Below are 115,343 nucleotides of genomic sequence, written 5' to 3'. Positions count from 1 at the left end.
CAGGCCCTCGAGAACCAGTACCCCGATTCCCAGAGTCGACCCGGTGACGAGGAAGCCTTCCTTGTTGGAGATGTCGAGCAGTGGCGGGATGCCCAGATACAGCAGGTATGCGCTATAACACAGGCCAATGGTCCCCGCGAGGATGCACACCCAGATGACAGGATAGAGCGCAACCAGCCCCGCGAGGAACATCGGCGTGGCGACATAGCCCGCGAAGATGATGCAACGCCGGCGACTGGGGTGCCCCGAGAAACGCTTCGAGAGCATGTGAATGACAGTGCCCATGAAGCCGATCGCTGTCAGTATGGCGATATAGAACGCGATACCGGCGAAGAAGGCATCCAGTGGCTCCAGAAGAATGGCGTGGCCTTCCGTCAGGCTCCAGCCGAACTGCGTGGTCCCGATATAGGCGCAGATGACAGGCACCAGCGCCATGAGCAGCACATGATGTGCGTAGAGGTGGGTGATGGATTCGTGTTCCTTGCGGATGGTCTGCCATTCCCGTTGCGGATGCGCCATCAAGCCCCATACGTGGGTCAGCATGTGGTCTACCTCCCGTTGACAGTCGTCGACAATCCGGCCATGCGGTCCCGGCGCGGAGTCCGTGTCAGGGCAGTTGCACAGCCATGATTTGAGCGTAGACCACATTGCGCCAAGTGGCAGTTCAACGCCCGTTGCCCCTTCCGAATCGTGCCGGTGCAGGCGTGAAACAGGCCAACCAGGGAAGCGTTGACCGGGACAGCGGCAGCACGCCCTGCACTTTTGAGAGATACTTGATTTACCCCCTATGGATGGATGACGACGAATGCCAATCGGACAGCGTAGCGGCATGAAGGCAGTGCTTGTCATGCAGGGAGCGCTCGACATGAAGAGAATGTTCGGTATCAAGAGAACGCTCGGCGTGAGCCTGGCACTGAGCCTTGCAACCCTGAACACGCCAGCTCAGGCGGAGCCAGTCGAGCTGACCATGAGCCGCGAATACGGCCCCCAGACCATGATGGGCCAGCGCGCCCAGCAGTTCGTCGATCAGGTGGCAGCGCTCAGCGGGGGCGAGCTCAAGATCACCTTCGGAGAAGGCCCGCTGAGTCGGCTGCGTTCGGTGAATCACCTCGAGGCCATCAACGCCGACATCATCCAGCTGGCCGACTCCCACAGCGGCGCGCTGGCTGCCGAGATGCCGCTGTTCGGCCTCAGCTCGCTGCCGACCCTGGTCGATGACCCGCATCAGGCGCGCGAACTCTACCGTCTGGCGCGCCCCAGCTATGAAGCGCTACTGGAAGAGCATGACCAGATTCTGCTCTATGCCCTGCCCTGGCCGCCCAGCGGGCTGTGGTCGCGCAAGCCGATCACCACACGCGATGACCTCCGGGGCGTCCCCGTGCGGGCCTACGACCGCAATACCCAGCGCGTGCTGCTCAACCTTGGCGCCATCGCCACCGTGCTCGGCTGGGAGCCGATGCAGCAGCAACTGGCCGAAGGCCGTATCGAGGCGGTGATGACCTCGGCCCTGGGCGGCCTGACGGCGGAGCTCAACCGCACGCTGAATCACTACACCGCACTGCAATACGCCATGCCGCTCAATATCGTTCACATGAGCCGGTCACGCTATGAGGCGCTCGACGACACCCAGCGCGAGGCCCTTCTCGCCGCCGCGACCCAGATTGAAGACACCAGCTGGAACGCCATCGCCAGCGTCCTGGAGCAGACCCATGCCCAGCTGGAAGAGGCCGGCGTGAAGGTCAGCAACCCTCTCTCGCCCGAACTCAAGCGCTCACTGGCACGCGCCAGTGTCAGCGTGATCGAGAGCTGGCGCGGCAAGGTTTCCCCCGAGGGAAGCGAACTGTTGGACCGCTATCTCGTACAACGCGACACCCTCTGAGCCAGACGCGCGCACGCTCCACCAGCCGCGGCCATGAAGGCCACCTTCGATGGCAATGCTGCAAGACCGTGGAGACACGATTCATCTGAGCATAAACGCAGACATGCACTACCCTAGCGGGCAAAGGCCAAAGACAAAAAGAAAGGATTCCCCATGACGTCTTCCTCACGTATTGCCGCCCTGTTGTCCGCCTGGCTGGCAGCGGCAGGCCTGATCGGCGCACTCAGCGCGCACGCTCAGACGACCCTCAGCATGAGCAGCGATTACCAGCCCGACACGATGATGGGCCAACGCGCTGTCGAATTCAGCCAGCAGGTCGCCAGCCAGTCCGAAGGTGACCTGACGCTGACGCTGCGCTCGGACATTCGCTCCGCCAGCCACCTGCAGGCCACCACCGGCGGTGTCATCGACATCGCCGCGACACTCAGTGGCGCGCTCGCCGAGGAAGCCCCCTTCTTCGGCATCTCCTCGCTGCCGGCGATCGCCTACGATCTCGATGAAGCTCACCGCCTGTACGTGATCGCGAAGCCGCGCTACGAGGAACTGCTCGCCGAGTACAACCAGATCCTGCTGTATGCCCTGCCGTGGACACCCAGCGGCCTGTGGTCGAAAGCGCCCATCGCTGACGGCGATGACCTGAAGGACATGCCGATCCGCACCTACGACCGCAACACGCAGCGAGTGCTGCTCAACCTGGGCGCGGCGCCTCAGGTCATGAGCTGGGGAGAGCTCAAACCCCTGCTGCCCGGTGGCAGCATCCACGGCGCGCTGACCTCCGCGATGGGCGGAGTCAGTGCGGAGCTCTACCGCTACATGCCTCACTTCACCACGCTCAACTACGCGATGCCGCTCAATATCATCCACATGAATCGCGATAGCTTCGACGACCTGACAGAGGCCCAGCAGCATGCGTTGATCGATGCCGCGCATGCCGCCGAATCTGCCGGCTGGATGGCCACCCACAGCGTGCTGGACCAGGCCTACGCCACCCTGCAGGAGAACGGCGCGAAGCTGATCACCCCTGCCCCGCCTGAGCTGCAGGATGCCCTCGAGGAGGCCAGCCAGCATGTGGTGGAAAGCTGGAAGCAGAAAGTCACCAATGAAGATCGCGAATTGCTGAACAAGTATCTCGAATCACGCCCTGAGCGCTGAGCCCGAAAACGCCTGATGATCCACAGGCTCCAGACACGACAACGGCACCCTCGGGTGCCGTTGTCGTCTGCGTGCGCTTCACGACTTGTGCAGTAGAGCGGGGCTCTGCTCAACGATGCGACGCCGCCCATGCCGCGCCGAGGCTCATCGACGACAGAGCCATCAGTACCAATGACGGCGCCGCCCCGCCCGCCACCGTCGCGAACGAGCGGCGTCGCCCGTGGCGCAGGCCGTGATCCATGCACAGCAACGCAAACGGTCCGGGAAAGGTGATCAAGAACGAATTCCATGCGCATGCGTGCCGCATGGAATCCTAGACACAAAAAAGCCTCCCATTCGGGAGGCTTTTTTGAAGAATCTGGAGCGGGTGAAGGGAATCGAACCCTCGTCTTAAGCTTGGGAAGCTTCTGCTCTACCATTGAGCTACACCCGCAGGGCGGTGCATTGCGCACGCCAGAACTGCATTGTACTCAACGACTTATCGCGGTCAAGCAACATCTGATAGAGCGGTTGCTGCAGGCGCCGTCGCACTGGCGATGTTGGTGGCCAAGCCGTTGATTGCATTCACTATTCAAGCGCCGGTGATAATCCTCAGGCAGCGCAGCTATCGAGTTGCGCCAGCAGCACGTCACGGCGGGCATCACTCATGCCGAGGCCTTCGGCACGCTGCGGAAAGGCGGCGTCGATGGCGTTGCGGCACAGGGTGAGCCACTGCGCCTCGCTGAGATCCAGCGCTTGCTGCACGGCTAGGAAGTTGTCGAGCATGCCACCGCCGAAATAGGCCGGGTCATCCGAGTTGAGGGTGATGTTGAGGCCCGCCTCGATCAGCTTCGGCAGCGGGTGGTCCTCCATGCGCTCCACCACCTTGAGCGCGACATTGGACAGCGGGCACACCGTCAGCGGGATACGCCGCTCGGCCAGCTCCGCGACCAGGGCGGCATCTTCCAGGCAGCGCACACCGTGGTCGATACGCTCTACCCCCAGCACCTCAAGCGCCGTGCGGATGTACGCAGCCGGGCCTTCCTCACCTGCGTGAGCGACACGATGCCAGCCGCGCTCTCCCGCAAGCGTGAAGACTTCGGTGAACTTCTCTGGCGGATTGCCGATCTCGGCGCTATCCAGGCCGACACCCACGAAGCGTGACTCGAAGGGGATCAGCGCATCGAACAACTCGCGGGCAGACGCCGCGGAGTGACAGCGCAGGAAGCTCGGTACCAGCGCCGAGGTGATATCAAACTCCTTCACCGCCTCACGGCAGGCACGCTCCAGCCCCGCGAACTGGGTTTCCAGACTCACGCCACGCGCCAGGTGCGCCTGCGGATCGAAGAACAACTCCAGATGCTTGACGCCATCGGCGCTCGCACGGCGGAAGTAGTCCTGCGCCAGACGATAGAAATGTGACTCGTCATTCAGAACACCCATGCCCTGGTAATAGAGCGCGAGGAAGGCAGGCAGATCCGCGAAGTCATAGGCCGCCTCGACCTCCTCCAGGGTGGCGTAGGGCAATGTGATGCCCTGCTCCGCCGCCAGCTCGAACATCAATGCCGGCGTCAGCGAGCCTTCGATGTGCAGGTGCAGCTCCACCTTGGGCAGGCGGGCGAGAAAGTCGTGCATGCGCGGGGTAAGGGTCATGGCCCGTCTCCTCAATGAAAGGCGGCGGCTGGAAGATCGCGGAGCGCTCACCACAGCCTGATGGCGCAATTCTAGCAATCCCGAGACCACCTTGAGGAGAGACGGCGCGGGAAATGCGATTTCTCTGCGCGATGCCCGCCTGCCGTGACTTTTCGCGACTCGCCGAAATAGGCTATTTTCGTTCATTCGCACTCTCGCAAGCTCACCACAACAGTCATGAGCGTGCGACAGCCAGCAACGCCCAGCCCCATGCCGCGCTGACTGACATAACCATAACGATCGACGCTGAACACCAAGGACACGATTGCCATGCACGCCACATCCCCTGCCCGCCATCCCTTCTCACGCAGAAAGCATGCTCGACAGCGTGCTGGCGCTCTGCCCGCTGCGCTCCTGCTCAGCCTTGGCCTGCTGGTGCCCTTGAGCGCCAACGCCACCCAAGAGGAACATAACGAACAGACTGGCTTCGCCCCGCAGGGCAAGACGGAGTGCATCGCGCCGGCCAAGCCCGGCGGCGGCTGGGATTTCACCTGTCGCAGCGTGGCCCGCCTGCTGGATGAGCAGAACCTGATCCCCGCCGGTATGCAGACGCTGAACGTGCCCGGCGCCAGCGGAGGCGTCGCCTTCGCGCATGTGAAATCCAAGCGCCATGATGATGAGCAGGTCATCGTCGCCGCCTCGAGCGCGACCACCACCCGTCTGGGCCAGCATGCCTATCAGGACGGCAAGGTCGACGACGTGCGCTGGTTGATGACCCTCGGCGCCGACTACGGCGTGATTGCCGTGGCCGAGGACTCGCCCTATCACTCGCTGACCGAGCTGCTGGCCGTCATGCAGGCAGACCCCAAGGCGGTGCGCTTCGCCGGTGGCGATGTCGCGGGTGGCTTCGATCACCTCAAGGTGCTGATGGCGGCGCGTGAAGCGGGCATCGACAACCTGCGCGCCCTGCCGTACCTCGCCTACGACTCAGGCTCCGTCGCCATCACCCAGGTGATGGGCGGCCACCTGGAGGCCTTCACCGGCGACATGACCGAGGCCCGCGGTTTCGCCGAATCCGGCCACCTGCGCCTGCTGGCAGTGTTCAGTGAAGAGCGTCTGCCCGGTCAGTACAGCGACATTCCCACCGCGCGTGAGCAGGGGATCGATGTGGTCGCACCCAACTGGCGCGGCTTCTACCTGCCGGGCGGCGCATCGGATGCCGCCTTCGCCTGGTGGGAGCAGACTCTCAACCGCATGGCCGAGACGCCCGAGTGGCAGCAGGTGATGCAGGACAACGGCCTGATGCCGTTCCACAAGTCCGGCAAGGCGTTGGATCGCTTCATCACCCAGCAGGTCAGCGATGTCGAGCAGATGTCGCAGGAACTGGGCCTGCAGTGATCCACTGAAGCACTGAGGTAGTGGCTCCCTGAGGTCCTTGAGCCCTGAGCGCTGCGCTCGCCTGGCAAACGCTCAAGACTGGCAAAAGCTCATGGCAGCCCCAAAAAAGCCGCCACACCGTTTGCCGGGGTGGCGGCTTTTGGCGACTGACTGGTTTGCTCCAGCAATCTCAGGGCATGGACGGCCACGGCCCCTTGGGCGGCTGATGTTCGGAGTCAAACTGAGAGGGCAATTGCGGGTCGCGCTCTTCATGCGGCGCAGAATCTCCCTCTGAATCTGTCTGTGACCGAAGCACTGTTTCCGGCGCTGCTCCTGTCTCAGTTGTCAGTTCCGCTCTCGGCAACAGCTCGGACAACCGCTCCGTCTCGAACGCGATTTCCGTGTCTGCGCCAGCCTCGAGCAGCGGCTCTGCCACGTACTCGTGACCCGGCTCCACCAGTTCCGCCTCCTCCAGCGGCGCGACGTTGGCCTCGAAGGCCTCATCCAGCGCCTCTTCCAATGCCTCCTCGAAGGCTTCCTGCAACGCGACCTCAAAGGCCTCTTCCTGCGCCGCCGCCTCGGCGGCCTCAGAGGCCAGCTGCTCATCCTCGGCGTGTTCATGTGCCCACTCCACCGCCACCTCGACCGCCATCGGTGACGCCGTCGGCAGGATGTTGAGGTAACTGTCGGTCTCCTCGACCGGCACCATCTCGCGCTGGGTGATCTGATAGAGCGCATACAGCGAGATGGCCACGAAGGTGGTCGCCAGCACCAGCCAGAAGGCGTAGGGGTCCATCACCTCCATCGCGCCACCTGCCGCCAGCGGCCCGACGATGGCGCCCAGCCCGAAGGCGAACACCAGCCCGCCGGAGGCACCCGGCATCTCCTCGGCCGACAGCGAATCATTGGTGAAGGCCAGCAGCAGCGCGTAAAGCGGTGTCGTCACGCCGCCGGCAAGGAAGGCCGAGGCGATCAGCGGCCACAACGCATCGCCCGCCATCCAGCCGAACAGACACGAGCCTGCCCCGGCAGCGGACAGGCCGCAGATGAGCACGCGGCGGTCCATGCGGTCCGACAGCCAGCCGATCGGGGTCTGCAACACCAGCGCGCCGGCGAACAGCATGGCGATGAACAGGGCGATATGTGAGCCCGACAAGCCCACCTGGGTGCCGAATACCGCGCCCATCCCCGACTGGGTCGCATAGACACTGCCGAGCAGGAAGATGCCGATGGCGCCCAGCGGTGACGCCTTGAACAGTGTCGCGAATGACATCGCCCGCGACACCTCGACCGCCGGTGCCACGGCCGCCGACAGCAGAATCGGCCCGAAGGAGATCGACACCAGGATGGAGGCACAGATGAACAGCACCGAGGTCGCGGCGTCGCCCAGCGTCAACAGGCCCTGCGCACCGATGATGCCCAGCGTCTGCGCCATCATGTAGGCCGACAGCACCTTGCCGCGTGTCTCGTTGCTGGCGGCCGCATTCAGCCAGCTTTCCGCCGTGACATAGATGCCCGACATGCAGAAGCCGATCAGCAGGCGCAGCAGGGTCCAGGCCCAGGGTTCGGTCAGCAGTGGCAAGGCGATCAAGGCCGCCGAGATGAAGCTGCCGAGTGCTGCGAACACCCGCACATGCCCGACCCGCTGGATCAGCACCGGGGTGTAGCGCGCGCCGGAAAGGAAACCCACGAAATAGCCCGAGGTGACGATCGCCAGCTCCGCCGAGGAGAAGCCCTCGATGCCGCCACGCAGACCGATCAGCGTGAAGTGCATGCCATTGCCAAGCATGATCAGCACGATACCCAGCAACAATGCCCACACACTGCCCAACACCTTGGCCATGAGCCTTCCCCCTCCCCTGTCCCCTTGCACGATTGCCGCTGGCACCCGGACAGCACGCAGTCTGGCCACCGGCTACACGCTAGACCAGAGCCCAAGGGCCACGCTTCTGCTGCAACGCCGCATAACGTTTCAAACACGACAGGCAAGCCATGGCGCCCGTGGGCGGATAGCTCACGCACCCAGCGCGAGCGCCCCGCTCGGGCCTGCCGGGAGAGGTGCGAAGGAGGCATGCAAGAGCAGCAAGAGAAGCGCAACGAGAGAGAAGTGAGTAGAGAAAAAAGAGAGGGGCGAGAGAGGAGCAACAGAGCGTCGTAAACCGCCAGATTCCGACACGCCATCCGGGCGGATCATCCACGAAAATGCACCGCAAAGGTGCGCGAATACGCCTTTCGACCAAGGTCGGTGCGACGAATGGGTATCTTGCGAGCCAGCGGGCAGCAGTCTAATTTCACCACACAGAATAAAGTTTCGCCTTACAGAATTGTAAGGTTGCTGTCAGGTTCGCGGCTGCAGGGCGAGTTTCTCGCTCGACCGCTGCCAGCACCTGACCCACGACATGTGCCGCTACCACAATCCAATAACACCAGAGGTCGCCATGACACGTCATATGACACTCAAACTCCTGACAGCTGCGGTGGTCACCGCCATGTCCGCCCAGGCCTTCGCCTTCGAACCGAAAGGCAAGGTTGACTGCATCGCGCCGGCTGATCCGGGCGGCGGCTGGGACTTCACCTGCCGCAGCGTCGGCAAGATCCTGTCTGAGCTCGATTTCGTGCCGGGCAACGTTCAGACCATCAACATGGCCGGTGCCGGTGGCGGCGTCGCCTTCGCACACACCGTCTCCAAGCGTGCCGGTGACGAGCAGCTGCTGGTGGCCGCCTCCACCGCGACCACCACCCGTCTGGCCCAGGGCCAGTTCCCGGGCATGAATCAGGACCAGGTCGAATGGATCGGCGCATTGGGCGCGGACTACGGCGCCATCGCCGTCTCCAAGGATTCGCCGTACGACACCCTGAGCGAGGTGATGGACGCGCTGAAGAAAGACCCGAAATCCGTCAAGTTCGCCGGCGGCAGTGCCGCAGGTGGCTGGGATCACCTCAAGGTGCTGATCGCCGCCCAGGCAGCCGATGTCGAGAACCTGCCCAAGGTCTCCTACCTGTCCTACAACAACGGCGGCGAAGCCATCACCCAGGTCGTCGGCGGCCACGTGCAGGCCTTCACCGGTGATATCTCCGAGATTCAGGGCTTCATGGAATCCGGCGACCTGAAAGTGCTGGCCGTGCTCTCCGAAGAGCGCCTGCCGGGCAAGCTGGCTGACGTGCCGACCGCTCGCGAACAGGGCATCGATGCCGTCGCCCCCAACTGGCGCGGCTTCTACATCCCGGCCGGTGTCAGCGACGATGCCGAGCAGTACTGGACCACCACGCTGGACAGCGTCTATGAAAGCGAAGAATGGAAAGACGTGATGACCAAGAGCGGCCTGATGCCGTTCCATAAATCGGGTGCCGAGTTTGATGCCTTCGTGAAGGCACAGATCCAGGACATCCAGACCCTTTCCAAGGACATTGGGCTGATTCGCTGATGAATGACCGCATCTTTGGTCTGCTGATGCTCACCCTGGCCGTCGCGTACGGCTGGGGTGCCCAGCAGTTCCCGGAACCCTTCGGCGGGGCCGAGTCCATCGGGCCCGAAACCTTCCCCACGGTGCTCTCGATCGTGCTGGCGCTGAGCAGCCTGTATCTGATCGTGCGCCCCGATCCGGACCAGCAATGGCCGTGGAGCCGCACCGGCGCCGAGATGGTGCTGGCCATCGTCATCCTGTGCCTCTACACCGCGCTGCTTGAGCCGCTGGGCTTCATCGTCACGACCACCGCTGCGGTCGGCACCCTGTGCTGGCGCATGGGCTCCAGGCCGGTTCGCGCTTACGTGACAGGTCTGCTCGGCGGCATCGTCGTCTTCGCCCTGTTCAACTTCGTGCTTGAGCTACCACTGCCGCTGGGCATCCTGGAGGTGGCGTAATGGAAAGTCTTGGCTTCTTGATGCAGGGCTTCGGCATCGCCCTGCAGCCAGAGAATCTTATGTTCGCCGTGCTGGGGGCCTTCCTGGGCACCCTGATCGGCGCACTGCCGGGCCTGGGCCCGGCCAACGGTGTGGCCATCCTGATTCCGCTGGCCTTCACCCTGGGCCTGAGCCCGGAAACCTCACTGATCCTGCTGACCTCGGTCTACGCCGGTGCCATGTACGGCGGGCGCATCTCCTCGATCCTGCTCAACATCCCGGGCGATGAGCCGGCGATGATGACCTGTCTCGATGGCTATCCGATGGCCCAGAAAGGCAAGGCCGCCGAAGCGATGGCCATCTCGGCGATCGCCTCCTTCATCGGCAGCCTGATCGCCACCATCGGCCTGATCGTGATGGCGCCGTGGCTGGCCAGCTTCGCGCTGACCTTCGGTCCGGCGGAGTACTTCGCCCTGTTCGTGCTGGCCTTCGCCACCCTGGGCGGCATCACCGGCAAGAATCCGGTCAAGACGCTGATGGCCGCGGCCATCGGCCTGATGATCGCCACCGTCGGCATCGATGGCTCCACCGGCACCCAGCGCTACACCTTCGATGTGCTGGAGCTGTTCGAGGGCATCGACTTCATCATCGCCATCGTCGGTCTGTTCGCCATCTCGGAGCTGCTGTTCTTCATCGAACAGCACGCCGGTGAAGGCAAGCCGATGATCGCCATGAACAAGATGACCCTGAAGCTGAAGGACGTCATCGCCATCCTGCCGACATCCTTCCGCGGGGGCGTGCTGGGCTTCATCTCCGGGGTATTGCCGGGCGCCGGTGCGTCGCTGGGCAGCTTCATCAGCTACACGCTGGAGAAGAAGATCCTCGGCAAGAAAGGCAACTTCGGCGAAGGTGACTCGCGCGGCGTGGCCGCCCCGGAAGCCGGCAACAACGGTGCCGCCTCAGGCGCACTGGTGCCGATGCTGACGCTGGGCGTGCCGGGTTCCGGTACCACCGCGGTACTGCTGGCGATGCTGATCTCGCTCAACATCACCCCGGGCCCGCTGATGTTCACCCAGCACGGCGACATCGTGTGGGGCGTGATCGCGGCGCTGCTGATCGGTAACGTCATCCTGCTGCTGATGAACATCCCGATGGTCGGCATCTTCGTCAAGCTGCTGTCCGTGCCGCCCAAGTACCTGCTGCCGGTGGTGACCATGGTCGCCTTCGTGGGTATCTACTCCATCAGCCACTCGACCTTCGACCTGTACTTCATGGTCGCCTTCGGAGTCGCCGGCTACTTCCTGCGCAAGCTGGATATCCCGCTGGTACCGGTCATCCTCGGCATGCTGCTGGGGCCAGAGATGGAGAAGAACCTGCGTCACGCCATGCAGCTGTCTGACGGCGACTGGACCATCCTGATCGGCAGCCCGCTGGCCGTGACCCTGTGGTGCATCGCCATCGCCGGTCTGCTGCTGCCAGTGATCGTCGGCCCCATCCTGCGTCGCCGCATGAGCGCCGCCAAGGCCGCCACCGACGCCTGATCCAGGCCAGGGCCCGCGCCTCTCATGAGGTGACACGCCCTGAACGACAACGCCCTGAATGACAGCGCTCTGAAATGACAACGCCCCCGCCGGCAAGACCGGCGGGGGCGTTGTCATTTCAGCACCTCAAGAAAGCTGTCACTGGCGAGTCGCGTATCAGTCGCCCTGCTGCCACTGCGCGAGCAGGCGGTGGGCCTGGGCAGGCGTCAGGCGCGCCGTCGGGCCACTGAGCACGATGACCTCAGCCGGTGCCCCCCCCTCGTCGTGATGCTGGGCGACGCTGACCGCCAGCGCCGCCACCGACAGGCCGGCCGCTTCGCCGGTCTCGATCTCGCCACTGTCGACACACTGCTGCAGCAGGGCGGACAGCGCCTCATCGACCAGCTCGCCTTCCTCCAGCTGATGACGCAGCGGCCACTGGCTGACATGCGCGTACTGGCACATCGCCTGACGCGGGCGTGTCACGCCCTTCACCGGTCGCGCCTCGGCCTGCGAGCCATGCTCAACCAGCATCAGGCTGGCCGTCTCGCCACTGATGGCATTCAGCGCCGCCAACCAACCCCGCAACTGAGCCTCGCGGGCCGGCAGCGCCGGTGCCAGCTGGGCAAAACGCCCAAGCGCCGCGCCGATGGAGTAGATACCGTGGCTGTCACGCGCCACATAGCCGAAGTGCTCAAGCGAGCCCATCAGCCGCAGAATCGTGCTCTTGTAGAAACCACTGGCCTGCGCCAGCTCGTTGAGCGTCAGTCGAGGGGTCGCGGGGGTAAAGGCTTCCAGCAGCGTCAAGGCACGCTCGACCGCTTCCACACGTTGATTGGCCATGCGGCGGGACTCCCACGGCAGATGAAGAACGAGGCTGGCAGGCGGCTTGCGCCATGCCGCCTCACAGGACTTGAATCATGCCATAACGTTCTGACAGACAGAACATGACGCGCCTGTCGCATTGACGATACTGGCCGTGCAGCGTGGTAGAATGGTGAGCTACGACACTATTTCCGGTTACGTCCGCACAAGGTTCGCTCATGTCCATCTTCATCATCACCTTCGTGGTCTGCCTGATCGTCACCGTCGGCACCGTGGCCATGCTGATGATGTCGCGTACGCCGCGCTTTCGCACCGACTACAGCGACATCGCCCGCGTGCTGGACCAGGCGATCAGCGGCGAGATCAACGAGAACGAATGGCACAGCGTGATCGGCTATCCGATTCGCCATGATGAGTATCTGGAGAGTCTGCGTCGCCGCTGCCAGGGCATCTTCGACAACCATGCCAGGCCGTGGCAACTGGCCCAGGGCGGTGCGCTGTTCTCGCGCGCCGGCCGTGAAGAGCTCAACGTGCTGCTGGGCCACCTGCGTGCCCGCACCGGTGTCGCGGAGACTCGCGCCTGATGGCCGCCAGCGAGATGCGCCTGATTCCGCTCTCCAACCTGCGCGAGCACCACGATCACAGCTACCACCAGCTGGTGATCGGCCTCGATGGCCTGGCCGAGTTCGAGATCGAGGGCCAGGGCGGCGAGATTCGCCCGCTGACCGGCTGCATCGTGCCGGCCGATCATGTCCACTACTACGCGGGCATCGGCGAGAATCGCCAGCTGATTCTCGACCTGCCCGATGATGCGCCCTACCTGACCGGCCATCACCGTGAACTCAAGCGTCTGTTCGAGCGTCCACGCTTCTTCACGCTGGACACCCGCCTGCGCGGCTATCTCGAATTCATGCTCGCGGAAGTCAACGACTACCAGCAGGCGCCGGGTGACCTGCTCGCCGCCACCTTCCTCGCCTGCCTCAACACGCGCATCGAAGAGCCGATGAGCGCCCTGAGCACCAGTGGCCGCCAGCTGGATCTGGTCGCGCTCAACCGCTTCATCGACGCCAATCTCGGCCAGCGCCTGAGCGTGGCGGATCTTGCCCGCCAGTCGCATCTCTCCGAGCAGCATTTCAGCGAGCGTTTCCGTGTACTGACCGGCCTCGCGCCCTATCAGTACCTGCTGCGCCGTCGGCTGGAGGAGGCACGCCAGCTACTGGGCACCAGCGAGCTTTCCCTGTCCCAGATCGCGGATCGCTGCGGCTTTGCCAACCAGAGCGCCCTTTCCCATGCCTTCCGCAAGCATCTCGGCTTCCCGCCTTCGGCTCTGCGCAAAGCCTGATCGAGTTGGCAGAAGCCGATGAGGCATGCGCATCCCCGGGTTTCTGACACGCCCTTGCTTCCCTCATTCACGGCCGTGTTTCTGACACGCCGCTCTTCATTCCTCCCCCTCGCTGGAAGTACGTCGCCTGGGGCACGCACGTCGTTCAACGCCACTCCCACCGTCAGCCGCAAACCAGTTCACCTCCAGACCTCTACCACCTTGGTATAACAAGATCGCGTCATTTCGCGGCACATCCTTCGACAAAGGTCGGAGAAGAGTGTCACTTTTCTGACATGCCCGTGAATTTGACATGCGCAGCCGAGAAATTGGAAAGACCCGCCCCCCTGCGCCACCCTACATTCTCAGTCATACATCCAGACGTGCCGCTGTCGCGCTTTCTGATGCGTTCTGCATCACTCCCGGCGCTGTGACTCGGCAATCCCATTCGGCGCTTCGACGCCCAGCAGCAAGGGGTTCGCACCATGACCACCTCCACTTCCTCCGATCAGTCCAGTGCAGTGAATGCCGCGATCGCCTCGGCCACGTCCACAGCCGCCCAGTCCTCGAACAACTCGTCCACGAATACTGCCAAGCAAGGGGTTCTCAAGGGCAATGTGCTCAAGGACAACATCCTGCGCAGTGACCAGATGCTGGCCGCCAGCACCTGGCAGCAGTCTCCGGAGGCGCTGTTCGCGCGCGTCAGTGACCACTATCTGGTCGATGAAAGTGCCTACGTCAGCGAGCTGGTCGGCCTGCTGAATGCCGAAGAGCAGGATGTCAAGCGCATCGGCGACAAGACGGCAGAGCTGGTGCGCGAGATTCGCACCATGGACACCGCTGTCGATTCCATCGACGAGCTGCTGCAGCAGTACAGCCTCGACACCCAGGAAGGTGTGCTGCTGATGTGCCTGGCCGAGGCGCTGCTGCGCATTCCGGACAAGGAAACCGCCGATGCGCTGATCGAGGACAAGCTCGGCGTGGCCGACTGGAAGTCCCACCTGGGCCAGAGCGAGTCCTGGTTCGTCAACGCCTCCACCTGGGGCCTTCTGATGACCGGCAACGTCATCAAGATGGATCTGCCCAAGGGTGACGGCAAGCCGGCCACCTTCATCAACCGCATGGTCAATCGTCTCGGCGAGCCGGTCATCCGCCGCGCCATGTACCAGGCGATGAAGGTGATGGGCAAGCAGTTCGTGCTGGGCCGCGACATCAAGGAAGCGCTCAAGCGCTCCCAGCCGCTGTTCGACAAGGGCTACACCTATTCCTACGACATGCTGGGTGAAGCGGCCTGCACCCGCGACGACGCCAAGGGCTACTTCGACGACTACGCACGTGCCATCCGCACCGTCGGCGAAACCTCACGCAAGCTGAAGGAAGCCACGCCGTCACCGTCCGTCTCCATCAAGCTGTCCGCCCTGCATCCGCGCTATGAATTCGGCCGTCGTGAGCAGGTGCTGGAAGAGCTGGTGGCAAGCGTGCGTGAACTGGCCGGTATCGCCCGCGAGCTGAACGTCGCCATCACCATCGATGCCGAGGAAGTCGATCGCCTCGAGATCTCGCTGGAAGTGTTCCGCGCCGTCTACGAGAGCGACACCTGCCGCGGCTGGGGCAAGTTCGGCCTCGTCGTGCAGGCCTACTCGACGCGGGCCCTGCCAACCCTGCAGTACCTCAACCGCATCGCCGACCTGCAAGGCGACGAGATCCCGCTGCGTCTGGTCAAGGGCGCTTACTGGGACAGCGAGATCAAGGAATCCCAGGAACTGGGTGTCGAAGGCTATCCGGTGTTCACCCGCAAGGCCTCCACCGACGTCAGCTACCTGGTCTGCGTGCGCTTCCTGCTGTCCGAGAACACCCGTGGGCGCATCTACCCGCAGTTCGCCACCCACAATGCCCACACCATCAGCACCATTCTGGATGTGGCCAACGCCGGCGAGACACGTCAGTTCGAATTCCAGCGCCTGCACGGCATGGGCGAAGCCCTGTATGAAGCCGCGCTCAAGCGCGCGCCCAAGGGGACCTGGTGCCGTATCTATGCGCCGGTCGGCGCACACAAGGACCTGCTCCCGTACCTGGTGCGTCGTCTGCTGGAGAACGGAGCCAACTCCTCGTTCGTTCACCAGTTGGTCGACCCGCGCGTGCCGGTCGAGAGCCTGTGCACCCACCCGGTGGTCACGCTCAATCAGTACAGGACCTATCACAACCCACGCATCGCGCTGCCGCCGAACATCTATGGCGCAGACCGCCTGAATTCACGGGGCATCAATCTGAACATCAATAGCCAGTACCAGCCGCTGATCGACGAGATGGCCACGCACATGGACACCACCTACGACGTGCGTCCGCAGCTGGCCTTCGATGTCCAGGTCAATGCCGAGCGCCGCCAGGCCGTCACCTGCCCGTTCGACCGTCGTGACACCCTGGGCCACGTGCAGTGGACCAGCGCCGAGGAAGCTTCCAGGGCCATCGACGCCGCCTGGGCTGCCTTCCCGCGCTGGGAGCAGACGCCGGTCGAGGAACGCGCCGCGATTCTCGAGCGCTTCGGTGACCTGATGGAAACCCACACCGCCGAGCTGATGACCCTGTGCTCCCGCGAGGGTGGCAAGCTGTTGACCGACGGCATCGCCGAGATCCGTGAAGCGGTCGACTTCTGCCGCTACTACGCCAACCGTGCGCGTGCCGACTTCGCCGAACCGACCGAGCTGCAGGGGCCGACCGGCGAGCACAACCAGATCATGCTCGGCGGCAAGGGCGTCTTCGCCTGCATCAGCCCGTGGAACTTCCCGGTCGCGATCTTCTGCGGCCAGATGGTCGCCGCCGCCGTCACCGGCAACACCGTGGTCGCCAAGCCCGCCGAGCAGACCTCGCTGGTCGCTCACCGCGTGGTCGAGCTGCTGCGCGAAGCCGGCATGCCGCGCGATGTCGTCCAGCTGCTGCCGGGTGATGGCCCGACCGTGGGCAGCGTGCTGTCCAGCGACCCGCGCATCACTGGCGTGTGCTTCACCGGCTCCACCCAGACCGCGCAGATCATCAACCGCTCGCTGGCCGCGCGGGAAAACGCTCCGCTGCCGTCACTGATCGCCGAGACCGGTGGCCTCAACGCCATGATCGTCGACTCCACCGCCCTGCCGGAGCAGGTCGTCAATGACGTGGTGCAGTCCGCCTTCCAGAGTGCCGGTCAGCGCTGTTCCGCCCTGCGTGTGCTCTACGTGCAGGAAGACGTCGCCGAGCGCGTCATCAGCCTGCTCAAGGGCGCGATGGACGAGCTGAAGATCGGCGATCCGCGTGACCTGGGCACCGACGTCGGCCCGGTCATCGACGAGGAAGCGCGTGCCGGTCTGCTCAAGCACATCGAGGAATATCGCAGCCAGGGCCGTGTGATCGCCGAAGCCGCCGTCGACAAGGCCACCACCGAGCACGGCACCTTCGTCGCGCCGGTCGCCCTGCGCATCGACGGCATCGATAGCCTGGAAAGCGAGCAGTTCGGCCCGGTTCTGCACATCGCGACCTGGAAAGGCGGCGAAGTGGACAAGGTCATCGACACCATCAATGGTCTCGGTTACGGCCTGACCTTCGGTGTGCATTCGCGAAACGAAAGTTTTGCTAATGCCGTTGCACAGAAAATTCGTGTTGGTAATGTCTACGTCAACAGGAATATCATCGGTGCCGTGGTAGGTGTACAGCCGTTTGGTGGTCAGGGCTTCTCTGGTACTGGCCCGAAAGCCGGCGGCCCGCACTACCTGCACCGCTTCGCTACCGAGAAGACCCGTACCGTCAACACCACGGCTCTCGGCGGCAACGCGTCTCTTCTCGCCATGGGCGACGAATGACCGACGCTGCCTGCTCTCGCGGCAGCAGCAGAGGTCACGCCTGGCGGAAGACTGCATGCTGGACGTGCATGAGGTAGCCAGGTGACAGGGCATCAGGACGATGCCCAGTGGATGACGGCGAGCACGCCAGGCCGTCATCTGCCCCGGACACCGACAGGGACGCCCACGGACATGAATCGCCAGCGACTGGCCCCTCATGTTCGTGCCCTGCGGTGTCCGTTGCCGTTTTCCCTTTTGACTCGACGGCAATATGCGGGGACGGACGATCGTCAGAAGATTCGTTTATGCGCTAGTCTGAACGTACAAGATTGGCAGGAACTTGCGAGAGCCGCCGCGACATGGCCCTCGAAGGACGTTCGATGCATGACGCAGGACTCCCGGCGACGGTCTGACAGGAACCGTCACTGGCAGTGAATCATCACGACGCTCGCCGTCCGACAACAATAAATGCAAAGGATTTACTCCACGATGGTCGATAACAGCCCCACCATACTCATCACGTTCGCTATCTATCTGGCGGTGATGCTCGGCATTGGCCTGCTGGCCTACAAGCGCACCTCCAACATGTCGGATTACATCCTGGGTGGCCGCTCATTGGGCCCCTGGACGTCCGCCATTTCCGCCGGTGCGTCTGACATGTCCGGCTGGCTGCTGCTGGGCCTGCCCGGTGCTGCCTACCTCAGCGGCCTGTCCGCTGCCTGGATCGGCATCGGTCTGCTGGCCGGTACCTGGCTCAACTGGCTGATCGTCGCCAAGCGCCTGCGTATCTACAGCTTCATCGCCAGCGACTCGCTGACCCTGCCGGATTACTTCGAGAAGCGCTTCCGTGACAACTCCAAGATGTTGCGCGTCATCTCGGCCGTCTTCATCCTGCTGTTCTTCCTCTTCTACACCAGCTCCGGTCTGGTGGCAGGTGGCAAGCTGTTCGAGACCGTCTTCGGCCTCGACTACACCATCGCCGTGACCGTCGGTACCATCGCCATCGTGTCCTACACCTTCTTCGGCGGCTTCCTCGCCGTGTCGTGGACTGACCTGATCCAGGGTCTGATGATGGCCGCCGCCCTGATCGTGGTGCCCATCGTGGCACTCACCGACATGGGTGGCGTGGCAGAAGCGAGCTCGCGCATCACCGCCGAGAACCCGCTGCTGCTGGAATGGTTCCGTGACGCCTCCACCGGCGAAGCGCTGACGCTGGTCGGCATCGTCTCCTCACTGGCGTGGGGCCTGGGCTACTTCGGTCAGCCGCATATCCTGGCGCGTTTCGCGGCCATCCGCAGCGAGAAGGACATCGGCGCGGCACGTACCATCGCCGTGGTCTGGTCTGCGCTGGGTCTGTTCGCGGCCATCTGCATCGGCCTGCTGGGTCTCGTCTACGTGCCGAAGGACCTGGCCGACAGCGAGAAGATCTTCATGGTCATGGTGAACTTCATCTTCCACCCGGCGGTTGCCGGCGTGCTGCTGGCCGCCATCCTGGCTGCCGTGATGTCCACCGCTGACTCCCAGCTGCTGGTGTCGTCCTCTGCCCTGGCCGATGACTTCTACAAGGCGCTGTTCAAGAAGGATGCGACCCAGTCCGAGCTGGTGTGGGTCGGTCGCTTCGCGGTGGTCGGTATCGCCATCATCGCCTGGATCCTGGCGCTGGATCCGAACTCCAGCGTGCTGGGTCTGGTGTCCTACGCCTGGGCCGGCTTCGGTGCCGCCTTCGGTCCGGCTCTGATCATGTCGCTGTACTGGCGTCGCATGAACCGCTTCGGCGCGCTGGCCGGCATCATCGTCGGTGGCGTGACCGTGGTGGTCTGGAAGCAGCTTTCCGGTGGCATCTTCGATCTCTACGAGATCGTGCCGGGCGTCATCTTCGCCTACATCGCCATCTACGTGGTCAGCATCATGAGCGCAGCACCGGCTGATGAGATCACCACGGAATTCGACAAGGTCGAGAACCACGCCTGATCGAGGTGTGACAGGACACTGTCGAAGCCTGTATTGCCGTTCACATCGGCAACACGACAACGCCGCCCCTCGGGGCGGCGTTGTCGTTCATGGCCACTTGTCATGACTGACTCTCGCTTTCATGGATCCCTCTTGTGAGCCCCTTGCATGTCCTGGTTACATGACTGACTCGCATGGCCTAATCACATTGACGAGGCTTGCGAAAATCGATCACCCAGACGCCCTCCTGCAGTGACAGCGCTGGCGATTGCACTCGAGACTGCACGTGCGACAGAAGTTGAGATTGAGCGGATGAAGGGGCTGAGGTCTGACTGGTGGGCTGATCAGAGGACTGACTGGCAGCATCGCCAGGCGCACAGGACGAATGCGCTTGCAGGCGTGCCTTGAGCGCCTCATCGCGCAGCAAGGTCACCGCGCTGGCGCCCGCCAGGCGCAGCCGCACCACGGCCCAGTAGTTGTCGGGCGTGAAGGCGGCAACCAGATTCTGGCCCACGGCCGCCACCTGCTGGCGAGCGACCCGCGCCAGCGGCGCCACTGGCGCCTCGCCCAGCACCAGTACCGGCAAGGCATCGCGCGGTTGGTAGCGCTCGGCGTCGCGGGGCGAGTCCAGCGGCAGGCCCTGCTCCCGCGCCTGAGCCACCAGCGTGCGAGCCAGCTGCGCTTCATGAGCCTGCTGGGCGGCCAGCGCATTGCTCCAGGCGGCGAAGATCACCACATGGCGCACCAGCAACAGGCAGGCGACGATCAACAGGCACTGCTTCAAAGGGCACTGCATCAGCCGCCGCCAGCCAGGTGACTTGCGCTGCGTGGTGGCCGCTTCCGTCATGCTCGGCGTTGCGCTTGCTTGCGTGCTCGCTCTCACACTCTCACTCGTACTCTGAGCCAGCATCAGGGCGCCACCCAGCAGCGGCCCCCAGGCGATCAGAGTGCGCGAATGCAATACCGGCTCGGCCAGCAACAGCATCGGCCCCCATAGAGCAGGAACCAGCAGCAGCGCCCACAGGGCCCAGCTCATGCGCTGCAGCGATAGCTGGCGCGCCGAGCGAGACCTGACCTCGGGCGCGCCAGCGGTTTCATGTCGCACAGGCGCGCCGCGAGGCAGGAGTCGCAACAGCGCCGCCCCGGCCAGCAGCGCCAGACTGAGCAACAACGTGACCTGCCCCAGCCCCTCACGCAGTTCACCCAGCGCCACGCTCAGGTTGTGCTCGAGCCCCGCCAGCAAGGCCTGCGGGTCGGCGAAGGGCAGCATCTGGCCATGCTGCTGACTGTACTCGCCCGCCACCAGCAGCCGCGTGATGGGCAGATAGAGCAGCAAGGCCACGGCGGCCAACGCCCCACGCTGCAACAGCATCCGCCAGCGCGACCACAGTGACGTGCTGGCAGCGCCCGCGAACAGGGCTTCGAGCAGGCTCAGCACCAGAAAGGCATTCAAAGCCGGTTGATAGCAGCACAGCGCCAGCAACAACAGCAGCAAGGCACTCAGCGGTGGCTGCCAGGCCTGCCACAGGCCCCGCCCTTCGCCCCGCCCTTCGCCCCGCCCTTCGCCTCCCCCTCCGGCTTGCTCTCCCTCTCCCCCGCTTTTCCCTCCAGGGCGCAGCAACAGACTGGCCAGTACTGCACTAGCCAGCGCCACGCTCATCGGCAGGCTATCGAAGGCGTAACTGAAATTCTGCAGGATGAAGGGCGTCAACCAGATCAGCGCATTGCCCACGACGCAGCCCGTCAGCGAGAGCCCCGGCAGCCATCGCCACCAGGCCAGCGCCATGCCCGACGCCAGCCCCCAGGCCGCCAGTTGTGGCAAGGGCGCGACATTGACCAGCACATCGCCGAAGCCCAGCAGACGCATGATGCCCTCGGCGGCCGGGCGCGCATTGAGCATCCAGCCGTAATAGCCATCCAGCGCGCGGCTCATGTCATCCAGATACAGCTCGCGCGTGGCAATCAATGGCACAAGCCCGAGGCCGATCACCACGAGGCTGGCAAGCAGAATGCGCCACGCCTGACGCCGCCGGGCATCAGCGGCATCATACCCTTGGGACAACGACTGCGACCTTGTCATGCACTGGACTCCCGATCAGAACGACACCCAGGACGGATGACCTCGAGAGTACCTGACTCGGGGCGCGATGGAATGCCCCGACGAAAGCCCATGAAAAACGCCACCCGAGGGTGGCGTTGTCGACCTGCATGGGTGATGCGCAAGTTACTCGGCCGGCGTACTGGCCTGATGGAAGTGCACATCGCGCTGCGGATAGGGAATGCTGATGCCGCGCTCATCGAAAGTCAGCTTGATGCGTTCGGTCATGTCCCACTTCAGCGCCCAGTAGTCGGCCGCACTGCACCACATGCGGAAGTTGAAGTTGACCGAGCTGTCGGCCAGCTCTGACACGGCGATCAGGTGGGACGGCTCCTTCATGATGCGCTCGTCACCGGCGACCAGCTCCTCGAGCACCGCCTTGACCTGACGGATGTCATCGTCATAGCTGACACCGACCACCAGGTCCAGACGACGCGTCGGCAGCGCCGAATAGTTGGTGATGGTGTTGGACATGACGCTGGAATTCGGCACGGTGACCTTGCGGTTGTCCGGCGTCACGAGGCGGGTCTGCAGCATGGTGATCTGATCGACGCTACCGGAGGTGCCGGCGGCTTCGACGTAATCGCCCTTCTTGAACGGCCGCAGCGTGACCAGCAGGAAGCCGGAGGCCAGATTGGACAGCGAGCTCTGCAGCGCCAGACCGATCGCCAGACCCGCCGCACCCAGCGCGGCGATCATGGAGGTGGTATCGACACCGAGCTGATCCAGAGCGGTCAGCAGCACCATGACCACCAGGATGGCGTAGGCGATCTGCCCGACGAAACCGGCCGCCGCCTCGTCCATGCTCTTGCGGTGCAGCAGCGAGGTCGCCCACCGGGTCAGACGCTTGGCGACCCACATGCCGAAGACCAGCACGGCCAGCGCCGACAGCAGGGTTCCGCCCCATTGCAGCCCCATCTCGAACAGCTGACTGGTATCCATGGGAATGGCATTCAAAAATTCCACGACAACTCCTTGAGCATCCCTTGCGTGGCAGTCAGCAGACCACCGGGTGCTTTATCGTTATAGGGCACGAGGCGCGCGCCGGGGACGCACCGACACTCGGCCGAACGGATCATTGGGTATTCACGCGCGCACAATTTACCTGACTATCGGCGTCACGTCAGTGCTCTTGCAGCTGAAGCAGCGTGCCCTGACAGGCCATTCATCCATTCAGGGCTGTGCCCGAGCGGGTGTCAGTCCCAGCGGTGAGCGCAGCGTCAGCGCGTCCAGACGCAGGCCCACGGGAAACTTGTTGGCATCCAGCCCCACATCGCGCGGCGCAATGGGCGGCGGCCCCTTGAGGGTCAGGCTGAAGCTGCCATCGCTCGCGATCAGCGCGGCGGGCACCTCGACCTCGAAGCGCTCATAATCACCGCCCACCGGCCAGCGCGTGACGGTCTGCTCTTTGATCATGACTTCCACCGGCAGCGCGGTGGCCGAATCCGGGAAGCGTGACAGCTCAAGCGCCACGACCACCGCCTGTGAACCTGCCGGCGAGACCTCGGGCGCCACCCGCAGACGCAAGGTGACCTCCGCCAGCCGCGCACTGACCGGCACGTCTGGCTGAGGCGAGTAGAAACCGGCCCACAGCACACCGCAATTGCCCAGCGGCTCGCCCTTGCGGACGGAGTAGCGCTCACCAAGCGTCAGTACCGGCACCTCGCCCATCGGCCGGTAACAGGTGGTGGCATGCTCGATGAAGTAGCGCCGATAGTGATCATCGACCCTGGGCGTGCGCGCCAGCCACAGAATGGCGAGTTCGAAGGCCAGCACCACCACGGTGGCCAGCAGCCACCAGACCCGCTGGCTGCGACGCGGCCGTGGCGCGCCATACAGCGCATCAGACGAGCCAGAAGACGGCGTCATACCAGTTCTCCACCAGCCAGAGATTAGCGAGCGCACCCAGCATGACAAGACCCCAGGCCAGCGTGCGTGGCAGCCGCACGAGCAGGTCATGGAGGGCCAGCACGAACACCGGCATGCCGATCATGTAGCGCGGGATGGCGTCCAGCCCGGTCGCCAGCGGTATGAACAGCGTGAAGCCCGCCAGCCCCATCTCCAGCCAGCGCCGCTGCAGGCCCAGCCAGCCGATCAGGCCGACACCGACCAGTGCCATGCTCGCCTGCCACGCCGGGCGCAGCGTCCCCGGCGCGCTCTGCCAGTAGCTCAGCCCTTCAATGAGGTTGGTCAGAGGGTTGCCCATCTCACGGCCCCAGGAAATCTGCACATGGCTGAAGGCCAGCGCGTCACCCATCCGGAGATAGAGCAGCGCCATGAACAGAAACAACCCCAGAGGCCCCACCACGCCGATCAGCAGCCAATCGGGCCGCCGCCACAGCTCGGCGAAGGCCCGCAGGCGCAGGCGCGCCACAAGCTCGATTCCCATCGCGATGACCCAGAACACCCCGGTGGCACGGGTCATCGACAACAGCAGCGTCCAGAGCATCACGCGGCCGGTGCGCTGGCAGCGCCAGTCGATCAATGACGCCAGACACAGCAGCCAGAACAGTGACTCGGAATAGAGCGCGCTGAAATAGAAGCTGTACGGCATGCTGGCCGCCAGCCACACGAACAGCAGCAACGGCGCGCCGGGACGCGTGATGGCCAGATAACGACAGCCCAGCCCCAGCGCCACGGCCAGCAAGGCATTGCTCAGCAGTACGCCCATCAGTTCGGGGTCGAGCTGACCGCCCAGCGTCACCAGCCACAGCAGTGCCGGATAGAGCGGGAAGAAGGCCCAGTTGGCGGCGTCGCCATCACTCATGCCGCGCGCCTCGACATCGTAGCCGCGCGTCATGATGCCCTTGAACCAGCTGCCGTCGAACTGCGCCATGGCGTGCAGATAGCCGTGATCGCCCCACAGCGCGATGGCGATCCAGACGGCGCGTGTCACCAGCAATGCCAGCAGGATATGCCCCCAGGGAATGTGCACGGCCTGCGCCCGCGCGAGTGCCTCGGCAGGGGGCGGCGTCTCGGCCGCCAATGTCTTGAGGCGCTCCCCCAGCATCGAGCGCGGCCCTGCGGTGACGCTGTCATTCATGCATGGTCTTCCTTGAAGGCCCACAGCCGTGAGGCCAGATAGGTCACGATAGGCACCGAGAGCGTGGCGATCGCAATGGCGACGAAGCCCGAAAGGTCCAGCCCCTGCATCAGCAGTGCCAACAGGCCATTGTTGAGCGCGAAGCCGCCCGCCGCGACCAGTCCGAAGCGCCAGGCACTGCCCTGGCGCTTGAAGGTCAGCCGGCGATGGCCGACCAGCGAGACCTGGAAGGCGACGCAGAAGGCAATGATATTGGCGATGAATTCATTGAGCTGCGGCCACAGGAACAGTAGCAAGGCAGCGACCCCCAGATGCACGCCCGTCGCGACCAGCCCGACCAGCCCGAAGCGGGTCGCGGTGCCCGCCTCCTCCCTGGCGCGGGCAGTGACTGGCTTTTCGGACTCGCTGACGCCTTCACGATCAGCGCTCAAGTGATCCACCTCGCGCCGCGTCGCGTGGCCCACCGCGCACGACGCGCGCAGTGCTCAGGCCGCTGTCGAGGCCCCTGTCCGGTGACACGCTGCCCGGCGGGCTGTCGTGCAGACTGTCATGGTCGATCAGGTAAAGCGGACGCTGCTTGGTTTCCATGAACAGGCGACCGAGGTATTCGCCCAGCACGCCAATCGAGATCAGCTGCATGCCGCCGAAGAACAGGATCGCGACCATCAGTGAGGCATAGCCCGGCGCATCGGCGCCGAACAGCACCGTCTTGCTGATGATCACCAGGATATAGAGGAAGGACAGAGCGGCGACGACACTGCCGATATAGGTCCAGACCCGCAGCGGCCAGGTCGAGAAGCTCACCACGCCATCGAGGGCGAAGTTCCACAGCTTCCAGTAGTTGAACTTGGTGGTGCCGGCCGTGCGCGACGGGCGCTGGTAGGTGACGCCCACCGAGCGGTAGCCGGGCCACGAGAACAGGCCCTTCATGAAGCGGTTGCGCTCGGGCAGGCGCCGCAGCGCCTCGACGACACGGCGGTCCAGCAGGCGGAAGTCGCCTGCATCGCGCGGTATCTCGGTGAAGGTCAGGCGGTTGAAGACGCGGTAGAACCAGCCTGCCGTCTTGCGCTTGGTAGCGGTATCCTCATGGCGCGCGGCGCGCACGCCATAGACCATGTCGTAGCCGGCCTGCCATTGGCTGATGAATTCGAGGATCACCTCCGGCGGGTCCTGCAGATCGACATCCATCGGCACGATGGCATCACCACGCGCCTGCTCGATGCCCGCGGACATGGCCGCTTCCTTGCCGAAGTTGCGTGTCAGGCTCAGGTAGCGCACGCGGGCATCGCCGGCCGCCGCGGCCTCCAGACACGCCCGGGTGCCGTCGGTTGAGCCATCATCGACGAACAGCACTTCAAGATGCGGCACCTGCGAGCCCAGTGTCTTCTCGATGGCCTCCAGAAAGAGGCCGATGGTCTCCTCCTCGTTCATCACCGGCACCACCAATGACAGGACCCAGTCACCGGAAAGGCGGCGCGACATGTCGCGGGGAATATGCCCCGACGAGATCGAGGACTGCCTGCCAGACGTCTGGCCGCAGGATGCATCAGCTGAGGACCGCATGGTATTTCCTCCATCGAGAGCCCCGTCATTCATGCACGCCAGGGCATCATCATCTGACAAGGTGAGAATGAAGAGGCCACAGGCGCTGCACCAGCGCCTTACCAGACACTCTCGCTCTCGATCGGTGCCTCTCCTCCCTCCGCTCCATTACCTCTTGGGGCCGAGGGCGACGAATACAACGCAGCGTCAATGCTGGCGGTGGCCAGCGCGAACGGATCTGCCGACTGCAAGAATCCGTGAAAAGCCCCCGCACAGCGCCAGACATCGGCAAGGGCCTGCAAGAGCCACGAGCGATCACGAGGGCCTGCGCGGGGCAATGAGCGCGATGCCACCTCGCTGCGTTATAGAGCCTGCGGCCTCGACAAGTAAAGCCTGAATCACTCAAGGGCTCGCAAGCCATGCCCATGAGCCATGCCCATGAGCCATGCCCTTGAGCCATGCCTTTAGCCCTAAACAAGCACGGCCGCTCCAGGGAGCAGCCGTGCTTGTTGATGTAATGAATAGAATCTGCGCAATCGCGTTACTGGCTGGACGCGAGGGCCACCAGCGTGATGAGCAAGAGACACCAGCTCAGCGGCGCCCCCAGCAGCCAGGCACGGGTGGCATGGCGCGGCACCAGGCCGACGCCATGTGTGAAACCGGCGCCCAGCCCCCACAGCGCGACCAGCAACATCAGATAGCGCAGCCCTGTCTGCATCGAGGCTATCGCATCCGGCCCCAGCAGCATCCAGATGGCCACCATGGCAGACAGCAGCAGCGAGGCCAGATGGGCAGGTCGAGTTCGGCACCAGGCCGGTGGTCGTGAGGCGTACCAGGGTCGTGACATCGAGCTCTCCTTGATCGTAACGGTCAGCGGCGCAGAAGTAACGTTGGGGACCGCCTCACTCAATCATCGTCAAAGGTGTGGGTCTGCTCAAGCCACAATGCATTGATGATGCCCGCGAAGCAGGCCAGCAACACACCGAGAATCCAGGCGAAATACCACATGGTGTCGTCTCCTGACGAGGGCACTGCCCTCGTCTTTTGATAGCAAATGGAAGCAATTGGCTCAGCCAGCTCAACTCAATTCAGGTCAGCGCACCTCAATACAGGCTGTGACCGTCCTGCTCGATATGCGCGACGGTGATGCGACGCCACATCTTCACGTAGCACCAGGTGGTATAGAGGATGATGGTCGGCACCATCACCAGCCCCGCCACGGTGACGATGGAGAGCGTCAGCTCGCTGGAAACGGAATCCCACAGCGTCAGGCTGGCCTCGCTCATGCGCGAGGACGGCACGATGAACGGGAACATGCTGATGCCTGCGGTGGCGACCACACCTCCTACCCCGACGGAGCTTGCCGTGAAGGCCGCGCCCCCCTTGCGCCGAGCCGACAGCACCATCGCGGCCAGCACACCGGCGATCGCGCTGAGCGGTGCCAGCAACGTCAGCGGCTCACGTGCATAGACATCCAGCCAGCTACCCGGCCCCACCTGCTTGTCGAGCAGCTTGAGGGCCGAGGCGGTGTCGCCCATCTGATCGATGCTGTAGCCCATGCCGGACAACCACACCCACAGCCCGCCCAGCGCGAACAGCCCCAGCGTCAGCAGGCCCAGCGGCTGCACCAGACGCGCGCTGCGTGCAGCGACGGTCTCATCGGCACGTGCCACCAGCCAGGTGCCGCCATGCAGCATCACCATCACCACGGACAGCGCAGCGCACAGCAGAGCGAAGGGGTTGAACAGCCCCAGGTAGCTGCCGGCGTAGCTGGCACGCATGAACTGATCGACTTCCAGCGGCACACCCTGCAGCAGGTTGCCGAAGATCAACCCGAAGAAGGCGGTAGGAATCAGGCTGCCGGCGACGATGCCGCGGTCCCACCAGCCACGCCACTGGGTGTTCTCGAGCTTGGAGCGGTAGTCAAAGCCCAGCGGGCGGAAGAACAGCGAGAACAGGATGGTCAGCATCGCGAAATAGAAGCTGGAGAACACGGCGCCGTAGACCACCGGCCACACCGCGAACACCGCGCCGATGGCGGTGACCAGCCATACCTGATTGCCATCCCAGTGCGGGGCCAGGGTATTGATCACCACACGGCGCTCGCTGTCATTGCGGCTGACCAGCGGCATCAGCATCGCCGCGCCCATGTCCATGCCATCGGTGATGACGAAGCCGATCAGCAGCAGCCCTACCGCCACCCACCAGAACAGCTTGAGGATCTCGTAATCCCACATGATCCGTTACTCCTTGAATGACAGCGAAGGATTGAGTGACATGCCGTCATCTTCGGACATGGCGCCGTGGCGGTTGCCGCCGCGCTCGAAGTGATAGCGACCGGTGTGCAGGGAAGACGGCCCCTTGCGCGCGAAGTGGAACATCAGCCACATCTCGATGACGAAGAACAGGCTGTAGAAGGCCAGGAAGCCACCGATGGACCACCACAGGTCGGACTCATCCAGACTCGAGGCCGCCATGAAGGTCGGCAGAATCTCCCCCACCGCCCACGGCTGACGCCCGAATTCGGCCACGAACCAGCCAGTCTCCACGGCGATGAACGGCAGCGGGATCGACAGCAGGCAGATCCACAGGAAGGGACGCACGTCGAAGCGATGCCTGGCGGTCATCCACACCGCCGCGATGAAGATCACCAGCATCGCCATGCCGCAGGCGACCATGATGCGGAACGAGAAGAACATCGGCGCGACCGGCGGAATCGAGTCAGCGGCGGCCTTGTCGATCATCTCAGGCGTAGCATCAGACGGAGTCTCGACGTAGCGCTTGAGCAGCATGCCGTAGCCGAGATCATCCTTGACCGCATCGAAGGCCTTGCGGGACGCGATGTCGTCCTGGCCATCACGCAGCTGCTGGAGCAGGTCATAGGCCTGCATGCCATTGAGGATGCGCCCGCGGTGCTCCTCGGTCAGCTCCTTGATGCCGGGAATCTCGGTATCCAGCGAGCGCGTACCGATCAGGCCCATCACATAGGGAATATGGATGCCGTAATCGGTGTGCTGGGTCTCCTCGTTGGGCAGGCCGATCAGCGTGAAGGACGCCGGCGCCGGCTCGGTTTCCCACATCGCCTCGATGGCGGCCATCTTGGCCTTCTGGACATCCCCGACCTCGTAGCCGGACTCATCGCCCAGCACGATCACCGAGGCCACCGAGAACAGGCCGAAGGCGGCGGCGATGGCGAAGCTGCGCTTGGCAAAGCCCAGGTCACGCCTCTTGAGCAGGTAGAAGGCGCTGATGCCGAGCACGAACATGGCGCCGGTCACATAGCCTGCCGACACGGTATGCACGAACTTGGCCTGGGCGACCGGATTGAAGATGACATCCGCGAAGCTGGTCAGCTCCATGCGCATGGTCTCGAAATTGAAGGCCGCACCGACCGGATTCTGCATCCAGCCGTTGGCGATCAGGATCCACAGCGCCGAGAAGTTGGAGCCGAAGGCGACAAGCCAGGTCACCATCAGGTGCTGACGCTTGGTCAGGCGGTCCCAGCCGAAGAAGAACAGGCCGACGAAGGTGGACTCGAGGAAGAAGGCCACCAGGCCCTCGATGGCCAGCGGCGCACCGAAGATGTCGCCGACGTAATGCGAGTAGTAGGCCCAGTTGGTGCCGAACTGGAATTCCATCGTCAGGCCCGTGGCCACGCCAAGGGCGAAGTTGATACCGAACAGCTTGCCCCAGAACTTGGTCATGTCCTGGTAGACCTGCTTGCCGGTCATGACATACAGGGATTCCATGATGGCCAGCAGAAAGGCCATGCCGATGGTCAATGGTACGAACAGGAAGTGGTAGAGCGCGGTCATGCCGAACTGGAACCGCGACAGCTCCACGACGGTATCGGAGATCATGTCTTAACCCCTTTGCGATAAGGCGGACGGTCAGGCGCCGTCCCTGCATGCGCTTGCCATCGACGTCGGGCGGACACATCAGGCCGACTGTCGCCGGCAAGCACACAGGCACTGGCACCGTGGCACCAAGACCTTGGTCGGCATTGTCTACCCTCCCGCGCCAGCCTCCAGATGTCAGGTTGTCGCACTCACCGAGCGAATGTCGCACCCGCCACCTCCGCCAAGTGCCTGTCGTTACAGGACAACTCCGCTGCAAGCCGCATGGATGCTGGAGCGACGGGCATCGCTGGCCTGGCGCTAACTCAACGCTGACTCCTCGCCCCCCTGCGCGCGCTGCGACCATCGACCACACTGCGACGTTCAACCACGCTGCGACCGACTGGCGCACCCAAGCAGCGCCAGCGCCACGCAGAAAGCCATCACGCCTTCACGCCATTGCCGCAGTGGGAAGGAGAGTTTTGTGCCACAGGCCTGTCACTTCCCCAGCAGGCTAACTATCATGGCCAGTCATCGCAGCGCTCACCGACAAGGATTGCCAGTGCACGCTTACCGCCCATCACCCGAGACCGTGATTCCTACCTGACATGACGCATCGCTCCCCCGTTCACCCCTCCGCTGGTCATACCGCCACTACCAGCCCCAGCGCCACGGCGCCGCGCGGCCACGGCGATTACTGCGAAGCCGGGCTTGCCCGCCTGCTGGAGCAGCACGACCTCAATAGCTTCGATGCCCTGTGGCAAGTGGCAGCCCACGACGTCGACGCGCCGAATCGTGAACGCGGCGGCGTCTCGACGGTCTCGCTGCTGACACTCGAGGATGAGGACGGCAACAGCCATCGCCTCTACCTCAAGCGCCAGACCAACCATCTGGGCCGCAGCCTGGCGCGACCGCTGGGCGAACCGACCTTCTCTCGCGAATGGCGTGCCATCCGTCACTATCACGCGCTGGGGATACCGGCAGTGGACGCCGGCTGGTACGGCGAGCGGCGCGCAGGCCGGGAATGGCGCGCCATCCTGATCACCTTCGATCTCGCCGGGCGCGATGATCTGGATCACTGGCATCAACGCTGGGCGGAACTCGATACCGGCATGCGCTCTCAGGTCATCACCGCCAGCGCTCGCCTGGTTCGCGAGATCCATCAGGCTGGCCTGATGCATGGCTGTCTGTTCCCCAAGCACATCTTCCTGAGCCGCCCGCCGAGTGAGTCGCCGGACAGCACCTGGCAGATGGACGCCGTCATCATCGATCTCGAGAAGACGCGCCGCTTCGTGCTGCGCCGCCACGAGTGCCTGCGCGATCTCTACGTGCTGTGGCGCCGCCTGAAGGGCTGGCAGCATGATGAATGGCGACAATTTCTTGCCGTCTATCGCGATGCGGATGCGCAGAGCGCCGAGGTCAGTCAGTGGCTGGAACAGCTGGAAACACGCGCCGCACGCAAGCGTCGCTGAGCCTTAAGAGGCCGGCAAAGATCCTTGACGTAGTGATCACTAACCTTGCGCACGGCATGCGACCAAGGTCTTGGTCACCTTGCGCGAGGATGAATGGGAATGTCGCTCAAATGCGTCATCTCAAGTCTCACTCGTGAGACATTAAACTTCCCTGAAATAATCGGTAACATCTGCTAACAGGACGCCTAACAAGTTTTCAAACATCGTTCTAAAAAATACTTGCCAAACAGAACGCTGTTTTTTATAGTTTGCAGCGTCCCCTGATCGACGCAGCCACGCAGAGCACACGGCCCACGCCGTAGGGTAGCGAGGCACTGCTGACAGGCAGCTCACGAAGCCAAGCTTCAAGGAGAACTACACATGAAAGCTATCAAGATCCTGACCGCTACTGTTATCGCCGGCACCATGGCAATGGGCGCACAATCCGCCATGGCATATGGCAAGGGTGATACCTTCCTGCGCGGTGGCGTTGCCAAGGTCGACGGCAAGAGCAACAACGGCAACGGTCTGATCGCCAAGGACGAATCTGGCTTCGCCGGTTCCGTGGGCTACATGTTCCACGACAACCTGGCCATCGCCCTGCAGTCCACTGAAGAATTCAGCACTGACTGGGAAAACAGCGCCGGTGGTTTCGATGAGATGCCGATCAACCTGATGCTGCAGTACTACCCGCTGGGCGGTACTGAAGCCCGCGTCCAGCCGTACGCTGGTGTCGGCCTGAACTACACCCACTTCTCCGGTGAGTCTGCCGGTGGCCAGAGCATGGACATCGACGACAGCTACGGCGCCGCTGCCGAGCTGGGTGTGGACCTCAAGATCACCGAAGCCTGGGCCGTCAATGGCTACGCCCGTTATGCTGACGTCAAGGCCGATACCAAGATCGCCGGTCAGGACGTGAACGACACCGAGCTGGATCCGGTCACTGTCGGTGCCGGTGTCACCTACCGCTTCTAAGTCCTTGCACGAGGCGTGAACATGCCTCCAGCGAGTACTCGGCAAGCCGTGTGGTGCCGCATCATTCCCTAAAGCGCCAGCAATGGACCTCGGCAACATCGAGCCGTCCAGGCGCCGGATGGGCATCACACACGAACGCCGCAGACCTCAGGGTCTGCGGCGTTTTCGTTGTGGGCAATCAACGGCTACATGGCCAATCTTGAGCGGCGCCGCGCAGAAATTGACCTGGATCAACCAGGCTCCTGCCCAGGCAAGAACGTCCGTAAACTCTTGCCCCAGATCAAATTTCTCGAAATTCGGCTACCTAGAATGAAGGCATTGTTTCCCGCCATCCTTCAGGAGCCATCATGCCCGACGTCGTCACTCGCTCAGCCTCCCTCCCCGCGCACCTGACTTCACGTAGCCCGCGCTCTGCAGCACGCCCGTGGCAGCTTCTGGCACTGGCAGGCCTCACCGGCCTCGCGACTCTCTGTGCCACACCGGCCATGGCCGCCGACTCGCTGAATGCCAGCTCTCATAGCTCTCTCAACTCTCCCAGCTCTCTCAACTACGGCGCCGGGCAGTTCTGGACGCGTGCAGGTGTCGCCAAGGTCTCGCCGAAGAGTGACAACGGTCGCATCGATGCCATCGGTGCCGACGTGGATGTCGATGATGACAGCGCCTTTGCCTTCACTCTCGGCTATCGCTTCACCGACACCTTCGGTATCGAGCTGCTGGCGGCGCAGGATTTCGACCACGATATCTCGCTCAATGGCCAGAAAGCCGGTTCCGTCGACCACCTGCCGCCGACCCTGACACTGCAGTACTACCCGCTTGGCGGGCGTGAATCGCGCATCCAGCCGTACATCGGCGCGGGCGTCAATTACACCCACTTCTCCGATGAAACCCTCGACGATGGCACCAAGCTCGAGATGGATGACAGCTGGGGCGCGGCCGCACAGATCGGCGTCGATCTGGTGATCAACGAGCACTGGGCGGCCAACGTCGCCGCCTGGTATCTGGATATCGATTCCGATGTCACCGTGGCGGGCAGCGTCAACGACAAGGTCGAGATCGATCCCATCGTGACCATGGCCGGGATCAGCTATCGCTTCTGATCAGCCACTTCCTGGCTAGCGCTTCTGACGGGCCAGAGACGACAACGCCCCGCCAGCCCATCTCGGGCCGGCGGGGCGTTGTGCGTTGTGCGTTGTGCGTTGTGCGTTGTGCGTTGTGCGTTGTGCGTTGTGCGTTGCACCTGGTGTACTGTGCGTTGTGAGTTGTGCGCTCGGCACGCCTCAGCGCGGGGCGGCTTGCCCACTGTTCGTTGCCGAAGCATTGGAAGTTGCTGAAACTGTTGAGGTTGAGGTCGTTGAGGGAGTTGAAGGCGAAGGCGGCGTGACGTCCTCCGCCGGCGCCTTGCTCACCTTGCCCGGACGCGGGCGGTCCAGTACCAGCCCCAGCACCACCAGTGCGGCGCCCGCCACCATCAGCGCGGTCCACTGCTCATCGAACAGCCACCATGCCATCAGCGCGGCACACGGCGGCACCAGGAAGAAGGTGCGCGCGACCTGATGGGCCTCGCCACGCTCCAGCATCAGCATCAGCAGCCAGATGGCACCGACCGAGATGGCGATCACCAGCCAGGCCATGGTCAGCAGCAGACGCGGCGTGGGGTCAAAGGCAAAGCTGCCGACACTGGTCGCGGCGACGACGAACACCGCGCCCGCACCGAGATACTGGAACATCAGCCCCTCGACCAACCCCATGCGCCCGGAGACCCGCTTCTGCCACAGTGTCGAGCTGGACACGCCGATCAGTGCCACCAGGCACCAGACGAGCCCGATCAGCGGCCACTCCAGGGTGCCCGCGCCGTCCCTGGCCAGCCCTGCCCCCAGCACCAGACTGACGCCGATGGCGCCACAGCCAAGCCCCGCCCACTGCCTGGCTCCGAGACGCACGCCGAACAACGGCAGCGACAACGCCGCCGTCACCAGTGGATGCAGGCTGACCAGCAGCGCCGTCAGACCCGCCGGCAGCCCCGCCTTGACCGCCGCGAACACGCCGCCCAGATAGGCGCCGTGCAACAGCATGCCGATGCCCATCTGCGCCAGACGGTCATTGCGCCGGCCCCACTGACGCGGCTTGCGGCGCAGCCACAGAATCAACCCCAGCACCGGCAGCACCAGCAGGCTGCGCACCAGCAGCAAGGTGAAGGGTTCAGCGTCCAGGGTACCGAAGCGCGCGGCGATGAAGCCGCTGGCGAACAGAAACACGAAGCAAAGTGGCATCCACATCACGCAGACTCCAGCGAGAGAAATGACAAGCGGGCGGCCCATAGGCAGGTGCAGAACGTGCACCGACGGGGCCACGACATGAGCCTTCAGCTTGCCGCGAACCCTCAAGGGGGCACAAGATACAGATAATCACCAATTCAAGGGGTACAGACAGGCATGTCATGCGCCGAGCACGCTTCGTCCGCCAGCCGCCCTTCGCTTGCCGACGACGCCATCAACTCAACCACCAGCTCAATCGCCAGCTCAGGCGCCACAGCCGCGACGCTGCCGCGCTATCAGCAGCTGGTCGAGCGACTCAAGGCCCAGATGGCGACGGGCAAACTGAGCGCAGGACAGCGCCTGCCTTCGCTCAGGCGGCAGGCGGCACAGTCGGGGCTCGGCCTCAACAGCGTGATTCGTGCCTATGGCGAGCTGGAGTCGGCGGGCCTGATCATCGCCGAACCGCGTGCCGGCTATCGGGTCGCACCATCGACGCAGGCTGCACATGATGCGAACGACCTCAATGCCGGCTCACAGACCAGCTCGGCTTCATCCCGTCATCCCGGCGAGACGCAGCACGGGCAGCGGGAGTCACATCACAAACCGCGTGCCATCACCACCCTCACCATCAGCGACCCGGCCTGGCAGGCGATGGCGAATGCCAGTGATCCGCGCCTGGCGCCGCTGGGTGCCGCTCACCCGGAGCTGGACGCCCCCGCCGTGCGACGCCTGTATCGTCTGGCGCGCACTCAGCTCGGGGCGCATGCCCAGCACCCCAGCGCCTATGCCCTGCCGCCAGGCTCGAGCGCGCTGCGCACTGCCATCGCTAAGCACCTCAGCCACCACGGCCATCCCTGTGACAGCGATGCCCTGTTGATCAGCCAAGGAGCGCAGCATGGCATGTCACTGCTGCTCGGCCAGTTGCGCGCCGCCAAGGGCCGCTGTCGGGTCGGCGTCGAAGCGCCGGGCTATTTCGGCATCGTGGCCGCCATCGAAGCCCAGGGCCATCAGGCGATTGCCATCCCTGCCCGTGCACACCAGGGACTGGATGTCGAGGCACTCGAACGTCTGCTCGAACGCCATGATGCCGAGACGCCCGCCCTGACGCTGGATGCCCTGATCGTGACCGCGGATGGCCACAATCCCCTGGGCGGACAACTGAGCACGCCAGATCGCCACCGCCTGCTGACATTGGCGGCCCGCCACGCCATCCTGATAGTCGAGAACACCACCTTTGCCGAGCTGAGCTTCGATACCCGCCATCCATGGCTGGCCGACCTCGCCCACCGCCATGCCGACAGGCCGATGCCTGCGCTGATCAGCCTCGGATCATTCTCCAAGACGCTGGACCCCCGCACCCGCTGCGGCTGGCTGTGGCTGTCACGACCCGAGCAGGAGTCACCACTGGGGCTGCAGGCGATGATTCGGACGCGCTGGGCCAATGGAATGGGCGACATGCCGTGGATGCATGCCGCCCTGAGCGAACTGATCACCAGCGGGGATTACGGCCGCCATGTGCAGCGCATGCGACGCTGCTATGCCAAGCGCCTGGAGCGTCTGCGCGCGCACCTGAGCGCAGCGCTGGGCGACAGCGTCTGGCTGCCGCCACCAAGCGGCGGCTATCTGCAATGGTGTGGCCTGCCAAGCCTTGAGGCGCACCAGCTGGAGCAGTTGCATCAGGACCTGCTGAACGCAGGCATCGCCACCCTTCCCGGCAGCCTGTTCAATGTCGAACAATCCGGCCTGCGTCTGAATGCAGCCCAGCTCGGCGAGGAAGCGACGCAGAACGCTGCACGACCCTCTGACGAGATTCCCCGCCAGCAGGGCATACTGGCGCGCCTCACCACTCACCTGCAAAAAGCCCTCGCACAGGGCGAGGGCTGATTGAGATGCGATGTCTGGATTTCCTTATGGCGCAGTCTTTCAGGCCATGCGCAGCGCCTGCTCGCGGCGACGCGCCCACACCTGATTGATCACCAGTGCCGCCACGATGACCACCCCACCCAGCGCCAGACGTACCAGGTCGGCGTCGCGGTTCCAGATCAGCAGATTGACCAGCAGGCCCGCCGGCACCAGCGCGTTGTTCATGATCGCCAGCGTGCCGGCATCCACCCGCGTCGCGCCCTTGTTCCACAGGAAGTAGCCCAGCCCCGAGGCCACGATGCCCAGCCAGCCAAGCACCACGAAGTGCACCGGCTGCGACGGCAGCTTGTCGGTACTGCCGAACAGCAGGAACATCACGATCACCAGTGCCAGCGCACCGAGATAGAACCAGCCGAACACATGGCGATGGGCGACATCCGCCGGCAGCTGCGGAGCGACCTGACGATAGGCCACCTGTCCGATGGCGAAGCACAGGTTGGCACCCTGCACGACCGCAAAGCCGAGCCAGAAGCCGTCACTGACCCCGTCGTAGCGAATGATCGCCGCACCCAGCACCGCAATCGCGGCGGTCAGCAGGTAGAATGGCGACAAGCGCTTGTTCATCAGGTCATCGAGCAAGGTGATGTAGATGGGCGTGAAGATGGTGAACAGCAGCACTTCCGGCACGGGCAGCAGCAGGAAGGAGCGATAGAAGAAGATGTACATCAGGCCGAGCTGGATCGCGCCGATGGCCATCAACTGGAAGCGCAGGCGTCCGCTGATCGCCCGCGGGCGCAGGAACGGCGCGAAGATCAGGCACGCCAGCGCGATACGCGTCAGTACGGCCAGATAGCTATCGACCTGACCGGACAGATAGACGCCGATCAAGGAAAACGAGAAGGCCCAGAGGGCCGTGACACCAATCAGGTAGGACATGACGAGTAAACCCGGTAGCCAGAAGAAGTTGACACCAATTGTAACCCTCTATGCGCTGCTCGCGCAGATCCGCCGGCTGGATTTTTCGTCACGCTCCGGCCCGGCCTCGCACAATGCCTGGTCTGGCCAGGGTAGCGGCGAGGTGACGGTCACCCGCGAAGCCGCTGCTCCCCCTCGCGATGAGTCACGACAAACGGCTCAGCAAGAGGCGGAGAGCGTGGTATTTCTCGAGCAGGGCCAGTTCCAGCTCGAGGGCCAGTCATCCAGCGTCAACTTCCACAACCGCTATCGCTGGCAGCTGGCCGCGGATGGCGCCGCGCTGTCGCTGAGTCATGAACGACGTGGCCGCGATGCCACCGTCTTCCTGTTCGACCTGGTGGCCGACAACGCTCGAGGCGAAGACCACTTCGTCAGTCGTGAAGCGCATCTGTGTATCGATGATCTCTACGCCGCCACGCTGGTCATCGTGCGCGATGAGGCGGGCAATGCCCTGGGCTTTGATCTCGACTGGCGCATCACCGGCCCGCGCAAGGATGAACACCTCGCCTACCGCTATCGCTGCTGAGCGCGACCAGCACTGGCAAAGACCGCTGACGGCGCATGACGGGACCGCTGGCAGCACGTGAAAACGCCGCTGACAGATCACTCCGTCAGCGGCGTTTTGTTCTGGCAGTCGATACTGACAGTCGATCCTGGCGACCGATCAGGCCAGCAGACGCGCCTTGAACCACTCACCGATCGCCTCGATTTCCTCGAGACACACGGCGTGCGCCATCGGCCAGGTCTGCCATTCCAGCGGATGACCCAGCGCACGCGCACTCTCGGCGCCCGCCTCGCCCAGTGCCAGGGGCACGATATCGTCGTGGGTACCGTGATGGACACTGATGGCCAGGCCCTGATTGGCGGCGCTCGGCGCAATGGTCGCGCTGGTCGCGAAATAGGTCGAAAGCGCCAGCAGGCCGCCCAGCGGGCGCTCGCAGCTCAACGCCGCCTCATAGACCACCGCGCCGCCCTGGGAGAAGCCGGCCAGAATGATGCGCTCACTGGCGATGCCCTGGACGATCTGCTCCTCGATCAAGGCATGCACGTAGGCCGCGGATTCACGCAGCTGCACCTCATCGACACGCCGCCCGAGATTCATCTCGAGAATGTCGTACCAGGCCGGCATGCGCATGCCGCCATTGACGGTCACGGCCAGTTCGCGCGCATGCGGGAAGACGAAACGCACGCCGTGATTCTCGGGCAGACCCAACGCAGGCACCACGGGCACGAAATCACTGCCGTCAGCACCCAGGCCATGCAGCCAGATCACGCAGGCATCCGCCTGGGCGCTCGGCTCGATGATCTGAGGGGCACGGTGGCCATGCTGCTGTGATGCGTCACTCATATTCAGCTCCGGTCGGAAAGAAGGGGAATACCGCCCAGCCTACCATTGACGCCATCATCTGCCATGCGATGAGGCTGGCAATCTCACCATGTACAGGAAAATTCACCTGTCACTCGACGCCCGCCAGCCTCACCAATGCCGCTGACGCCATGATGACAGGATATCTTCAGCACCCGTCGATCAAGGATTCTGTCAATCAAGGGTTCTGATGCTATTGCAGAATGTCGGCCAGTTCGTTCACATCCTTCACGACATGATCCGGCTGCTTTGACAGCGGGAACAGGGCCTTGCCCGGGCGGGCGATGAACGTGGTCTGCAAGCCCGCCTCCTTGGCGCCCGCGACGTCCCAGCCATGTGCCGCGACCATCATGGCTTCCTCGGGCTCGACATCAAGCTTGTCCAGCACCCATTCATAGGAACGCAGGTCCGGCTTGTAGATCTGGATATCTTCAATGCTGTAGCGCGCATCGAAATACGGCAGCAATCCCGCGTTCTCGAACTGCGCCTGGACACCCTTGTTGGACGAGTTGGTCAGGCTGACGATCTTGTAGCCTTCAGCCTTCAACCTGGCCAGACCTTCCTTGACATCAGGATGAGGCGGGAGCGTCATCAACGGGGTGATGATGGCCTTCTTCGCCTGCTCATCCGTCAGTTCGACATCATTGTTCTGCGCGACCACCCGCAACGAAGCGACACCGATCTGCCCGAAATCGTGGTAATCCCGGGTCACGGTAGACACCAGAGAATAATGCAGCATGGTCGAGAACCACAGGGGCAGCAGGTCTTCTCTTCCCCCCAGTGCCTCACCGACGGAACTGCGCATCGAGGCAAGATCCAGTAGCGTTTCATTGACATCGAAGATCAGCACCTTGGGCTTTTCGACGACATCACCCGCCATCACACTCCCTGACATCAAACCAACACCCAACACCAATGAACCTGCCACTTTCTTGAGTTTTCCGCGCACCATCATGGGCCTCCACTTGATTTATATCATGGTATCCTGTCGCGTAATATCCGACATGCAGGCCAGCAACCAACAACGTTTAATCACCGTGATGCATCATGACACTCATACTGTGAACTGCCGATGGATCCATACGAACTTCCTGGAAAACCCTCAGCATATTGCGGTCATCAAGCAAGACGACATGCACAGAGTCGATCAGCCACTTGCTGCGCCCTTCTAGAATCCGGGCATAAAAAAACCCGCCATGGTGGCGGGCAATGAATGTCGGGACAGCGACACCCAGGACAGGAAAGCGTTTGAGCAAGGGTTTTGCCACCGGGTCGTTCAAGACGGGCTGGTGGAGGGGCCCAAAGCCCTTGCTCAAGCGTTCTGCTCACTATCCAAGTGTCTCTACGTCTGGGATATTTCCTTTCGCTTTCCCTGAATTTCGGCAGTCACCGGCTTGCGCATCAGTGCTCACGCCTTCGATCGTCGCTGCAAAGTGATTCAAGCAGCGGCAATCAAATCACAGCGCTTCAATTGTTTCGCAATGACAACTTGTGGCATGAAGTCATGTGAAGCGAGTCATGTGAACCGTCATCCTCGAAAGCTCAGCGATGGTCGGCGTCGATATCGACTGCACCATGCACATCACTATCGGCAAATACATTGCCACGGCTGGTGATCAGAATGTCAGGATTCGCGGCGTAGCGCTTTTCGCTCTTCTGATAATCACGCACTTCGCTGTGGATGCCGTGATATTGAGCGCCATTGAAACGCGCATTGCTGCTGTCATCAGTGCTGATATCGGCACTGGTCAGACCGCTGGTGGCGAGGGCAAACGCTGCCAGGCCGTGAGTCATGATTGACTTGATCATCTTTCTATCCTCCGTTCATTTTCACTATCGAGTTGCCATGAAGTGACACATCATTGATCACTTCAAGTACTGCGCATATCCAGGTGGATTATTTGTCGGAGTCGACACCCGACATCACCCACGCAAACAATTATCAAACCCCATCAACAAGCACTACCCACAAGGCTGCGGCTTACGATGACGCGACATTCAGGCTTCCCCATGAAGGGGCTTTTCTACGTCATCGTACGAGTCACGGGGCGTCTCTGTGCGGGATGACTCCCGACGATTACCGGCCATTCCAGGAAGGCTCAGACTGTCATTTCACTTCGCGACGGGATGTCAGCTGGCGATCAGTACCAGCGACACTGCTGTGCAACTGGCTTGATCACGCTCTTGATTCTTCAGGCCCTTCATGTCTCCAGGCCTTTATATCTTCAAGCTTGTTGCTTCTGTTCCAGAGACTGTTCATGACGACACTTGCTGCGGGGACACTTGAGTCAGTTGCTGCTATGCATGGTCAAGAATCAGAGCGGGGCTCAGACAATTTGAATCAGACGCTTTCGCTCAGCGCATGCTGGACGCGAGTCGCGGAAACGCTCTTGCCAGCATCGTTGACGAATTGCTGTGAGTCAGACGCCAGGGTCTCGCGCTGACCTTCGATCACGGCATCGTTCAAGGAGCTTTCGACACGGCCCGCAGCAACGCTCATGCCGGTATCGGCAAAGGTGACTTGCTTGGCGGCGGCGGACTGGGCCTGGCCGTGGATATTGGATTCGCTGAGCGCAGAACGCACCTGAAGGTCAGCGACGCTGTCTGCAAAGGCAGCACCGGTGGCAGCAACGGAAAGCGCGGTGGCGGCGATGAGGGTATTGAGCATTTTCATGAAATATCTCCAGTGAAATCTTTGTTCAGGTCAACAGGGTCAACTGGGCTAACAAGGTCAGCCAGGTCGCAAGCAGAGTCCTTGTTCGCTGCCGTCAGTGTGACGGCGCGATACATCAGGCGTTGTCGTTCAGGGCATGCTCGACACGTGACGCGGCAACACTCTTGCCGGAATCATTGACGAACTGCTGGACGTCGCGAGTGACCTGCGCCTGCTGGCCCTTGATGGTCTGGCTGTTCAGCGCCTGCTCGACGCGGCTGGCCGCAACGCTCTTGCCTGCATCGGTGATGGTCTGCTGCTGAGTGGCTGCCTGCTGAGCCTGACCGTGGATCACGGATTCGCTGATGTTGGCGCGAACCTGCTGGTCGGCAACGCTATCGGCATTGGCGACGCCAGTGGCGGTCACGGACAGGGCAACGGCGGCGATAAGGGCATTGAGGGTTTTCATGAGATGACTCCAGAAAAAGTGAATAGCGAATAGAGAAAAGGGAGAACACTGCTGCTGTGGTCCTGAGGCCATGAATCAGGACCTGCAGACTCAGGCGTTGTCGTTCAGCGCATCTTCAAAGCGTGATGCCGCGACACTCTTGCCGTTGTCGTTGCTCAGGCTCTGGCCGCGGGAGACGGCGTGCGTCTGTTCACCCTTGATGGTGTCGGCGTTCAGGGACTTCTCGACACGGTTGGCAGCGGCACTCATGCCGGACTCGGCAGCATTCAGCTGCGTCGCGGCGGGCTGCGCCTGGCCGTGGATGACCTGTTCGCTCAGTGCGGCACGCACCTGGGCATCGGCAACACTTTCATCAGCGGTGGCAACGCCGGTGGCAGCAATGGAAATGGCAGCGGCGGCGATCAGGGAAGTCAGGGTTTTCATGATGATTCTCCAGAAATGGGTAAAGTCGAATGTCAGGTGAGGCGCTGTTCGGGGGTCACTGAGTTGTCAGCGTGACCCACTCTGCTTCAGGCGTTGTCGCTGATGTGCTGCTGAACGCGGCTAGCGGCGACGCTCTTGCCTTGATCATTGACGGTGGCGTTGGCCTGGGACACGTCAGCGGTCTCAATGCCGCGGATGTGGTCAGCATTGAGCGCCTGCTCAACGCGACCGGCAGCAACGCTCATGCCCGTTTCGGAGAAGCTCTGCTGGCTGGTGGCAGCCGGCTGAGTCTGGCCCATGATCTGCTGGCTGCTGATGGCGTTCTGGACGCGCACGGCGGCAGGGCTATCGTCGGCTGCGAATACGGAGGTGCTGGCAGTGGCGATGGCGACGGTAGCGATCAGAGTCTTGAGGGAAATGTTTTTCATGGTGGATCTCCTGGTCCTGGTGCGGATGCTTCCGCTTTGAGTCGTTGTCAGTCAGTGATGGAGTGGTTTGCTGACCCCTGTCCGGGCCCTGGCCTTCACTGACTATGGTGCGTGCTGCGTTTCGATGATTAACAGACTAATGTTTATGCTGCGTTCAAACTAGCCGTGCAACTGGAAGCTCACTGTTTCTCTTTGAGCAACGCTACTGGAAACGAACGGCCTTCCCCCAGCACTTGCCCCTCCTGCCCTTCCCATTACCTATAAAGCTATTGCAGCGGTTCTGAAAAGGTTATGTACAATATGGAGAGTGCAAGAATTCCTTGTTTGCGTGCTGGCCCATCCCCTTGCGCGGCGCTGCGTCCTGGCAGATCACTATCGACGTTGGTTGAGGAAGACAGTGACTTACCCACCACCTTGGTCGAACATGCTGCACGCTGCAGGGTGTGTCTTGCTGTGCTGATGAGTTATACGTCGCCACAGCAGAACTGGATGCCACAAAAACAGTAAAATGCGTATTTTTCTTTTTTCTTTGGCTGAGACGCCTGAAAACAGCGTCCAGTAGCAAGAAATTGTGCACATCAACCTTTACGAATATTTATTGACCGATTGTTCAGGGTGTGGATCCTGCCCCTCACACTGCCAGTCGGTGACGCCTTGCCCACTGATGTCGAGTCGATTCATGTCGCTCGACAACCAAGAGCTCGAAGTCAATACCGCCTCATCGGCCCTGCATATTTGCTGCAACGTTGATGGAGGGCATTGTGAACCTCGCGAGCCGCGGGATATATCCACGCGCCGGAACAGGATTGGTTCCTCCAGCGAATCAATTCAGCGCTATTCCAACCCAGACTGAAGCACCCTCACCTACCCACGCCAAGTAACCTCAACGTTTTCAATCGCTTGGGCGACCCACACAACGATGTCAAAACGATGACAGCCCGGGGACGGTCGTCGCATTACCGGCGACGGACAGCAGAACGTGCTGGAAGACCGTCAAGAAAGCGGCGAGAAAGTGTCGTGTGAGCAGCGCAAGGCTGGCGTAATAACTGGCGTGAAGAGTGGCAAGTGAGGAAAAGGAGCGAGAAGACAGAGGGAGAGAAGAAGCGCCAGCAGGACACCACGACCGGCAAGCAGCACTCGGCTCGGTTCCGCACAGGGCCAACCCCGAACGAGATCGCGCATTATCGACCGTCATGCGACGTGGGATACACTGCCGTCATGCCTATCGAGCCCGAAGCCCCGCCCCATGCATCGACCCCTCTTGCCCAATGGGCCGACTCCCCCTGTGCGACCGGCTGCGACCTGCGCCGCGACTGCGCGCGCTACAGTCACCCGCGCGTCAGGGATATCGCCTGGCTTCTGAATGCCCCGGACCTCTTGCAGCTTGCGCGTTATCCGCGCCCGTCCCTGGCGGCACTCGGGCTGGAGGATGACCACGTCCGCCACCGCTGGCTGATGACACTGGAGCAGGCACCCCACGCGCTCGAGGCCGCCGTGAATGAGCGCCGCCACTACCGCCTGGGCCACTACCACGAGCTGCTCTGGCAATTCGTGCTGGCACACGCACCCGGCAGTCGCCTGCTGGCCAACAACCTCAGGATTTCCCGGGGCAAGATCACGCTGGGCGAGCTGGACATGCTCTATCTGGCGGCGCGAGACACGTTGCCCACGCACCTTGAGGTCGCGATCAAGTTCTATCTCGGCCTGCCCGAAGGCCCTGAAGCGGCCGACAGTCCGGCACGCTGGATAGGCCCCGGCGGCGCCGACAGCCTCGCCATCAAGTATCAGCGCAGCCTTGAGCATCAATTGCCCCTGGCCTATACCGAGCGGGGACAGCAGACTATCCGCCAGGCACTTGCCAGACAAGCACTGGCCAGACAGGCAGACGCGAGCAAGACGAACTCACCACTGGCAAAAGATCAGCCTGCCCCGCTGCTTGCAGGCCAGCAACTGGCATTGCCCGGTTGCCTGTTTCGCCCCTGGCAGCCAGACCAGGCGCCTGCCGACTGGCTGCCCCCACCCCGCCATTGCCACCCCGAGAGTGCGCGCCAGGCCGGCTGGTGGGTGAGCGTCAGCCAGTTTGCCGCCTTCTGTCATACCCTCGAGGCCTCCCCGATGCATGGCGGCCCGCTGCTGGGCTGTGTCAGAGAAAAACCTGCCTGGCTGGCCGCCCCGCCCGTGGCCACGCTGCTGCCATGGCATGTACTGGACCGCTGGCTGCGCGATCACTTCTCGCCTTCCGGCGCCGCTTACGACCTCAGGCCGGACGAACCGGTTCAGCAGCACAGCGGCCAGCGCACGCATCAACACCCCCGCCAGCTGTGGCTGGAGCGCAGTGTGGCGGCGCCTGACGGCGAGCCAATCACCGCCAGCTCGCCCCGCCAGCAATGGCGGATCTTCGTGGTACCGGACGACTGGCCGAGCTTCATTCCACTACCGCCCCCACCACCTGCCGCACAATGAGACTGCCGCGAGGCTTGCTGGTGGCTTTGTCTTGCCACGTGAAATCAACGATAATGCGCCGCGTCAGATCAGGGTGGCGACAATCCGTCAACCTGATCTCGCCATTCGGCCCGCGCGCAACACTACCCCGCTGCTCCCGGGTCTGCTGGTGACCCACCCCTGTCGCTAGCCAACGGCTTCTCGGCACGTCATTTCTGCCTGACCGACCACCTCATCGGTCACCTGATGACGCCTGCTGCAACGCATCTGCTGAATCCGTAGGACGTCATAGTGAAAACACGACTTTCCAGCCTCGATATCGTGGCGCTGGGCTTCATGACCTTTGCCCTCTTTCTGGGCGCAGGCAACATCATCTTCCCGCCTCAGGTGGGTCAGGGCGCGGGGGCCGAATTCTGGCCTGCGGCACTGGGCTTTCTGGCCACCGGTGTCGGCATGCCGCTGGCCGGTATCGTCGCGGTGGCCGTGATCGGCGGTGGTCTCGACAAGATCACCTCGCCGTTGCCCAAATGGGCGGCCGCGGCCTTCGGGGTCGCCATCTACCTGTCCATCGGGCCGATGTTCGCGATTCCGCGCACCGGCACCGTGGCCTTCGAGATGGGCATGCGCCCCTTCATCGACATGTCAGCAAAGAGCGGCCTGGCCCTGCATTCGGTGCTGTTCTTCGGCATCGCCACGCTGATCGCGCTGAGCCCGGGCAAGTTGATGGATGTGGTCGGCAAGTGGCTGACGCCACTGCTGATCGCGCTGCTGGCGCTGATTGCGCTGTTTACCATCATCGACCCGCAGGGGCCGCTGGGACCGGTGAGCCCCGAGTGGGCCGAGGCGCCATTCATGACCGGCTTCCAGCAGGGCTACCTGACCATGGATGCGCTGGCCTCGATGGTGTTCGGCATCCTGATCGTCTCGGCGATCAAGGCACGCGGCATCACCGCGACCGCTGACGTGACCCGCTACACCCTGTGGGCCGGCGCCATCGCCGCCATCTGTCTGGCTGCCGTCTATCTGCCGCTGACCTACATGGGCGCCACCAGCCATGCGCTGGTCAGTGAAGCCGCCAAGGGCGAACTGATCCCGGTCTACGTCGAGGCACTGTTCGGCGATGCCGGCAAGCTGATCCTGGCGCTGGTCATCACCCTGGCGTGCCTGACCACCGCAGTGGGCCTGTTGACCTCCTGCGGCGAGTTCTTCCATCGTCTGTTGCCGAGCGTGCCCTACCGCCTGCTGGTGATCGTGATGGCCGTGGCTTCGGCGTTGATCGCCAACCTGGGCCTCTCGACCCTGATCAGCGTCTCGATTCCGGTACTGGTGACGCTCTATCCGCTGGTGCTGGTGCTGACGCTGCTGTCCTACCTGCGTCCGCGCCTGCACGATGCACCGCGCGTATTCGCCTGGACCCTGGGCCTGACGCTGCTGGTCAGCCTGCTGGATGGCTTCGAAGCCAGCGGCATAGACTCGCTGATGGCCATCTCGCACCGCATCGAGCCGCTGCTGCCGCTGGCCTCGATGAACCTGGGCTGGCTGGCACCGGCACTGGCGGGGCTGATCATCGGCATGCTGGCCAGCCGTCGTGACCAGACGAATCTGGACCCGGCACTGGCCGCGCAGGACTGAGGCTCACGCCAATCAGTCACGCAGCATGTCCAGAAACACGAAAGCCCGCCTCTCCAAGGAGAGGCGGGCTTTTTGTTGCCACACGGCAGGTGACAGACAATCGGTGACAGGCCCCCCGTCCGCCAGCAGGCGACCGTCAGCGCGGCGTACTGCGCGACAGGCCCAGCTGAGCCAGGGTGGCGTCATCCAGCGCTTGCACGGCCTCGACGCCGCTCAGCGCCGTGAAGTAGTCCGGCGTCAGAAAGTCACGCCCGCCTAGCAGGTGCTCCAGATACTCGTGTGCCGGCTTGAGGCCCTCGGCGGTGCGCTCGGGCAGCGCCACATACACCCAGGCGTTGATCACGCCTTCATGGGTGACGATGGGATGAAGGGAACGCTCATATTCATGCGGGTGGCCTTCGAAGGGGTCCATCAGCGTGATCTGCTCGGACTCGAGCAGCTCGTACAGCACGCCTTCGACGCGCTCGCCCGGCGCAGGCTGTACGTTGGCATGCGCGATACCCTCGACCCGGGAGGCCTTGTCGAAACTCAGGCGATGCTCTTCCAGCCAACCATGCACGGCCCGTCGCGTCTCGCCGATGCGTGCCACGACACGCGCCGGATTCATGTTGCTGCCGTAGGCGAAGTAATAGGCCATGCAAGCTCCTGAAGGGGTCGCGTGGCGTAATGCGAGGGCATCACGCCAGCATAAGGGGCACAGTGGGAGGTGTCGGGAAGAGGAGGCTCAGTACGAGGCGAGCTTCCTGCTCGGCAATCAGTACGTCGCGATCAATGCGTCGTGACCAGCGTGTCGATCTCGCGAACCACTTCCGTCATCGCCACGCGGCGCTCGGGGCGGGCATCCTTCAGCCAGGCCTCGATGGCCGGTGCCACTTCACACTTGATGGGGAACGGCGCACGGGCATCGCACAGCGCTTCCAGACGGGCGATGAACACGAAGCGCAGCCACTGGCCCATGTCCATGCTATCGACACAGAATGGCTCCACACTCATGAGGGCCTGCGGGGATGGCGTGTCCATGCGCCACAGGTCTGCAGCCTTCATGGTCGCTTCCAGACGTACCAGCAGCGCGCGCAGCTCGTCGTAGGGATTGCCGGCGATCTCGCCGTCATGGGGTTGTTCAGTCGGATTCATGCGACCTCCGTCAAATCATGCAGGGTTCGTTCACGCTATTATCCCGATGTTGCTCACGGAAGGCCAGGAGGCCGCATGGCAGACACGCTGTTCAATGATGTGATGATATTGTTGGGGGCCTCGGTGGTGGCCGCGGCGCTGTTCCGCCGTCTGCATCTGCCGCCGGTGCTGGCCTATCTGGCGGTCGGCTTTATGGTCGGCCCTCATCTGGCGGGCTGGATCGGTCGCCCGGAAGAACTCGCCTTCCTGTCGGAATTCGGGCTGGTATTTCTGCTCTTCTCGCTTGGCCTCGAATTCTCGGTGCCGCGCATGCGCGCCCTCAAGACCACGGTGTTCGGGCTGGGCGCCTGTCAGGTGGCGGTATGCAGCGGCCTGTTCTGGGCGCTGGGCTCGGCGCTTGGTCTGTCGCCGGCGGCGGCACTGGTCGCGGCCGGCGCGCTGGGGCTTTCCTCCACCGCCATCGTCACGCGGGAACTGGCGCGCTGGAATGAACTGGACAGCCCCCACGGCCACGCCGCCGTGGGCGTGCTGCTGTTCCAGGATCTCGCTGCCCTGCTGTTCCTGATCCTGATTCCGGCCATGGCCGGTGATGGCAGCCAGCTGCTCAGTGACCTGGGCCTGATGCTCATCAAGGGGCTCGGGCTGGTGGTGGTGATGCTGATGATCGGCAAGTGGGTGCTGCCGTTGGTGTTCCAGGAAATTTCTCGCGCGCGCTCGGAAGAGCTGTTCGTGCTCACTGTGCTGCTGGTGGCGCTCTTCTCCGCCTGGCTGACCCACAGCCTGCATCTGTCGATGGCGCTGGGCGCCTTCCTGGCCGGGATGATGCTCGGCGAGAGCCATTTCCGCCATCAGATCGAGGCCGACATCCGGCCCTTCCGCGACATCCTGCTGGGGCTGTTCTTCGTCTCGGTGGGCATGTTGCTGGACCCGCAGGTGTTGCTGGCGCAGTGGTACTGGGTCGTCATCGGCGTGGCCTGCCTGCTGGCGACCAAGGCACTGCTGATCACCGGGCTGGCGCGCCTCTCTGGCCGGCCGCTGGACAGCGCGCTGCGCACTGGCCTGGTGCTGTCCCAGGGCGGCGAATTCGGCTTCGCGCTGCTGGCCCTGGCCAGCCAGCAACGCCTGATGGACAACGAGACCGTGGGCCTGGTGGTAGCGATCATCATCGGTTCGCTGGTGGTCACGCCGAGCCTGATTCGTCACAACCAGCAACTGACGCGCCGCCTGTGCCGCTCCACCACGCCCACCCAGGAGAACCCGCACACCACCGCGGAGCTGAGCGCCGCCACCGCCCCGCTCAGCGGCCATGTCATCGTGTGCGGCTTCGGGCGTGTCGGCCAGACGGTGGGGAGATTCCTCACGCAGGAGAAGCTTGAGTGGATCGCCATCGATGCCGACCCCATCCGCGTCCACGAGGCCGCCAGCGCCGGTGAGCCGGTGGTGTTCGGTGACGCGCAGCGTCTGGAAATCCTGCGCGCTCTGGGCATCGAACGTGCCCGGCAGGTGGTGATCACCGTGAATCAGCTCTCGCATGCGCTGGCCATTCTGCGTGCCATCCAGCCGCTGGAACTCGAAAACCTCAAGGTGCTGGTGCGCACCCAGGATGACGCGGACCTCGAGACCTACAAGGCCGCCGGGGCCACCGAGGTGATTCCCGAGGTGCTCGAAGGCTCGCTGATGCTGGTCTCGCACGTGCTGGTCAATCTCGAGGTGCCCTTCCGACGGGTGGCGCGCTCGATCCAGAATGCGCGTGAGGCGCGCTACAGCATGCTGCATGGCTATTTCCATGGTCAGCAATCCCAGCTGACCGACAAACGCGGCAACCCGCTGCTGCGGCGTCATCCGCTGACGCTGACCGCCGATGCCTGGGCCTGTGGCCGGCGGCTGGACGACATCGCCCTGCCGGAAGTGTGTGGCATTCTCGTCTCACGCGTGGTGCGTGCCAGTGGCGAGAACCTGGAAGAGCCCACCGGCGACCTGATGCTGGCGTGTGGCGATACACTGGTATTATCGGGATTGGCTGATCATATTGAAGAGGCGGAAACCCGCCTGCTGACCGGCTGAGAGGCCTTGCGCGGCAGGCGACACCCAAGACTCCGCCGCTCTCTGCCCTGCCGCCAGCAACCGAGCTTGCGTGCGGGAGGAAGAACGTCACAGAGAGTCAGCTCGGATGTACATGCTGATGAGCACACTGAAGGGATCGACATGTCAGGGGGCACGGCCCTGCATGGGAGATAGCACCCATCACCAGAAGGGAATACACATGGAAAGCGCAGGCGTACACAACTACATGGAGCAGCTGGTGCTCGACCAGCTGCGCTTGCACCCCGATAGCCACGCCATGGATGTCGACAGCCGCGAAGACGTGGCCTGCATCGCGCTCAATCAGCTGGCGCCCCGCTATATCCGCCACGACGTCGACATGGCGTTCTACATGGCGCCCGCCGAGCAGGAGCTGCTGGAAGAGCGCGTCTCGATGGCGCTTCAGGAAGCCTTCGACAAGGTGCGCGCGATGCCCCGCCACGGCTAGCCACGACTTGCGCCCCTATGACCCTATGACCCTATGAGCCTATGACCCTATGAGCCTATGAGCCTATGAAAGATCGCCCTGAAACGCGCCCGGCAACACCAGTAGCGGGTCAATGATCACCGCCAGAGAAACGACAACGGCCACCGCGACGATCTCGCGGTGGCCGTTGTGTCTGTCGCAGGTACTGCCCGGGGCGTTACATCACGTGACCTGAGGGTCATGACCTCAACCGAGCAATATCAGATTCCCTCGGCGCACTGTGGCGGCACCTCATCCAGCACCTTGCGCAGGAAGGCACGCGTGCGGTCATCCTTCGGCGCACTGAACAGCTGGCTCGGCGGCCCCTGTTCGACGATACGGCCGCCTTCCATGAAGATGACGCGGTCGGCGACTTCCCGCGCGAACTGCATCTCGTGGGTGACCACGATCATGGTCTGGCGCTCGACCGCCAGCTGCTTCATCAGCTCCAGCACCTCATCGACCCATTCCGGGTCCAGCGCCGAGGTCGGCTCATCGAACAGGATCACCTCGGCCTGGGCCGCCATGGCGCGCCCGATGCCGATACGCTGTTGCTGACCGCCGGACAGAGCCGCCGGGAAGGCGTCCGCCTTCTCGCTCATGCCGATACGCTCGAGAATCTCGCGCGCCCGCTGGTGCGCCTTGGCCTTGGGCCAGCCATTGACGACGATCAGGCCCTCGGCAATGTTCTCGAGCGCCGTCTTGTTGGCGAACAGCGCATAGTTCTGGAACACGAAGGCACTGCTGCGACGCAGGCCGAGAATGTCGTGACGACTGGCGCGCGCAGCCTCGACCTTGCGCTCACCGATCTGGATCTCGCCACCATCGGGCTGCTCGAGGAAGTTGATGCAGCGCAGCAGGGTGGACTTGCCGGTACCCGACGGGCCGATGACGACGATGATCTCACCCTGCTTCACTTCCAGAGTGATGCCATCGAGTACGGCCTGCCCGCCGAATTTCTTGACCAGGTTTCTGACTGCAATCATCGCTGATAGGCCTTGTTGAGTCGTTTCTCCATCCAGCGCTGCACGAAGGACAGCCCTTCCACCATCACCCAGTAGACGATGGCCACCATGATGAAGGATTCAAAGTACAGGAAGCTGCTGGCCGCTTCCTTCTGGGTCGCGCCCATCAACTCGGTCACCCCCAGCGTGAAGGCCAGCGACGTGGACTTGATCATGTCCACGAAGTAGTTCATCAGCGTGGGGGCCGCCACACGGGCCGCCTGAGGCAGCACGATGCGCCGCATCAGCTGGGCATTGGTCATGCCGATCGAGAGCGCCGCTTCGGTCTGGCTGCGATCGACCCCGACGATGGCGGCACGGATGGATTCGGCCATGTAGGCCGAGAAGTGCAGCGTCAGGCCGAGAATCGTCGCGGTGACGCCATCGATCTGGGTCAGGAACGCCATCACCTGCGGCAGGCCGTAGTAGAACAGGAACAACTGCACCAGCAGCGGCGTGCCACGGAAGAAGGAGATGAACACGATGGTCAGCGCATTCAGCACCGGCACCTTGAGCACCCGCACTACCGCCAACAGCGAAGCCAGCACCAGCGCGGCCACCATGCCGATACAGGCCATCTTGAGGGTCAGTGGCAGGTATTTGAGCATGACCGGCAACAGGCCAAGCATGTAATCGATATTGAGAGTATCCATTCGTTATCCGGACAGGCTGGGGGGCTTGGCTGAGGGTCTGGAAAGACACCCGTCGACATGACGACAACGGGGTGACGGTCAAGCCGTCACCCCGTTTGCACATGACATCCTTGCATGCGCCCTTGTATCAGGGCGCAGCGGGCAATGTTCAAGGCGTGGTGATGTCGATGCCGAACCACTTGTTGGAAATCTCGGCCAGGCGGCCATTTTCCTTGAGCTCGGTCAGCGCGGCATCCACCTCGTCACGCTTGGCCTCGCCTTCGGCGTCCTTGCGGAACGGCAGTGCGTTCTCGAGGCGCGAGAACGGCTTGCCAGCCAGTTCCAGCGGCAGCGGCGTCTTCTGGATCACCTGGCTTGCGCTGACGCGGTCCATCACGAAGGCATCGACACGGCCCAGGGCGGTGTCCTGCTCGATGTTGGACTCATAGGTCTTGATGTCGATCTGGTCGGCGTACGGCAGCTCTTTCATCAGCGCTTCGTAGTTGGAGCCCAGGTTGACCGCCACGCTGTGGCCCTTGAGGGACTCGACACCGGTGATCTCGTCATTGCCGCGACGCTTGACCACCTGGGCTCCGTCATAGACGTAGGGCTGGGTAAAGGCGAACTTGTCCTTGCGCGCATCGGTGATGGTGATCTGGTTGGCCACGGTGTCGATGCGGCCGGCTTCCAGCGAGCCGATCAGCCCGGAGAAGCTCATGGTCACGAATTCGATATCGTCGCCGGTGATCTCGCCGACGGCGTTGAGGACATCCACTTCAAACCCCTGCAGCTTGTCCTGCTTGACGAAGGTGAACGGGAAATAGCCGCCCGACATGCCGACCTTGAGGGTGTCAGCCTGTGCCGCCAGGCTGCCCAGAGTGGTCGCGCCCAGCGCGGCAGCCATCACGGCGCCCTTGAGAGCGGTAGAAGAGAAGACAGCTGCGAGCGAACGTGATTGGCGCATCGGGATTCCTCATGGATCGCAAGACTGGGCCAATGGCGCTGGACGGTCGCTGACATACGGCTGAACGCGGATGTCGATTCGACAGAACAGGCATAAGCACAGCCTTTTATATGTGATTTGGTTGTATAGGATAACGGGGCTGACCCGCATTCCCAATCATTTCATCCCTTAAGGACATAACCATAAGGAATAAGACAGCAATTCTGTCAATGGCCGCGATTCTAGCACGCCTGTCTTGGCGGGCCAGTGACGTCGTCTGGGCTAGCTGCAGCGCTGGATGTCAGCCTGACGACAAGCGGATGACAGTTATTCACGCCATCCGTGGACGATGCTGTGGATAACCCGTCTCGGTCACGCTGCAAGCCGCGCCAGCCGTGGGATGACGAAAATTGATCAAAAATTCATCAACCTGCAAAACGCGCAGCGGGGCTTGAGGAGCCGCGTCATCTGTCAAGCCATCACGGGCCGAAAGAGCGGCCATAATAGAAACAGGTCGCTCTCTTCCCTCTGGCCACCATCACACGCCAGCGGGTGGCATGACAGCCGGTGAATCGCTAAAGTCGCTGCCATTCCAGACATGCTCAGGCACATGTCACGCGCCGGCAGCTGTCACTCAACGACACGTGCCACGCCTGGCAATGATGCTCGACAAGACTCTTTTTCCGTTCTCCACCACGCCCAGCCAGGACGTGGCGGAGACATAGCCGTGGTGAGCCTCATGACTCCTCTCTCTTCCTTGAGCAACTTCTTCACACGCACCGGCGCCGAGCTGCACCTTTATCACCTGGGTCGCACCCTGGCCCCGCTCAGCCTTGAGCAACTGGAAGCCTTCGAGACCGAACAGCAGCCGTGGGAGCAACCCTTCAAGGGCCAGGCACGCCTGGCATGCGTATTCCGCCCGGCCGGGCTCGACGATCCGCTGGTGTGGTTTCTGGCCCTGCCGCTGGATGAGGAAGGTCGTCTGTCTCCCGCGCAACGCGACGCCTTCCTCGAGCGCTTGATCACGACGCTGGGTCAGACGGCGCTGACCGTCGGCCGGCCTGATCTCCAGCAGGCCGAGGCAGGCAAGATCGACAACCTGATGCAGGACAATCCGCTGGCCTTCACGCCGGACGACAGCCTGCGCGCCATGCTGCACGCCCGCGCCAGCCTCGATTGCGACCGCCCTGCCAGCCAGTACTACGAGCTCGCCGAGCAGTATCTCACCGCCCAGCTACCGCTCGATGACTGGCCGTCACTCGGTCTGCAGGGCATCGCCGACGTGCTGACACGGCGCGGCGAGTTGTCCAGCGAGCTTGCCGCTGCCTTCGTGCAGCGTCTGGCTGACCTGCCGGACACCCCGCTGCGCGCCATCGCGCTGTGTCTGGAGCAGGCGCCGCCCGCCCATGCCCAGCTGGCTGGCCCGCTGCCCCAGGAATACGAGGCCGAGCTGCTCACCGCCTTGATCGCGCGTGGCCAGGCCGCTCGTGATCTGGGTGATCTGGAGACACTGTGCGCCTGCCTGCGGGCCGCCGGCGCCAGCCCTCGGCCTGCGGCGGCGGAGTGGATCGATGCCTTGCTGGCAGACGAAGGGGCCGTCAATGTCGACGTGCTGGTCGCGATCGCTGCTCGCGGCTACGCCCATCTGGAAGATGCCGAACGTCTGCCGGCCTTCCTGACCCGCCTGGCCAGTTGCCCGCAGGCCAACTTCGCCGCCTTGGCACGCGACCTCGCCCTGATTCCGCGTCTGCGCCTGCCGGTGCTGATGACGCTGCGCAATGCAAGCGCGGACAGCCCGCTGGGTCAGGCGCTTGCCGCCCTGACCCGCCAGGCCGATACCGGCAACCCTGCCCCGCGTCATTGACGCCGGGCATGCCCGCAGGTGACAGTACTTGAGATCATGCGCATAACCCACGACACTCGAACAGACACTTGATCGGACACTTGCTCAAGGTATGGAATCGTGGCTGATCGGCACCGGTGAACAGGGAACGCGGCGACGCGCCAGTTGCACGCCGTCACCTGCGCCTGTGGCCGCGGGGGACTTGCCCAGCGCCCTCAAGCGAGGCGTCTGGCGGCGATGAAAGCGCGCCATGTCCGCGTGCCATGACCGCGCGCCTGGGGCGTTTTGCCGGGCGCTGTCCGCGCCACCGTCATACCCCACTGCGTGACGCGAAAAAAGAGGCTTCAGCAAGGATTGCTGTCAGTACGTTAAGTGACTATGCTGCGCGCCCGCCTGGCCATTACCCCGCCAGGCCGGCAACGCACATTACGCTGTGCCGCGCCTGCCCGGTGTCTTCATGCCGTGAGCCGCTGCCCGCTTCGCTCACGTCCTCTGATTCAGGATGAAACATGTCGCATCACAAGAACACTTCGCGTCATCATATCGACAAGGCACCGCCCCTCGATCTCAAGACACTGAATCATGACCTGCTGGGCTTTCGCCCGCGTGGCGTGGTGGGTCGGCGTGAGCTGATCGAACTGCCGGAGCTCAAGCTGCACCTCAATGCCAAGATCGACACCGGTGCACATTCCAGTGCGCTGCATGCCGAGAGCATTGAGGTCTTCGAACACAACGATGATCTGTGGGTTCGCTTCATCACACGGACCGGCGGTAGCGACTCCCCGCCGCATACGGTCGAGACGCCGGTGCATGATCGCCGCCGCGTGCGCTCATCCAATGGTCAGGCCGAATGGCGCTATGCAATCCGCTCGCGCATGAAGCTGGCCGAGCTCGACTACGATATCGACATGACGCTGGTGGACCGCTCCCAGATGCGTCATCCCATTCTGCTGGGGCGCCGTGCCCTGCGTCGCCTGCTGGTCGCACCGGGCGCCGCCTATCTGCACGGCGAACCCTGACGGCACCAGCCAGGCGCGCGGCGACATGCTTCGGCACCCCGCCTCAAGACGCTGACGCCGCTGCCATCTGCATCGCGTGACGCCTCGAGACGGCAAAGGCCTCACCGGCGAATACCACGCCTCCTGACGGGCATCACGTCAGTCGCCTTCTGATTCATTCCTATCTCTGTCTGGCCCATTCGGCTCCGGAGGATTTCATGCATATCGGTATCCTGTCGCGTAACTCACGCCTCTACTCCACCCGACGCCTGATCGAGGCCGCCGAGGCACGTGGCCACACCGCACGCGTGGTGGACACGCTGCGTTGCTACATGAACATCGCCTCGCACCGCCCGTCCATCCATTACAAGGGCGCCGAGATCGAGCACTTCGATGCTGTCGTGCCGCGCATCGGTGCCTCCGTCACCTTCTATGGCTGCGCCGTGCTGCGTCAGTTCGAGATGATGGGCACCTACGTCGTCAATGATTCCGTGGCCATCTCCCGCTCACGCGACAAGCTGCGCTCCCTGCAGCTGCTGTCACGCAAGGGCCTGGGCCTGCCGGTCACCGGCTTCGCGCATTCGCCGGATGACATCCCCGACCTGATCACCATGGTCAAGGGCGCGCCGCTGGTCATCAAGCTGCTGGAAGGCACCCAGGGCATCGGCGTGGTACTCGCCGAGACCAACCAGGCCGCCGAGAGCGTGATCCAGGCATTCATGGGCATGAAAGCCAACATCATGGTGCAGGAATACATCAAGGAAGCGCGTGGCGCCGACATCCGCTGCCTGGTGGTGGGTGACAAGGTGGTGGCGTCCATGAAGCGTCAGGCGGCCGATGGCGAGTTCCGCTCCAACCTGCACCGTGGCGGCACCGCGAGCGAGATCCGCATCACGCCGGAAGAGCGCTCCACCGCCATTCGCGCCGCCAAGGCCATGGGTCTGTCCGTCGCCGGTGTCGACCTGCTGCGCGCCAATCATGGTCCGGTAATCATGGAGGTGAACTCCTCGCCGGGCCTGCAGGGTATCGAGAGTGCCACCGGCAAGGACATCGCCGGCCTGATCATCGATCACATCGCCAAGTCCGCCGCGCCGGCCAAGAAGATTCCGCCCAAACCCAAGGGCTGAGGGCTTGAACCTCAGGGCACTGCGCGCAACGCTTCCCGAGGGTGCAGGTCGCCATGACGGCACCCTCGGCGCATCTGTGCCAGATAGTGTTACGGACAAGGGGGCTGGGCGACGAATCAGGGCAAGCACAGCGTCTGAAGGCAGCGATGATCGTCACCAGAACGTCATTGTATTGTCGTAAACTGCAGGGATTGACAGTGCGGGAATAAATATCCTGACTTTCTGGCCTCAAGGGGTAGAAAAACACTGTTTTCACCCGCACAATCTCTTCTGACGGAGGAGGTGACCGCCCATGTTTCTCGACAATCGCCAGGTGGCGATGGATAGCGTCCAGGAAGCCCTGGCAGACAGTCTTGATTATTTCGAGGATAACGCCGAACGGCTGCGTCCCGCGCTCCTGAAGGCCTTCGAGCCCTTCTATGCGAGCCGTGTCGAGCTCAAACAGGCCCTGGAAGTCGAGACACGCAAGCATCTGAGCCTGATGCCGCGCGACGCCGATGTCGAGCGCGATGACTACATGTGGCTGTGGAGTCGCCTGAAGAGCATCGTCGGCAATGACAATCAGGTGCTGATCAACGAGCTGCTCGAACAGGAACGCGTCCTGATGCAGGCCTGCTCGACCGCCTTCACGCATCCCCTGCCTGACAGCATGGAAAAGGTACTCGAAGGCATCTTCCACAACTGCCGCCATCTGATCCGCGAGCTGTACCGTCACCAGACAGGTCAGGCCGCCCGCCGCCGCGCCGGCTAGCCATATATCCGCCGCCAGGCCGTGAACGCAAGACGCCCCGCCTTCCAAAGGAAGTGCGGGGCGTCTTCGTGTTGGCCCTGTGCGTCTGGCGAAGCCGACACGCGGCTAGTTCGCATCAGATCTGACAGGCAGCCACTGGAGCAATGCCTGCTTCACCTCGGGCAGACTGGCCAGCAGGCTTGCCTGCGCCTGACGCGCGAGGGCATGCGAATCCGGCGTGACGGCAGCATTCTCTGCATCCGCCACTTCCACTCCATCCGCCACATCACGACTGGCAGTGGCCTGCTGCCCTGCCCCGGCAGCCACCGAGTCCGCCGCCGGTGACACGGGCTTGTCCGAGGAGTGAGATGATGAGGGCTGCGATGATGAGTCCGATGACAAGACCGGCGTCGGCAGCGTCTCCTGCGGCCCGAGAAAGCGCGGCTTGCGCCCCCACAGGTAAAGGTCTCCCACTGTCGCCGCACGGGCCAGCCACTCGCGCAGCATCAGCTTGAGTCCCGGCGGCTGGCGCTCGGAGATGGCCGGGCAACCCACTGCCTCCAGGCCCAGCGCATCGGCGATGAACAGCGCGCGCGGCAGGTGCCACGGCTGGGTGACCAGCACCGCCTCGTCGACACCGAACACCTTGTGCGCTCGCACGAGGGTATCGAAGGTGGAGAAGCCCGCGTAATCGAGCGTCATGAGCTCCTGCGGCACGTTGCGCGCTCGCAGGTCATGCCACATGGTCATCGGCTCATTGTAGTAACGCGTGCGGTTGTCCCCCGAGAGCAGCAGGTTGGAGACGCGGCGCAGGCGGTAGAGCTGGGCGGCGGTATCAAGGCGCGCCTGATAATGCGGATTGCTGCCCCCGCCCACCAGGCCGTGGGAGGTGCCGAACACGATCCCCACCTCACGGCTCTGGCAGGTCAGCGGTGACGTGGCAATGCGATCGTGCGTTGCCATCACGACCCAGAGGTTGAGCCCGACCACCGTCATTGCACCGGCGGCCAGCAGACCGACGATGGTCCAGCCAGTCCGCTTGATCACTCGCAGCATCTCTTCCCCACGCCCATCCCTGCCTGTCTTTCCTGCCAGTACCGCCACATCGTGCAGGCATGAGCGCCCAGCCTACCCAAGCGGCCGAGGCTCTGCCAGCACTGACTGTCCCCAGCCACGCATGCGAGTGACTCCGCTCAGTCTTCCTGAACCATCACGGCCTTGACGCTGACTGGCACCTGGGTCGCGATGTTGCCAAGCCCGGCCAGGTCACGCAGGGTGCGGATGCCATCGACCAGCGCGAACTGCTCCGCGTCGACCATCACAGGCGTGAGGGTCTGCACCAGCCAGCGATCGCCGCGCAGGCGCGTCACCTGCAGGCTCATCGGCAGGTTCTGGGTGTTGTCGTGCAACGTCAGCTGGCCTTCGACATCCACTTTCTGAGTGTCGCCCGGCTCCATCACCTTGAGGGTCGGCATGTCGAGACTCGCGGTCATCACGGCCAACGGGTAGGTGCCGGACTCGAACAGCTTCTCGCTGACGCGCTGGTCACGAATGTCGATGCCGGTACTGGCGGAGTCGAGGTCGATCTCCACCGACAGCTGACCGGCGTCATTGACGCGCGCACGCCAGGAGGTGAAAGCATCCGTCTCGACGGTGCTGGCGCCCGACTTGGCCATCTTGGTGGTCTGGAAGCTCAGCTGTGACAGATCGCCATCCAGCTTCCAGGCGGCCTGCGCGCTGGCAGCGGTGCTCAGGATCAGAGTGGCGGTCAGGGTGCGCAGCGCAGTCTGGAATCGCATTGGGGAGTCTTCCTTGAGGCAGGTGATACGGGAAACCGTCAAACGGACGTGCCGACGCGGCCCGAGGCAACTTGCCCGGACACTCAGCAACGTGAATTGGATAGCCGGATGGACGAGAGGTTCCCGCCCATCCGGTTGCGTTTGCTGCATCTCGCCCCAGTGATACTGCGACTGACGGCCATGTCAGGCCAACGAGGGAGCCGCAGACAGCAAGGAGCGAAGCAGCAGACGACAAAGGCGTGCTGAAGATGCTCAGAACATGCCCAGCTCCAGGCGGGCATCCTCACTCATCATCTCGCGCGACCAGGCAGGCGAGAACACGATCTCGACGTGGACCTTGGAGACATCCTCGGCGCCGAGAATCTTGCGCTTGGCATCTTCGGCAATCACGTTGCCCATGCCGCAGCCCGGCGCGGTCAACGTCATCTTGAGATTGACCATCTTCTCGCCGCTGATCAGGGTGTCGATACGACAGCCATAGACCAGCCCCAGCTCGACGATGTCGACCGGGATCTCGGGGTCGAAGCAGGTGCGCAGCTGGGCCCAGACGAAGGCCTCGATATCGGCATCGCTCTGGCCGGCCGGCAGATGCGGACGCGGTATGGCGTCCAGCCCCAGCGCATCGAGGCTGAAGCTCTCGATCAGGTACATGCGACCCTCGAAGGCGACGCTGACAGTGCCGCCCTTGGCCTGCATGACTTCAACCACCGAATCCTCATGCAGGGTCACCGACTTGCCGAACGGTACCGAGATACCCTCCACGTCCCGCTGCAACGGCATCTTCTGGCCCTTGCCGAGGCTGGCCAGCTGGTCTTCAGTGTGGCTCATGCCCTCTCCTTGCCGATCCGCATGACAGGCATGCGGATCGTGAATTCTGTTGGTTCACTCAAGACGTACAGGTGACGACATCCCCTGGCAAGGGCCGATACCAATGAGGCCCGCCATGCGCGAGCCTCATTGATCAGCGCCCGTCAGGGGCACCGCAGGGGGTGCTCAGCGCACCATGGTCAGCACACGCTGCAGGGCATCGACGAACATGTCGATCTCTTCCGGCGTGTTGTAGGCCGCGAAGGAGGCCCGGCAGGTGGCATCGACACCGAAGCGACGCAGCACCGGCTGCGCGCAGTGGTGGCCGGTACGGATGGCGACCCCCAGCTGGTCGATCAGCAGACCGATATCCTGGGCGTGGGCACCATCGACCACGAAGGAGATCGCGCCCGCCTTGTCGGGCGAGTTGCCGATGATGCGCAGGCCGTCCACTTCGCGCATGCGCTCGCTGGCATGGCGCATCAGCTGCTGCTCCCAGCGCGTGATCAGCGCCATGTGGGTACAACCCAGCCAGTCGATGGCCTTGCCCAATCCGATGACCTCGGCGATGGGCGGCGTGCCGGCCTCGAACTTGTGCGGCAAGTCCGCGAACAGGGTGCCATTCTCGAACGACACCGTGCGGATCATCTCACCACCACCCTGCCACGGCGGCATCGCCTCCAGCAGCGCTTCCTTGCCGTAGAGCACACCGATGCCGGTCGGCCCGTACATCTTGTGGCCCGAGAAGACATAGAAGTCAGCATCGATCTCGCGCACATCGACCTGCTGATGCGGCACCGCCTGGGCGCCATCGACCAGAATCAACGCGTCATGAGCGTGCGCCAGCTTCGCCATCTCGGCCACCGGGTTGATGCTGCCCAGGGCGTTGGAGACCTGATTGACGCAGACCAGACGCGTCTTCTCGCCCAGCAGGTCGCGGTAGGCCGCCATGTCGAGCACACCATCGTCGTCACACGGGATGACCTTGATGACGATATCGAGGCGCTCGGCCAGAAGCTGCCACGGCACGATGTTGGCGTGATGCTCCATTACCGAGATCAGCACTTCATCGCCGGCATTCAGCCAGTTGGCCCCCCAGCTGTTGGCGACCAGGTTGATCGCCTCGGTGGTGCCACGCGTGAAGATGACTTCCCGCGTCAGGCGCGCATTGATGAAGCTGCGCACCTTCTCACGCGTGCCTTCAAAGGCCGCCGTCGCCTCATCCGCCAGGGTATGCAGACCGCGGTGGATGTTGGCATTGGTCTTGCGGTAGTAGTCGCTCATCGCGTCGATGACGGCGGTCGGCGTCTGGCTGGTGGCGGCGCTGTCCAGATAGATCAGCGGCACATCACCATGCACGCGACGCTCGAGGATCGGGAAATCCTCACGTACCCGCACGACGTCGAGCATCAGGTTGTCGAGTGCGCTCATGCAAAGTCCTCATCACGTGCCACCGCCACGGCGCCACCGCCCAGCTCGACACTGAGATCGACCAGCTCATCGAGGTGGAAGCGTGACGGCAGGCGTCCCGCGACACTGCGCTCGATGCGCTCGGCGATGGCGTCGATGCCCAGGCCAGTCATGACTTCGTTGGCGAAGGCCAGGGTCAGAAGACCACGGGCGGTCTGCTCATCGATGCCACGGGCACGCAGCGCGAAGACGGCGGTCTCGTCGAGCTGACCGGTCGTGGTGCCGTGGGAGCACTTGACGTCGTCGGCGTAGATCTCGAGTTCCGGCTTGGTGTTGATCTCGGCGCGGTCCGAGAGCAGCAGGTTGGCGTTGTTCTGATGCGCCTCGATCTGCTGGCTGTCGCGCTTGACCAGCACGCGGCCGTTGAAGACGCCGCGGGCACGGTCGGCCAGGATGCCCTTGTAGTTCTCGTCGGAGAACGTCAGTGCCTCGTTGTGATTGACCAGCGAGTGGGTGTCGACGTGCTGGCGATCACGACCGAAGAACAGGCCATCGAGGCGTGCATGGGCGTTGTTGCCGTTCAGGTCGCAGACGATGTCGTTGCGCACCAGGCCACCACCGGTGTTCAGGTTGATGGAGCGATACTGGCTGTCACGCGGCTGCTCGACCTGCAGCGAGGCGATATGCGTCTCGCCGGTGGCAGCTTCGCCCAGCTTGTAGTGATTGAGCACGGCGCCGCGCTCCAGCATCACTTCGCTGACCATGTTGGTGAAGTTGGTCGCGCCGCTTTCACCGATGTGATGCTCGATCACGCTGGCTTCGGCGCGGCTGCCCAGCTGCACCAGCAGACGCGGGTGGCTCATGGTCACGGGTTGGCCTTCGACGGCGGCACGCGACAGGAACAGCACGTAGACCGGCTTGTCGAGCACCGTACGCGGGCCGACCTGAATCACCGCACCCTCTTCGGTGAAGGCGGAATTCAGCGCCACGAAGGGCGTGAAGTCGATGCCGGTCAGGCGGTTCAGCGAGCCGCCGATGACTTCCGGCTGATTGACGATGGCCTCAGACAGCGGCACGACACGCACGGTGTCGGGCAGGCCTGCCATATCGGAGAGTTCGGCATTGTAGAGGCCATCGACGAACACCAGACGATAGGCATCGACGTCGAGTGCCAGCTCATCCTTCACGGCCGGCGCGAGGCTTGCATCGTCGGCGAGACGATATTGCTGACGACCCAGTGCCTGGGTGTCGGTGTACTTCCAGGCCTCGACCTTGCGGGTCGGCAGGCCGAGGGCTTCAAAGCGGGCGATGCCGGCCTGACGGCGGGCGGCCATCCAGCTCGGGTCGGCCGCAAAGCGAGCCTTGCGGGCAGCGAATTCGCTGGCGAAGGCTTCGCTGCCGGGGACGGACGCGGTAGCAAGTGCTGTCATTACGCGGTTTCCTCCTGCAGCCAGTCATAGCCCTGGGCTTCGAGTTCGAGGGCCAGCGACTTGTCGCCGGACTTGACGATGCGGCCATCCATCAGCACATGGATCTGGTCCGGCACGATGTGCTCGAGCAGACGCTGGTAGTGGGTGACCATCAGCACGGCGCGGTCTTCGCTGCGCAGCGAGTTGACGCCCTTGGCGACGATCTTCAGCGCATCGATGTCGAGGCCGGAGTCGATCTCGTCGAGCATGGCGAGCTTCGGTTCCAGCACCAGCATCTGCAGGATCTCGTTGCGCTTCTTCTCACCACCCGAGAAGCCTTCGTTGACGGCGCGCTGCAGGAAGCTGGCGTCCATCTGCATGAAGGCCAGTTTCTCGCGGATCAGCTTCATGAATTCCGGGGCCGGAATCTCGCCCAGGCCTTCGGCTTCACGCTTGGCATTCAGCGCCGCCTTGAGCAGGTAGACGTTCTTGACCCCCGGGATCTCCACCGGGTACTGGAAGCCCAGCAGCAGGCCAGCACGGGCGCGCTCCTCGATTTCCATCTCCAGTACATCCTCACCTTCATAGGTAATGGTGCCCGAGGTCACTTCATAGCCGTCCTTGCCGGCGATCACGGAAGACAGCGTGGACTTGCCTGCGCCGTTCGGGCCCATGATGGCGTGGACTTCACCCTTGTTGATGGTCAGATCGAGACCCTTGAGGATTTCCTTGCCTTCCACCGAAACGTGCAGATCTTTGACTACGAGCATGTTGATACCTTTTGCTGACAGGCCGCCCGCGAGCGGCCCTCAAGAATGGGGGTGAATGCGAAAGACGCGGCGATATCAGCCGACGGCGCCTTCAAGGGTGACGTTGAGCAGCGCCTCGGCCTCGACGGCGAACTCCATCGGCAGCTCCTGGAAGACGTCCTTGCAGAAGCCATTGACGATCATGTTGACCGCATCTTCCTCGCTGATGCCACGCTGACGGCAATAGAACAGCTGATCTTCGCCGATCTTGGAGGTCGTGGCCTCATGCTCGACAGTGGCCGTCGCGTTGCCGATTTCCTGATACGGGAAGGTGTGCGCGCCACAGCGGTCGCCGATCAACAGCGAGTCGCACTGGGTGAAGTTGCGCGCCCCCTTGGCCCGCGGGCCGATCTTGACCAGACCACGATAGGACTGCTCGGAATTACCGGCCGAGATACCCTTGGAGACGATGGTGGACTTGGTGCCCTCACCGATGTGGATCATCTTGGTGCCAGTGTCCGCCTGCTGACGACCATTGGTGACGGCGACGGAGTAGAACTCCCCGACACTGTCCTTGCCGCGCAGGATGCACGACGGGTACTTCCAGGTGATCGCGGAGCCGGTCTCGACCTGGGTCCAGGAGACCTTGGAGCGGTCACCACGGCAGTCGGCACGCTTGGTGACGAAGTTGTAGATGCCGCCCTTGCCGTCTTCATCACCCGGATACCAGTTCTGGACGGTGGAATACTTGATGTAGGCGTCTTCCAGCGCCACCAGCTCGACCACGGCGGCGTGCAGCTGATTGTCATCACGCTGCGGCGCGGTACAGCCTTCCAGATACGAGACCTGAGCCTGCTTCTCGCAGATGATCAGGGTGCGCTCGAACTGGCCGGTGTTGGCGGCGTTGATGCGGAAGTAGGTGGAAAGCTCCATCGGGCAGGTAACGCCTTCCGGCACGAACACGAAGGAGCCATCGGTGAAGACGGCCGCATTCAGCGCGGTGAAGAAGTTGTCCGCCTTGGGCACCACGGTACCGAGATACTGCTTGATCAGCTCCGGGTAGTCCTGGATGGCTTCCGAGATGGAGCAGAAGATGACGCCCGCCTCGGACAGCTCCTTCTTGAAGGTGGTGGTCACGGATACGGAGTCGAAGACCGCGTCGACCGCGACACCGGCCAGTGCGGCGCGCTCGTGCAGCGGAATACCCAGCTTCTCGTAGGTCTCGAGAAGTTTGGGGTCGACCTCATCCAGACTCTGCGGGCGGTCTTCCGGCTTCTTCGGGGCGCTGAAGTAGGAAATCGCCTGGTAGTCGATCTCCGGATAATCCAGGTGGGCCCAGGACGGCGCCTTCATCTTCAGCCAATGCTGATACGCATCCAGACGCCACTCCAGCATCCACTCTGGCTCACCCTTCTTGGCCGAGATGAAGCGAATCACGCTTTCATCCAGTCCCGGCGGAATGGTGTCGCTCTCGATATCGGTCACGAAGCCCTGCTTGTACTCGCGCTGTACAAGCTGCTCCATCTCCTGGCTCGCCATGCTGGTCTCCTCTCCCGGAGAGCTCCGGGTCTGTTCAGATGCCTGATCACCCCGCCCGAATCGCAGCGAAGTTCGAATGTTCGTGTTGCCACGGCGAAGTTTGTCGCGCGGCAACGAATTCAGCGTTTGCCGGCGCCGTTGGATGCCTTGGCCCTGGGGAGTGGCTCGTCATCCCCATACAGACTGATGGCCTGAATCGGCAGTTGCACCGGCATGCGCAGTGGCGCGGATGACGCCAGATGCGCCAGCGTCACGCTGCCCAGCAGCTCACTGATGGCGTACGAGACGCGCTGCCAGTTGTCGGCCACCCCGCAGGTGTTGACCAGCTCGCAATCGCCATCGGCATGACTGCATTCGGTCACGGCTACCGGGCCTTCGATGGCGCTGATGATGTCGCTGGCCGTGATCTGGCTGGCTGGGCGCGCCAGGCGATAACCGCCCAGCGCGCCGCGACGCGATTCAAGCAGACCGGCCCGCACCAGCGCCTTGAGCGTCTTGCTCACGGTGGGATGCGGCAGCTGCACGCTTTCGGCCAGATCGATCGCCGCGTGGGCCGAGTCCGGCTCGCGGGCGATGCGCGCCATCACGACAGCGGCATAATCGGTCATCTTGGAAAGCTTCAGCATGCTGGCCTCCACCACGGGAAGATTAATTGGGGACCATTTTAGTCCTGTATCAGAACGATGTGAAGCGGGGACCCCACCGAAAACGTCGAATTGCGACCTGGGCAACCAGTTTGCCGACAAGATAGCCGCCGATCACAACAAAAATAACAATCATTCCCATTTAAAATATCTACCAGCCACGCCCGATGACCCAGGCGCCCTGTACAACAATCCCGCACGTAGCGAAAGATCGATGACGGCCACTCCGCTTCGCAAGCCCTCCCTACAACGCGCCCCCTCCTTCACAACGCAAGACACCCCGCCGGGAGAATCCCGACGGGGTGTCTTGGTCACGCCATCATGCCGTCATGCAAGGCTCATCCGAGCGATGCATGATGGTCAGTCGTAGAACGGATTGCGCAGCACGATGGTCTCGTTGCGGTCCGGGCCAGTGGAGATGATGTCGATCGGCACGCCGACCTGCTCTTCCAGGAAGCTGATATAAGCGCGAGCGTTGGCCGGCAGCTTGTCGACTTCGCGCACGCCGATGGTGGAATCACTCCAGCCCGGCAGGTCCTGGTACAGCGGTTCGATGGCTTCGTAGCCTTCGGAATCCACCGGGTTGTCCAGCACGTCGCCATCCTTGCTGCGATAGCCGATGCAGACACGGATGTTCTCGAGACCATCCAGCACGTCCAGCTTGGTCAGGCAGATGCCGCTGACCGAGTTGATCTGCACGGCGTGGCGCAGAGCGACGGCATCGAACCAACCACAACGACGCGCACGGCCGGTGGTGGCACCGAATTCGTGGCCACGCTCGGCCAGGTGACGGCCGAACTCATCGAACAGCTCGGTCGGGAACGGACCGGAGCCGACACGCGTGGTGTAGGCCTTGGTGATGCCCAGCACGTAGTCGAGATACAGCGGGCCGACGCCGGAACCGGTGGCGGTGCCGCCGGCAGTGGTGTTGGAGCTGGTGACGTACGGGTAGGTACCGTGGTCGATGTCGAGCAGTGAGCCCTGAGCACCTTCGAAGAGGATGTTCTCGTTGGCCTTGCGCACGGAGTGGACCAGATCCACGGTGTCGCAGACCATCGGACGCAGCTCTTCGGCCATTTCCATGGCTTCGTCCAGCACCTGCTGGAAGTCGACCGGCGCTTCACCGTGATAGTGCTGCAGCACGAAGTTGTGGTAATCCAGCACTTCGCCCAGCTTGGAGGCGAAACGCTCACGGTGGAGCATGTCACCCAGACGCAGGCCACGACGCGCGACCTTGTCTTCGTAGGCCGGACCGATGCCGCGACCGGTAGTCCCGATCTTGGCGACGCCACGGGCCTTCTCGCGCGCCTGGTCCAGACGCACATGGTAGGACAGGATCAGCGGGCAGGCCGGCGACAGACGCAGGCGATCACGCACCGGCACGTCGTTGGCTTCAAGCTCACGGATTTCCTTGATCAGCGCTTCCGGAGACAGCACGACACCGTTGCCGATGACGCAAGTCTTGCCCGGGTGGAGGATGCCGGACGGGATCAGGTGGAGGACGGTCTTCTTGCCGTCCAGCACCAAGGTATGACCTGCGTTGTGGCCACCCTGGAAACGCACGACGGCGCTGGCGGATTCGGTCAGCAGGTCGACGACCTTGCCCTTGCCTTCATCACCCCATTGGGTGCCGAGCACGACTACATTCTTGCCCATGGTTCCTATCTCTTTCGGTGAATAACCGTCGGTGAAAACCCACTCACAAGTGCAGCTGCCCTATCGGCAGCTGCACCTCGGGGCCCAGTGGCCCCAGCTGTTCTGCTATCTGTCACTCGCTGCCATCGTTCTCGGGTCAGCCAGACTCTGTCATCCAAGTCCAGTCATCCAGGTTCAGGCATCGAGTGTAACGACCTGCCAGCCGCCGTCGCCATTGACCAGCTCACGATTGCAACGGTGTGCATCCGCGCCTGTGGTCTGGCCCGGCAGGGCCTCGATGACACGCTCGCCAGCGGCACGCAGCTGATCGACACACTCACGCAGCGCGCTGTCGTTTAGTGCCGGCGCCCAGATGCCGTCGCAGGCCGGAGCCTGCACGGCCAGCGAGGCCAGCTGCTTGAGGTCCATCGAGAAGCCGGTGGCAGGACGCGCACGACCGAAGGCTCGTCCAGTATCGTCGTAGCGACCACCCTTGGCCAGCGCCTGACCGTAACCCGGGACGTAGGCCGCGAACACCATGCCGGTGTGGTACTCGTAACCGCGCAGTTCGGCGAGGTCGAAATAGAGCGTGACATGCGGATGACGCTCGCGGACCGCGCAGCTCAGCGCCGTCAGCTGATCCAGAGCGCTGGCGACCGCCGCCGGTGCGCCGGCGAAGGCGGTACGCGCCTGGGCCAGAATCTCGTCATCACCGTGCAGGTGCGGCAGCGCCTTGAGCATGCCCGCCACTACCTTGTCACCCACCACGCGATCGATCAATGCATCGAGAGCGGAATACTGTTTACGCTCGATGGCAGCGAACAGCTCACGCTCGTGCTCGTCATTCATGCCGGCTTCGGCGATCAAGGCACGGTAGATGCCGATATGGCCCAGTGCCAGGTGCAATTCACCGGCGCCGGCCTGCTCGAGACTGGTCAGGGCCAGATGCAGAATCTCGTGGTCGGCCTCGAGACCGGCGTGGCCGAAGAGCTCAGCCCCGACCTGCACCGGGCTGCGACCGCCCTGGTGCTTGTCCGCCTTGGTGCGCAGCACGTTGGCGCAGTAGCACAGACGCACCGGGCCTTCGCGGTGCAGGGAGTGAGCGTCCATGCGTGCCACCTGCGGGGTGACATCGGCGCTGGCGCCCATCATGCGACCGGTCATCTGGTCGGTCAGCTTGAAGGTCTGCAGATCAAGCTCGGTGCCGGTGCCGGTCAGCAGCGAATCGAGAAATTCGACGGGCGGCGGCAGCACCAGGTCATAGCCGAAGCGATGATAGAGGTCGAGCAGCGCGCGGCGCAGCGCCTCCATACGGGTTGCCTGAGGGGGCAATACCTCATCCATGCCATCCGGGAGGAGCCAGCGATCTGCGATGGTCATTGCGCTATCCTGCGAGAGATTTATGACAAGGGGTGACTCGTGACGCGAGGAAATTCACCCGGCTGACGCTCATGTCGAACGCGACGCCCGCGGGGGATTTCACAGCAGCCGACCGAGACCCGTGAAGCAAGGTCCTGCTCGACGCTTTCCTGTCGGCCTTGCGCCTGTGCATGAAAAGCGGCCACAAAAAAACCGGGCGGTGCCCGGTTGCAGGAGTCTAGCATGAATCCTTGTGGGATGAACCCCGCGAACCTCTCGAGCGACGTTCATCCGTTGCGCGGCCTCTGATGCTGCCAGAGGCCGCGCGCAACATCCCCGAAAGCAAGCCTTCGGGTTTGATGATGCTGCTTACTGGTTGCTGCCCTGCGGGTCCTTGAAGAAGCGGAAGAACTCGCTGTCCGGCTGCATGACCATCATGTTGCCATCACCCTTGAAGCTGTCGCGATAGGCCTGCAGAGAGCGGTAGAAGCGGAAGAACTCGGTATCCGCCCCGTAGGCGCCGGCATAGATGGCAGCAGCGGAGGCATCGCCTTCACCGCGCAGGGTCTGCGCCTGCTCTTCAGCCTGCGCGAGCAGGACGGAACGGCGACGATCAGCATTGGCCTGGATCTTCTCGGCCTGCTCCTGACCCTGGGCACGATACTCACGTGCCTCACGCTGACGCTCGGTCTTCATGCGCTCGTAGACCGCCTGGGAGACTTCGTCCGGCAGGTCGATACGCTTGACGCGGATATCGAGAATCGACACCCCCAGTTCCTTGCGCATCACCTCGTCGAGCTCTTCAGTGGGCTTCTTCATCAGCGCGTCACGCTGCTCGGAGATGATCTGCACCAGTTCGAGCTTGCCGAACTCGTTACGCAGACTCTCGTCGACACGCGGCGCGATCAGGCGCTCGGCCATCTGCTCGTCGCCGGAGGTCGCTTCGTAGTAGCGCTTCGGATCGACGATCTTCCACTTGACGAAGGAGTCGACGATGACGGCCTTCTTCTCGCGGGTCAGATAACGACTTGCCTGGGCATCCAGCGTCAACACGCGCGTATCGAAGGTACGGATCGTGTTGTAGACCGGCAGCTTGAAGTGCAGGCCGGGCTGGATATTGTCTTCCACCACTTCACCAAACTTGAGCTTGATGGCGCGCTGGGTCTCATCAACCGTGTAGAGGCTGTTGCTACCAAGCCAGGCCACTACGGCCAGACCGGCGACGGCCATCAGTGAGCGATTGTTGATCATTAACGACCCTCCCGACGGATGCTGTTGCTGCTGTCAGTGCTCTGGCTGCGGCTCAGGGCATCACTCGCCTGTCGGGACACACGGTCCAGCTCACTACGACTCATGCCACTGCTGTCTTCGGCGGCAGCACTGGACTTGTTGGCCAGCTTGTCCAACGGCAGGTACATGAGGGAATTGCCGTTCTCGACATCCACAAGCACCTTGTTGGTCTTGCCGAGCACTTCGCCCATGGTTTCCAGATACATGCGCTCGCGGATGATTTCCGGTGCCTTCTGGTACTCGGTCAGCAGGGACGTGAAGCGGTTGGCTTCACCCTGGGACTTCGCGACCACGGACTCCTTGTAACCCTCGGCTTCCTCGATGATGCGCTGCGCCTGACCCTGGGCTTCCGGGAGAATCGAGTTCTCGTAGGCCAGTGCCTGGTTGATCGTGCGCTGACGATCCTCACGCGCCTTGATGACGTCATCGAAGGAATCCTGGACCGCTGCCGGCGCAGAGGTGGACTCGACGTTGATGGTCTGCAGCGTCAGGCCGACACCGTAGTTGTCCAGATAGGACTGCAGGCGCGACTTGACGTTGCTGGCCAGCAATTCACGACCGGAGGTCAGGATGTCGTTCATGTCGGCACTGCCGACTTCGTGACGCAGCGCAGAGTCCATGGCGTTCTCGAGGCTGATCTCGGGCGCACGGACGTTGAGCAGGAAGTCACGCGGGTTGGACACCTGATACTGCACGGACATCTGGACTTCGACGATGTTCTCGTCCTGGGTCAGCATCGACTTGGTCTGGGAGAGCGAACGCACCTTGGTGACGTTGACCTCACGCACATCGTCGATGATCGGCGGATTCCAATGCAGGCCCGGGCCGACGATGTCGTTGTACTTGCCGAAACGCAGCACGACGCCACGCTCTGACTGATCGACCAGATAGAAACCGGAAGCCGCCCAGATGGCGACCAGGATGACACCGATGATACCCGGCAGCGCGAAGGCATTGGTGCTGCCACCGTTGCCGCCATTGCCACCGGCACCGCCACGACGCTTGCGGCCATTGCCGAGCATGCCGTTGAGCTTGTCCTGGAATTTCTTCAGCGCTTCGTCGAGGTCGGGCGGTCCACCATTGCCACCGCCGTTACCCCCGCCCCCCTTCTTGTCCCCGTTGCGACCGCCGCCGCTCCACGGGTCATGCTGGTTGCCGCCACCCGGCTCATTCCAAGCCATACGTCGTCTCCACTCAGTCGATGTTCCGCTCGTCATTATGATGACGCCGCCCTGCCAGCTGCGACCGGTTCCGTGCCTTGAGCCTGATGGCCTCCGGCGACCGATTCTCTCGTACGGCATGGCGACGCGTCCCTTGCGGGAGAAGGCCATGGCCCTGCCCGACGGCCATCGTCCGTCGGACGGCATCCAGCCAATCCTGCTGAATGCCCGCTGCTCTGACGCGCAGGGCATGCCCTGCGCGAGGGCATCCATCGTCATTCGTGCGCGGCGATGGATGCCGGGTAGTGCTTGCCACTGCGTTGCGACAACGGTGCGATGCTGCGTGTACGCCACTTCTCATCGAGCTGCTGCGCAGCGCACCAGCGCAAGTCTCGTTACCAGACGGTATCAGGACTTGTGCGTGACCGACACGCGATGCTTTTCCGCGCGTTCGGCGGACAGTTCACGCTGCCAGGCTTCGCGGTCGTCATGTTCACCGCCGAGATAATCTTCAGGCGATTCACTAAGATGCGACAACAACTGCAGAAAATCGCGTTTCTCGAGACGAATGTCCAGCAGCGCATTGCCCTGCTCGTCATATTGCTCGTCCTTGACCGCATCCAGCTCATGCAGACCTGCCCGCAGACGGGACTTGGCAGGCCCCAGCGTCAGCTGCATGGAGATGACGTTGTCGGACAGCAACTCGGCGAAGGCCTGCATCAGCAGATCCAGCCCCTTGCCATCGCGTGCCGACAGCCACACCGCCAGCGGACGACCGAAGCCATCACGCTCGATGCGCGGTGCCATGTCGAGTCGATCGATCTTGTTCATGACCAACAGACGCGGCACATCACCGGCATCAATCTCGCTCAGGACGTGATTGACCTGCTCGGTATTGCGGTCATTCTCCGGGTCTGCAGCGTCGATGACATGTACCAGCAGATCCGCTTCCGCCGCTTCCTGGAGGGTCGCCTGGAAGGCTTCCACCAGCTTGTGCGGCAGATGACGAATGAAGCCGACGGTATCGGCCAGGACTGCCGAGCCGACATCCTCGAGCTCCAGACGACGCAGCGTCGGGTCCAGCGTCGCGAACAGCTGATCGGCGGCGTACACCTCGGAGGTGGTCAGCGCGTTGAACAGCGTCGACTTGCCGGCGTTGGTATAGCCGACCAGCGACAGACTCGGGATCTCGGCACGCGCACGGGCACGGCGGTTCTGATCGCGCTGCTTGTGCACCTTCTCGAGTCGCTTGTGGATCGACTTGATGCGGGCGCGCAACAGGCGACGGTCAGTCTCGAGCTGGGTTTCCCCCGGGCCTCGCAGACCGATACCGCCTTTCTGACGCTCAAGGTGAGTCCAACCCCGCACCAGGCGGGTGGACATGTACTCGAGCTGTGCGAGTTCCACCTGCAGCTTGCCCTCATGGGTCCGCGCACGCTGGGCAAAGATGTCGAGAATCAGACCGGTACGGTCGATGACGCGACACTTGAGCGTGGCTTCGAGGTTACGCTGCTGGGAAGGACTCAATGAATGGTTGAAAATGACCAGCTCGGCTTCGTGCACGGCCAGGGCCTCTTGCACTTCCTCAAGCTTGCCTTCTCCGATGAACGTACGGGAGTCGGGGCGGGGCCGGCTACCCTCGATGAGGGTCGCCGGCACGGCGCCTGCCGAACGTACGAGTTCGAGGAGCTCACCGGCATCCTCGCGTTCTTTTTCGTCCCGGAAATTGACATGCACCAGGACGGCCGTTTCACCGGCTTCAGGTCGTTCGAAGAACAATCAGCGCCTCTGACTTCAGCTTTCTGTGGACGGCACGCTCGGATCCTGGGCCGGCAGGCGCACATTGCGCGACGGCACCACGGTCGAGATAGCGTGCTTGTAAACCATCTGGGAGACAGTATTGCGCAGCAGGATAACGAACTGATCGAAGGATTCGATCTGGCCCTGCAGCTTGATGCCGTTGACCAGGAAGATCGAGACCGGGATACGTTCCTTGCGCAGGATGTTCAGGTACGGGTCCTGGAGTGATTGACCTTTGGACATGTGACTCTCCGTAAAAATGTCTCGTTCGAGGTAAGTATGGTTATGTTCGCCAGCGCTCCGGGTTGCCCTCTTGAGGGGGCTTCACGGGCGCGGGTCGTGACCGCTCATGTTACGCTAAGTGCAGGTCTGGCGCACGATTTTCAAGGTTTCACTGTAAGGATCTACACCCATGGAATCCACCGGGTGAATCCCCTGCCAGCTCCGCAGCCAGGTCAACTGTCGCTTGGCGAGTTGACGCGTCGCGATGATGCCGCGTTCACGCATCTCGTCCCGGCTCAGATGGCCATCGAGAAAATCCCACACCTGACGGTAGCCGACACAACGTATCGAGGGCAGGCCCGCATGCAGCTCCGGACGTGCCTTCAGCGCTTCGACCTCGGCAATGAAGCCCTGTTCCAACATCTGATCAAAACGCGTCTCGATACGTTCATGTAACACGGCTCTATCGTGGGGCGCCAGTGCGATCGCTATCGGCCGGAACGGAAGTTCCGCCTCTGGCTGCTCCGCGAGCAGCTCGCTCATCGGGCGCCCGCTGATCAGACAGACCTCCAGCGCGCGTGTCAGCCGCTGGGGGTCAGTGGCCCGAATGCGCTGTGCCGTGGCCGGATCAAGCCGCGCCAGCTGCGCATGCAGCGCCGGCAGACCCTCGGACTGGATACGCGCCTCGAGCTCCGCGCGCAGCTCGGCATCCGCTGCCGGCAGCTCCGCCACGCCTTCCAACAGACGCTTGAAGTACATCATGGTGCCGCCGACCAGCAGCGGCATCTTGCCGCGGGACTGGATCTCGGCGATATGCGCCAGCGCATCGCGACGAAACTCGGCGGCGGAATAGCTCTCCAGCGGGTCGAGAAAGTCGATCAGGCGGTGTGGCGCTCGGGCCAGCTCTGCCGCGCTCGGCTTGGCCGTGCCGATATCCATGCCGCGATAGATCAGCGCCGAATCGACACTGACCAGCTCCGCGCCCTGCTCCTCGTGCCATCGAATGGCGAGGTCGGTCTTGCCGGAGGCCGTTGGCCCCATCAACAACACGACAGGCGGCTTGTCAGCCACCTCAGACGCGTGGTGTCGGGAATCTTCAGGGGGTTGAATCTGGGTCATGGCCTATTGTCTGGGCTGGGAGGTGAATCAGGGGTGAACCGCGACGACACGGGGCGTCATCTACTGGCCACGCAGGAACAGCTTGTCGAGCTCATGCATCGAAAGCTCGGTCCAGGTCGGCCGGCCATGATTGCATTGCCCGGAGCGCTCGGTGCGCTCCATGTCACGAAGCAGGGCATTCATTTCCGGAATCGTCAGACGGCGGTTGGCGCGCACGCTACCGCGACATGCCATGTCGGCGAGCAGTTCATTCATGTGCGCCTCCATGCGGTCGCTGCGCCCATAGCGCTCAAGATCTTCCAGCATGCCGCGCACCAGGGGCTCCACATCGGCATTGCCGAGCACGACCGGCACCTGACGCACCAGCAGCGTTTCCGGCCCGGCAGCGTCCAGCTCGACGCCCAGACGCGTGAACGCCTCGGACTCGCGCTCGAAGGTGCCCATCTCGCGCGCACTGACCGCCAGCGACACCGGCACCAGCAGCGGCTGGGCCTCCAAGTGGCCGCCACCGTGAACGTGCTGCTTCATGCGCTCATAGGTGATGCGCTCATGAGCAGCATGCATGTCGACCATCACCAACCCGCGCGAGGTCTGCGACAGGATGTAGACGCCGTGCAGCTGCGCCACGGCGTAGCCCAGCGGCGGCGTGTCATCGTCGTCACTCTGCGCCGGCAGGCCTCGCATCACCACTGCCGAACTGCCTGAGTCCGAGCCACTAGAGACAGACTGCACCGACATGCCAGGCCCTGCGTCGCTGGAAGGCGCGCCACCGGACGGCCCACCCACCTGAGGCGTGTCGACCCGCCAGCCGGGCGCAGACTCCCCGACACCGGCCTGCGCACTCCCCAGTCCTGCGCCCTGCCCTGGCCCGTCACCCTCGCGGCCACCTTCGCCCAGCGTGACACGTGGCGCACGCCGCGCCTCACGCTCGGCACTGGCGATCGCCGCCGGATCATTGGCCACGCCCGCACCGCCTGCTCCGCCACCCGGCGTGAGCAGATGATCTTCGCTGGGGTGCAGTGCCCGATAGCCGGCCATGAACTGACGCACACGCTCGGCACTCAGGCGTTCGCTGGAGCGTCCATCACCGGCAGGCGGCAGCTGCGAGGAAGGCTGCCAGGGGGCCGCAGCGCCGGCAGGCGCGCTCGGCGAGGCTGACGAGTCGCCCCCGGCCTGCGGACCGGCCGATGACGATTGCTGTTCAGTGGCGGCACTTTGCTGGGCATCCTGTTCCTGACGACCGAGACGCATGCCCTGCTGCTGCCAGCCGGGGTCCTCCTCCTTCTCCTGCCCGTCGATGCCGGTAGGCGCGGCGCTGTTGTCACCGGGGCGCACCTCGGCCAGCGCCTTGTGCAGGCTCGAGAACAGGAAGTCATGCACCAGTCGCCCGTCCCGGAAGCGCACTTCGTGCTTGGTCGGGTGAACGTTGACATCCACCACCGTCGGATCGAGCTCCAGATAGAGCACGAACACCGGATGCCGACCATGGAACAGCACATCGCGGTAGGCCTGACGAACGGCATGCGCGACGAGGCGGTCGCGCACCACGCGGCCATTGACGAAGAAGTACTGCTGATCGGCCTGGGCACGCGAGTGCGTCGGCAAGCCCACCCAGCCGGACAGGCGCAGCCCGGAGGCCTCGATATCCAGGTGCAATGCATGCTCGAGGAAGTTGCGCCCGAGCAGCGCTCCGATGCGCCGTTCCACCGTCAGGGTGTCTTCACCGGCACGCAGCTGATGCACCACCTTCTGGTTGTGGCGCAGCGTCCAGCCGATATCGTGGCGTGACAATGCCAGCCGCCGGAAGCTTTCCTCGACATGGCCGAACTCGGTCTTCTCGGTGCGCATGAACTTGCGGCGCGCCGGTGTATTGAAGAACAGATCACGCACCGCGACGCTGGTGCCACGCGGATGCGGCGCCGGGGAGACACGCGGTGCCATCTCGCGCCCTTCCGCCACCACTCGCCAACCATTGGCAGGCTCATCCGAGACATTCGAGAACAGCTCCAGCCGCGAGACCGAACTGATCGAGGCCAGAGCCTCGCCCCGGAAACCGAGGCTCGCCACGCCCTCGAGATCATCCAGGCTCTCGATCTTGCTGGTCGCATGCCGCGACAACGCCAGCGGCAGATCTTCCTCAGTGATGCCGCAGCCGTTGTCACGCACGCGAATCAGCCGCGCACCGCCGCCTTCCAGCTCCAGCTCGATGCGGGTACTGCCGGCATCGATGGCGTTCTCGACCAGCTCCTTGACCACGGAAGCCGGCCGCTCCACGACCTCACCCGCCGCGATCTGGTTGGCAAGGCGTGGATTGAGGATGCGGATCCGTCGCTCGCCAGGGCGAGCGGGTTGCATGTCGGTCAGCTCGTCAGACATCGATAGACTCCTGGATACACAAGCGAAAAACGCCGCGTCTCTGAAAACGATACTGTCCGCCGACCCAGCCACGGCAAGCAACGCATGCCGGAACTGCATCAGCGGACAGTGTCTGCGCCCCGCCAACGCATGGCGCTGTCAGGACGACTTGATGGCGTCGGGGTCAGCTGCGCGGAATCTTGAGCAGCTGGCCCACGCGCACCGTGTCGCCACTCATGTTGTTGGCCTGCTTGATGGCCGCCATGCTCACGTTGTGGCGCTGGGCCACTTCCGACAGCGTATCGCCACTCTTGACGCGATACTCACCGCCGTTGCCACCGCGTGCCTGGCTACGCTGCCATGCCAGCAGACTTGCGGGCGGCGGATTGCGCTCGAAATGGCTCTGGATTCCCGAAAAGATCGAGCGCGCCAGCTTCTCCTGATAGGGGCCGCTGTTGAGGTTGCGCTCTTCCTGGGGATTGGAGATGAAGCCCGTCTCCACCAGCAGCGAGGGGATATCCGGCGACTTGAGCACCACGAAGCCCGCCTGCTCCACCTGGCGCTTGTGCAGGGAATTCATGCGCCCGAGGTTGGCCAGCACGCCGCTACCCGCCGCCAGCGAATCGTTGAGCGTCGCGGTCATGGTCAAGTCGAGCAACACGCCACGCAGCATCTCATCCTTGTCATTCAGGCTGAGATTGCCATCCACGCCCCCGATCAGGTCAGCACGGTTTTCGGTGGCGGCCAGCCAGCGTGCGGTCTCGGACGTCGCGCCGCGGCTTGAGAGCGCAAAGACCGAGCTGCCGTGCGGGCGCGGACTGTTGAAGGCATCGGCGTGAATCGAGACGAAGAAGTCTGCCTTCTGCTCACGCGCGATCTCGGTGCGCTTGCGCAGCGGAATGTAGTAATCGCTGTTGCGGGTCAGGATGGCCTTGAAGCCGGGCTGGGCATCGAACATGCGCTTGAGGCGCTTGCCGATCTTGAGCACCACATCCTTCTCTCGAGTCCCGCTGGGGCCGCTGGCGCCCGGGTCTTCCCCGCCGTGGCCAGGGTCGATCGCGATGATGATGTCACGCTTGGGATGTGCCGCCGCCTGGGTATTGACCACAGGCTCCGCCGGCTCGCCCTTCAGCTTGCGCTTGGCCGCGGCCTGTTCCTGCTCGCGGATACGGGCCTCAATGGGGTCGATGGGATTCTCGACCGCCGACTCGCCGGGGAACTCGAGATCCACTACCAGGCGATTGCCGTACTTGGCATTCGGCGCCAGCGTGAAGTCCTTGGGATTGACCGGGCGCGTCAGGTCGAGCACCACACGCAGGGCATCCCCCTGACGTCCGCTGCGGATCGACTTGATGGCGCTGCCTTCGAGATTCAGCGCGGCGAACTTGCGCTCGACCGCGGCACTGGCCACTTCGCTGCCGGCAAGGTCGATCACCAGACGGCGCGGATTGTCGAGGCCGAAGACCTTGGCCTTGGCGGCACTGTCGAGATCGAACACCAGCCGCGTGTGGTCCGGTGCGGTCCACAGGCGCAGGTTCTCGACCTTGGCGGCCAGCGCCTGCGGCGCCAACACCAGACTGGCAAGCGAGCAGACGACGCCACCCGCCAGCCATCGACGGAAGCTGCGCGCCAGACACATACGGGGGATTTTGGACGCTATTTCAGGCATCAGACAGGATGACCCAGACAGAAAGAACATGAATGAAGATAACGAATGATCGGACACTGCGCCGCCAGACATCGCAAGCGGAACGGCGTCATCATGCCTGAGAGGTTCGGCGCTCGGCCAGTGTTGCCAACCAACCCTCACCTCGCGGTGTCAGGGCAGTCAATTCGGCCTCGCGTCCTTCGTCGGCGACGAACAGCGTGATGCGCAGATCCGGCGTGGGCAGAAAGCCCTGACCACAGCTCGGCCACTCGATCAGCGCCAGGCTGTCGGCGGCGAGCAGATCGCGCCCCCCGATGAACTCGAGCTCTTCAGGGTCGGCGAGGCGGTAGAGATCGAAGTGGTTGATGTGCCACTCGCCACCCTCGGCCCGTGGCAGCACATAGGGTTCCACCAGCGTGTAGGTCGGACTCTTGACCGCGCCCTGGTGGCCATAGGCGCGCAGCACGCCGCGGGTCAGGGTCGTCTTGCCCGCCCCCAGCTCGCCCTCCAGGAATACCAGCCCGCGGCCGGCAAGGATATTTCCCAATTGAGTGCCGAAGGCAACCTGGGCGTTTTCATCAGACAGAAGTATGCGCATCTCGGGCCCGTGGATTGAGCAATAAATGCATATAGGATGCCAGATCACCTGCAAGCAGGCCACGTTCACCACGCTCCTGTACCGCCTGATCGGCGGCCAGGGCATGCACCAGCACCCCAAGCCGTGCCGCCTGCGCCATGGCACGCGTGACTCGCCGGGCCTGCGCCGCCTCATCCTGGGTGGAACGCAGCTGGCGTGCATCGAAACCGCCGTTGAGCGCCTGCGCCGCCAGACCCGCGATGATGCCACCCAGCACATCGCCCATGCCGCCACTGGCCATGCCCGGGTTACCGTAGGGGCAGAGCGCCACCGCCGGCCCCTCGAGCACCCCCTCAGGGCTCGCCACCAGACTGCCCGCGCCCTTGAGCACCACGCTGCCGCCGAAACGCTGCTGAAGCGTTCTTGCGGCTGCGATCCGGTCGTGTTCGATGTCCGCCACACTGCAATCGAGCAAACGTGCGGCCTCGCCGGGATGCGGCGTCAGCACCCAGTCGTCGCGGTGGATGATGTCGCCTTCGCTCGCGCGCCAGGCCAGCAGGCTCAGCCCATCGGCATCCACGACCAGTGGCTGACCCGCCGCCAGCACCCGCGACATGCCGCCCCAGCCCCACAGCATGCTCTCAAGACTCTCGGTACCCATGCCCGGTCCGACCAGCGTCACGCTGGCCTGAGCCAGCTGTGATTCCAGCACGGCGAAGCCATCGTGGCTGCTGCCCTCCGGGCCACTCTTGAGACCGCGCGCCATGACCTCGGGGCAGCGCGTCAGGCTGGCACTGATATGCGCGGGCGCCGTCAGCAGCGCAACCTTGCCGGCACCAGCCCGCGCCGCCGCCTCACTGGCCAGCAACACCGAGCCCCCCAGCCCCGGCCCGCCGCCGAAGACCAGCGCGCTGCCGGTATCGCCCTTGTGGGCCAGCGGCGAGCGCGGCACCAGCTCGGATTCCAGCCAGCGCGGTGTCAGGCGCTGCACGGCATCCTGGGCCAGCAATGCCGCGGTTCGCGACTGCGCGACCACCTCCGGCAACACGCGCGCCGCACCCAGGCGCGCCAGACTGACATGCCCGGCATGCAGCTCGGCGCGCCCGGTATGCAGGCCCGGCTTGTCGACCAGAAACGTCAGCGTCACATCCGCTTCCACGGCGACACCGGCGACCGCGCCCGTCGCGGCGTTCAAGCCTGAGGGCACATCCAGCGCCATGACATGCACGCCCAGCCGATGAGCGTGATTGATGCGCTCGATGGCTTCAACCACGCTGCCGCGCGGCGCATCGCGCAGACCGATGCCGGTCAGTGCATCCACCAGCAAGGGCCAACCCTTGAGCAGCGCATCCGCCGCACCCTCATCGGCCTTTGGCCATGCCAGCGTCTCGACGCCCGCCTCGCGCGCCGCGATCGCGGCCAGCTGCGCATCACCGGTCAAGGCATCCTCCGGCGTCAAGGCGATGACCCGCACCTCGAAGCCCGCCAGCAATGCCAGGCGCGCCAGCAGATAGCCATCGCCGCCATTGTTGCCGCCGCCACACAACACGCACATCCTGCGCGTCTCCGGCCAACGCTGACGCAGCAGGTCAAACGCCGATTGCGCGGCGCGTCCCATCAGGCGCTTCTCCACCGGCGCTTCGCTCTGGCCACTGTCAGCGGCGACGGTTTCCTCCGCGAGCATCCAATACTCCAGATCGCGCAGCGCCGCCAACGGCCACAGGCAGTTGACCGAACGCCACAGCGTCATGGTCTCCGAAGATGCCGGGGGGCAGGTCTGCTCAGAGGTCGATTCGTGCACTGCCATGCCTACACTCCTTGTCTGGGTATTCGTTGCCTGGCTGGATGTTCGTTGCCTGTCTGGACGCTCATTGCCTGTCTGGACGCTCGTTGCCTATCGTGAGGCACGGCGTTGCATGCCGCCTTCCTTTCTACCACCTTTACCTGCCGTGCACGCCCCGACAGGCAGCACGCTTGGGCTGACCGGCAAGTTGCGCTAAGGTGGCGCGCCTCTGCCCTCGATCTCGCTGGAAACCCCATGTCTGCTCCGCACTCCTCCACTGCTGCCGCATCACCTGATGACACCGGGAGCCCCGCCGCCGATGAACAGGCCATGGCGGAGCTGGCGACGCGCATCAAGACATGGGGGCGCGAGCTGGGTTTTCAGCAGATCGGCATCACCGATGTCGACCTCACGGCCCATGAGGCCTATCTGGAGCGCTGGCTGGCCAACGGCCATCACGGCGAGATGAACTTCATGGCCAAGCACGGCACCAAGCGCACTCGCCCTGAAGAGCTGGTGCCCGGGACACTGCGCGTCATCAGCGTGCGCCTCGATTACCTGCCGCCTGAGGTCGAGACCACTCAGGTGCTCAGCCAACCCGAGCGCGCCTATGTGTCACGCTACGCGCTGGGGCGTGATTACCACAAGCTGATGCGCAAGCGACTGGCCAACCTGGCCAAGCAGATCGAGAAGGAGGTCGGCAAGTTCGGCTATCGCGCCTTCGTCGACTCCGCCCCGGTGATGGAGCGTGCCCTGGCACAGAAAGCCGGCATCGGCTGGTTCGGCAAGAACGCCATGCTGATGAATCAGCAGGCCGGCTGCCTGTTCTTCCTGGGCGAACTCTACACCGACCTGCCCCTGCCGGTGGACACGCCCTTTGAAAAGGAACACTGCGGCAGCTGCAACGCCTGCAAGGTCGCCTGCCCGACGGATGCCATCGTCGAGGACAAGGTCGTCGATGCGCGGCGCTGCATCTCGTACCTGACCATCGAGCTCGATGGCGCCATCCCCGAGGAATTCCGCCGCCCGATGGGCAACCGCATCTACGGCTGCGATGACTGTCAGCTGTTCTGCCCCTTCACACGCTTCGCCAAGGCGACCCAGGAGACTGACTTCTCGCCGCGTCATGATCTGGATCGCATCGAGCTGATCCGTCTGTTCTGCTGGGGGGAGCAGGAATTCCTCAGCAAGACGGAAGGCAGCCCGATCCGACGCATCGGCTACGAGAAGTGGCTCTCCAACATCGCCATCGGGCTGGGCAATGCGCCCTGGTCGGAGCAGGTCGAGCATGTGCTGCGCGCCCGCCTGGCCTACCCCAGCGAGCCGCTGCGCGAGCATGTGCGCTGGGCGCTGAAGGAGCAGGCCATCAAGCGCGGCGCCCGCCTGGCCACCGCGCTTTAAGAGCCGTTGCCTCGTGGGCTATCGCTTTGAATTGAGGAACGATGCTTAGACGATGCCCTGCTGGGTCAGCTTGAGGAAGGTCTTGCGGTAATGCGCAAGCTCCGCCAGTGATTCGCGGATATCGTCCATCGCCTGGTGGGTCGCACGCTTCTTGAAGCCGTCGAGCGCGGCCGGATTCCAGCGCTTGGCCAGCTCTTTCAGGGTCGAGACATCGATGTTGCGATAGTGGAAGAATTCTTCCAGCAACGGCATCTCGTGCTGCAGGAAGCGACGGTCCTGATGCACGCTGTTTCCACACATCGGCGAAGCGCCTGCCGCCACGTGCCGGGCCAGGAACTCGAGGGTCTGGCGTTCGGCTTCGGCGGTATCTATCTGACTTTCCTTGACGCGCTTCACCAGCCCGGATTCACCATGGGTGCGCGTGTTCCACTCATCCATCGCCTCCAGCAAGCTGTCCGGCTGATGCACGGCCAGCACCGGGCCTTCGGCGATCAGATTGAGGTCGCCGTCGGTGACCAGCGTGGCCACCTCGATGATGCGCTCACGCGCCGGGTCGAGACCGGTCATTTCCAGGTCGATCCAGACGAGGCGGTCGGCCTGCGCGGTGGGATTTGCCATGGGTCACTCCTTGCTGAACAGATGATGGAATGGCGCGGGACGCCAGTCGATGACAGCAGTATCACACGCCATCCCGGGGCGTCGCACGACACCCGAGGGCGCAAAGGGTACAATCGCGCCGCAAAGGGGGGAAGACTCTCCCATCCCTGGCGAACGAACGGCGACCGGAGTCACCAGCCAAGCATGAGTAAACGCAAGCTAAGCCGCCAGCAGCAATGGCGAATCGAGAAGGTGCAGGCCGAGCGTACCAAGCGCGCCGAAAAGCGCGAGACGCAGGACCGCGACAAGCTCGACGCCGGCGAATATGGCCCGGAGCAGCATGGCCGTGTCATCGCCCACTACGGGCGCAGCCTGGAAGTCGAGAGCGAATCCGGCAGCCTGCACCGCTGCCACCTGCGCGCCAACCTCGAGACGCTGGTCACCGGTGACCGGGTCATCTGGCGCGAAGCCAGCGATGCCAGCGGCGTCGTCGTCGCGCGTGGCGCACGTACCACCGAGCTTGAACGCCCCGACATGCGCGGCGTGCTCAAGCCGGTGGCGGCCAACATCGACCAGATCCTGATCGTGTTCGCCGCCGAGCCCGCGCCGCAACCCAACCTGATCGACCGCTATCTGATCGCCGCGGAAGCCACCGGCATCACGCCGGTGCTGGTGCTCAACAAGGTCGATCTGCTGCCGGAAAGCGGCGGTGAACTGCGCGACCTGCTGGCACGCTATGAAGCACTCGGCTACGAAGTCGTTGCCTGTACCACCCGTGGCGAGTCGGGGCTTGATGCCCTCAAGGCCCAGCTCAGCGATCGCACCTCGGTCTTCGTCGGCCAGAGTGGCGTCGGCAAGTCGTCCCTGATCGGCATGCTGCTGCCCAGGGAAGAGGTTCGCGTCGGCCCGCTGTCGGCCGAATCACGCCAGGGCATGCACACCACCACCACCGCCTGGCTCTATCATATGCCGGATGGCGGTGACCTGATCGACTCGCCCGGCATCCGCGAATTCGGCCTGGTGCACCTGACTCCCGAGCAGGTCACCGACGGCTTCCGCGAGTTCCACGACTATCTCGGCTATTGCCGCTTCCGCGACTGCAAGCACGAGAAGGAGCCGGACTGCGCCCTGCTTAAGGCCGTGGACAATGGTGAGATCGGCCGCGTACGCTTCGAGAGCTACAAGAAGATTCTGCTCTCGCTGACCGAGAGCTGATCAGGCGCGATCCAGAAGCCGTCAAAAAAAGCCCCGCCAGGCAGTCACTGCCTGGCGGGGCTTTTTCATGCTCGACACTCTCGGGATGCATCACATCATCGAGACACATCACAGCCTCGAGACACATCACTGCCGCTTTCCAGGGCTAGCCTTCCAGCAACAGCAGCAGTGAGAGTGCGAACAGCACCCACATGGTCGGGCGGACCTCGCGCGCCTTGCCGACGCCGAGCTTGATGACCACGAAGCTCAGGAAGCCGAACACGATACCGTGGGTGATGGAGTAGGTCAGCGGGATCATCACCATGGCGATGAAGGCCGGAATCGCATCATCGAACTGGTGCCAATGGATCTTGCCGATCGGCTCCATCATGAACACGCCGACCAGGATCAGCGCCGGAGCAGTCGCGATGGACGGCACCAGCGACAGCAGCGGCGCCAGGAACAGGAACGGCAGGAAGCAGAGCGCCACCACCACCGCGACCAACCCGGTGCGTCCGCCCTGACTGATACCGGCCGCCGATTCGATGTAGGCATTCGCCGGACTGGTGCCCAGTGGCGCGGACACCAGCGCCGAGAAGGCATCGACCATCATCGAGCGTCGGATATTGCGCGGGTCACCATTCTCGTCCTTCAGGTTGCCTGCCTCGGCCACCGCCATGAAGGTCGAGAGCGCATCGAAGAACACCGTGAACAGGATGACGAAGATGAACGGCGCATAGGCCACCTTGAGCGAACCGAGCAGGTCCAGCGCCAGCAGGCCACTGAAATCAGGCGCGGCGAAGATACCGGTGAAGTTGACCAGTGTCGGCTGAGCGATCTCCGGCGGGAAGTAGGCACTGCCATCCCCCCACAGACGCCCGATGGTGGTCGCCATCAGGGTCGTGACGATGATGCCGATGATCAGTGCGCCATGAATGCGCTTCGCGACCAGAATGGCGGTCAGCGCCAGCCCCAACAGGAAGACCACCAACGAAGGCGTCATCGGCGCCACACTGACCACGGTGACCGAGTTGGAGACGATCAGCTTGGCATTCACCAGACCGATCAAGGTGATGAACAGGCCGATACCACAGGCGATGGCGTAGCGGAGCTGAGCGGGAATCGCATCGATCACCAGGCGGCGCACGTTGAACATGGCCAGTACTGCGAAGATGACGCCGGCCCAGAACACGCAGCCCAGCGCGACCTCCCAGCTCATGCCGCCGCCCAGCACCATGGTGTAGGCGAACAGGGCATTGATGCCCATGCCCGGCGCGACCAGGATCGGGTTGCGCGCGTACAGCCCCATCATCAGGCTGCCGAAGAAGCTGACCAGCACGGTCGCCGTGAGGGCCGCACTGAATGGCACGCCGGCGGCTGACAGGATGCCGGGATTGACCACGATGATGTACATCGACGCCATGAAGGTGGCGATGCCCGCCAGCACTTCCGTGCGCGTCGTGGTGCCTTCGGCACGCAGTGAGAATAGGCGCTCGAGCAAGATGATGACTCCCGTTCAGGATGAAGCGATTGAGTAGCAGCTCAGCGTCGACGGGTCGCCGACACGCCGCACCAAAATGACACACATTGAGCGCCAGCACCGCACCCGAAAAGTGCAGCAGCGCCACTGGCGACAGACAGTGTATTGCCTGAGGCCGCGAAGAGGATGCCTCGAGGGCCAATGTTGCATTCGCCACCGGGCGCTGGGCTGAAACAAGATCTACTGGATCTACTGGTCTATCTCACCAGCTGACCAGAAACCCGTCCTTGAAACTGTCCGGAATCCGGAAGGCTGTCCAGGAGGTCAGGTCGTGGCGCACACTGGGCTTTCACACGTTCGCCCCAGAATGTGACGCGCGGCATTATACTGAAAACATGTCGTTTCAGGGGACAAGATGGCAAGGAATCTGGCGCGACGACACTTCGACTCACCGCAGTCACTTGATTGCATCTCTTGATCACAGTGACTTGACCACAGTGCCAGCCGACGTGCCATGATGCCGGGAGGATCACTCTCTTCGTAGAAGCAAGGATTACGCCATGTCTCACGATTCTTCACACCCTTCCCCCTCGGAAGCCGACCTGCTGCCCTTGATCGTCGAACCGCAGCAACTCGCGGAGATGCTCGACCATCCTGATATCGTGATCGTCGACGTGCCGCTGAAAGCCGAGAGCCATGCGCGTCACGTGCCCGGCGCTCGTCTGCTCGACTTCAAGCAGCTGGTCGGCAGCAATGACGATGACATTCCCGGCGTACCGAGCCCCGAGGCGCTGTCTGAGGTGATGTCAGCCCTTGGCATCACCCGTGACAGCCATGTGGTGGCCTATGACGATGAAGGCGGCGGCTGGGCCGGACGCCTGCTATGGACCCTCGCATTGCTCGGCCATACCCGTTACAGCTACCTCAATGGTGGCCTGCACGCATGGCAAGGCGATGGCCTTCCGCTGAGTGACGCCACCAGCGACTGGAGTCCCAGCGAGTATCACGCCGCCTACATGGACACCAGCGTGATGGCGACGCGGGAGGACATTCTCGACCGGCTGGCGGCCGAGGACCCGCAGGAAAGCGTCGTGATCTGGGATGCACGCTCGGCGGAGGAATATCGCGGCGAGAAGGGCCAGAACGCCCGCCTCGGCCATATTCCGGGCGCCGTGCATTTCGAGTGGACCGAGGCCATGGACCGTGAACGCAACCTGCGCATCCGCGACTATGCGGAGCTGGTGACCGAACTGGGCGCTCGCGGCCTCAACCCCGAACAGCACATCGTGACGCACTGCCAGAGCCATCACCGCTCCGGCCTGACCTGGCTGGTGGGTCAAGCGCTTGGCTTCAGCGATGTGCGCGCCTATCCGGGCTCCTGGAAGGAATGGGGCAACCGTGACGACACGCCCATCGAACGCTGAGGGCGCTTGATCGTAGACTGGAATGCCCCTTTCGAACGCCAGCACGCCAAGCCAAGCCATGCCGGAATGACACGCATGGCCTGCCTGGCAACTGTCACCAGGCCCACGACTGCGGCAATTCGCAGGCTTGAGCCGTTATTGGCGATGGGCTAAGGTGCAGCCCAACTGCTGGCCGCCGCTGTTGCCGGCCAACGCCCGCCCTCTCGAGGAGCGGGCTTTTCATTCCTGAAGTGCCTGCAAGGATCGCCATCGTGGATCGCGCCAAGCTGTTTTCCCTGAGCCAGTACCCACTGCCCCAGCACCTGATCTCACGCCTCATCGGCCGTGTCGCCGCCTGCACCAACCCGTGGGTCAAGAACACCTTCATCGAGCGTTTCATCAAGGCCTACGGCGTCAACATGAACGAGGCGCTCGAGGAGAATCCACGTGCCTATGCCTGCTTCAATGACTTCTTTACCCGCGCCCTGAAGGCGGACGCCCGCCCCATCGGTGAAGGCCTGGTATCACCGGCCGATGGCGTACTGTCCCAGTTCGGCAATATCGAACATGGCACCCTGGTACAGGCCAAGGGTCAGGCATTCTCGCTGACCCAGCTGCTGGGCGGCAGTGAAGAGCGCGCCGCACCCTTCCGCAACGGCCGCTTCGCCACCGTCTACCTGTCACCGAAGGACTACCATCGCGTCCATATGCCGGTGGCCGGTCGCCTGATCGAGATGGCCTACGTTCCGGGACGCCTGTTCTCGGTCAACGAAGCCACTGCCAAGCACGTACCGGGCCTCTTCGCGCGCAACGAACGCCTGGTCTGCATCTTCGAGACCGAGCATGGCCCGATGGCCATGGTGCTGGTGGGCGCGATGATCGTCGCAGCGATCAAGACCGTCTGGAGTGGTCAGGTCACGCCGCTTTCCGGTGATGTCGAGACGACCCGTTTCGATCAACTCATCGAGCTGGCGCATGGCGCCGAGATGGGCCGCTTCCAGCTCGGCTCCACCGTGGTGATGTGTTTCCCGGACAGCGTCGAGTTCGATGACGCCCTGACGCCGGGCCAGAAGGTCAGCATGGGTCAGTCACTCGGCATGCGCCCGCCTGCGACAGCACCGGCCCCGAGCGAGTCAGAAGCGCATGCGGCAGAGACAGCGCAGGACACGCCGACCGCAGACGAGAAATAACGCCAGGCCTGGCGCAGCGCGAGCACAACGTGTGCGCATAAAACTCGCACATGAAAATCGAGCATAAAAAAAGGGAAGCCCCTGGCTTCCCTTTTTAACGACAGGAGCCTGACTGCGCTCCTCGTCTTCTTGCCTTGTCCGCGATGAACGCTGCCATCGGGGTGATCACTACCTTCAGTGCCCAAACAGATCAGAGTCCTCCATGACAGGCGTCACGCTCTCACGACGCGACTGCCGGATGATGCCTCGAAGGCTCCGAGGGTTCGAGCCATCATCTGTCGCCTTCTTTCACCATGCCCGATAAAAGAAGACCCGCTGCGACCATTGCCCTGGTCCTGCCATCACCTTGCCTGCGGCTTCGCCGGCAAGCGCCAACCCTCCACGCTGACCTCTCCAGTCTAGTCAATGCACGCTCGGCAAGCGTGTCGGCAATAAACGCTGGGATTCACGCAAATCACATCAAAAGCTGCCTTTAAAGCCTACTCTCAAGCACGTGATGCCGGGAAAGCGATGACCGCCGAGATATCGCGCTCCCCCAGCGCCAGCATGATCAAACGATCCAGCCCCAGCGCCACCCCGCTCCCCGCGGGCATGCCCGCCTGCAGGGCCGCCACCAGGCGCTGGTCGGCCGCTACCTCAGGCAGGCCCCGGGCGACTCGCGCGGCATTGTCTTCGGCAAAGCGCGCCGCCTGCTCACTGGCATCGGTCAGCTCGTCATAGCCGTTGGCCAGCTCGATGCCCGCCACGTAGGCCTCGAAGCGCGATGCCACCCAATCCCCCTCACTGTCCTGGTGCTTGCGCGCCAAGGCAGCCTGCGCAGCTGGGTACTCGGTGACCAGCTCCACGGTGGCTTGTCCCTGCGCTTCTGCGCCCTGTGCTTCTGCGCCCTGCGCCCCAGAGCCCAGGCTCGGCTCGATCACCAGGCTCATCAGCGCATCCAGGCAGGTCTCATGCGACCAGCTATCAGCCGCGACCTCACATTCGCGTGCGCAGGCGGCTCGCAGTTCCTCGAGCGTGGCCGTGAAGGGGTCCAGCGACAGCACACGGCGAAACAGCGCACGGTAAGGCGTGATGGCAGGCCTGGCCTCTGCATCTTGAGACTCACTGAGCAGCGACGGCTGGCCGGTCAGCTGTGCCCCGAGCGCCATCACGCGCCGGATCAGCTCGCAGGTCTCCATCATCATCGCCTCAAGGTTCATGCCGGGGCGGTACCACTCCAGCATGCAGAACTCGGGATTATGGCGACGGCTGACCTCGCCATCGCGGAAGGCACGCGCGATCTGGAAGATCGGCCCGCTACCGGCCGCCAGCAGACGCTTCATGTGAAATTCCGGCGATGTCTGCAGCCACAGCGGCACACGCTCACCCGGCAACTGCGCGGTCAAGGACAATGACGCGAGACCGACATCCGTCGAACCGGCCCGCCCCAGCACCGGGGTCTCCACCTCCAGCACCTCACGCTCGGCGAAGAAGGCCCGCACCTCACTGATCAGACGCGCGCGCTGGACGAGTCGCTCGCGCGTGGCAGTGGGTGCCCAGTCCTCTACCAGGGCAGCGCCTGGCGCGGCAGCGGCTGAAAGAGGTGAAGCAGCGGCGGAAGAATCGGCATCAGACATGGGAAGCTCGAGGAAGGGACCAGCAGAAGACGTTGGCCAACCGAGAGGGCTGATCGACACGATCACCCTCCACGTATGACCAGCACGAAAGAGAAGCACAAATGAGCAGCACAAACGATGATGCCCCGCACGAGGCGAGGCATCAGGGTGTTCACGACGTGAGCGAAAGGGCTCAGGCGCGAGACACGTACTCGGCGCTGCGGGTATCAACCTTGAGGACTTCGCCCTGGTTGATGAACAGCGGCACACGCACCACGGCACCGGAAGACAGGGTCGCCGGCTTGGAGCCACCGTTGGCGGTGTCGCCCTTGAGGCCCGGGTCCGTCTCGACGACTTCCAGTTCGATGAAGTTCGGCGGCGTCACGGCAATCGCGTTGTCGTTCCACAGCGTGATGGTGTAGACGACCTGCTCCTTCAACCACTTGACGTTGTCGCCCAGCGCCTTGCCATCGACAGCGTACTGCTCGAAGGAGCCATCGGTACGCATGAAGTGCCACATCTCACCGTCGGTGTAGAGGTATTCCATGTCGACTTCCATGACATCGGCGGCTTCGATGCTCTCGCCGGACTTGAAAGTACGCTCCCATACACGACCGGTCTTCAGGTTGCGCAGCTTGACGCGGTTGAAGGCCTGACCCTTGCCCGGCTTGACCAGTTCGTTATCGACGATGGCACAGGGATCATTGTCCAGCATCACTTTCAGACCGGACTTGAATTCGTTGGTAGAATAGTTGGCCATCTTGCTCGCTCTCGACTCGTTAACGGGTCTTGCCCGCCATGAATTCCAGATTGCAGTCAATTGGCTGCAATCATGACTAGAAGTGATGCGCATGATAACCCGAACCCCTGCATCCTTGCATACCATCCCGCACAACAGCCACGAAAGTCGTGCCTCAGAGGCCTTCTCGACTGCCGCTGAAACCCCGTCTGCCCCGAATGACTGGCGTGCACAGCTACGCGACGTGATCCGCTCTCCACAGGCTCTGCTGGAGCGTCTGGGGCTGGAGCGCGAGTGGCTGCCGGGCGCCCGCGACGGGCATGAGCTGTTCGCGATCCGCGTGCCCGAGGCCTATGCCAGCCGCATCCGCGCCAATGACCCCGACGACCCGCTATTGCGCCAGGTGCTGCCGTTGGACGCCGAGACCGACGTGCTCGACGGCTACGTCACCGACCCGCTGGAAGAGGCCGAACATACACCACTGCCGGGGCTGATCCACAAGTACACCAACCGGGTACTACTGATGGCCAGCGGTGGCTGCGCGATCAACTGCCGCTACTGCTTCCGCCGTCACTTCCCCTATGATGACCATCAGCCCAGCCGCGCGCAGTGGCAGGATATCCTCGACTACCTGCGCGCCGACGAGCGCATCCACGAGGTGATCCTGTCCGGTGGCGACCCGCTGGTCTCCCCCGACAAGCGCCTGGCATGGCTAGTGGAGTCACTGGACGAGATCCCGCATCTCAAGCGCCTGCGCATCCACACGCGCCTGCCGGTGGTGATTCCGGACCGCGTCAATGACGAGCTGCTCGGCTGGCTGGGCACCACACGCCTGCAGAAGGTGCTGGTCATTCACACCAACCATGCCAACGAGCTGGACGATGCCGTCGCTGCCGCCATGACTCGCCTCAAGAGCGCCGGCGTCACCCTGCTCAACCAGGGCGTCATCCTGCGCGGCGTCAATGACAGCGTGGAAGTGCAGACGGCCCTTGCCGAGCGTCTCTTCGAGTGCGGCGTACTGCCCTACTACCTGCATGCCTTCGACCCGGTGCAGGGCGCCGCCCACTTCGCGGTCAGCGATGACGAGGCCTGCAACCTGATGGAAGCGCTGCTTGAGCATCTACCCGGCTTCCTGATGCCGCGCCTGGTACGTGAAGTGCCAGGACGACGCTCCAAGACACCTCTGTCCAAGCCCCCTGTGTCCAAGCCCTCTGTGTCCAAGACCACAGTGTCCAGGACACCTCCGGGAGTCGACGCCACCACTCACCCTTCGGCGTCTTCCCCTGCGGACGACGAGCGCGAGCCATCTTCGCTCAACCTGACGGGTATCATCGCCAGTGCGTGATTGGCGCACTGGCAGCGTGAGGCAACAACAGGCGGCGTGCCGCACAAAATTTGCTACTATCGCTGGCCAATTTCATCATCGGCACACGCCCCGAGAGGCGTGGCCGCGCTCAAGGAGCCCATCACATGCCTCATCTCGTCATTGATTATGCCGACAGTCTGGCCCCCAGCCTCGACATGGACGCGATCATGGATGACCTGCATGCCGCTGCCATGCAAAGCGGCCTGTTCAAGGAAACCGACATCAAGGTGCGCGCGGAAAGCTGGCGTCACTGGCGTCTGGCCGGCAATCAGGCACCGCTGGCGCACAAGCACGGCTTCGTCAATCTGCACTGCCATCAGCTGGAAGGCCGCAGCGATGACGACAAGTCACGTCTGGCGGATATCCTGATGGAGGCCCTCAAGCCTCACTGCGAGGCAGCCCGCGAAGTCAGCGTGGAGATCGTCGAGATCACCCGCGCGACCTATCGCAAGCACAAGGCCTGAGCGCACGGATTCCTCACTGCCCCTGAGGCCATATACGAAAACGCCCCGTGGCCGAAAGCCACGGGGCGTTTTTCCTTCTCGCGATCAGCGATTCAAGCCAGTGGGCGAACTCAGGTGCCCGTCATGGCCATCGGGACGTGAAGCAGGTCATTGAGACGATGGGCGTGCTCGGCGGCCTCACGGCCCACCGACGTCAGATAGCCGCCATCCGGCAGCGTGGTCAACCCCTTGGCATGCAGACGCTCGGCGGCGGCCACCATGTCAGGGCTGGCATCGTGGCGAATCTTCAAGCCCTTGAGAGCGGCATCGTGCGGAAACAGGCACAGCAGGTGCAGTTCATCGTCATAGGGTGACGGCATGGGCAAACTCCTGACGGCGTGGCGAGTGGCATTTCAGTATGGCGTCAACTGACGAGCGACGAGTCGTCGGCGCTTCCCCTCCAGTCTAGCCCTCACACCTGAAAGCGCATTGCTGCTTTGGGACTATTCTGCGATCTGATGACCAGACGACACCGCCCCCATCGCGGCGGCGATGGAGGCGGTATCACTCACACACTGGCTTGTGACTCAGCCCGGGCGTTCAGCGGCTGAATCACGGATCAGTGCTCGAGATCCTGCTGACGATAGCCCATCAGGTAGAGCACGGCATCCAGGCCCAGAGTCGAGATCGACTGACGCGCCTGTTCACGCACCAGCGGCTTGGCACGGAAGGCGATGCCCAGCCCCGCCTCGGCCAGCATCTTGAGGTCATTGGCACCGTCACCGACGGCGATGGTCTGCTCCATGCGCAGGCCATGACGCTCGGCGATCTCGCGCAGCAGCAATGCCTTGCGCTCGGCATCGACGATCGGTTCACGCACTTCACCGGTGACCTTGCCATTGACGATCACCAGCTCATTGGCGTGGATCTCATCGAAGCCCAGCAGCTGCTGAAGATGACGCGCGAAGTAGGTGAAGCCGCCGGACAGGATCGCGGTGCGATAGCCCAGCGCCTTGAGGTTGGCCATCAGGCGCTCGACCCCATCCATCAGCGGCAGATTGGCAGCGATATCGGCCAGCACCGACTCATCCAGGCCTTCCAGCTTGCTCATGCGTTCGCGGAAGCTTTGCTTGAAGTCCAGCTCGCCCCGCATGGCCCGCTCGGTGACTTCCGAGACTTCCTCGCCGACACCGTGACGACGCGCCAGCTCGTCGATCACCTCGGTCTGGATCAGCGTCGAATCCATGTCGAAGCAGATCAGGCGACGATGACGACGCCAGATATCATCTTCCTGGATCGCGATATCGACACCGTGCAGCGCGCCCAGCGCCAGCGCCTTCTCGCGCAGGGCGTCGATGTCGGTGTCACTCTCCGGCAGGCGCAGCCAGCACTCGACACAGGCGCCTTCGGCCGGTGACTCGCCATCCAGCGGCTCACGCCCCGACAGACGATGCATCAGCTCGACGGTGATCCCGAATTCGGCTGTCAGGCCACCGACCTCGGCCAGAATGCCGGCCGGCAGGCACGGCGCCAGCAGCGTCAGAATCCAGCGCGGGCGCTCCGCCTGATGGCTCCAGCGCGCATATTCCTCAGCACCGACCTGCACGGCCTGCACATCCAGCCCCAGCTGTTCACCGGCGGCGGCCAGCGCGGCCTCCAGATCGGACTCCGCACCGAGAGCCACCAGCGCTTCCAGCGACACCAGCCCGAAGGTCACGCTCTGATTGATGTCCAGCAGTCGTGCGCCGCTGCGCGCCAGCGCCTGACCAAGCCCCGCCAGCTGTCCTGGACGAGCCGTACCGGTGGCACGGATCAAGATACGTTGTGTCATTGGAAAATCATTCCTGAGCAATGAATCATCAAGGTGTCGCCCACGGGGCATGTCGGCGTCAATGCCGACGCACCTCTGCTAATAAGCCAGGCCATCCGGCCCGGATTCAACTATCGACGGCCAGACGGTCGACCTTCTGGAAGCCCTTGGGCAGCTTGCTGCCGCGGCGGCCACGCTCGCCACGATAATAATCGAGATCCGCCCCCTTGAGCAGGGTCTTGCGCTTGCCGGCATGCACCACCAGGGTCGTGCCGGCGGGCAAGACCACCAGCGAGCGCACGAACTCCTCGCGGTTGGCGGCGCGTTCGCCCGGGATCGACAGCATCTTGTTGCCCTTGCCCTTGGACATCTCAGGCAGCTCGGAGAGCGGGAAGACAAGCAGGCGCCCTTCATTGGACACCACCGCCACTTCCAGCGCAGCCCCATCGCCCTGCGCTGACTCAGGCACTTCGGGAATCGCCACCGGCGGCAGCACCGCACAGCCGCGCGGTAGAGTCAGTGCCGCCTTGCCGGACTTGTTCTTGCCGGTCAGCTGCTCAAGCGTGGTCACGAAGCCATAGCCGCCATCGGAGGCCAGCAGATAGCGTGCGGAAGGCGCATCGAGCAGCAGCCCGACCATCGCCGCCCCCGCCGCCGGATTCATGCGCCCGGTGATCGGCTCGCCCTGTCCGCGTGCACTGGGCAGATTGTGCGCGGCTAGGGTGTAGGCACGTCCGGTGTCATCCAGCAGCACCAGAGGCTGATTGGTCTTGCCGCGCGCCGCCAGATGGAAGCGGTCGCCGGCCTTGTAGGACAGACCCTCGGGGTCGATATCATGCCCCTTGGCGGCACGGATCCAGCCCTTCTCGGACAGCGCGACGGTGATCGGGTCGGCGCCCATCAGCTCGACTTCAGACAGCGCCTTGGCTTCGCCACGCTCGACCAGCGGTGAGCGACGTGCATCGCCGAAGTCGGCGGCGGCCTGCTCAAGCTCACTGTCGATCAGGTCCATCAGTGCCTCGTCATTGCCCAGCAGATGCTTGAGGTGCTTGCGCTCACGCTTGAGCTCGTCCTGCTCGCCACGCAGCTTCATCTCTTCAAGACGTGCCAGGTGACGCAGACGCAGCTCGAGGATCGCCTCGGCCTGACGCTCGGAGAGCTGGAAGGTCTCGATCAGGCTGGCCTTGGGGTCCTCTTCCTCGCGGATGATGCGAATGACCTCGTCGAGATTCAGGTAAGCCGTCAGCAGACCCTCGAGGATATGCAGACGATCCTCGACCTTGGCCAGACGATGCTCGAGGCGGCGACGCACGGTAGCGCGACGATAGCGCAGCCACTCGGCCAGCATCTCGTGCAGCGCCATCACCCGTGGACGCCCCTTGAGGTCGATGACGTTCATGTTGACGCGCGCGTTCTTCTCGAGGTCCGTGGTGGCGAACAGGTGCGCCATCAGGCCTTCGATATCGACACGATTGGAGCGCGGCTGAATCAGCAGGCGCGTCGGGTTCTCGTGGTCGGACTCATCACGCAGATCCGCGACCATCGGCAGCTTCTTGGCCTGCATCTGGGCGGCGATCTGCTCGATCACCTTGGCGCCGGAGACCTGATACGGCAGCGCCGTGATCACGATATCGCCCTCTTCCAGCACGTAGCGGGCGCGCATCTTCACGCTGCCACGACCGGTGCGGTAGAGCTTGGCGAGGTCGGTGCGCGGCGTGATGATCTCTGCCTCGGTGGGGAAGTCCGGTGCCGGCAGGTGCTCCATCAGCTGATCGCTGTCAGAGTCCGGATGGCGCAGCAGATGGCGGGTGGCGGCCACGACTTCATGCACATTGTGCGGCGGGATGTCGGTCGCCATGCCCACCGCGATGCCGGTAGTACCGTTGAGCAGCACATTGGGCAGACGCGCCGGCAGCACCTTGGGCTCGCTCATGGTGCCATCGAAGTTGGGCACCCAGTCGACGGTGCCCTGGGAAAGCTCGGACAGCAGCACCTCGGAGTACTTCGACAGCCGCGATTCGGTGTAACGCATCGCCGCGAAGGACTTGGGGTCATCCTGACTACCCCAGTTGCCCTGGCCATCCACCAGCGGATAGCGATAGCTGAACGGCTGCGCCATCAGCACCATCGCCTCGTAACAGGCGCTGTCACCATGGGGGTGGAACTTGCCCAGCACGTCGCCGACGGTACGCGCCGACTTCTTGTACTTGGCGTTGGCCGTCAGGGACAGTTCGCGCATGGCGTAGACGATGCGGCGCTGCACCGGCTTCATGCCATCGCCGACATGCGGCAGGGCGCGGTCGAGAATCACGTACATCGAGTAGTCGAGGTACGCCTTTTCGGTGTAGTCGCGCAGGGCCAGACGTTCGACGTCACCCTCCGCGACCATGATATCCATGCTCATGGGCGCTTGACCTTGATTACGAGCGTAAAACCGGGGAGCGTCTGACTGTGGCGCTCCCGAAAGAATGCTGTCGCGCAGCTTGTCTGGCTTTCGAAGTTAAGCTGCCCTCGCAGCCCGGTTGGCTTTCGAAGTCCAACTGGCCGTGAAAGCTCAACCGATGATCAGACCTCGATATCGGCCATGTTGCCGTAGTCCTCGAGCCAGCTCTTGCGATCACTGGCGCGCTTCTTGGCCAGCAGCATGTCGAGCATCTCGTGGGTGCCATCATCCACACTGCGCGTCAGCTGCACCAGACGGCGGGTGTCCGGCGCCATGGTGGTTTCCCGCAGCTGCAGCGGATTCATCTCACCCAGACCCTTGAAGCGCTGCACATTGGGCGTGCCACGCTTGCTTTCGAGCTGCTTGAGGATGTGCGCCTTCTCGCTCTCGTCCAGGGCGTAGTGCACTTCCTTGCCCAGATCGATGCGGTACAGCGGCGGCATGGCGACGAAGACGCGCCCGGCATCCACCAGCGCCGGGAAGTGACGCACGAACAGCGCGCACAGCAGCGTGGCGATGTGCAGACCATCGGAGTCGGCATCCGCCAGGATGCAGACCTTGTGATAGCGCAGCTTGGTGAGGTCATCCGAGCCCGGGTCCAGGCCGATGGCGACCGCGATGTCGTGGACCTCCTGGGAAGAGTAGATGTCATGCGACTCGACTTCCCAGGTATTGAGGATCTTGCCGCGCAGCGGCAGGATCGCCTGGGTCTCGCGGTTGCGCCCCTGCTTGGCACTGCCGCCGGCGGAGTCACCCTCGACCAGGAACAGCTCGCTTTCGGCAGGGTCGGAGCTTGCGCAATCCGAGAGTTTGCCCGGCAGCGCGGGCCCGGAGGTGACCTTCTTGCGCGCGACCTTCTTGGCGCTCTTCAGGCGGCGCTGGGCCGCCGAGATCACCAGTTCCGCCAGCGCTTCGGCCTGGTCGACATGGTGGTTGAGCCACAGCGAGAAGGCGTCCTTGACCACGCCGGAGACGAAGGCGGCGACGCTGCGCGAGGACAGACGCTCCTTGGTCTGGCCGGCGAACTGCGGATCGAGCATCTTCACCGACAGCACGAAGGCGGCGCGCTCCCACAGGTCATCCGCGCTCAGCTTGACGCCACGCGGCAGCAGACTGCGGTAGTCGCAGAATTCCTTGAGCGCCTCGAGCAGACCGGAGCGCAGACCATTGACGTGAGTACCGCCCAGCGGCGTGGGAATCAGGTTGACGTAGGGCTCCTGTACCAGCTCGCCACCTTCCGGCAGCCACTGGATCGCCCAGTCGACCCCGTGCTCCTCGTCTTCGAAATGGCCGACGAACGGCGATTCCGGCAAACGCTCGAAGCCATCGGTGGCACCGAGCAGGTAATCGCGCAGGCCATCCTCGTAATGCCAGGTCGTCTCGCTGCCATCGGTCTCGATGAGCACGACCTTGAGCCCCGGACACAGCACGGCCTTGGCACGCAGCAGGTGGCGCAGACGCGGCATCGCCAGGCGCGGGCTGTCGAAGTAGCTCTCGTCCGGCCAGAAGCGCACCAGGGTGCCGGTATTGCGCTTGCCGACGGTGCCGATCCGGGTCAGTTCCTCGGCCTTCTCGCTATTCTCGAAGGCGATGCGCTGACGCAGGCCATCGCGGCACACTTCCACTTCCAGACGCGTCGACAGCGCATTGACCACCGAGACGCCCACGCCGTGCAGGCCGCCGGAGAAGCGATAGCTGTCCTGGGAGAACTTGCCCCCCGCGTGCAGCTTGGTGAGGATCAGCTCGATGCCGGTCACGCCATGCTCGGGGTGGATGTCGGTGGGCATGCCACGACCGTCATCGCCGACCTCGATACCGCCATTCTCGAGCAGGCGCACGCGGATTTCCTTCGCGTGCCCCGCCAGCGCCTCATCGACGGAGTTGTCGATGACTTCCTGCGCCAGGTGGTTGGGCCGAGAAGTGTCGGTATACATGCCGGGCCGCTTGCGGACCGGTTCGAGGCCGGAGAGGACCTCAATGGAACTGGCGCTGTACTGACTCATCGCAGCCTTGTGTCCTTGGTGTTGACGTCCGCCATCCGACTCGCCATTTCACGTGCGCGAGACGAACAACGAATTCCTGAAAAATGAGAGACCGGCGCCTGGCGTTCAGCATCAAACGCCCTGCCATGTCGTGCCAATCCGTATCGTGGCGATCCATGTCGTGGCAATCCATGTCATGCCAGGAGATGCCGTGTCCAGCCAGGTCGTGGCGGGTGGCGGCGGGTCTGGCAGAAAGCACCACACACGTGACCTGCTAGTCCGGCGCGACATGCATCGCCGCTGCGGTGGCGGGGGCCAGCCGGTGTCCGCCATGCGCCATGATCGCCGGCAGATATTCCGCCAACTGCGCAAAACCGTGATCGCCACCCGGCGTGATGATCAAGCGGCTTCCCTGATAGAGCCCTGCGGCATCATTGACATCCAATGTCTCATCGGCCGTCGCCAACAGCACCAGGGTGCGCTGCGCCGTGACAGGCTCCGCTTCCAATGCAAGCAGCCCGGGGCCGAAATCCTCGGTGACGGTAAACGTCACGCCGGTATAGGGATTGGCATGCACCGAGCCGAGCCATTCGCTGACCAGTCGCGCGGGACGCACGGCCGGATTGATCAGCACACTGCGTGGCCCCAGACGCAAGACGCTCTGGGAGGGACCAGCCGGCCCTTCGAGGCGTGCGGCCTCACGCGCGACCAGCCAGGTGGCCAGAAAACCGCCCATGGAACTGCCGATCACCATGATGGCGTCATCACAGGCGGGGTCTGCGGGGTCCAGCGCCAGGCGCTCACACAGCGTGAGATAGGCTGCGTTGACCGCCGCCTGACCCGCATCGGGCGCCGGAGGGATATCCGGCATCACGCACGGCAGGCCGAACTGCTCTGCCGCGCGCTGCATCAAGCGCGCCTTGGGCGAACAACTGGCCGAATTGAAGCCGTGCAGGTACAGCAGCCCCTTGACGGGCGCGGTGGTGTGCATCGCTGCCGTATCTGACGGAAAGAGGGAATTGGCCATCAGCACTCCCGACAACACGCCAGCCCGCGACACCGCCCCTCCCACGCTTCAAGATGGCTAGGAATCTCTCGAGCGTTCATGCGCTGGAAGCAGGGTTTTCGACGGTCCGCGTCGTGCTGTCTAGTGTAAACGATTGATTCGCTTATAGGATAGCGAGAATACTGTATAAATCAACAGAGAGCGGCGACTGGCGCCGCCACTCGTCTTGCACGGCATATCGGCATGCCCTCACACACTCTCTCACTCGCCCCCCTCACTCACATCCGCCGCGGGTTCAGCGCGGGTCCTGATCCTGTGCTGCCCACACCGCTTCGATCAGCGCGCGGCTGGAGGCATCCAGCATCTCGAAGCCTTCGCCGGTGGTCATGGTCGCTTCGGTGGCGGTGGCGATCTGCTTGCCCAGCTCCACGCCCCACTGATCGAACGGGTTGATATCCCAGATGGTGGCCTGCACGAAGACCTTCTGCTCGTAGAGCGCAATCAACGCCCCCAGCGTTTCCGGTGTCAGCGCTTCCAGCAATAGCGTGGTCGACGGCTGATTGCCACGGTAGCGCTTGTGGTTCGGCTGCGCCTCATCACCGGGGATGGCGTCATCGCCAAGCATCAATACACGTGACTGGGCAAAGCAGTTGGCCAGCGTCAGGCGGTGTTGTGCCTTGAGGTGGGCGCGCGTCTCGGCGTCCTCGACATGATCATAACGACACATCGGTGCGATGAAGTCACACTCGACCGCCTGGGTGCCCTGGTGCAGCAGCTGATAGAAGGCGTGCTGGGCGTTCGGTCCCAGCTGGCCCCACAGCACCGGACAGGTCGAGTAGTCGATCATCTCGCCATCGTTGGTCACTGACTTGCCGTTGGATTCCATCTCCAGCTGCTCGAGGTAGCTGGCGAAGTATTCCAGACGACCGTCGTAGGGCAGGATGGAGTGGGCGCGGATATCGAGGAAGTTGTTGTTCCAGATACCCGCCAGCGCCAGCAGCACCGGCAGATTGTCTTCCAGCGGCGCGGTGCGGAAGTGCTCATCCAGCTCATGCGCCCCGGCCAGCAGACGACGGAAGTTTTCCATGCCGACGTTGAGCGCGATGGGCAGGCCGATGGTGCCCCACAGCGAATAGCGGCCGCCGACCCAATCCCAGAACAGCAGCTGATGTTCCGGCGCGATGCCCCACTCGGTCATCTTCTCCGGCTTTGCGGAAGCGCCGATGAAGTGCTGACGGTTGATCAGCGCTTCCAGGCGCCCTTCCGGGTCGAGACGCGATTTCAGCCAGTCGCGCGCGGTGCGGGCATTGGATAGCGTGTCGATGGTCGAGAATGACTTGGAGGACAGGATGAACAGCGTGGTTTCCGGGCTGAAGGATTCCAGATAGTCCGCCAGCTGGGAGCCATCCATGGTCGAGGCAAAGTGCACGCCGATCTCGTGGATGTCCTTGGGGCGGCAATCGCTCAGGGCGCTGGAGACCATCAGCGGGCCGAGGTCCGAGCCACCGACCCCGAGGTTGACCACATCGGTGATCGGCTTGCCGGTGGCGCCACGCCACTGGCCACTGTGGAAGGTATCGACCATCTCGGCCAGGTGCTCGAGGCTCTCATGGATGGCCGGCACGATATCCTCGCCATCCACCTCGAGGCTGGCGGAGCGCGGCAGACGCAGCGCGGCGTGCAGCGCCGGACGGTCTTCGGAGCGATTGACATGCTCACCGGCCAGCAGGCGCTTGATGCCCTGCTCGACGCCGGTTTCGCGCGCCAGATCCAGCAGCAGCTCCAGGGTCTCGCCCTTGAGGCGCTGCTTGGAGAGATCCAGACGCAGCCCCGCAGCGGAGCGCGTGAAGGTCGCCACTCGGTCACGCCCTTGCGCCGCATCCTCGGCAAACAGGTCCTTCATATGCACATCGGCCATCTGCTCTTGATGATGGCGCGCGAGAGCCTGCCAAGCCTGGGTATTACGACGCGCAGAACGTGCCGCTGATTGAGTGGACATGGCCACCTCTCTCCTTGAAGTGTAATGACCGGCCCTGCATGGCCCGGCCTGAAATCGATTGATGGAGGCATCACCCGACAGCCGTGACGGGTGCGTCACGGGCGCCGAATGCGTAGAATGGCGGGCCCGACGGGGCACTCTGCCCGGCCGGTCCTCGGCCACAGGCATGTCGCCCTGGCCCACTGCCCGATGAAGTCTTGATCCATGAGTGATGCATCTTACCGTGACGCGATATTTACGACACCCCTTGACCGTGTCGCCAGCTTCTCCTTCGACGAGCAGGTCGTCAGCTGCTTTCCGGACATGCTGCGCCGCTCGGTGCCGGGTTACGGTCAGATCATCGCCATGCTGGGCCTGATGGCCCGCGCTCACCTGCGCCCCGGCGCGCGGGTCTATGACCTGGGCTGCTCACTGGGTGCTGCCAGCATGGCGCTGGCCCGCGAGATGGCCGCCGAGGATATCGAGATCGAAGCCGTCGATCTGTCCCGACCGATGGTCGAGCGCGCCAGCCGTGAACTCGCCGAGGCCTTCCCCGACCACCGCATCAACGTCACCGAAGCCGACATTCGCACCCTCGACTATCAGCCGGCCGGCATGATCGTGGTCAATCTGACGCTGCAGTTCCTGCCGCCGGAAGACCGCGATGCCGTGATCGACAAGCTGTTCGCGGCGCTGGAACCCGGCGGCGTGTTGATCCTCTCCGAGAAGATCATCAGCGATGATCCGGTCGAGAATGCCTGGCTGATCGAACGGTATCATGACTTCAAGCGCGCCAACGGCTACTCCGATCTGGAAATCTCCCAGAAACGTGAGGCCCTCGAGGACGTGATGAAGCCCGACAGCCTGAACACGCATCACGAGCGCCTGGCGCGCGCCGGCTTCCAGCGCAGCCATACCTGGCTGCAATACCTGAATTTCGCCTCGATGGTCGCCTTCAAAGCCGCCGAATGACCGCTACGCCTGCACGGACTCGACCCAGCGCATGAGCATTTCCCCGTATGACCGCGACCTTTACCGCGCCTTCACCGCGCTTGCCTGTGAGCCAGGCGCCGTCGGCGACGGCTTCGCCCGCTGGCTGGGCGCCCTGCCCGAGCAACTGGCCACTGGCCTGGACCGCAAGCGCCATGCTGATCTGAAGGCCTGGCATGGCGCGCTGGAAAAGCTGCCCGCCCTGCCCGACGCGCGCGATGTACAGCTGGATGCCGATCGGGTCGGTGCACGCTTTCCGACTGGCCTGAGCACCGGCCAGCTGCGCCAGAGCGAAAACCTGTTGCGCGCGATGATACCGTGGCGCAAGGGCCCCTATCAGCTCGACGAGATCCATATCGACACCGAATGGCGCTCCGACTGGAAGTGGCAGCGTCTCGCGCCGCACCTGTCGGATCTCACCCATCGCCGCGTGCTGGATGTCGGCGGCGGCAATGGCTACCACGGCTGGCGCATGGTCGGTGCAGGCGCGGCCTTCACGCTGGTGATCGACCCTTCGCCGCGCTTCTACTGCCAGTTCCATGCCGTGCGCCACTTCATCGGCGCGGATCACCCCCAGGGCCGCAACCTGCACTTCCTGCCGGTGGGCATCGAGGATGTGCCGACGAAGATAGGCGCCTTCGATACCGTGTTCTCAATGGGCGTGCTCTATCACCGCCCCTCGCCGATGGACCACCTCTTCCAGCTGCGCGATACCCTACGCCCCGGCGGCGAACTGGTGCTGGAAACCCTGGTGGTGGAAGGTGACGTGACAACGGTACTGATGCCCGGCGAGCGCTACGCCGCGATGCCCAATGTCTATTTCCTGCCCTCCTCGCAGGCGCTGGCCCACTGGTGCGAGCGCGCCGGCTTCAAGGACGTGCGCATCGTCGATGAAGCCGTGACCACCCTGGACGAGCAGCGTGCCACCGACTGGATGACCTACCACTCGCTGAGTGACTTCCTCGATCCCGCTGACCCGAGCCTGACCCGCGAAGGCCACCCGGCGCCACGGCGTGCGGTGCTGATCGCCACTCGCGCCTGAACTGGCGCTCGAGACTCGGACTTCTCATCGCCCCAGGGCCGACGGCGGCAGAAATACAAGAACGGCGATGCTCTGGGAGCATCGCCGTTCTTGTATTTCTCATATCAGACACTGCCTCGCGCCTCAGACGATTCCCAGACGCTGCGCCTGCCGGTACAGATTGCCGCGATCGACCTTGAGCCTGCGCGCCGCCTCCGCCCAGTTGCGATCACTCGCCTGCCAGACCCGCGAGATGTGCTCGCGCTGGAACGCTTCGGTGGCATCGCGCAGCCCCAGCGTCTCATCGCCGCCCTGCCAGGCGGCGCGCTGTGCAGAGCTTGCTCCTCCTGTCTGGCTCGCCCCTGCCATCAGAGCCATTGTTTCCACCTGATCCGTCCTCCCCACCTGCGCGTCCTGAATCTCCTGCGCCACACTGGTGGCCCGCCTGAGTGACACCTCAGCGTTGACCTCCAGCCCCAGCAGTTCCGGTGTGATTACCACCAGCTGGCGCCCATCGGCGCGCAGGCGAGTCGGAAGTGCACCATGCGCGAGCCGGGCATGCAGGGCGGCGCGACTCAGGCAGTGCTCCAGCTCACGCACGTTGCCGGGCCAGGGGTAGTCACATAGCAGGCGCTCCGCCGCCGGCGTCAGGCGCAGATTGGCCAGTCCGAGGCGCGTGCGGTTGTGTTCCAGAAAGGTGCCGGCCAACGCCAGCAGGTCCGCACGTCCGCGCTCACGCAGCGGCGGCACCCTGAGCGGATAGACGCTCAGGCGGTGATAGAGGTCTTCACGGAAATGCCCGGCGGCAACCTCCGCCTCGAGATCGCGATTGGTGGCCGCGATGACGCGCACATCGACCTTGACCACGCGATCGCTGCCCAGCGGCTGCAGCTCGCCTTCCTGCAGCACCCGCAGCAGCTTGGGCTGCAGCGTCAGCGGCAGCTCGCCGATCTCATCCAGCAGCAGGGTGCCGCCATCCGCCATCACGAAGTGGCCACGGTGATCATGGGTCGCGCCCGAGAAGGCGCCACGCCGATGACCGAACAGAGCACTTTCGACCAGGTCCGGCGACAAGGCGGCGCAGTTGATGCGCACCAGCGGCCGCGCAGCCCGCCGGGATGCGTCGTGCAGCCGCTGGACCACGCCCTCCTTGCCCACGCCGGTCTCGCCCTGCACCAGCACCGTCATCTCGGTATCGGCGACCGCCTCCAGCTGCGCCTCGAGCCTGGTCATCGCCGGGCCACGCTGCGGGCAGGCCACAGCACTCTGTGACGCCATGTCTGCCTGTGACACGACCATGGAAGCCGAAAGGCCTGACCTGCCGACCGTGGCCCCCGCGGCCCACTCCTGTCGCAGGGACAGCGACAGACAATGTGCGGGGAGTGACAACCAGGCTTGCAACTCCTGAAGCGGAAGTGCCAGGTCGTCCGTGCTCGCAGAGGCGCACAGCGATTCCAGCGGGGCCAGCACCCCCGGCGTCAGCGCGTCGAAAGTCATCACCCCCAGCAGGGTATCGCCCTCACGCAGCGCGATACCGGCACAGTCATGCACCAGCAGATCCGGCCCATGCACGTCCCCCAGCAAACCATCGAAGGGGTCTGGCAAGTCGCTGTCCAGCGCGAAACGATGTACCCCCGTGTGCTCGGCGATCGCCTTGAGCCGCGGGTGCTCCGCCAGCGCGAAGCGTCGCCCGCGCACCTCGGCAGGCAGGCCGTAGGTGGCCAGTGGCAACAGCTCGTCACGCTCGGGCAGGTAGCGCATCAGGGTCGCCGCCTCACCGGGCAGCTGCTGCATGATCGCGGCCAGCAGACGCGTCCATGGCAGCGCTCGCCGCTCGCCGCCCTCTTCTAGGGACAACCAGGCGGCGAGCCAGGCATTCACGGCCGCGACCGGCGTATCGTTCTGGGTCAAGTGGGCATCGGGCATGCGGTCATCCTTGCGGGTGTCGGGAGCGAGAGGGCTGAAGATTGATGTCATCATGACACGATTGATGTCATTGGAACACGTCACATGACCATGTCATTTTGACATCATGGACCCACAGAGTGCATGACGGCTGGTCTCAAGAGTTGGCACGCCCCTTGCCATGGAGAGAGGGACATCAATCAGAGGTATCGTCATGCTGACCAACGCCCAGGAAGACCTGATCGCCGCCACCGCTCCCGTCGTCGCCGAGCATCTCAATGCCATCACGGCGCGCTTCTATCCGCTGATGTTCGAGCGTTATCCCGAGGTGAAGCCGCTGTTCAACCAGACCCACCAGGCCAGCGGCGGCCAGGCCCGTGCACTGGCCGGCGCCGTACTCGCCTATGTCGGCGCGCGCCACTCGCGTAAGGCAGTGGACCGCCTGCTGGCGCCCGTGGTCAGCAAGCATGTCTCGCTCAATATCCTGCCGGAGCACTACCCTATCGTCGGCGAATGCCTGATGGCCGCCATCGGTGAGGTGCTGGGGGACGCCGTCACCCCGGAGATCGCCGATGCCTGGGGCGCCCTCTACGGGGAACTGGCCGCTGTACTGATCGCCGCCGAGCAGGGCCGCTACGACAGCTTCGCCGCCACTCGCGGCGGCTGGCAGGGGCTGCGCCGTTTTCGCATCGTGCGTACACAGGACGAGAGCCGCGAGATTCGCTCGCTGTACCTGGCGCCGGTGGAAGGCCCGATGTTCTCCTTCCTGCCGGGCCAGTACATCGGCATGCGCCTGACGACACCGCAGGGCGTGATCCATCGTCATTACAGCCTGTCCCACGCGCCGGACGAGCGCTTCTGCCGCATCTCGGTCAAGCGCGAGGCCCACGGCCAGTCCAGCCAGTACCTGCATGCGCTGAAGGCAGGTGACGAGATCGAGCTGCTGCCGCCGGCCGGCGAGCTGACCTTCGAACATGCTGCCCCGCAGAGCGCCGATGCCCCGGTGCTGTTGCTGTCGGCCGGTGTCGGCCAGACGCCGATGCTGCCGCTGCTGACGGCGGCGCTGGCGGCGGGCCGCCAGGTGATCTACCTGCATGCGGCACGCAATCCCGAGGTGCATGCCTTCGATGCCACCCTCAAGGCACTGGTCGCGCAGTATCCAAGGCAGCTGCATTATCAGGTCTGCTACGAACAGGCCGAGACGCTGCCGCCCCATGCGCAGCTAGGCATCATCGAGCGCGACTGGCTGGCGCAGCAGATCGCCGCGACCGGTGCCAGCGCCGAGTCGCTGCAGGCCTTCGTGATCGGCCCGCATGGCTTCATGCAGAACATGATCCAGCACCTCAGCCGTATCGGCGTACCGCTCAGCCAGTGTCACCACGAGCACTTCGGTCCCTCCGCCCCGCTCGCCATCGACACGGCTGTCGCCTGATGCGCCAGGTGTGAGCCGCACCATGCAAAAAGCCCCCATCGCCTTACGGCCATGGGGGCTTTTGCGTTCTCCGGCTTCATTCCAGCAGGCCGTGTTGTTATTGCGTGTCCAGCGTTGTTGTTGGTATCTCGCTGACTTCCATTCTGCTGTCGCTACAGGATGGAATCAGTTGGTGCGACCAAGCAGCTCGCGCACATCTCGCGCTTCCCAGTGCGGGAAGTGCTTGCGCACTAGCGCGTTGAGGTCGGCTTCAAACGCGGCCCAGTCGGTCTGCTGGGTAGTGGCCTGGGTGCCTGAGCGGCCCACGCCGCGAATCATGCCCGCGCCGACGGTCACGTTGCTCAGACGATCGATCACGATGAAGCTGCCGGTGCCCGGGCTTGAACGGTAGTCATCCACCGGCACCGCCTGGGTCAGCTCGAGCTGGACGCGACCGATGGCGTTCAGCGCCAGGCTGTCGCCCTCGTGATGCTCCAGCGTGTTGACGTCGTAGAGGTAGTCGATGGCACTGACCTGACCGGTCAGATCACGGGTCGCCAGCTTGATATCGTACTGACGGCCCGGCTGCAGCGGCTTCTCGTGCATCCAGACGACATCCGCTTCCAGTGCATTGGAGAGCGGCAGTTCGGCATCCGCCGCCACCAGCCAGTCGCCACGCGAGATGTCGATCTCATCATCAAGCGTCAGGGTGATGGCCTGACCCGGGTAGGCGATCTCGAGATCACCATCGAAGGTGACGATACGCTCGATGGTCGAGGTCTTGCCGGACGGCAGCACCTTGACGCTGTCACCCGGGCGCACGACACCGGCCGCCAGGGTGCCGCAGTAACCGCGGAAATCGAGGTTGGGACGATTGACGTACTGCACCGGGAAGCGAAGATCGCTGAGATTCTGGTCGTGGGTCAGTTCGACGGTTTCCAGCACCTCAAGCAGTGACGGACCCGCTTCGCCATCCACGGTGTACCAGCCCAGTGCTGGACTGCGGTTGACGACGTTGTCGCCCTTGAGGGCGGACATCGGCACGAAACGGATGTCCGGCGCGTTCAGCTTGTTGGCGAATTCCTGATACTCGGCGACGATCTCATTGAAGCGCGTCTCGGAATAATCGACCAGATCCATCTTGTTGACCGCGATCACCAGGTGCTGGATGCCCAGCAGGTCGGCGATGAAGCTGTGACGACGGGTCTGGGTCTGCACGCCGTAGCGCGCGTCGATCAGGATGATAGCCAGGCTCGCGGACGAGGCGCCGGTGGCCATGTTGCGGGTGTACTGCTCGTGCCCCGGCGTGTCGGCGATGATGAACTTGCGCTTGTCGGTCGAGAAGAAGCGATAGGCGACATCGATGGTGATGCCCTGCTCACGCTCGGACTGCAGGCCATCGACCAACAGGGCCAGATCGACCTCGTCACCGGTGGTGCCGCTGGTCTTGGAGGCCTGGGTGATGGAGGCCAGCTGATCTTCATAGATCAGCTTGGAATCGAACAGCAGACGACCGATCAGGGTCGACTTGCCGTCATCAACGCTACCGCAGGTGATGAAGCGCAACAGGTCCTTGCGCTCGTGTTCTTGCAGGTAGGCTTCGATATCCGCGGAAATCTTGTCTGACGCGTGGGACACACTCTTCTCCTTGCCGCTGTCATGAGCCTGATGAGTGGCGAGCCAGTATCGCGAACCAATGTCTCGTGAGGCTGCGAGCCGACTCATCAGGCGAATTGTTCGTTCGGGTCATCAAGCACCATGTGACGGCGCTTGCAGGCAAAATGCTGGGGCGACCTTAGAAATACCCTTCGCGCTTCTTCTTCTCCATGGAGCCTGCCTGGTCGTGATCGATGGCACGCCCGGAGCGCTCACTGGTACGCGTCAGCAGCATTTCCTGGATGATTTCCGGCAGGGTCGCGGCGGTGGATTCCACGGCGCCGGTCAGCGGGTAGCAGCCCAGGGTACGGAAACGCACGGACTTCATTTCCGGCACTTCGCCTTCCTTGAGCGGCAGACGGTCGTCGTCGACCATGATGTCGAGGCCATCACGCTTCACTACCGGACGCACGGCGGAGTAGTACAGCGGCACGATCTTGATGGATTCGAGATAGATGTACTGCCAGATGTCCAGCTCGGTCCAGTTGGAGAGCGGGAAGACGCGGATGGACTCGCCCTTGTTGATCTTCGAGTTGTAGATGTTCCACAGCTCCGGACGCTGATTCTTGGGGTCCCAGCGGTGGTACTGATCACGGAAGGAGTAGACACGCTCCTTGGCCCGCGAGGCTTCCTCGTCACGACGTGCACCACCGAAGGCAGCATCGAAGCCGTGCTTGTCGAGTGCCTGCTTGAGACCGGCGGTCTTCATGATGTCGGTGTACTTGGCGCTACCGTGATCGAACGGGTTGATGCCCGCCTCGACGCCTTCCTGGTTGATGTGCTCGATCAACTCCATGCCGACTTCCGCGGCCATCTCGTCGCGGAACTTGATCATTTCCTGGAATTTCCAGGTGGTGTTGACGTGCATCAGCGGGAACGGCGGGACACCCGGCGCGAAAGCCTTGCGCGCCAGGTGCAGCATGACGGCGGAATCCTTGCCGATGGAATACAGCATGACCGGATTGGCAAATTCCGCTGCCACTTCACGGATGATGTGGATGGATTCGGCCTCAAGCTGCTTGAGGTGGGTCTGACGTTCGGGGGTAAGCATCGCGTGCGGCAACCTCATGAGCGCTGGGAGTCGCCCCGAAAGGCGGCCCGTGACAGACAGGGCATGCCCGAAGGTCATGACGAGCCAGGAGAGCCTCACTCTCTCGTCCCACGGAGCATGCTGGATACCATTACGGTACCCGCGCCGCCTTGATAACGTCAAAGAATCAGAAACTATCTTTTAAGACCAAAAAGGCATACCTGATACCCATGGGCCTTGCACCAGACTCATCAACGCCGAGGGCATTCACGCTGACGTCCAGAACATTCATGCTGATGCTGTGGCAGCACCAGCGCCTGGGGCAAGCTTGCCCGCCCCTTCTTGCGAGCCTGGCTAGAGCGTGACCCGCTCCACCCAGGTCTCGAGATGCTCGCCATCGAGATCCACCACGCGCAAACCGGGACGCGCCGCCTCATCCACGGCGAAATCATGGCTCAGCGGAGCGAACTGATCGGAGGTGGAGGGAACGCCATAGACGGCCACACTTCCCTGCCCACACGTCTTGAGTTGCGTGAAGGCCTGATGGATATGCCCACACAGCACGGCCCGCACCTGCGGGTATGGGCGCAACGTTTCCCACAGTGCATCGCGGTCGGCAAGACCCAGCACATCCATCCAGTCCGAGCCGATCGGCAGTGGATGATGATGCATGGCCAGCAGGATCGGGCGCGGGTCCAGCTCGACGGAAAGCGCCAGTGACTGCGCAAGCTCGCTCAACTGCTCCTCGCCAAGCTCACCCCCGGCCTGCCCGGTGACGCGCGAATCCAGACACAGCAGTCGCCAGTCGCCCAGATCCAGCTCGTGATGGAAGGGACGCAGCTCCTGCATGAATTCAGGGTGATCGTGGTTGCCCGCGAACCAGAACCAGGGACAGCCCAGGCCATCGAACAGCTCTGCCGCCATGCGATAGGAGGCAGGGCTCTCGTCCTGGCTGACATCACCGGTCACCAGCAGGATATCGGGCCGCAGGCGCGAGGCATGCGCCATCACCGCCTCCAGCTGACGCCAGGGGAAGCCCAGCCGTGAACGCGCGTCAGGGTCGGCGCGCAGATGGCAATCACTTATCTGAATCAGTCGCATCGGTCTCTCGAGCAGCAGGGAAATGAACAGAACCGCGACGGCCGGGCCATCGCGGTTCTGTCAATCAAGACGGTTAATCCATCGGGTGTCAGCGCCTGTGCGCCATGCCAGCGTTGAGCGTCACGGCAATTCCGGCACGTCCGCCTGCCCGAAGGCGCGGGCATGGGTCAGCCATTCGCCGAGAAAGCGATTGAGCTGCAGCTTTTCGTCCGGCTGGTGCATGCGCGGATTCGGGTAACGATTGCGCCCTGAGAAGTGACGCTGGCGCTGAAAGTCGGTGACCTCCGCCATGCGCACGTCGTGGTAAAGGTGCACGCTCATGCGCGGCGAATCGATGATGTGGTCCAGCACGCCGGTCTGGGCGACCGTGACCATGGTGGTATAGGGCGCGCATTCGACCACCTCGAGCAGCAGCGTGCCGAAGTGGCCCTGGTTGCCCGCCAGCGGGAAGGCGAAGCTGTCACCGGCCTCGGCCTTGCCGAGGATGCGCGTGAGGCGCAGATAATTGGACCCGCACTCGGCATGGAGTGCTTTTAGGTCAGCCACATAGGCTTTCTTGACCTGCATGGGCGATCTCCTTGCGAATCTCAGAACATTGGCATGTTGTCTGTCAAAGCACGCCCGCCATCGTGCGTGGCAAGATGCGGGCACCGCGCGATAAATCAAGCGCTGCGCCAGCGCTCAGGCTGTCGACGTTCAGCCATCAGCTCTCGGCTATCGACTCCAGTTCTCGGGACTGAAGCTGAGACGAAAACCGAGACTGATACGGACACTGACGCAGACAGTGATCTGTTGCTGGCTGCCGGTTTTCAGCAAGCCTCTAGAATAGCAGCTCTGACGCACAGGTTGAGGAAGCCTGCGTGAGACACGAGGGATTGCCAAGCTTCGCCTTCACTGCCTCAGGCATGCATGACGCGCAACGAAGCACGTTCACGCAGCAGCCATTGCATGGCCATGATGGCCATCGCATTGCCCAACCGCCCTTGTTCCAGCAGCGTGAGGGCCGCCTGGAAATCGAGCACATGCACGCGGATGTCTTCATTCTCCTCGGCCAGACCATGCACGCCGCCCAGCCCACTGCTGTCACACAGACCGATGAACAGCGTGACCTCCTCGGTGCAGGCGCCGGGGCTCGGGTAGTAGCGGTACAGTTCGATCAGGTCCGTCAGCTCACATCCGGCCTCCTCGATCGCCTCGCGCCGCGCGACCTCATGGGCCTGTTCGTCCTTGTCCACCAGCCCTGCGATCGGCTCCAGACTCCAGGGCGTGCGTGCGTCTTCCAGCATGCCGGCACGAATCTGCTCGACGAAGACCACGCGGTCGTTGACCGGGTCGTAGGGCAATACGCCTACTGCATCGTGACGGACATGCACCTCGCGATGGATCACATCGCTCCAGCCACCGTTGAAACGCTGGTGGCGGAATTCGCGCTGCTCGAGGCGGAAGAAGCCGTCCTGCAACACCCTGGCCTCGACCAGTTCGACATCATCATGTGCGAAGGCCTGTTGCCCTGCGACGTGCTCTTGTTGCTCGCTCATGCATCCTCCTTGGCTGAGCAGGCATTATCCTGTCCTGCCGCGAGACTGGCCAGCCCGTCACCTGCAGACTTGCTTGGCGCGTCGTACTGAGTCAGTCATCAGCGCCATTTGAAGGCATCTGGGCGACTTCTCATCCACAGAGCGGTAAACGACACGGCCCGAGCGGGATCTCCGCTCGGACCGTGGGGCTCAAGGACTCAGTAATTCAGGGAATCGGGAATTCCTTCGAGGCTGTCAGAACAGCGCCTGACACCAGCGCTGCCGTTCACTGGCAGGGCTCACTGATGTCTCTCCAGACAGTCTCCACTTCCAACAGCCATGCAAGCGATACGGATGCCAGAGGCTCACTGCAGGCGCTTGATCAGCGCGGCGATCTCTTTCTGCAATTCCTGATCGGCCAGCTCACGATTGGGTCGTGGCGGCCCGTCCTGAGCGAGACGCGCATGCTTGAGCGCTTCCTCATCACGGCCTTCGGAAGCCAGATAATCGGCGTAATAATAATTGGTATCCATGCCTGTCGGGTTGACCTCAAGGCCCTTGCGCAGCACTTCTCCCGCCTTCTCATCATCCCCGAAGCCCACCGGCCAGCCGGGCGCCTTGTCATAGAGTGCGCCAAGCGTCACATAGGCTGAGGCATTGTCGCCCTCGGGGTCGAGCGTGATCGCCTTCTCGAGCGCGGCCTTGGCTTCCTTGGCCAGATCCAGTGCTCCCAGGCCACCGCGCGCCTTGGCCCATGAGGCCAGGATGATGCCTTCCCAGGTCAGTACATGGGCGTTGTCTGGATATTGATCCGCCAGCGCGCGCACCTCCTTGCCCAGGGCTTCCATGCCCTTTTCCTGAGCATCACCGGAGACCTGATAGTTGATCTGCGCCCAGCGCTTGGAGAGCGGGAAGACGTCATCATCGCCCGGGGCAGCATGGACTCCGGTCATGCCGGCCAGCGTGATGCCCAGCGCCATGCCCCCGGAGAGCAGTACGCGACAGCAACGGGACATGACACGGCAAGACGGGTGTGAAGATGGCAGCATGGGCATGGACAGCTCCCTGATTTTCGTTATTGTTGGCAGATTCAGCATGGGTGACGCGCAAGTGCTCCGGCGAGCACACATTGACTGTAACGAACGTTTGAATCGGCCGCCAATCACCCTTGGTCGCAGGTCTCAACGCTAGCGAACATCGCACACGACGCCTTGAGCCTTACCCACAGAACCAGCGGAGCAGACCATGCAAGGTCGTAACATGACACGCTGGCGCGACCCCAAGACGGACCCGCGCCAGGAAAAGAAGAGCAACGTGATTACCCCGCAGGGCCACGCGAAGATGAAGGGGCTGGCGGACCACTTGAGGCGCGTGAGGCGCCCTGAGCTTTCACGCAAGACGGGCGAGGCCGCCGCCATGGGGGATCGCAGCGAGAATGCGGATTACACCTACAACAAGAAGGCGCTCAATCAGACCATCGCCAGGATCGCCTATCTGGAGAAACGCCTGGATGAACTGACGGTCGTCGATCGCCTGCCCGCGGATCTGGAGCGCGTCTATTTCGCGGCCTTCGTGACGCTGGAGGACGAGCAGGGAGAGGAGATGGAGATCCGCATCGTCGGCCCTGACGAGACCGACAATCCGCGCCGCTGGATCAGCGTCGATGCGCCCCTCGCTCAGGCATTGCTGGGCAAGGGGCTGGATGACGAGGTGAGCGTGGCCGCACCGGGGGGCGAGACGACCTACATCATCACGGCCATCCGCTATCAGTCGCCGGAGGCGTAAGCGGCGAGCTGGGTATCAGTCCTCAGGGAATCAGTCCTCAGGGAATCAGGCCGCAGAGGCTCAGGTCGCAGGGAATCAGCGCGCCTTGCGCGCACGATAGACCTTGAACTGGCGCGTTTCCGCGAGCACTTCAAACTCGCCGAAGGCCGCCTGCAGCAGATCGGGATACGGCAGGAAGGCGTTGGCGACCAGCGTCAGGGTGCCGCCGGGCATCAGATGATCCGGTGCCTGACTGATCAGGCGCGCCGCCGGTCCGTAATCGATATCGCGCTCATGATGGAACGGCGGATTGGCCACGATGGTCTCGAACCGCTCCCCCTCGAACGCCGCGAAGACATCGCTGAGGCGTACGTCCGCCTCAAGCCCGTTGAGCGCCAGGCTGCGACGGGTCGCCTCCACCGCGAAGGCACTGACGTCGCCTGCCATCACGCGCGCACCGTGACGCGCCAGCCAGCAGCTGATGATGCCATCTCCCGCCCCGATATCCAGCGCACGCTTGTAGCCACGGGTCGGCAGGTTCTCCAGCAGCAGTGCGGTCCCCGGGTCCAGCTTGGCATTGCCATAGAGTCCCGGATGACTGGTCAGTCGCATCTCCAGCGCCTCGAATTCGCCCCAGCCTTCTGTCCATTGTCCAGCCACTGCCAGTGGCGATCCACTGCTGGCGGCCTGTTCGGCCGTCAACTCACGCGTAGCGGATGACCACAGCTGGCAACGGCGCGCGGTATCCTCCTTGCGCGCCGTCATTCCCAGCGCCTTGAGGATGCGCTCAGCGCGCTTGATGCCACCGTTGACCTCGCCCACCACCTTGATCGGCGTGCCAGCCGGCAACACATGACACAGCGCCACCAGCCACCACTCGCCCAGCGCGTGCGCCTTGGGCCAGAACATGATGGCGCCCGCAGCTTGCGCGATGGTGTCGTCAGCTCGCGCATCAGCGAAGGACACCGCATGGCTGACCCGGTGCCCTGCTTCCCGCGCGGCATTCACGATGCCGGTATCATGCCCCCAGACACGCCGCTGACGATCCGATGACAGCCACCAGTCATCACGCGGCGCAGCGACCCACAGCCAATCACGGAAATCACTGTCCTGACGCTCGAGCAGCTGACAGGCGGGGGTTTGAGCAGACATGAAGACTCCAACAGGGTAAGAAGATACGGACAACGGCGAGAGCGCCGGATATCGAAACAATACGGTTGTGCAGGCGCCGCCTCAGGCTGGACGCACCAGCTCATAGTGCAGATAGCGGCCCAGATAGACGAAAGGTGGCGTGCGCCAATGCTGGCATTCGAGCGCCAGC

Annotated in this window: 101 protein-coding genes and 1 tRNA gene (2 of these 102 only partly in view); 33 read left to right on the top strand and 69 right to left on the bottom strand. The window is 63.4% G+C overall.

Annotated elements, in window-relative coordinates:
* On the bottom strand, positions 1-543 hold the 5' portion of the coding sequence (locus MKZ40_RS06935) for a Yip1 family protein (RefSeq protein WP_175089801.1). 51 nt of this gene lie to the left of the window's left edge; the window shows 543 of its 594 coding nt (coding positions 1-543); the start codon lies at positions 541-543; its stop codon lies beyond the left edge, outside the window.
* Positions 544-865: 322 nt separating this feature from the next.
* Here MKZ40_RS06935 and MKZ40_RS06930 point away from each other — a divergent pair, with 322 nt between their 5' ends.
* Together MKZ40_RS06930 and MKZ40_RS06925 are read left to right on the top strand one after the other, a co-directional pair.
* A complete protein-coding gene (locus tag MKZ40_RS06930) occupies positions 866-1,879 on the top strand; it encodes a TRAP transporter substrate-binding protein (RefSeq protein ID WP_175089800.1) in 1,014 nt (337 codons plus the stop codon).
* Between the two features lie 153 nt (positions 1,880-2,032).
* Complete coding sequence (locus tag MKZ40_RS06925) at positions 2,033-3,031, top strand: TRAP transporter substrate-binding protein (RefSeq protein WP_175089799.1); 999 nt, start codon at positions 2,033-2,035, stop codon at positions 3,029-3,031.
* Positions 3,032-3,140: 109 nt separating this feature from the next.
* Here MKZ40_RS06925 and MKZ40_RS06920 read toward each other — a convergent pair whose 3' ends face one another.
* From MKZ40_RS06920 to MKZ40_RS06910, 3 genes are all read right to left on the bottom strand, one after another.
* Entirely contained in the window at positions 3,141-3,308 is a 168-nt protein-coding gene (locus MKZ40_RS06920) for a hypothetical protein (protein ID WP_175089798.1), read from the bottom strand.
* 82 nt (positions 3,309-3,390) lie between these two features.
* Positions 3,391-3,464: transfer RNA gene (locus MKZ40_RS06915), tRNA-Gly, on the bottom strand.
* Between the two features lie 158 nt (positions 3,465-3,622).
* A complete protein-coding gene (locus MKZ40_RS06910) occupies positions 3,623-4,663 on the bottom strand; it encodes an adenosine deaminase (RefSeq protein WP_348994690.1) in 1,041 nt (346 codons plus the stop codon).
* Between the two features lie 309 nt (positions 4,664-4,972).
* Between MKZ40_RS06910 and MKZ40_RS06905 the strand changes: the two genes are divergently transcribed.
* Positions 4,973-6,040 carry a tripartite tricarboxylate transporter substrate-binding protein gene (locus MKZ40_RS06905; RefSeq protein ID WP_175089797.1) on the top strand — a complete coding sequence of 356 codons (1,068 nt, stop codon included), beginning with the start codon at positions 4,973-4,975 and terminating at the stop codon, positions 6,038-6,040.
* 169 nt (positions 6,041-6,209) lie between these two features.
* Here the strand turns inward: MKZ40_RS06905 and MKZ40_RS06900 are convergent, their stop codons facing one another.
* Positions 6,210-7,862 carry an MFS transporter gene (locus MKZ40_RS06900; RefSeq protein ID WP_175089796.1) on the bottom strand — a complete coding sequence of 551 codons (1,653 nt, stop codon included), beginning with the start codon at positions 7,860-7,862 and terminating at the stop codon, positions 6,210-6,212.
* A 607-nt stretch (positions 7,863-8,469) separates the two neighbouring features.
* Here MKZ40_RS06900 and MKZ40_RS06895 point away from each other — a divergent pair.
* From MKZ40_RS06895 to MKZ40_RS06885, 3 genes are read left to right on the top strand one after another with little or no spacing between them, the layout of a single operon-like run.
* The gene (locus MKZ40_RS06895; protein ID WP_254627097.1) at positions 8,470-9,444 is read left to right on the top strand and encodes a tripartite tricarboxylate transporter substrate-binding protein; all 975 of its coding nucleotides are present in this window, start codon (positions 8,470-8,472) and stop codon (positions 9,442-9,444) included.
* Positions 9,444-9,881: a tripartite tricarboxylate transporter TctB family protein gene (locus MKZ40_RS06890; protein WP_175089794.1), complete on the top strand. Its 438-nt coding sequence runs from the start codon at positions 9,444-9,446 to the stop codon at positions 9,879-9,881. Before MKZ40_RS06895 ends, MKZ40_RS06890 begins: the two co-directional genes overlap by 1 nt.
* Positions 9,881-11,401: a tripartite tricarboxylate transporter permease gene (locus MKZ40_RS06885; protein WP_175089793.1), complete on the top strand. Its 1,521-nt coding sequence runs from the start codon at positions 9,881-9,883 to the stop codon at positions 11,399-11,401. Before MKZ40_RS06890 ends, MKZ40_RS06885 begins: the two co-directional genes overlap by 1 nt.
* 156 nt (positions 11,402-11,557) lie before the next feature.
* Here the strand turns inward: MKZ40_RS06885 and MKZ40_RS06880 are convergent, their stop codons facing one another.
* On the bottom strand, positions 11,558-12,223 hold the full coding sequence (locus MKZ40_RS06880) for a helix-turn-helix domain-containing protein (protein ID WP_175089792.1): 666 nt from the start codon (positions 12,221-12,223) through the stop codon (positions 11,558-11,560).
* A gap of 200 nt (positions 12,224-12,423) precedes the next feature.
* Between MKZ40_RS06880 and MKZ40_RS06875 the strand changes: the two genes are divergently transcribed.
* The 4 genes from MKZ40_RS06875 (at position 12,424) to putP (ending at position 19,306) form a co-directional block, all read left to right on the top strand.
* A complete protein-coding gene (locus MKZ40_RS06875; protein ID WP_043335450.1) occupies positions 12,424-12,789 on the top strand; it encodes a hypothetical protein in 366 nt (121 codons plus the stop codon).
* On the top strand, positions 12,789-13,547 hold the full coding sequence (locus MKZ40_RS06870; RefSeq protein WP_175089791.1) for an AraC family transcriptional regulator: 759 nt from the start codon (positions 12,789-12,791) through the stop codon (positions 13,545-13,547). Before MKZ40_RS06875 ends, MKZ40_RS06870 begins: the two co-directional genes overlap by 1 nt.
* A gap of 629 nt (positions 13,548-14,176) precedes the next feature.
* The gene (gene putA, locus MKZ40_RS06865; RefSeq protein ID WP_175089893.1) at positions 14,177-17,356 is read left to right on the top strand and encodes a bifunctional proline dehydrogenase/L-glutamate gamma-semialdehyde dehydrogenase PutA; all 3,180 of its coding nucleotides are present in this window, start codon (positions 14,177-14,179) and stop codon (positions 17,354-17,356) included.
* A 468-nt stretch (positions 17,357-17,824) separates the two neighbouring features.
* Positions 17,825-19,306, top strand: a complete 1,482-nt coding sequence (gene putP, locus MKZ40_RS06860; RefSeq protein ID WP_175089790.1) for a sodium/proline symporter PutP — start codon at positions 17,825-17,827, stop codon at positions 19,304-19,306.
* A 178-nt stretch (positions 19,307-19,484) separates the two neighbouring features.
* Here putP and MKZ40_RS06855 read toward each other — a convergent pair whose 3' ends face one another.
* The 10 genes from MKZ40_RS06855 to MKZ40_RS06810 form a co-directional block, all read right to left on the bottom strand.
* Positions 19,485-21,365, bottom strand: coding sequence for a glucosyltransferase domain-containing protein (locus MKZ40_RS06855; RefSeq protein ID WP_175089789.1), 1,881 nt, complete (start codon positions 21,363-21,365; stop codon positions 19,485-19,487).
* Between the two features lie 144 nt (positions 21,366-21,509).
* A complete protein-coding gene (locus MKZ40_RS06850) occupies positions 21,510-22,349 on the bottom strand; it encodes a mechanosensitive ion channel domain-containing protein (protein WP_282627817.1) in 840 nt (279 codons plus the stop codon).
* A gap of 207 nt (positions 22,350-22,556) precedes the next feature.
* Complete coding sequence (locus MKZ40_RS06845) at positions 22,557-23,252, bottom strand: hypothetical protein (RefSeq protein ID WP_175089788.1); 696 nt, start codon at positions 23,250-23,252, stop codon at positions 22,557-22,559.
* Complete coding sequence (locus tag MKZ40_RS06840) at positions 23,227-24,426, bottom strand: hypothetical protein (protein WP_175089787.1); 1,200 nt, start codon at positions 24,424-24,426, stop codon at positions 23,227-23,229. The genes MKZ40_RS06845 and MKZ40_RS06840 overlap by 26 nt, the downstream gene beginning before the upstream one ends.
* Entirely contained in the window at positions 24,423-24,857 is a 435-nt protein-coding gene (locus tag MKZ40_RS06835) for a GtrA family protein (RefSeq protein ID WP_175089786.1), read from the bottom strand. The genes MKZ40_RS06840 and MKZ40_RS06835 overlap by 4 nt, the downstream gene beginning before the upstream one ends.
* Positions 24,847-25,989, bottom strand: a complete 1,143-nt coding sequence (locus MKZ40_RS06830) for a glycosyltransferase family 2 protein (RefSeq protein ID WP_254627096.1) — start codon at positions 25,987-25,989, stop codon at positions 24,847-24,849. Before MKZ40_RS06830 ends, MKZ40_RS06835 begins: the two co-directional genes overlap by 11 nt.
* A 520-nt stretch (positions 25,990-26,509) precedes the next feature.
* On the bottom strand, positions 26,510-26,815 hold the full coding sequence (locus MKZ40_RS06825; RefSeq protein WP_175089785.1) for a cyd operon YbgE family protein: 306 nt from the start codon (positions 26,813-26,815) through the stop codon (positions 26,510-26,512).
* Between the two features lie 59 nt (positions 26,816-26,874).
* On the bottom strand, positions 26,875-26,976 hold the full coding sequence (gene cydX / locus MKZ40_RS06820) for a cytochrome bd-I oxidase subunit CydX (RefSeq protein ID WP_024951692.1): 102 nt from the start codon (positions 26,974-26,976) through the stop codon (positions 26,875-26,877).
* 95 nt (positions 26,977-27,071) lie between these two features.
* A complete protein-coding gene (gene cydB / locus MKZ40_RS06815) occupies positions 27,072-28,205 on the bottom strand; it encodes a cytochrome d ubiquinol oxidase subunit II (protein ID WP_217485875.1) in 1,134 nt (377 codons plus the stop codon).
* A gap of 6 nt (positions 28,206-28,211) precedes the next feature.
* Positions 28,212-29,828 carry a cytochrome ubiquinol oxidase subunit I gene (locus MKZ40_RS06810; RefSeq protein WP_175089784.1) on the bottom strand — a complete coding sequence of 539 codons (1,617 nt, stop codon included), beginning with the start codon at positions 29,826-29,828 and terminating at the stop codon, positions 28,212-28,214.
* Between the two features lie 584 nt (positions 29,829-30,412).
* Here MKZ40_RS06810 and MKZ40_RS06805 point away from each other — a divergent pair.
* The 3 genes from MKZ40_RS06805 to MKZ40_RS06795 all read left to right on the top strand — a co-directional run bounded on the left by MKZ40_RS06805 (position 30,413) and on the right by MKZ40_RS06795 (position 33,327).
* Complete coding sequence (locus MKZ40_RS06805) at positions 30,413-31,276, top strand: lipopolysaccharide kinase InaA family protein (RefSeq protein ID WP_175089783.1); 864 nt, start codon at positions 30,413-30,415, stop codon at positions 31,274-31,276.
* A gap of 360 nt (positions 31,277-31,636) precedes the next feature.
* Positions 31,637-32,230 carry an OmpW family outer membrane protein gene (locus MKZ40_RS06800; RefSeq protein ID WP_175089782.1) on the top strand — a complete coding sequence of 198 codons (594 nt, stop codon included), beginning with the start codon at positions 31,637-31,639 and terminating at the stop codon, positions 32,228-32,230.
* Between the two features lie 485 nt (positions 32,231-32,715).
* Positions 32,716-33,327, top strand: a complete 612-nt coding sequence (locus MKZ40_RS06795; RefSeq protein ID WP_175089885.1) for an OmpW family outer membrane protein — start codon at positions 32,716-32,718, stop codon at positions 33,325-33,327.
* Positions 33,328-33,507: 180 nt separating this feature from the next.
* Here MKZ40_RS06795 and MKZ40_RS06790 read toward each other — a convergent pair whose 3' ends face one another.
* Positions 33,508-34,506 carry a DMT family transporter gene (locus MKZ40_RS06790; protein ID WP_175089781.1) on the bottom strand — a complete coding sequence of 333 codons (999 nt, stop codon included), beginning with the start codon at positions 34,504-34,506 and terminating at the stop codon, positions 33,508-33,510.
* 156 nt (positions 34,507-34,662) lie between these two features.
* Between MKZ40_RS06790 and MKZ40_RS06785 the strand changes: the two genes are divergently transcribed.
* Positions 34,663-36,369: a PLP-dependent aminotransferase family protein gene (locus MKZ40_RS06785; protein WP_175089780.1), complete on the top strand. Its 1,707-nt coding sequence runs from the start codon at positions 34,663-34,665 to the stop codon at positions 36,367-36,369.
* A gap of 39 nt (positions 36,370-36,408) precedes the next feature.
* Here MKZ40_RS06785 and MKZ40_RS06780 read toward each other — a convergent pair whose 3' ends face one another.
* On the bottom strand, positions 36,409-37,284 hold the full coding sequence (locus MKZ40_RS06780) for a carboxylate/amino acid/amine transporter (protein ID WP_175089779.1): 876 nt from the start codon (positions 37,282-37,284) through the stop codon (positions 36,409-36,411).
* Here MKZ40_RS06780 and MKZ40_RS06775 point away from each other — a divergent pair.
* A complete protein-coding gene (locus tag MKZ40_RS06775) occupies positions 37,283-37,849 on the top strand; it encodes a DUF6314 family protein (RefSeq protein ID WP_175089778.1) in 567 nt (188 codons plus the stop codon). The genes MKZ40_RS06780 and MKZ40_RS06775 overlap by 2 nt on opposite strands.
* Before the next feature lie 138 nt (positions 37,850-37,987).
* Here MKZ40_RS06775 and MKZ40_RS06770 read toward each other — a convergent pair whose 3' ends face one another.
* From MKZ40_RS06770 to MKZ40_RS06735, 8 genes are all read right to left on the bottom strand, one after another.
* Positions 37,988-38,671, bottom strand: a complete 684-nt coding sequence (locus MKZ40_RS06770) for a carboxylesterase (protein ID WP_175089777.1) — start codon at positions 38,669-38,671, stop codon at positions 37,988-37,990.
* 211 nt (positions 38,672-38,882) lie between these two features.
* Positions 38,883-39,569: a haloacid dehalogenase type II gene (locus MKZ40_RS06765; RefSeq protein ID WP_254627095.1), complete on the bottom strand. Its 687-nt coding sequence runs from the start codon at positions 39,567-39,569 to the stop codon at positions 38,883-38,885.
* Between the two features lie 148 nt (positions 39,570-39,717).
* Positions 39,718-40,005 (bottom strand): hypothetical protein, encoded by a 288-nt coding sequence (locus MKZ40_RS06760; RefSeq protein WP_175089775.1) that lies wholly within the window; start codon positions 40,003-40,005, stop codon positions 39,718-39,720.
* Positions 40,006-40,231: 226 nt separating this feature from the next.
* Positions 40,232-40,498, bottom strand: coding sequence for a hypothetical protein (locus MKZ40_RS06755; RefSeq protein ID WP_175089774.1), 267 nt, complete (start codon positions 40,496-40,498; stop codon positions 40,232-40,234).
* A 532-nt stretch (positions 40,499-41,030) separates the two neighbouring features.
* The gene (locus tag MKZ40_RS06750) at positions 41,031-41,363 is read right to left on the bottom strand and encodes a hypothetical protein (RefSeq protein ID WP_175089773.1); all 333 of its coding nucleotides are present in this window, start codon (positions 41,361-41,363) and stop codon (positions 41,031-41,033) included.
* 115 nt (positions 41,364-41,478) lie between these two features.
* Entirely contained in the window at positions 41,479-41,811 is a 333-nt protein-coding gene (locus tag MKZ40_RS06745) for a hypothetical protein (protein WP_175089772.1), read from the bottom strand.
* A gap of 90 nt (positions 41,812-41,901) precedes the next feature.
* On the bottom strand, positions 41,902-42,234 hold the full coding sequence (locus tag MKZ40_RS06740; RefSeq protein WP_175089771.1) for a hypothetical protein: 333 nt from the start codon (positions 42,232-42,234) through the stop codon (positions 41,902-41,904).
* 86 nt (positions 42,235-42,320) lie between these two features.
* Positions 42,321-42,662: a hypothetical protein gene (locus MKZ40_RS06735; RefSeq protein ID WP_175089770.1), complete on the bottom strand. Its 342-nt coding sequence runs from the start codon at positions 42,660-42,662 to the stop codon at positions 42,321-42,323.
* A 1,218-nt stretch (positions 42,663-43,880) separates the two neighbouring features.
* Here MKZ40_RS06735 and MKZ40_RS06730 point away from each other — a divergent pair.
* Both MKZ40_RS06730 and brnQ read left to right on the top strand, forming a co-directional pair.
* On the top strand, positions 43,881-45,125 hold the full coding sequence (locus MKZ40_RS06730) for a DUF1853 family protein (protein WP_175089769.1): 1,245 nt from the start codon (positions 43,881-43,883) through the stop codon (positions 45,123-45,125).
* Positions 45,126-45,395: 270 nt separating this feature from the next.
* A complete protein-coding gene (gene brnQ / locus MKZ40_RS06725; RefSeq protein WP_217485874.1) occupies positions 45,396-46,736 on the top strand; it encodes a branched-chain amino acid transport system II carrier protein in 1,341 nt (446 codons plus the stop codon).
* 136 nt (positions 46,737-46,872) lie between these two features.
* Here brnQ and MKZ40_RS06720 read toward each other — a convergent pair whose 3' ends face one another.
* Together MKZ40_RS06720 and MKZ40_RS06715 are read right to left on the bottom strand one after the other, a co-directional pair.
* The gene (locus MKZ40_RS06720) at positions 46,873-47,373 is read right to left on the bottom strand and encodes a gamma-glutamylcyclotransferase family protein (RefSeq protein ID WP_175089768.1); all 501 of its coding nucleotides are present in this window, start codon (positions 47,371-47,373) and stop codon (positions 46,873-46,875) included.
* A 131-nt stretch (positions 47,374-47,504) separates the two neighbouring features.
* Positions 47,505-47,870, bottom strand: a complete 366-nt coding sequence (locus MKZ40_RS06715; RefSeq protein ID WP_175089767.1) for a YqcC family protein — start codon at positions 47,868-47,870, stop codon at positions 47,505-47,507.
* Between the two features lie 75 nt (positions 47,871-47,945).
* Between MKZ40_RS06715 and MKZ40_RS06710 the strand changes: the two genes are divergently transcribed.
* Together MKZ40_RS06710 and MKZ40_RS06705 are read left to right on the top strand one after the other, a co-directional pair.
* Positions 47,946-49,934, top strand: a complete 1,989-nt coding sequence (locus tag MKZ40_RS06710) for a cation:proton antiporter (RefSeq protein WP_175089766.1) — start codon at positions 47,946-47,948, stop codon at positions 49,932-49,934.
* A 199-nt stretch (positions 49,935-50,133) separates the two neighbouring features.
* Entirely contained in the window at positions 50,134-50,400 is a 267-nt protein-coding gene (locus MKZ40_RS06705; protein ID WP_217485873.1) for a late competence development ComFB family protein, read from the top strand.
* Between the two features lie 239 nt (positions 50,401-50,639).
* Here the strand turns inward: MKZ40_RS06705 and MKZ40_RS06700 are convergent, their stop codons facing one another.
* The 3 genes from MKZ40_RS06700 to MKZ40_RS06690 all read right to left on the bottom strand — a co-directional run bounded on the left by MKZ40_RS06700 (position 50,640) and on the right by MKZ40_RS06690 (position 52,958).
* Entirely contained in the window at positions 50,640-51,404 is a 765-nt protein-coding gene (locus MKZ40_RS06700; protein ID WP_175089764.1) for an amino acid ABC transporter ATP-binding protein, read from the bottom strand.
* The gene (locus tag MKZ40_RS06695) at positions 51,401-52,075 is read right to left on the bottom strand and encodes an amino acid ABC transporter permease (protein WP_175089763.1); all 675 of its coding nucleotides are present in this window, start codon (positions 52,073-52,075) and stop codon (positions 51,401-51,403) included. The genes MKZ40_RS06700 and MKZ40_RS06695 overlap by 4 nt, the downstream gene beginning before the upstream one ends.
* A 148-nt stretch (positions 52,076-52,223) precedes the next feature.
* Positions 52,224-52,958: an amino acid ABC transporter substrate-binding protein gene (locus MKZ40_RS06690; protein ID WP_217485879.1), complete on the bottom strand. Its 735-nt coding sequence runs from the start codon at positions 52,956-52,958 to the stop codon at positions 52,224-52,226.
* Positions 52,959-53,736: 778 nt separating this feature from the next.
* Here MKZ40_RS06690 and MKZ40_RS06685 point away from each other — a divergent pair.
* The 4 genes from MKZ40_RS06685 (at position 53,737) to MKZ40_RS06670 (ending at position 57,716) form a co-directional block, all read left to right on the top strand.
* Complete coding sequence (locus MKZ40_RS06685; RefSeq protein WP_175089761.1) at positions 53,737-54,861, top strand: DUF3549 family protein; 1,125 nt, start codon at positions 53,737-53,739, stop codon at positions 54,859-54,861.
* A gap of 488 nt (positions 54,862-55,349) precedes the next feature.
* Positions 55,350-55,859, top strand: coding sequence for a RimK/LysX family protein (locus MKZ40_RS06680; RefSeq protein WP_175089760.1), 510 nt, complete (start codon positions 55,350-55,352; stop codon positions 55,857-55,859).
* A 197-nt stretch (positions 55,860-56,056) separates the two neighbouring features.
* Positions 56,057-56,965, top strand: coding sequence for a 30S ribosomal protein S6--L-glutamate ligase (gene rimK, locus MKZ40_RS06675; protein WP_175089759.1), 909 nt, complete (start codon positions 56,057-56,059; stop codon positions 56,963-56,965).
* A gap of 292 nt (positions 56,966-57,257) precedes the next feature.
* A complete protein-coding gene (locus MKZ40_RS06670) occupies positions 57,258-57,716 on the top strand; it encodes a hypothetical protein (RefSeq protein ID WP_043335223.1) in 459 nt (152 codons plus the stop codon).
* Between the two features lie 105 nt (positions 57,717-57,821).
* Here MKZ40_RS06670 and MKZ40_RS06665 read toward each other — a convergent pair whose 3' ends face one another.
* From MKZ40_RS06665 to MKZ40_RS06575, 19 genes are all read right to left on the bottom strand, one after another.
* Entirely contained in the window at positions 57,822-58,742 is a 921-nt protein-coding gene (locus MKZ40_RS06665) for an ElyC/SanA/YdcF family protein (RefSeq protein ID WP_282627815.1), read from the bottom strand.
* A gap of 146 nt (positions 58,743-58,888) precedes the next feature.
* Positions 58,889-59,494: a YceI family protein gene (locus MKZ40_RS06660; protein WP_175089757.1), complete on the bottom strand. Its 606-nt coding sequence runs from the start codon at positions 59,492-59,494 to the stop codon at positions 58,889-58,891.
* Positions 59,495-59,746: 252 nt separating this feature from the next.
* On the bottom strand, positions 59,747-60,322 hold the full coding sequence (gene sufT / locus MKZ40_RS06655; protein ID WP_175089756.1) for a putative Fe-S cluster assembly protein SufT: 576 nt from the start codon (positions 60,320-60,322) through the stop codon (positions 59,747-59,749).
* 165 nt (positions 60,323-60,487) lie between these two features.
* A complete protein-coding gene (locus MKZ40_RS06650) occupies positions 60,488-61,732 on the bottom strand; it encodes a cysteine desulfurase (RefSeq protein WP_175089755.1) in 1,245 nt (414 codons plus the stop codon).
* Positions 61,729-63,141 carry a Fe-S cluster assembly protein SufD gene (gene sufD, locus MKZ40_RS06645; RefSeq protein WP_175089754.1) on the bottom strand — a complete coding sequence of 471 codons (1,413 nt, stop codon included), beginning with the start codon at positions 63,139-63,141 and terminating at the stop codon, positions 61,729-61,731. The genes MKZ40_RS06650 and sufD overlap by 4 nt, the downstream gene beginning before the upstream one ends.
* Complete coding sequence (gene sufC, locus MKZ40_RS06640; RefSeq protein WP_175089753.1) at positions 63,141-63,890, bottom strand: Fe-S cluster assembly ATPase SufC; 750 nt, start codon at positions 63,888-63,890, stop codon at positions 63,141-63,143. Before sufC ends, sufD begins: the two co-directional genes overlap by 1 nt.
* A gap of 75 nt (positions 63,891-63,965) precedes the next feature.
* Positions 63,966-65,408 carry a Fe-S cluster assembly protein SufB gene (sufB, locus tag MKZ40_RS06635; protein WP_175089752.1) on the bottom strand — a complete coding sequence of 481 codons (1,443 nt, stop codon included), beginning with the start codon at positions 65,406-65,408 and terminating at the stop codon, positions 63,966-63,968.
* 119 nt (positions 65,409-65,527) lie between these two features.
* Positions 65,528-66,034, bottom strand: coding sequence for an SUF system Fe-S cluster assembly regulator (locus MKZ40_RS06630; RefSeq protein ID WP_175089751.1), 507 nt, complete (start codon positions 66,032-66,034; stop codon positions 65,528-65,530).
* A 378-nt stretch (positions 66,035-66,412) separates the two neighbouring features.
* On the bottom strand, positions 66,413-67,708 hold the full coding sequence (locus tag MKZ40_RS06625; protein WP_175089750.1) for an adenylosuccinate synthase: 1,296 nt from the start codon (positions 67,706-67,708) through the stop codon (positions 66,413-66,415).
* 174 nt (positions 67,709-67,882) lie between these two features.
* Positions 67,883-69,067 carry an ATP phosphoribosyltransferase regulatory subunit gene (locus tag MKZ40_RS06620; protein ID WP_175089749.1) on the bottom strand — a complete coding sequence of 395 codons (1,185 nt, stop codon included), beginning with the start codon at positions 69,065-69,067 and terminating at the stop codon, positions 67,883-67,885.
* A gap of 348 nt (positions 69,068-69,415) precedes the next feature.
* Positions 69,416-70,297, bottom strand: a complete 882-nt coding sequence (gene hflC, locus MKZ40_RS06615) for a protease modulator HflC (protein WP_175089748.1) — start codon at positions 70,295-70,297, stop codon at positions 69,416-69,418.
* On the bottom strand, positions 70,297-71,517 hold the full coding sequence (gene hflK / locus MKZ40_RS06610) for an FtsH protease activity modulator HflK (RefSeq protein ID WP_043335204.1): 1,221 nt from the start codon (positions 71,515-71,517) through the stop codon (positions 70,297-70,299). Before hflK ends, hflC begins: the two co-directional genes overlap by 1 nt.
* A 387-nt stretch (positions 71,518-71,904) precedes the next feature.
* A complete protein-coding gene (hflX, locus tag MKZ40_RS06605) occupies positions 71,905-73,275 on the bottom strand; it encodes a ribosome rescue GTPase HflX (protein WP_175089747.1) in 1,371 nt (456 codons plus the stop codon).
* A 15-nt stretch (positions 73,276-73,290) separates the two neighbouring features.
* Complete coding sequence (gene hfq, locus MKZ40_RS06600; RefSeq protein WP_043335203.1) at positions 73,291-73,539, bottom strand: RNA chaperone Hfq; 249 nt, start codon at positions 73,537-73,539, stop codon at positions 73,291-73,293.
* 114 nt (positions 73,540-73,653) lie between these two features.
* Positions 73,654-74,637 (bottom strand): tRNA (adenosine(37)-N6)-dimethylallyltransferase MiaA, encoded by a 984-nt coding sequence (miaA, locus tag MKZ40_RS06595; RefSeq protein WP_084589552.1) that lies wholly within the window; start codon positions 74,635-74,637, stop codon positions 73,654-73,656.
* 60 nt (positions 74,638-74,697) lie between these two features.
* A complete protein-coding gene (gene mutL, locus MKZ40_RS06590) occupies positions 74,698-77,013 on the bottom strand; it encodes a DNA mismatch repair endonuclease MutL (protein ID WP_254627094.1) in 2,316 nt (771 codons plus the stop codon).
* A gap of 163 nt (positions 77,014-77,176) precedes the next feature.
* Positions 77,177-78,631 (bottom strand): N-acetylmuramoyl-L-alanine amidase, encoded by a 1,455-nt coding sequence (locus MKZ40_RS06585; protein WP_175089746.1) that lies wholly within the window; start codon positions 78,629-78,631, stop codon positions 77,177-77,179.
* 121 nt (positions 78,632-78,752) lie between these two features.
* Positions 78,753-79,238, bottom strand: coding sequence for a tRNA (adenosine(37)-N6)-threonylcarbamoyltransferase complex ATPase subunit type 1 TsaE (gene tsaE / locus MKZ40_RS06580; protein WP_043335197.1), 486 nt, complete (start codon positions 79,236-79,238; stop codon positions 78,753-78,755).
* On the bottom strand, positions 79,219-81,024 hold the full coding sequence (locus MKZ40_RS06575; RefSeq protein ID WP_175089745.1) for an NAD(P)H-hydrate dehydratase: 1,806 nt from the start codon (positions 81,022-81,024) through the stop codon (positions 79,219-79,221). The genes tsaE and MKZ40_RS06575 overlap by 20 nt, the downstream gene beginning before the upstream one ends.
* 306 nt (positions 81,025-81,330) lie before the next feature.
* Between MKZ40_RS06575 and queG the strand changes: the two genes are divergently transcribed.
* A complete protein-coding gene (gene queG, locus MKZ40_RS06570; protein WP_254627104.1) occupies positions 81,331-82,401 on the top strand; it encodes a tRNA epoxyqueuosine(34) reductase QueG in 1,071 nt (356 codons plus the stop codon).
* Between the two features lie 45 nt (positions 82,402-82,446).
* On the opposite strand, the gene orn is transcribed toward queG, so the two are convergent.
* Positions 82,447-83,019: an oligoribonuclease gene (orn, locus tag MKZ40_RS06565; protein WP_175089743.1), complete on the bottom strand. Its 573-nt coding sequence runs from the start codon at positions 83,017-83,019 to the stop codon at positions 82,447-82,449.
* A gap of 183 nt (positions 83,020-83,202) precedes the next feature.
* Between orn and rsgA the strand changes: the two genes are divergently transcribed.
* Positions 83,203-84,213, top strand: coding sequence for a small ribosomal subunit biogenesis GTPase RsgA (gene rsgA / locus MKZ40_RS06560; protein WP_175089742.1), 1,011 nt, complete (start codon positions 83,203-83,205; stop codon positions 84,211-84,213).
* Positions 84,214-84,358: 145 nt separating this feature from the next.
* Here the strand turns inward: rsgA and MKZ40_RS06555 are convergent, their stop codons facing one another.
* Positions 84,359-85,693 carry an NCS2 family permease gene (locus MKZ40_RS06555; protein ID WP_175089741.1) on the bottom strand — a complete coding sequence of 445 codons (1,335 nt, stop codon included), beginning with the start codon at positions 85,691-85,693 and terminating at the stop codon, positions 84,359-84,361.
* 539 nt (positions 85,694-86,232) lie between these two features.
* On the opposite strand from MKZ40_RS06555, the gene MKZ40_RS06550 reads away from it, so the two are divergent.
* Both MKZ40_RS06550 and asd read left to right on the top strand, forming a co-directional pair.
* Entirely contained in the window at positions 86,233-87,096 is an 864-nt protein-coding gene (locus tag MKZ40_RS06550; protein WP_175089740.1) for a rhodanese-like domain-containing protein, read from the top strand.
* Between the two features lie 251 nt (positions 87,097-87,347).
* On the top strand, positions 87,348-88,265 hold the full coding sequence (gene asd, locus MKZ40_RS06545) for an archaetidylserine decarboxylase (RefSeq protein ID WP_175089739.1): 918 nt from the start codon (positions 87,348-87,350) through the stop codon (positions 88,263-88,265).
* 485 nt (positions 88,266-88,750) lie between these two features.
* Here the strand turns inward: asd and epmA are convergent, their stop codons facing one another.
* Both epmA and efp read right to left on the bottom strand, forming a co-directional pair.
* A complete protein-coding gene (gene epmA, locus MKZ40_RS06540) occupies positions 88,751-89,815 on the bottom strand; it encodes an EF-P lysine aminoacylase EpmA (protein ID WP_175089881.1) in 1,065 nt (354 codons plus the stop codon).
* A 238-nt stretch (positions 89,816-90,053) separates the two neighbouring features.
* Complete coding sequence (gene efp / locus MKZ40_RS06535) at positions 90,054-90,620, bottom strand: elongation factor P (protein WP_175089738.1); 567 nt, start codon at positions 90,618-90,620, stop codon at positions 90,054-90,056.
* Between the two features lie 91 nt (positions 90,621-90,711).
* Between efp and epmB the strand changes: the two genes are divergently transcribed.
* Entirely contained in the window at positions 90,712-91,944 is a 1,233-nt protein-coding gene (epmB, locus tag MKZ40_RS06530) for an EF-P beta-lysylation protein EpmB (RefSeq protein ID WP_175089737.1), read from the top strand.
* Positions 91,945-92,069: 125 nt separating this feature from the next.
* The gene (locus MKZ40_RS06525; protein WP_043335180.1) at positions 92,070-92,429 is read left to right on the top strand and encodes a 5-carboxymethyl-2-hydroxymuconate Delta-isomerase; all 360 of its coding nucleotides are present in this window, start codon (positions 92,070-92,072) and stop codon (positions 92,427-92,429) included.
* Positions 92,430-92,539: 110 nt separating this feature from the next.
* On the opposite strand, the gene MKZ40_RS06520 is transcribed toward MKZ40_RS06525, so the two are convergent.
* From MKZ40_RS06520 to pgi, 6 genes are all read right to left on the bottom strand, one after another.
* The gene (locus MKZ40_RS06520) at positions 92,540-92,788 is read right to left on the bottom strand and encodes a TIGR02647 family protein (RefSeq protein ID WP_043335179.1); all 249 of its coding nucleotides are present in this window, start codon (positions 92,786-92,788) and stop codon (positions 92,540-92,542) included.
* A gap of 239 nt (positions 92,789-93,027) precedes the next feature.
* Entirely contained in the window at positions 93,028-94,239 is a 1,212-nt protein-coding gene (gene serB, locus MKZ40_RS06515) for a phosphoserine phosphatase SerB (RefSeq protein WP_175089736.1), read from the bottom strand.
* A gap of 106 nt (positions 94,240-94,345) precedes the next feature.
* Complete coding sequence (gene parC, locus MKZ40_RS06510; RefSeq protein WP_175089735.1) at positions 94,346-96,622, bottom strand: DNA topoisomerase IV subunit A; 2,277 nt, start codon at positions 96,620-96,622, stop codon at positions 94,346-94,348.
* 161 nt (positions 96,623-96,783) lie between these two features.
* A complete protein-coding gene (gene parE, locus MKZ40_RS06505; RefSeq protein WP_175089734.1) occupies positions 96,784-98,664 on the bottom strand; it encodes a DNA topoisomerase IV subunit B in 1,881 nt (626 codons plus the stop codon).
* Between the two features lie 253 nt (positions 98,665-98,917).
* Positions 98,918-99,670, bottom strand: a complete 753-nt coding sequence (locus MKZ40_RS06500; protein WP_254627093.1) for a YqiA/YcfP family alpha/beta fold hydrolase — start codon at positions 99,668-99,670, stop codon at positions 98,918-98,920.
* Between the two features lie 274 nt (positions 99,671-99,944).
* A complete protein-coding gene (pgi, locus tag MKZ40_RS06495) occupies positions 99,945-101,648 on the bottom strand; it encodes a glucose-6-phosphate isomerase (protein ID WP_175089733.1) in 1,704 nt (567 codons plus the stop codon).
* A 204-nt stretch (positions 101,649-101,852) separates the two neighbouring features.
* Here pgi and cmoA point away from each other — a divergent pair, with 204 nt between their 5' ends.
* Together cmoA and cmoB are read left to right on the top strand one after the other, a co-directional pair.
* On the top strand, positions 101,853-102,599 hold the full coding sequence (gene cmoA / locus MKZ40_RS06490; RefSeq protein WP_043335167.1) for a carboxy-S-adenosyl-L-methionine synthase CmoA: 747 nt from the start codon (positions 101,853-101,855) through the stop codon (positions 102,597-102,599).
* 31 nt (positions 102,600-102,630) lie between these two features.
* A complete protein-coding gene (gene cmoB, locus MKZ40_RS06485; protein WP_175089732.1) occupies positions 102,631-103,659 on the top strand; it encodes a tRNA 5-methoxyuridine(34)/uridine 5-oxyacetic acid(34) synthase CmoB in 1,029 nt (342 codons plus the stop codon).
* Between the two features lie 123 nt (positions 103,660-103,782).
* On the opposite strand, the gene norR is transcribed toward cmoB, so the two are convergent.
* Positions 103,783-105,564: a nitric oxide reductase transcriptional regulator NorR gene (norR, locus tag MKZ40_RS06480; RefSeq protein WP_175089731.1), complete on the bottom strand. Its 1,782-nt coding sequence runs from the start codon at positions 105,562-105,564 to the stop codon at positions 103,783-103,785.
* Positions 105,565-105,757: 193 nt separating this feature from the next.
* On the opposite strand from norR, the gene MKZ40_RS06475 reads away from it, so the two are divergent.
* Positions 105,758-106,975, top strand: coding sequence for a globin domain-containing protein (locus MKZ40_RS06475; protein WP_175089730.1), 1,218 nt, complete (start codon positions 105,758-105,760; stop codon positions 106,973-106,975).
* Between the two features lie 165 nt (positions 106,976-107,140).
* On the opposite strand, the gene cysN is transcribed toward MKZ40_RS06475, so the two are convergent.
* From cysN to MKZ40_RS06445, 6 genes are all read right to left on the bottom strand, one after another.
* Complete coding sequence (cysN, locus tag MKZ40_RS06470) at positions 107,141-108,592, bottom strand: sulfate adenylyltransferase subunit CysN (protein ID WP_175089729.1); 1,452 nt, start codon at positions 108,590-108,592, stop codon at positions 107,141-107,143.
* A gap of 157 nt (positions 108,593-108,749) precedes the next feature.
* Positions 108,750-109,661 (bottom strand): sulfate adenylyltransferase subunit CysD, encoded by a 912-nt coding sequence (cysD, locus tag MKZ40_RS06465; protein ID WP_054557074.1) that lies wholly within the window; start codon positions 109,659-109,661, stop codon positions 108,750-108,752.
* Between the two features lie 333 nt (positions 109,662-109,994).
* Positions 109,995-110,741 carry a metallophosphoesterase gene (locus MKZ40_RS06460; protein ID WP_175088081.1) on the bottom strand — a complete coding sequence of 249 codons (747 nt, stop codon included), beginning with the start codon at positions 110,739-110,741 and terminating at the stop codon, positions 109,995-109,997.
* A gap of 120 nt (positions 110,742-110,861) precedes the next feature.
* On the bottom strand, positions 110,862-111,308 hold the full coding sequence (locus tag MKZ40_RS06455; protein WP_043337025.1) for a DUF1249 domain-containing protein: 447 nt from the start codon (positions 111,306-111,308) through the stop codon (positions 110,862-110,864).
* A 332-nt stretch (positions 111,309-111,640) separates the two neighbouring features.
* Positions 111,641-112,279, bottom strand: a complete 639-nt coding sequence (locus MKZ40_RS06450; RefSeq protein ID WP_043337028.1) for an NUDIX domain-containing protein — start codon at positions 112,277-112,279, stop codon at positions 111,641-111,643.
* A gap of 344 nt (positions 112,280-112,623) precedes the next feature.
* Positions 112,624-113,307, bottom strand: a complete 684-nt coding sequence (locus tag MKZ40_RS06445; protein ID WP_175088082.1) for a hypothetical protein — start codon at positions 113,305-113,307, stop codon at positions 112,624-112,626.
* A 196-nt stretch (positions 113,308-113,503) separates the two neighbouring features.
* On the opposite strand from MKZ40_RS06445, the gene MKZ40_RS06440 reads away from it, so the two are divergent.
* Positions 113,504-114,043 (top strand): GreA/GreB family elongation factor, encoded by a 540-nt coding sequence (locus MKZ40_RS06440; RefSeq protein ID WP_175088083.1) that lies wholly within the window; start codon positions 113,504-113,506, stop codon positions 114,041-114,043.
* A gap of 75 nt (positions 114,044-114,118) precedes the next feature.
* On the opposite strand, the gene MKZ40_RS06435 is transcribed toward MKZ40_RS06440, so the two are convergent.
* Together MKZ40_RS06435 and MKZ40_RS06430 are read right to left on the bottom strand one after the other, a co-directional pair.
* Complete coding sequence (locus tag MKZ40_RS06435) at positions 114,119-115,174, bottom strand: methyltransferase (RefSeq protein ID WP_175088084.1); 1,056 nt, start codon at positions 115,172-115,174, stop codon at positions 114,119-114,121.
* An 81-nt stretch (positions 115,175-115,255) separates the two neighbouring features.
* Positions 115,256-115,343 carry the 3' end of a methyltransferase domain-containing protein gene (locus tag MKZ40_RS06430; protein WP_175088085.1) on the bottom strand. 854 nt of this gene lie beyond the right edge of the window, so 88 of the gene's 942 nt are visible here — the last part of the coding sequence; its start codon lies off the right edge, out of view; the stop codon is at positions 115,256-115,258.

Origin of the sequence: Cobetia sp. BMC6, assembly GCF_029991385.1 — a bacterium.
In the GTDB taxonomy this organism is placed as follows: Bacteria; Pseudomonadota; Gammaproteobacteria; order Pseudomonadales; family Halomonadaceae; genus Cobetia.
This window is presented reverse-complemented; position numbering and strand designations above follow the sequence as displayed.

What these genes read in the sequence shown, in the direction of transcription:
- MKZ40_RS06900 (WP_175089796.1), bottom strand. Translation starts at nt 7,862, where the DNA reads ATGGCCAAGGTGTTGGGCAGTGTGTGGGCATTGTTGCTGGGTATCGTG.
- MKZ40_RS06550 (WP_175089740.1), top strand. Translation starts at nt 86,233, where the DNA reads ATGTCTCACGATTCTTCACACCCTTCCCCCTCGGAAGCCGACCTGCTG.
- MKZ40_RS06585 (WP_175089746.1), bottom strand. Translation starts at nt 78,631, where the DNA reads ATGTGTCTGGCGCGCAGCTTCCGTCGATGGCTGGCGGGTGGCGTCGTC.
- MKZ40_RS06895 (WP_254627097.1), top strand. Translation starts at nt 8,470, where the DNA reads ATGACACTCAAACTCCTGACAGCTGCGGTGGTCACCGCCATGTCCGCC.
- MKZ40_RS06875 (WP_043335450.1), top strand. Translation starts at nt 12,424, where the DNA reads ATGTCCATCTTCATCATCACCTTCGTGGTCTGCCTGATCGTCACCGTC.
- MKZ40_RS06880 (WP_175089792.1), bottom strand. Translation starts at nt 12,223, where the DNA reads ATGGCCAATCAACGTGTGGAAGCGGTCGAGCGTGCCTTGACGCTGCTG.
- MKZ40_RS06770 (WP_175089777.1), bottom strand. Translation starts at nt 38,671, where the DNA reads ATGAGTGACGCATCACAGCAGCATGGCCACCGTGCCCCTCAGATCATC.
- MKZ40_RS06445 (WP_175088082.1), bottom strand. Translation starts at nt 113,307, where the DNA reads ATGCTGCCATCTTCACACCCGTCTTGCCGTGTCATGTCCCGTTGCTGT.
- MKZ40_RS06905 (WP_175089797.1), top strand. Translation starts at nt 4,973, where the DNA reads ATGCACGCCACATCCCCTGCCCGCCATCCCTTCTCACGCAGAAAGCAT.
- MKZ40_RS06885 (WP_175089793.1), top strand. Translation starts at nt 9,881, where the DNA reads ATGGAAAGTCTTGGCTTCTTGATGCAGGGCTTCGGCATCGCCCTGCAG.
- MKZ40_RS06700 (WP_175089764.1), bottom strand. Translation starts at nt 51,404, where the DNA reads ATGATTGCAGTCAGAAACCTGGTCAAGAAATTCGGCGGGCAGGCCGTA.
- norR (WP_175089731.1), bottom strand. Translation starts at nt 105,564, where the DNA reads ATGCCCGATGCCCACTTGACCCAGAACGATACGCCGGTCGCGGCCGTG.
- MKZ40_RS06755 (WP_175089774.1), bottom strand. Translation starts at nt 40,498, where the DNA reads ATGATCAAGTCAATCATGACTCACGGCCTGGCAGCGTTTGCCCTCGCC.
- hflK (WP_043335204.1), bottom strand. Translation starts at nt 71,517, where the DNA reads ATGGCTTGGAATGAGCCGGGTGGCGGCAACCAGCATGACCCGTGGAGC.
- cysD (WP_054557074.1), bottom strand. Translation starts at nt 109,661, where the DNA reads ATGCTTACCCCCGAACGTCAGACCCACCTCAAGCAGCTTGAGGCCGAA.
- MKZ40_RS06930 (WP_175089800.1), top strand. Translation starts at nt 866, where the DNA reads ATGAAGAGAATGTTCGGTATCAAGAGAACGCTCGGCGTGAGCCTGGCA.
- sufB (WP_175089752.1), bottom strand. Translation starts at nt 65,408, where the DNA reads ATGGCGAGCCAGGAGATGGAGCAGCTTGTACAGCGCGAGTACAAGCAG.
- MKZ40_RS06630 (WP_175089751.1), bottom strand. Translation starts at nt 66,034, where the DNA reads ATGCTGAAGCTTTCCAAGATGACCGATTATGCCGCTGTCGTGATGGCG.
- MKZ40_RS06925 (WP_175089799.1), top strand. Translation starts at nt 2,033, where the DNA reads ATGACGTCTTCCTCACGTATTGCCGCCCTGTTGTCCGCCTGGCTGGCA.
- orn (WP_175089743.1), bottom strand. Translation starts at nt 83,019, where the DNA reads ATGGCAAATCCCACCGCGCAGGCCGACCGCCTCGTCTGGATCGACCTG.
- queG (WP_254627104.1), top strand. Translation starts at nt 81,331, where the DNA reads ATGGCGGAGCTGGCGACGCGCATCAAGACATGGGGGCGCGAGCTGGGT.
- sufD (WP_175089754.1), bottom strand. Translation starts at nt 63,141, where the DNA reads ATGACAGCACTTGCTACCGCGTCCGTCCCCGGCAGCGAAGCCTTCGCC.
- parE (WP_175089734.1), bottom strand. Translation starts at nt 98,664, where the DNA reads ATGAGTCAGTACAGCGCCAGTTCCATTGAGGTCCTCTCCGGCCTCGAA.
- cmoA (WP_043335167.1), top strand. Translation starts at nt 101,853, where the DNA reads ATGAGTGATGCATCTTACCGTGACGCGATATTTACGACACCCCTTGAC.
- MKZ40_RS06735 (WP_175089770.1), bottom strand. Translation starts at nt 42,662, where the DNA reads ATGAAAAACATTTCCCTCAAGACTCTGATCGCTACCGTCGCCATCGCC.
- MKZ40_RS06695 (WP_175089763.1), bottom strand. Translation starts at nt 52,075, where the DNA reads ATGGATACTCTCAATATCGATTACATGCTTGGCCTGTTGCCGGTCATG.
- MKZ40_RS06750 (WP_175089773.1), bottom strand. Translation starts at nt 41,363, where the DNA reads ATGAAAATGCTCAATACCCTCATCGCCGCCACCGCGCTTTCCGTTGCT.
- MKZ40_RS06620 (WP_175089749.1), bottom strand. Translation starts at nt 69,067, where the DNA reads ATGACCATCGCAGATCGCTGGCTCCTCCCGGATGGCATGGATGAGGTA.
- MKZ40_RS06520 (WP_043335179.1), bottom strand. Translation starts at nt 92,788, where the DNA reads ATGCCGTCACCCTATGACGATGAACTGCACCTGCTGTGCCTGTTTCCG.
- pgi (WP_175089733.1), bottom strand. Translation starts at nt 101,648, where the DNA reads ATGTCCACTCAATCAGCGGCACGTTCTGCGCGTCGTAATACCCAGGCT.
- sufT (WP_175089756.1), bottom strand. Translation starts at nt 60,322, where the DNA reads ATGAGCCACACTGAAGACCAGCTGGCCAGCCTCGGCAAGGGCCAGAAG.
- MKZ40_RS06870 (WP_175089791.1), top strand. Translation starts at nt 12,789, where the DNA reads ATGGCCGCCAGCGAGATGCGCCTGATTCCGCTCTCCAACCTGCGCGAG.
- MKZ40_RS06765 (WP_254627095.1), bottom strand. Translation starts at nt 39,569, where the DNA reads ATGGCGGGTGATGTCGTCGAAAAGCCCAAGGTGCTGATCTTCGATGTC.
- MKZ40_RS06660 (WP_175089757.1), bottom strand. Translation starts at nt 59,494, where the DNA reads ATGCGATTCCAGACTGCGCTGCGCACCCTGACCGCCACTCTGATCCTG.
- MKZ40_RS06455 (WP_043337025.1), bottom strand. Translation starts at nt 111,308, where the DNA reads ATGCAGGTCAAGAAAGCCTATGTGGCTGACCTAAAAGCACTCCATGCC.
- MKZ40_RS06680 (WP_175089760.1), top strand. Translation starts at nt 55,350, where the DNA reads ATGTCGCATCACAAGAACACTTCGCGTCATCATATCGACAAGGCACCG.
- MKZ40_RS06575 (WP_175089745.1), bottom strand. Translation starts at nt 81,024, where the DNA reads ATGGCAGTGCACGAATCGACCTCTGAGCAGACCTGCCCCCCGGCATCT.
- MKZ40_RS06690 (WP_217485879.1), bottom strand. Translation starts at nt 52,958, where the DNA reads ATGGCTGCCGCGCTGGGCGCGACCACTCTGGGCAGCCTGGCGGCACAG.
- MKZ40_RS06440 (WP_175088083.1), top strand. Translation starts at nt 113,504, where the DNA reads ATGCAAGGTCGTAACATGACACGCTGGCGCGACCCCAAGACGGACCCG.
- MKZ40_RS06855 (WP_175089789.1), bottom strand. Translation starts at nt 21,365, where the DNA reads ATGACAAGGTCGCAGTCGTTGTCCCAAGGGTATGATGCCGCTGATGCC.
- MKZ40_RS06745 (WP_175089772.1), bottom strand. Translation starts at nt 41,811, where the DNA reads ATGAAAACCCTCAATGCCCTTATCGCCGCCGTTGCCCTGTCCGTGACC.
- tsaE (WP_043335197.1), bottom strand. Translation starts at nt 79,238, where the DNA reads ATGCGCATACTTCTGTCTGATGAAAACGCCCAGGTTGCCTTCGGCACT.
- cydX (WP_024951692.1), bottom strand. Translation starts at nt 26,976, where the DNA reads ATGTGGTATTTCGCCTGGATTCTCGGTGTGTTGCTGGCCTGCTTCGCG.
- cydB (WP_217485875.1), bottom strand. Translation starts at nt 28,205, where the DNA reads ATGTGGGATTACGAGATCCTCAAGCTGTTCTGGTGGGTGGCGGTAGGG.
- MKZ40_RS06775 (WP_175089778.1), top strand. Translation starts at nt 37,283, where the DNA reads ATGACGAGTAAACCCGGTAGCCAGAAGAAGTTGACACCAATTGTAACC.
- epmB (WP_175089737.1), top strand. Translation starts at nt 90,712, where the DNA reads ATGATAACCCGAACCCCTGCATCCTTGCATACCATCCCGCACAACAGC.
- mutL (WP_254627094.1), bottom strand. Translation starts at nt 77,013, where the DNA reads ATGTCTGACGAGCTGACCGACATGCAACCCGCTCGCCCTGGCGAGCGA.
- MKZ40_RS06450 (WP_043337028.1), bottom strand. Translation starts at nt 112,279, where the DNA reads ATGAGCGAGCAACAAGAGCACGTCGCAGGGCAACAGGCCTTCGCACAT.
- MKZ40_RS06650 (WP_175089755.1), bottom strand. Translation starts at nt 61,732, where the DNA reads ATGAGCGCACTCGACAACCTGATGCTCGACGTCGTGCGGGTACGTGAG.
- putP (WP_175089790.1), top strand. Translation starts at nt 17,825, where the DNA reads ATGGTCGATAACAGCCCCACCATACTCATCACGTTCGCTATCTATCTG.
- MKZ40_RS06805 (WP_175089783.1), top strand. Translation starts at nt 30,413, where the DNA reads ATGACGCATCGCTCCCCCGTTCACCCCTCCGCTGGTCATACCGCCACT.
- MKZ40_RS06435 (WP_175088084.1), bottom strand. Translation starts at nt 115,174, where the DNA reads ATGTCTGCTCAAACCCCCGCCTGTCAGCTGCTCGAGCGTCAGGACAGT.
- parC (WP_175089735.1), bottom strand. Translation starts at nt 96,622, where the DNA reads ATGAGCATGGATATCATGGTCGCGGAGGGTGACGTCGAACGTCTGGCC.
- MKZ40_RS06710 (WP_175089766.1), top strand. Translation starts at nt 47,946, where the DNA reads ATGGCAGACACGCTGTTCAATGATGTGATGATATTGTTGGGGGCCTCG.
- MKZ40_RS06525 (WP_043335180.1), top strand. Translation starts at nt 92,070, where the DNA reads ATGCCTCATCTCGTCATTGATTATGCCGACAGTCTGGCCCCCAGCCTC.
- MKZ40_RS06475 (WP_175089730.1), top strand. Translation starts at nt 105,758, where the DNA reads ATGCTGACCAACGCCCAGGAAGACCTGATCGCCGCCACCGCTCCCGTC.
- MKZ40_RS06685 (WP_175089761.1), top strand. Translation starts at nt 53,737, where the DNA reads ATGACTCCTCTCTCTTCCTTGAGCAACTTCTTCACACGCACCGGCGCC.
- hfq (WP_043335203.1), bottom strand. Translation starts at nt 73,539, where the DNA reads ATGTCCAAAGGTCAATCACTCCAGGACCCGTACCTGAACATCCTGCGC.
- MKZ40_RS06705 (WP_217485873.1), top strand. Translation starts at nt 50,134, where the DNA reads ATGGAAAGCGCAGGCGTACACAACTACATGGAGCAGCTGGTGCTCGAC.
- MKZ40_RS06780 (WP_175089779.1), bottom strand. Translation starts at nt 37,284, where the DNA reads ATGTCCTACCTGATTGGTGTCACGGCCCTCTGGGCCTTCTCGTTTTCC.
- MKZ40_RS06790 (WP_175089781.1), bottom strand. Translation starts at nt 34,506, where the DNA reads ATGTGGATGCCACTTTGCTTCGTGTTTCTGTTCGCCAGCGGCTTCATC.
- MKZ40_RS06670 (WP_043335223.1), top strand. Translation starts at nt 57,258, where the DNA reads ATGTTTCTCGACAATCGCCAGGTGGCGATGGATAGCGTCCAGGAAGCC.
- sufC (WP_175089753.1), bottom strand. Translation starts at nt 63,890, where the DNA reads ATGCTCGTAGTCAAAGATCTGCACGTTTCGGTGGAAGGCAAGGAAATC.
- MKZ40_RS06795 (WP_175089885.1), top strand. Translation starts at nt 32,716, where the DNA reads ATGGCCGCCGACTCGCTGAATGCCAGCTCTCATAGCTCTCTCAACTCT.
- hflC (WP_175089748.1), bottom strand. Translation starts at nt 70,297, where the DNA reads ATGATCAACAATCGCTCACTGATGGCCGTCGCCGGTCTGGCCGTAGTG.
- MKZ40_RS06800 (WP_175089782.1), top strand. Translation starts at nt 31,637, where the DNA reads ATGAAAGCTATCAAGATCCTGACCGCTACTGTTATCGCCGGCACCATG.
- miaA (WP_084589552.1), bottom strand. Translation starts at nt 74,637, where the DNA reads ATGACCCAGATTCAACCCCCTGAAGATTCCCGACACCACGCGTCTGAG.
- MKZ40_RS06715 (WP_175089767.1), bottom strand. Translation starts at nt 47,870, where the DNA reads ATGAATCCGACTGAACAACCCCATGACGGCGAGATCGCCGGCAATCCC.
- efp (WP_175089738.1), bottom strand. Translation starts at nt 90,620, where the DNA reads ATGGCCAACTATTCTACCAACGAATTCAAGTCCGGTCTGAAAGTGATG.
- MKZ40_RS06460 (WP_175088081.1), bottom strand. Translation starts at nt 110,741, where the DNA reads ATGCGACTGATTCAGATAAGTGATTGCCATCTGCGCGCCGACCCTGAC.
- MKZ40_RS06890 (WP_175089794.1), top strand. Translation starts at nt 9,444, where the DNA reads ATGAATGACCGCATCTTTGGTCTGCTGATGCTCACCCTGGCCGTCGCG.
- serB (WP_175089736.1), bottom strand. Translation starts at nt 94,239, where the DNA reads ATGACACAACGTATCTTGATCCGTGCCACCGGTACGGCTCGTCCAGGA.
- MKZ40_RS06830 (WP_254627096.1), bottom strand. Translation starts at nt 25,989, where the DNA reads ATGCGGTCCTCAGCTGATGCATCCTGCGGCCAGACGTCTGGCAGGCAG.
- MKZ40_RS06785 (WP_175089780.1), top strand. Translation starts at nt 34,663, where the DNA reads ATGTCATGCGCCGAGCACGCTTCGTCCGCCAGCCGCCCTTCGCTTGCC.
- MKZ40_RS06500 (WP_254627093.1), bottom strand. Translation starts at nt 99,670, where the DNA reads ATGGCCAATTCCCTCTTTCCGTCAGATACGGCAGCGATGCACACCACC.
- rsgA (WP_175089742.1), top strand. Translation starts at nt 83,203, where the DNA reads ATGAGTAAACGCAAGCTAAGCCGCCAGCAGCAATGGCGAATCGAGAAG.
- cmoB (WP_175089732.1), top strand. Translation starts at nt 102,631, where the DNA reads ATGAGCATTTCCCCGTATGACCGCGACCTTTACCGCGCCTTCACCGCG.
- MKZ40_RS06740 (WP_175089771.1), bottom strand. Translation starts at nt 42,234, where the DNA reads ATGAAAACCCTGACTTCCCTGATCGCCGCCGCTGCCATTTCCATTGCT.
- MKZ40_RS06910 (WP_348994690.1), bottom strand. Translation starts at nt 4,663, where the DNA reads ATGACCCTTACCCCGCGCATGCACGACTTTCTCGCCCGCCTGCCCAAG.
- putA (WP_175089893.1), top strand. Translation starts at nt 14,177, where the DNA reads ATGCTGGCCGCCAGCACCTGGCAGCAGTCTCCGGAGGCGCTGTTCGCG.
- MKZ40_RS06810 (WP_175089784.1), bottom strand. Translation starts at nt 29,828, where the DNA reads ATGATCTCCGATACCGTCGTGGAGCTGTCGCGGTTCCAGTTCGGCATG.
- MKZ40_RS06720 (WP_175089768.1), bottom strand. Translation starts at nt 47,373, where the DNA reads ATGGCCTATTACTTCGCCTACGGCAGCAACATGAATCCGGCGCGTGTC.
- MKZ40_RS06840 (WP_175089787.1), bottom strand. Translation starts at nt 24,426, where the DNA reads ATGAATGACAGCGTCACCGCAGGGCCGCGCTCGATGCTGGGGGAGCGC.
- MKZ40_RS06825 (WP_175089785.1), bottom strand. Translation starts at nt 26,815, where the DNA reads ATGTCACGACCCTGGTACGCCTCACGACCACCGGCCTGGTGCCGAACT.
- rimK (WP_175089759.1), top strand. Translation starts at nt 56,057, where the DNA reads ATGCATATCGGTATCCTGTCGCGTAACTCACGCCTCTACTCCACCCGA.
- MKZ40_RS06845 (WP_175089788.1), bottom strand. Translation starts at nt 23,252, where the DNA reads ATGACGCCGTCTTCTGGCTCGTCTGATGCGCTGTATGGCGCGCCACGG.
- MKZ40_RS06730 (WP_175089769.1), top strand. Translation starts at nt 43,881, where the DNA reads ATGCCTATCGAGCCCGAAGCCCCGCCCCATGCATCGACCCCTCTTGCC.
- MKZ40_RS06625 (WP_175089750.1), bottom strand. Translation starts at nt 67,708, where the DNA reads ATGGGCAAGAATGTAGTCGTGCTCGGCACCCAATGGGGTGATGAAGGC.